The sequence below is a fragment of the Anaerococcus hydrogenalis genome, from assembly GCF_002871895.1.
GTDB classification, from domain to species: Bacteria; Bacillota; Clostridia; order Tissierellales; family Peptoniphilaceae; genus Anaerococcus; species Anaerococcus hydrogenalis.
On record NZ_PNHP01000001.1, the window covers coordinates 1 to 115343 of the forward strand.

Consider the following 115343-nt stretch of genomic DNA (forward strand, 5'->3'; position numbering starts at 1 on the left):
TACAAAAACCAATCGCTCTTGAAGAAGGATTAAGATTCGCAGTAAGAGAAGGTGGAAGAACAGTTGCTTCAGGAGTTGTTTCTAAAGTTATAGCTTAATTAGCTTAAATTTGAAATAAAATAAAATTTAAAAGGCGGGGATAACCCGTCTTTTTTTAAAATATTTTTTAATTAATTTAAATTTTTAAAGGATATGAAATGAAAGAAAAAATAAATAACTTTAAGGAAATTTTTAAGAAAATATTTTTGGTATCTGTTTTAATACTTGTAATTATTCAGTTTAGAAAAATTTCTAAAGAAATAAAAGTGGAAGATATAAAATATATTTTTAAAAATTTATCTATTTTTATCATAATTCTTATGGGAATTTATGGAATTTTTGCTAATATTCCTGCAAGCTTGTATGACTTTGTTTTAAATGATGAGCTTGATAATGATTATGACAAAAAATATATTGCAGAAACTGGATTTTGTATAAATAATTTTAATGATTTATTAGGACTAGGTGGATTTATTTCTATTGGTCTAAGGACTGCCTTTTATGGTAAGGGTCATGAACCAAGTAAGCTTGTTAAAAAAATTATTGAGTTGTTGGTATTTTTACCTTGTGGCTTGTCATTTTTTTCAATCTTGTCATTAATATCTCTTTGTTTTCATACAAATCCTGTTTTGGAAAGGTATATGATTTTGCTGATAGGGGCAAGCTTGTATATTCCCATAGTTTTTGGACTTTCTTTTTTTGGTAAAATAAAGTTTAAGAAGAAAAATCAAATTAAATTATTTATAATTTCAATTGCTGAATGGTTTGGAGTTATGAGTGCCTTTGTAGTAATTGGATATCTTATGGGTATAAAATTTGATTTGATTACACTTTCTACTCTTGTTGTTGCTGCAAATATTGTAGGCTATATTTCTATGATTCCAGGTGCCATTGGGTCTTTTGATTTGATTATTTTACTTGCTTTAAAAAGTCAAGGTATTGACCAAGAATTAGCCCTGTCATGGATTTTACTTTATAGGTTGGCTTATTATATTATTCCATTTTGCTTAGCCTTTGTATTTTTTAGTAAAAATTTTACTAAGGCCTTTCAATTTAAAGAGGCTGGCTTTTTAAAAAGATTATTTAAAAATATTACTCTGATTATTAATACTTTTATGATGTATATTTTTGGTCTTTTCATGATTTTAGCAGCAACCTTACCTGATAAGGCATATGGGGGAGGTCTTCTTACAAAATTAAATCCAATTAGGGCTTCGGCAATTTATCAATTTCCATCTATACTTTTTGGTTTTATTTTTATAATTATGGCAAGGGCCTATATTTCAAGACAAAAAAAATCTTATATTTTAAATATTGTTATTTTAAGTCTTGTATTTTTATATACTTATATCACTGGATATAGCCTAAGTACTTTAATATATATTGTCATAATGTTTGTAATGAATTTAATAACAAAAGATGAGCTCCATACTAAACAATTTATTTATGCTAGTGAGGATAGGTTTGTTGATTTACTTTTGGCAAATTTTATGCTTATTGTTTATGTAGGAAAAATTTTAAAACATGGATCAATTATTGATGTGAATATAAGTGAGGCTAATGATTTTATCTTAATTCCTTTTGAATATAATTTTGTTTCAATTATAGTAACTATCTCCATAATTTATTTTTTGTCTTATCTTTTGATAAGATTTTTGCAAGGATCTAGATTAAAGATTGGGGAGAAATTTGATCGAGATAGGTATTTGTCTTTACTTGAAAGTCAGGGTGGATCTAAGGAAGCTTTTTTGGCATTTTTGGATGATAAGGACTTGTTTTGGTTAAGAAAAGATGATCTTGATTTAGCTTGTCTTCAAATTAAAACTATAGCTGATAAGGTTGTAGTTATGGGAGATCCTATCGGAAATGAAGAGTATTTTGATGAACTTTTGGATGAATTTATCAACCAGGCAGATGATTTAGGCTACAATATTGTATTTTATGAGATTAATAAGGAAATAACTATGAAAGTCCACGAATATGGATTTAATTTCATGAAATTTGGTGAAAGTGCTAATGTGAACCTTGAAGAGTTTAACCTTGATGGTAAAAAAAAGAAAAATCTTAGAAAAACCATTAATAAGATAGATAGGGATGGGTATAAATTTGAAGTTATGGAAAAGCCTTTTGATGGAAAAACAATTAAAAGATTACAAGAAATTTCAAATTCATGGCTAGGTGAAGAAAAAGAGAAGGGATTTTCCTTAGGATTTTTTGATAGGAATTATTTAAATACTGGAGATATAGCTGTGGTTAAAAATCCTGATGGAAAAATTATTGCCTTTGCAAATCTTTGTCCAATATATTATAAAAATTGGGCAACTGTTGACCTTATGCGTTATGATGATAAGGTGGATGGCTTGATGGATTATCTTTTTATCAATATTTTCACCTATTTAAAGGAAAATAATATAAAATATTTTGATCTTGGCATGGCTCCACTTGCAAATGTTGGAGTTATGAGACATTCCTTTTTGCAAGAAAAAATGGTTTATATGATTTTTAAGTTGGGAGATCATTTTTATTCTTTTGAGGGCTTAAAAGCTTATAAGGATAAGTATGCAAGTTTTTGGGAAGAAAGATATCTTTCTTATTCAAGAGGTTCATCTTTGATTTTTTCAGGTTTAACTTTATTTTATGCTATCAATAAAAAAGTAAAATAAATTTTATAATTGCCTTCCTTTTAAAGGTCATATAAATAAAAAGCAAAGATTGGATAAAAAGATAGGTAGTCATGAACAAGGATAAAAAATTATTTTGATAAAATGAAAGATATTAAAGTTCATAATTACGATTTGGATTTAAGCAAAAAATTATAAAAGATTTTGAAAAAATCAAGGATTTAGTTAAGGATTTTGATATAGGAAAAATAGAATCTTTTTTGGAAGAAAAAAGAAAAAGGCAAGAGTATAATTATAAGATGATGAGTACATAAGATTCTTTTGAACAATCTTATGTTCATACATCAGTTGAAATCCTAGCATATGATAAAAAAGATATGGATACTGACAGGAAAGAAAAAAAATAAAGATAAGAAGGAGAAATATATGGATAATCCAATTGTTACATTTGAAATGGAAGATGGAAAAGTATTTAAGGCTGAATTATATCCTGAAATTGCCCCAAACACTGTAAATAATTTTATTTCACTGATAAAAAATAATTTTTATGATGGGCTTATTTTCCATAGGATAATAAAAAATTTCATGATCCAAGGAGGAGATCCTGAAGGAAATGGAATGGGTGGACCTGGCTATGCTATAAAGGGAGAATTTTCATCAAATGGTTTTGAAAATAATTTAGCCCATGATAAGGGGGTTTTATCAATGGCAAGATCATTTATGCCAGATTCTGCGGGCAGCCAATTTTTTATAATGCACAAAAAAAGTCCACACCTTGATGGGGAATATGCAGGTTTTGGAAAAATAATAGAAGGAATCGAAGAAATTGATAAGATTGCAAATGTAAAAACAGATTATAATGATAAACCACTTGAAGATGTGAGAATAAAAAAAGTTACAGTTGATACAAAGGGTGTTGATTATCCTGAAGTTGAAAAAATATAAATTAAAGGCAGATTTTATCTGTCTTTTTTTATTTATAAAATATGGTATAATTAGATTCGTATTTTGAAAATAAATTTATAGGAGGTCTTATGACTTTTAATGATGTTATGGCGGCCTTGGGGGTAGTAATTAATGGAATCCCTCAAGCTTTGTTGGCACTATCTGTTGGATTTGCTGCATTTCCAACAGCACTAGGATTTGCTGTGGGAGTAATTGCTTGTACGCTTTTACATTCACCAATTCCAATTTCTATGCAAGCAGAAACTATTGCCCTTGCAGGATCTTATGGAGAAAATATTTCTGAAAGATTATCAGTAGTATTTTGGGCAGGAATTATTATGTCAATTCTTGGTCTTACTGGAAGTCTTAATTTTATTGTTGATTTGGCAGGAGTTTATGTATTAAATGGAATGATGGCAGGGGTTGGTTTAATTCTTGCAAAAATTGCTATTGATGGACTAAAACTTGAAACAAAAATGGTTAGTTTAATCTCAATTATAAGTGCATTAATAACTTATTTTGTTTCTGGAAGAAATCTTGTTTATACAATTATAATTTCTGTAGTTATTTCTTCTATTTATGCAAATATAATGAAAATGGAAATAGGTAAGGATATAAAAAAAGAAGAGAGAAAACTTTCTGTAAAAAAACCTATTTTAAACAAAAAAGTTATAAGAGGGGCTCTATCATTAGCTTGTCTTACAATTGGAGCTAATATTGCTTTTGGAAATATTACAGCATCTCTTGGAGATGGAAATTTAACAGCAAATATTGACCACTTAACAATTTATTCTGGCCTTGCTGATTCTGTTTCTTCTCTTTTTGGTGGAGCACCAGTTGAAGCAATAATTTCTGCAACAGGGGCTAGTGATAATCCTGTAAATTCTGGAGTTTTGATGATGGCAATTCTTGGGGTAATTATGTTTATGGGTCTTTTACCAAAACTTGGAAAATTTGTTCCAGGAGAGTCAATCCATGGATTTTTATTTGTACTTGGTGCTCTTGTAACTGTGCCTACAAATGCAAATCTTGCTTTTGCAGCTGGTGGTGATACAATACTAGTTGCAGGGATTGCTATGGCTACAACAGCAGCAAGCGATCCATTTTTGGGACTTGTGGCAGGAGTAATACTCAAATTTATAATATTATAGGAGTTTTTGATGGATTATTACAAATTAGAAGTATGTGGACTTAAAAGAGATTTGCCAATTATACAAATATCAGATAATTTTAAAATTGCATCTTTTGTATTGTTGGGAGATGCAGAACTTGCAGAAAAAGCAGGAATAGAGCTTAGCAAAAAGGTGGATGCTGATATAATTCTTACAGCAGAAGCAAAGGGAATTTCCCTTGCCCATGAGATTGCAAAAAATATAGGAGAAAAATCATTTGTAGTTGCAAGAAAGTCTGAGAAATCCTATATGAATCATCCAATAAATGTAGAAGTAAATTCTATAACAACAAAAAACACCCAAAAATTATATTTGGACTCAAAGGATGTAGAAAAAGTTAAAGGAAAAAAAATAGCCCTAGTTGATGATGTAATTTCAACCGGAGAATCTATGAATGCCCTAGAAAGTTTAGTAAAAAAAGCAGGAGGAGAAGTTGTACAAAAACTTGCGATTCTTGCAGAAGGGGACGCAGCAAATAGGGACGATATAATATTTTTAGAAAAACTTCCTATTTTTGAAATTTAGTTGGCAAAAACTTCCTTTTTAAGGAAGTTTTTTTACTTATTTTATCTCTTATTGGAGCTAATATTATTTAGGATTTATAATGAATTATGAATTAAGATCTTATATTGTAACTTTTAGATTAAAAAATGAATTGCTGCTAAATCAAATATATTGGTCAAAAAATCTTATTTAATTTCTTATAAGGATAAAGATGAGATAGAAATGAACAAATAAAAAATTGCAAGGCTATAAATCCTTGCAATTTTTTATTGGAGAAATAAATGTTCAATTAAAATTTTAAATCCTAGAATTATTAAAATTATCCCTCCAATAAGCTCTGATATTTGTTTACTTCTCATTCCTAATTTGTTTCCGATTTTAAAGGCTATAGAAGAGAGGAGAAAAGTTGTAAAGCCTATTATTAAGCTTGATGAGAAAATATTTACATTTAAAAATGCGAATGATACTCCAACTGCCATGGCATCAATGCTGGTTGCAATACCAAGAGAGAGTAAAGATTTTAAGCTTAGGCCGTGGCTTATTTCACAGCTTGCATCCCTTGATTCTTTTATCATTTGAAAACCAATTATAAATAATAAAACAAAGGCAACCCAATGATCAATGGCCTTGATTGAATTTGCAAAGCTTGCTGCAAGAAAATATCCCAAAATAGGCATTAGTCCTTGAAAAATTCCAAAGCAAAGACCAATACTAAGAGTATCTTTGATTGTAGTTTTCTTTATTTGAAGACCTTGACAGATACTTGCTGCAAAAGCATCCATACTAAGACCTATAGCTAGTAATAAAATTGAAAAAAGACTCATTATTACTCCTTAAATTTCTTGAAAAAATGTCAACGAAAAAATTATACTTGTTATTTCTTTATAAGCAAATAGAAGGCCTTAGCCTTCTATTTCGATTATTTTTTGTATTATTGGTTGATCTTTAATGTCATCATACCTATTTGAATCAATGTTTATATCAGGATTTGTTTTTTCTATTTCATTTATATAACCTGACTCTGTTAGTCCAATTTCTTTTGGAAATCTTAATACATATCCTGAATTTGGTAAATCAATTTGCAAAGGATCAGTTCCTATTCCATCACCCTTGCTTTGACTTCCAACTAAAGTCGCAAGTTTTGTTTCCTTACAAAAAGATGCAAGCATTTCAGCAGAAGAATATACGGTTGAATCTATAAGCAAATAAATATGGCCCTTAAATTTTATAGAATCTTCACTAGGATTAACTAAAATTGGATAGTTGGTATAATAGTCAAACTTTGAAAGAATTTCCTTTGTTTCATTTGAAAAATTACTTTCATTTAAAAATTCGCTAACTCCTTCCTTGTATTTTTCTTGACTTATGACCTTCTTGTTCAAATCTCCATTTTTAATAAAGGAATAATAGTTTGTTGAATAGGGTTTGTCAATTATACTTGGAAGAAGAAAATCTTGCCAATACCTAGAATCTCCACCAGTATTTCCCCTAATATCAATAATCAAAGCCTTTTTATTTTTATTTTTTTTAAGGTAGGATTTGATTTTTTTGTGATCTTTTTTAGAATAGTCATAATTAAGCATAGAATTTATTTTTATATAGGCAAGGTCCTTATTAATTTCTTTGGTGCTTATATTTTCTTCATTTAAATTTTCTATATTAGAAAATCCTTCCTTAGATTTTCCAACTAGGATATCTTTTGGATTTATTTTTGACATTATCTCGTATTGGTTGTATTCCAAATAATTATTTATCTTTTTATTATCTAGCCTATATCTTCTTCTTACATTTTCTTTCTCATAAATATGACTTATATCATGGCGCCAATCATTTTCTGGCATCTTATAATAGTTTATATACATATAGACAGCTTGGTTTTGGTCAATTAATTGGGTGTGGTCATTGTTAAGCTCGTATAAGATTTTATTCATCCTCAAACTAAAATCCACATCATTTTTTGAATTTCCTATATATTTTCTATAGGAATCTTTCTTTTCTAGCCAGTCAATATTATTTACCTTCTTATTTATATCAAAATAAGGGTAGTAAGTTTCCAAAACATTATAGGCAAAATCAAAATCTTCCAAGTATTGGTCTTTTGATAAATCCTCTATTTTTTTATCTTCAAGACTGGGCAGGTCAATTTTATTTGCATTTTTGGGACTTGTAAAATTTAAAAAAGCAAGAATAAGTAAAATTGAAATTACAGCAAAAGTAAAAAATCTTCTTTTTTTCATCTAATATCCTTTCCTTTTCTAATTATAACAAATAAAAAAAATCTTTTATAGCTTTCTTATAGAAACAAGGTAGGGAGGATTATTGATTTGATTATAAAAATCGTATTTGATAACTTGAAATAATTTTTGATCTAAACTTTTCAAAAATTCTCCAACATATTTAGCTTCATTTTTTCCCTCATCATGACCTGGATAAAAGGTCATTAAAATAAGACCATTTTTATTTAAAAGTTTCAAAGAAGATTTTAAAGAGCCTATGACTGACTTATAATTTGTAGTTATAGACTTATCTCCCTTTGGCAAAAAACCAAGATTATAAATAAAAAGGTCTATTTTTTCACTTATATAATTTGCTACATTTTTATGGTCATCTAGGATAAATTTAAAATTACTATTATTCCCAATAAGATCTAGGGTATTTTTTCTTGCCAAATCTTGGATATCAAAGGCATACAAAATTTTTGGATTTTTCTTATCCAAGATAAATTTTGAATCGTATCCATTTCCAGCTGTCATATCGCAGGCATTAATATTATTTCCTATCCTATTTTCTATAATATAATGGGAAAGTTTTACTGGGTTATTTATAATCTCATCAATATATTTCATGATTTGTCATATCCTTACCGTTAATATCTCTAAAAAATCTTGAATCAGCCTCTTCTTTTCTTATTTTTATCCCCATCCTATGCATCTCATTTAATTTAAAAATCATAAGATTTACATTTACATTATAAATAGATGCAAGCTGGTTGTAAGTATAGCCTTCTTTTATATCCTTTAATAACTGATTTTCATCCAAAAGAAGGTGGGCTGCAAAAATATTTGCACACAATTCCATCTCGCTATTTATATCAAAAAGTTCATACTCAATTAGGTTTTCATTTTTTGCCATGTCCCTATGATAGATATCATGGCCCAATTCATGGGCAAAAACCATATTTTGAATTCTTTTATCAACAAAGGGATTGTAAAAAACAAATGAATTTCTTTTTATGATTTTATACATGCCTAAAAGTTTTGTATTTTCCTTAAAGGCAATTATATTTACCCCTCTTTGGATTAAAATTTCCCTGGGATTCCTGCTATCATATTTTTTAATTAAATTTTTTACATCCTCATAAATTTGATCATACAAAAAAGACATATTCTCACCTAATCTTTGTGGGGATTATATTTTTTATTTTTATTTTTTGCTATATAGTAGGCTTCTTGGATAGAATCTAGGATTGCTTTTTTATCTTTTTCATCAATTTCTCCACCAGCCATAAGACCGATTACCCCATCAACCATTTCCTTGGCGTCTTTTGCTCCCTTATAACCATATTTCTCCCTAGCATCAAGAATAAAATTATCCTCATCAGTTACAAGGTAATCATGGCTAGTATCCAAAACTTCTGCAAGCTTATCATAAACCTTCCTATATCTTGGCTTTGATTCTCCCATTTCATATCTTGAGATTGTTTTTAAAGAAACACCAACAAGCTTTGCAAGCTGATCTTGAGTCAAATTTTTACTTTCTCGAAGTTGTCTTAACTTAGTTCCAAAACTCATATTTTCTCCTTTTTTAAAAGACACTCAAAGACTTAGAGTCGTTAAAAGTCTTGACAAAAGACATTAAGCGTCTTAAAATTTAATCAAGTCATTCAATGTCATAATTATACAATAACAGACATTTAAGTTCAAGGAGGAAAAAATGCTTAGAACAATCCTACATTCAGATATGAATTCTTGTTATGCATCAATCGAGGCAAAATTAAATCCAAAATTAAAAAATAAGGCCATGGCAGTTTGTGGAGATCCAAGAAATAGGCATGGGATAATTCTCGCAAAAAGTCAGGAGGCAAAAATTATGGGGGTAAAAACAGGAGAGGCGATTTGGCAGGCAAAAATTAAATGTCCAAATCTAATTTTAGTTCCTCCTCATTATGAAAAATATTTAGAATTTTCAAGAAAGGCCAGAAAAATTTACTATTCTTATACAAATAGGGTGGAGCCTTTTGGACTTGATGAATGTTGGCTTGATGTAAGCGAAAGTTTAAAACTTTTTGGAAGTGGGGGAGAAATTGCAAATCAAATAAGAGAAAGGATGAAAAAAGAATTGGGAATTACTGTAAGTGTTGGAGTTTCTTTTAACAAAGTGTTTGCAAAACTTGGTTCAGATTTAAAAAAACCTGATGCAACAACTTTAATAAAAAAAGAAAATTTTAAAGAAATAGTCTGGCCTCTTGATATTTCTTCAATAATAGGCATTGGAAAAGCAACAAAAAGAAAATTAAATGGAATAGGAATTTATACATTGGGAGATCTTGCCAAAACAGATTCTGATGCAATAAGGGGAATTTTGGGCATAAATGGACTTTATTTGTGGCAATATGCAAATGGTCTTGATGATAGGCCAGTAAAAGATTATTCTTATAGGGAGCTTATAAAAACAATTGGAAATTCATCGACCCTTGTGGAAGATTTGTACACTAATGAGGAAGTTTATAATATTTTTCAAATTTTATCTTTAAATGTTTCTAAAAGATTAAGGGAGGCTAATCTTTCTTCTATGGGGGTAAAAATTTTTGTTAGGGATAATAATTTATTTTCCTATGAATTTCAAAGTCCAATAAATAATCCTACCCAATCTTCCATAATTCTTTCGGAAAAAGCCATAGACCTTTTTAAGAAAAAATATAAGTGGAATTTTCCCATAAGGGCACTAGGACTTAGGGCGATAAGTTTAGTAGATGATAAAATTCCTGCCCAAACTGATATTTTTTCAGATTATAAAAAAATTGTTAAAAAAGAAAATTTGGATAAGGCAATTTATGATATAAGAAAAAAATATAATAAGGATGTTTTAACATTTGCCTCTTTAAAAAATAATAAAAAATTTCCAAAAGATAAGACAGAAATAGTTACTCTTCCAAATGGGAGGATTAGATAAAATAGGATGTAAGTCCTATTTTTTTATTTGCAGAAATTTAATAAATTTCTTAAAAACAAAAAATACATCTTTAATTTTCAAAAAAACTATGGTATGATTATTTTACATTCAAGTTGGGAGAATAATGATGAGATTTATTTTTAAAGTTAAAAAATTTGTAAATACAATTTTATCTATGAAAAAAATAGAAAGGCTAAGACCTTTTTGCGTTTTTTTATGCCCAAATATGTCTATGGATGTAGTATTGTTTTGTCAGGGAAGCTAATTAATAATTAGCTTCCCTTTTCTTGTCTTTAAATTAGACTGAAAGCTTAAAATTATAATATGGAGGGAAGAATGAGAGCTTTAATATCTGTTACAGATAAAAAAGATGTTGAAAAACTTTCTAAGGGATTGGATCAACTAGGTGTTGAAATTGTATCTACTGGTGGTACATACAAAAAAATTGTGGAAAATGGAGTAGATGCAAAAGAAATTGAGGAAATAACAAATTTTCCAGAAATTTTAGATGGTAGGGTAAAGACCCTTTCTCCTTATGTACATGGTGGAATTCTTTACAAAAGAGATGACGAAAATCATAAAAAAACTGTTGCTGAAAATAATATTAAAGATATTGATATAGTTGTTGTAAATTTATATAAGTTTGAAGAATCTTTAAAGACTAATGACATTGACAATATTATAGAAAATATTGATATAGGAGGACCAACTTTAATAAGGTCTGCTGCAAAAAATCACAAAGACTGTATTATTTTAACTGATCCAAGTGATTATGATGAATTTTTGGAAAAATTAGAAAAAAATGATCTTGATTTAGCTTATAGGAGATATTTGGCTATGAAGGCATATTCTCTTACAGCTTATTATGATAGTGTAATTTCAAGATTTTTTAAAGATTTGACCAAAAAAGATTGCCAATATAAAACTTACGGTCTTAGAAAAATTGAAGATTTAAGGTATGGAGAAAATCCAAGTCAAAGTGCAAGTCTTTATGAAGATACCTATGCAAAGGGTCTTTTGAAAGATATAGAAATTTTACACGGAAAGGCAATGAGTTTTAACAATTACAATGACTTAAATGTTGCCCTAGAACTTGCCAAAGAACTTGGTGAAAATTCTTGTGTAGCTTTGAAACACCAATCACCTTGTGGTGCTGCTATTGGAGAAAATGCCTTTGATGCTTACAAAAAAGCATACGAAGCTGATTCTCTATCAATTTTTGGTGGAATTGTTGCTTTAAATGGAGTAGTAGATGAAAAAACTGCAAGTATGATGAGTGAAATTTTCCTTGAAATTGTTGCAGCAAATGACTTTACAAAAGAAGCTTTGGAAATTCTATCTAAAAAGAAAAATATCCGTCTAATAAAAGTTGACCTTTCAAAAGAATTTGTAAAAGAAGATGTAAAATATTTGGAAGGAAAAGTTTTAGTTCAAGATAGGGATACAAAAGAAGATGACTTTGAAGTAGTAACTGAAGTAAAACCAGATAAAAAAGATATAGATGATTTAAAATTTGCCATGACTGTTGTAAAATATACCAAATCAAATGCAATTGTAATTGTTAAAGATGGAAAAACTTTGGGAGTTGGTTGTGGACAAACTTCAAGAATTTGGGCATTAGAATCAATCAAAAACAACCACCCAGATGTTGACTTTACTGGTTCTATTATGTCATCTGATGCCTTTTTCCCATTTGATGATTGCGTAGAATTTGCCCACAAAATAGGAGTAAAATCAATTATCCAACCAGGTGGATCAATTAGGGATAAGGATTCAATTGATAAATGTAATGAGTACAAAATGTCAATGGTATTTACCAATAATAGACATTTCAGACATTAAGGATAAGTAAATGACAAATTCAGTTAAAAGAATTTATGTAAGAAAAAAAGACAGGTTTGATTATAAGTCTAAGGAAGTAAAAAAAGAAATTGAAAATCTTTTAAAAATAAAAGTAGAAAAATTAAATATCTACAACAGATATGACCTTCAAATAAGCGATGAAAATTTGGATAAGGCAATTAACAATGTCTTATCCGAAAGAAATCTTGACTATTTTTATGCCAAAGATGAGGCGAAAAAACTTGAAAATTCTTTTGAGTCTGCCCTTGCAGTTGAATATCTTCCGGGTCAATTTGATCAAAGAAGGCAAGGGGTTATCGATACCTTAAATTTAATTTTAGATGAAAAAACAGATTGTAAAACTGCAACAGTTTATGAATTTTCAAAATTAAATGAAAATGACCTTAAAAAAATAGAAAATTATTTGATAAATCCAGTAGATAGTCACAAAATAAACTTAAAAGAAATGCCAGAAAGCTTGGATATAAAAAGGGAAAAAAATCTTGAAAATGAAGTTTATAATGGTTTTATATCTTATTCTGATGAGGAAATTTCAGATTTTCTAAAAGACCATGACCTTGCCATGGATTATAATGATTTAAAAATGGTTAGGGATTATTTTAAAAAAGAAAATAGGGATCCAAATGAAACAGAAATAAAAATTTTAGATACCTATTGGTCAGACCATTGTAGGCATACAACTTTTAATACAAATCTTGATATAGATATAAAGGCAAAAACATCTCTTGATAAGGCTATAAGAAATTCTTTTGATAAGTATTTAAAAATGAGAGATGAGCTTGATATCAAAAAGCCTATAAATCTTATGAGTTTTGGTACAATTCTTACAAAATATATGAGAAGTAGAAATGAATTTGATGATTTGGAAGTATCAAGTGAGATAAATGCCTGTTCAGTTTATGTAAAAGTTAGGGTTGAAAAAGACGGCAAGGAAAGTCTTGAAGATTATCTCTTGATGTTTAAAAATGAAACCCACAACCACCCAACAGAAATAGAGCCTTTTGGTGGAGCGTCAACCTGTCTTGGAGGTGCAATTAGAGATCCACTTTCAGGAAGAAGTTATGTCTACCAAGCTATGAGAATAACAGGTGCTGGAAATATTTTAGAAGATGTGGACAAGACAATGGAAGGAAAACTTCCACAAAGAAAAATCTCAAAACTTGCTGCCAAGGGTTATTCTTCTTATGGAAATCAAATCGGTCTTGCTACAGGATTTGTAAAAGAAATTTTCCACGAAGGCTACAAGGCAAAAAGAATGGAATGTGGGGCAGTTATAGCTGCGGCTCCAAAAGAAAATGTAAAAAGACTTACACCAAAAAAAGATGATATAGTTTTATTAATTGGAGGAAGAACGGGAAGAGATGGAATTGGTGGAGCAACAGGCTCATCAAAATCTCATAAAGTAACTTCAATAAAAACAGAATCAGCCCAAGTTCAAAAAGGAAATGCTCCAGAAGAAAGAAAACTTCAAAGATTATTTAGAAGAGAAGAAGTTTCAAAATTAATAAAAAAATGTAATGATTTTGGGGCAGGTGGAGTTTCAGTTGCCATTGGAGAATTATATGATGGAATTGATATAGACCTTTCAAAAGTTAAGCTTAAATATGCTGGCCTTAAACCATCAGAAATTGCAATTTCAGAATCTCAAGAAAGAATGGCAGTTTTAATTGATAAAAATGATAGGGAAGAATTTGAAAAATATTGTAGGGAAGAAAATATAGAAACAGCTCTAGTAGGTGTGGTTACTGATACAAATAGGATGAGAATGTTCTATGATGACAAAAAAATTGCAGATATTTCCTATGATTTTATAAATACAAATGGAGCAGATAGAAGTGCGGAAGTCGAATTTGTAAGTGAAGATGTTCCAAAATATTTGAAAGAAAAATCTTCTGATCCAAATTATTTTTATGAGAAAATAAAAGATTTAAATGTTATTAGCCAAAGAAATTTAATAGAAATTTTTGATTCAACTATTGGACAAAATACAGTTCTTCAACCCCTTGGAGGGAAAAAACAAGTAAACCCATCCCAAGCTATGGTTGCAAGAATTCCTGTACTTGATGGAGTTTCAAAAACAGCATCTATAATGACTTATGGATTTGATCCATTTATTTCAGAAAAAAGTCAATATTTAGGTGGATATTATGCAGTTATTGAATCAATTGCCAAACTTGTTTCTGTTGGTAGTGATTTAGAAAAAATAAGATTATCCTTCCAAGAATTTTATGAAAAAATGGACAATAGCAAAGCTTGGTCTAAACCATTAAAATCTCTTTTGGGAGCCTTTGAAGTAACAAACTTTTTTAAAATGCCTCCAATTGGTGGAAAAGATTCAATGAGTGGTAATTTTGAAAATTTGAAAGTTCCACCAACTTTAATTTCATTTGCAACAACAACAGAAGATATTGAAAATATAAAATCTAATGATTTAAAAGGAAAAGGCAAAATTGGCCTTGTTAGGGCGAAATATAATTCTGATATGACTCTTGACCTTGACCATTATAAAAACTTATTAGAAAAATTAATAAAGGCTATGAGAGAGGGAAAAATAATTACAAGTATTGCCCTTGATAACAAGGGAATATTGGCAAATATTTATGAACAAGCCCTTGGAAATTCTAACTTCACCCTAGATTTTGATAATTTATATAATCCTTTATTTGGATCTTTTGTAGTTGAATATGTTGAAGATTTAGATTTTGTTGAAAAAATTGGAGAATTTTCTGATGATTTAATTGTAAACGGAGAAAAATTAGATACAGAAAAATTAGAAAAATCATATTTAAATGAATTAGACCAAATATTCACACCAAAAGAAGAAATTCCTTATGAAAAAATTGACCAAAAAGAAATGGAAGTTTCTTTAAAATCTAAAAAGCCAGTAGAGAAGGTGAAAGTTTCAATTCTTGCTGTAACAGGAACAAATTGCGAATGGGATACAAGAAAAGTATTTGAAAAATATGGGGCAGAAGTTAAGATTAATTTATTTAAAAATTTAGATAAAGAATCCATAGAAGAATCTATAGAAAATTTAGCCAAATCTATTAAATCTTCACAAATTTTTGCCATACCTGGAGGATTTTCTATGGCAGATGAGCCAGATGGGTCCGGTAAATTTTTGGCAAATATCATAAGAAATGAAAAAATAAAAGATGCCATTGAATATATGCTTGATGAAAATGATGGATTAATAATTGGAATTTGTAATGGCTTCCAAACTTTAATAAAAACAGGCCTTCTTCCTTATGGAAAAATAAAAGAAATTGAAGAAGACGACCCATCATTGACCTACAACACAAATGATAGGCATATATCAACTTTTGTAGATACAAAAATATTAAATAACAAGAGCCCATGGACAAGAGGATTAGATTTAGATAAAATATATAAAATACCTATATCACATGGAGAGGGTAGGTTTATTGTAAATGAAGAAAAATACAAAGACTTGCTAGAAAATGGACAAATATTTTCTGTATATGATACCAATCCAAACGGGTCTGATTATAATATAGAAGGAATTTTATCAAAGGATGGTAAAATTTTAGGAAGAATGGGCCATGTTGAAAGACTAGATTCTGATTTATACAAAAATATTTACCATATAGAAGAACAAAAAATATTTGAAAACGCAATTAATTATTTTAAAAAATAGGAGGATTTATGCAAATAATTGGAGAAGGTTTAACATTTGATGATTTATTATTAGTTCCAGGACCATCAGAAGTCCTACCAAACGAAGTTTCATTAAAAACAAATCTAACAAAAAAAATCAAATTAAATATACCATTAATGTCAGCATCAATGGATACTGTAACTGAATCAAAAATGGCAATAGCCATGGCAAGACAAGGTGGAATAGGAATAATCCACAAAAATATGTCAATCGAAGAACAAGCCAAAGAAGTTGATAGGGTAAAAAGAAGTGAACATGGAGTAATTACAGATCCATTTTATTTAAAGGCTGATAATATTTTAAAAGAAGCTTTACAAATCATGGCAAACTATAGGATAAGTGGTGTTCCAATAGTTGATGATCAAATGACTTTAAAAGGAATTTTGACAAACAGAGATGTAAGATTCCAAAATGATGAGAATGTAAAAATAGATGATATCATGACAAAAGATGGTCTTATTGTTGGTCATGTTGGAATTTCTATGGAAGATGCCGTTAAAAAAATGGAATCAGGAAAAGTAGAAAAACTTCCAATAGTCAATGATGATTATAAATTAAAGGGTCTAATTACAATTAAAGATATAGAAAAATCAAGACAATATCCAAACTCTGCAAGAGATGAGCATGATAGATTATTAGTTGGGGCTGCAGTAGGAATTACCCAAGATATGATGGATAGAATAGATGCTTTGGTAGAAGCAAAAGTTGATGTTGTAACTGTAGATACAGCTCATGGCCATTCAAAAGGAGTAATGACTGCAATTAAAAAAATCAAAGCAAAGTATCCTAACCTTCAAGTAATAGCAGGAAATGTTGCTACAGGAGAGGCTACAAAAGATTTGATAGAAGCAGGAGTAGATGCAGTAAAAGTTGGTATAGGACCAGGATCTATTTGTACAACAAGAGTTGTAACAGGAGTTGGTGTTCCACAAATTTCTGCAATAATTGATTGTGTAAAAGCAGCAAAAGAATACGAAATTCCTGTAATAGCTGATGGTGGTATAAAATATTCTGGAGATATAACAAAGGCTCTAGCTTGTGGAGCAAGTGTAATAATGGCAGGATCCTTATTTGCAGGAACAGAAGAATCCCCAGGAGAAACAATTGTATTTGAAGGAAAACAATACAAAGAATATAGGGGAATGGGATCACTTTCAGCAATGAAATCAGGGTCAAGCGATAGGTATTTCCAAAATGAAACCAAAAAATTTGTACCAGAAGGAGTAGAAGGAAGAGTTGCCCTAAAAGGATATGTTGGTGATGTAATCTATCAATTATTAGGAGGACTTCGTTCTGGTATGGGATATGTTGGAGCTGCAAATTTAAATGAATTAGAAGAAAAATCAAAATTCGTAAAAATTTCTCCAGCAACCCTTGTAGAAAATCACCCACACGATATCCAAATAACTAGAGAATCACCAAACTATACAAAAAAATAAAATAAAAAGATTGGATTTTATTCCAATCTTTTATTTTGCTTTATTTTAGGGTAATAATATATAAAGAAGAAATTTAGGGGGAAATTATGTTAGATCTAACAAAACTAATTGTTGAATACTACCAAGGTAAAAATTTATCAATAGAAGAAATAGCTGACCAAATGGATAGGGCCAAGGTTGAGGTAATTGAAAATTTTTTGGATAATAAATTATATGTTAAAAAAAGAAACGGAAAAATCGAATTATTTGATGTAGAAAAAATATCTAGGTCTATAAAAAATGCAGCAAGAGATGGAAATATTGAACTAAATACTTCAGATGTATCTATATTAAAAAATGATTTAGAAAAAATAATCAAGAAAAATCATCACAGAATTTTACCTACAGCAACTATAAAAGAATATGTAGAAAATATCTTAGAAGAAGATGGTTACAAAAAAGTATTAGAAAGCTATACATCATATATTAGAAGCAAATAAAATGAGCCTAAGAAGGCTCATTTTATTTTTCTATTAAAATATAAATTCAAAAAGTTTCATTGCTAGAGGCATTATTATTACTGCTGTAATCCCAGCAACAGCAATTGATAAACCACTCATAGCTCCTTGTACTTCTCCCATAAGTCTTGCTTGGCTTGTGCCAACTGCATGAGAAGAAGTTCCTATTGCAACTCCTTGGGCAACCGGATCTTTTATTTTAAATATTTTCATTACAAGTGGTGCAAAAACAGCTCCACTTACTCCTCTAATTACAACTGCTATTGCAGTAAGTCCTATAATTCCTTGGTATTCATCAGAAAGAGAAATAGCTATTGCTGTAGTAACAGATTGAGGCAATAAACTTGAAATCAAATTCCTATCTATTTGCAATATTTTTGATAAAAACATAGCAATAATAAATGAGAAAATTGTTCCAGAACCCACACCAACAAAAATTGGGATTATATTTTTTTTCAAAGTTTCAATATTAGCATAAAGATCTAAAACCATAGCAACTGTGGCAGGAGCAATAAAAAAGGCTATAAAGTCACCTTCTTTTTTGTAATACTCATAGTCAATTCCTGTTATAGATAAAAATCCTATAATTAAAAGTATAGCTATAAGCAGAGGATTTGCTAAGGGTGTTTTTAATTTTTGATTTATCCATTTACCAATTTCGTAGGCTGCAAAGGATAAGATTATACCAAAATATTGATTATCTAGCATTTTTCCTCCTTTGTAAAAATTGTACAAGAAGACCAGTAAGGGCCATAGTAATAATAGTTCCCAAAATAACTATAATTATTATTTGAAAAATATTTCCCTTTATTAAATCAAGATGAGCAAGAACTCCAACACCTGCAGGTACGAATAAAAAGGCTAAGTTTTTAAGTATTCCATCAGAAGTTTGTTTAATATCCTCACTTTTTATTATGTTAAAATGTAGGGCTATAAATAGATAAATCATTCCATAAACAGGTTCTGGTATGGGATAATTTATTAAACTTCTAGTAATAGCCCCTAAAAATAAACATATACAAAGGATGACAAATTCCTTTAAATAGTTCATTTTATTCCCCTAATAGGGCAATTACTTTGTCAGGATTCAAAATCATATTTGGATCAAATGCTTTTTTGATTCCTCTCATTATTTCTATATTTATATTACCTTCAAAACTCTTTAGGTATTTTTTCTTTCCGTTTCCTATTCCATGTTCACCAGAAATTTTTCCTCCTAAATCATAAGCTTTTTTGTAGATTACATCCATAAACTTATCAACTTCTTCTTTAAATTGATCAATCTTATCTTCTTCATTTGATAAGGTATATATATGTAAGTTTCCATCTCCAGCATGGCCAAATGATTTAACATCGAACATATAAGATTCACTCTCAGCATTAACAAAATTAATATATTCTGCAATCTTTGTAACAGGAACAACTACATCACATTCATCTAAAAGTTTATTTTGAGTTTCAATTGCTTCAAGGAATGAACTTCTTGCAGCCCAAGCATCTCTAATTGCATTTGGAGTATCAGCTACCAAAACATCAATAGCTCCATTATCAACTAAAACTTCGGCAGCTTGTTCAAGGGTATTATCAATTAGATCTTCATCATCTCCATCAAAAGTAATTAACAAATAAGCCCCAACATCAATTCCCTCCATTTGTTTAGGGAAAGTTTCCTTTCCTATGTATTTTTCACTAGCTATAACAATATCTCTTTCCATAAATTCTATAGCTTGTGGATTTAAATTGTTTTGAAATAATTTTGGAACTGTAGAAATGCAAGCATCCAAGTCTTCAAAAGGAACAATTAAAGAAACAGTATGTTTTGGATTTGGAACAATTTTTAAAGTAAGTTCTGTAATAATTCCAAGAGTTCCTTCACTTCCAACCATTAAATCTTTTAGAGAATAACCAGTAGAAGATTTAGAAACAATAGAACCAAAAGTAGTAATCTCACCAGTAGGAAGAACAACTTCCATTTTTCTAACATAATCACGAGTTGTACCATACTTAACTGCACGCATACCACCTGCATTTAATGAAACATTTCCACCAAGAGTAGCATTTTTTTCACCTGGATCTGGTGGATATAAATATCCTTTATCAAGACATTCTTGAGCTAAGGTACTTAATAAAACACCAGGTTCAACTCTTACGACCATGTTGTCTTCATCAAATTCCAAAATCTTATTCATAGCTTGCATATTAATCATTACACCATTTTTAATAGCAACACCAGCACCAGTTAAACCACTGCCAGCTCCTCTTGCAATTACAGGAATTTTATTTTCATTACAAATTTTCATAATTTCTGATACATCTTCATTACAAGTTGCATCAATCAAAACATCTGGAATTCCTTGTCCATAAATAGGCATTTCATCATGAAAGAAATCTTCATTAATTTCTTCACCTACATAAACTTTTCCCTTAACGGCTGATTTGATTTTTTCAATAATTTCATCATTAATTTTGTTATATTCCATATTTCCTCCTAAAATCATGTAAATTAACAAAGTAACTTAGCTTACTATGTTAAATTTCTATCTAAGTATAGCACAAAAATTCATTTAGGAAAAGCTTTCCTAAAAAACATTTATAATATAAAAAATAAATAATAGAAATTAATGAGAAAAAAATTAATATAGGATATTATTTAAAAATAAAAATAAGTCCTTAAATCGATAAAAATCAAGAACTAGTAGAAAAAAATTAATATGCAAATATTTGACACTACTTAAGTATGTGATATTATTAATATGGAAGCAAATATTTTTTTGAAAATATTTTCATAAGAATCTTTTTTAAAAATTAAAATGATCAAGATTTTTTAAGCATATTTTCAAGAAAATAGGACTAAAAGTTACAAGCTTGATAAAAAATTAGCTAAAAAACTTGACAAGTCTGGTCTCGATTGTTAATATAATAACATAAGCGGTTAAACGTGTTTCTAAATATTATTTTTAAAAATTTAAAGATAATAAATATGAAAAATTATTTAGGAGAAAATATGTATAAATTATCAGAAGATTATGAAGAAATGAGACAAATGTTCCATGACTTTGCAGAAGGTGAAGTAAAACCTCTAGCTCAAAAAGTTGACGAAGAACACATGTTCCCAGAAGAAACAGTTGCAAAAATGCAAGAATTAGGTTTCTTTGGTATTCCATTTGATGAAGAATTTGGCGGACAAGGTGCTGACACACTTACATATGTACTTGCAGTAGAAGAAATTTCAAAATATTGTGCATCAACAGGTGTAGTTTTATCAGCTCACACTTCTTTATGTGCTGATTGTATAAATAAATTTGCTAATGATGAACAAAAGAAAAAATATTTAACACCACTTGCAAGTGGAGAAAAATTAGGTGCTTTTGCCCTAACAGAACCAAACGCAGGAACTGATGCTTCAGGTCAACAAACAACTGCAAAACTTGATGGTGATGAATATGTACTTAATGGTACAAAAATATTTATTACAAATGGTGGATACGCTGAAACATATATAGTATTTGCTATGACAGATAAATCTAAAGGAAATCATGGAATTTCTGCATTTATAGTTGAAAAAGGAACAAAAGGATTTGATTTCGGTACTCTTGAAAATAAAATGGGAATCAATGGTTCATCAACTATGGAATTAATCTTCCAAGATTGTAGAATACCTAAAGAAAATTTACTTGGAGAGGAAGGTAAAGGATTCAAGATTGCTATGGCTACTCTTGATGGAGGAAGAATAGGAATCGCAGCTCAAGCTTTAGGAATTGCAGAAGGTGCTTTAGAAAAAGCAGTTCAATATTCTAAAGAAAGAGAACAATTTGGACGTCCTTTAGCTAAATTCCAAAATACACAATTTAAATTAGCTGAAATGGCTATAGAAATAGAAGCAGCAAGACACTTAGTTTACAAAGCAGCAAGCTTAAAAGATGCTGGTGAAAATTATTCAGTAGCTGCAGCTATGGCAAAATTAAAAGCATCAAGAACAGCATCATACGTTGCTAATAGAGCAGTTCAAATTCTTGGTGGATATGGATATATCAAAGAATATGATGTAGAAAGAATGATGAGAGATGCAAAAATTACAGAAATTTATGAAGGTACTTCAGAAGTAATGTTAATGGTTGTATCAGGAGCATTATTAAGATAGTAGAAAAAATTTAGGGGGAATATATGAATATATTTGTATGTGCAAAGCAAGTTCCAGATACTAATGAAATTAAAATAGATCCTGAAACTAATACACTAATTAGAAAAGGAGTTCCAAGTATCTTAAATACTTATGATGCTTTTGCTCTAGAACAAGCTTTAAGAATAAAAGACAAAGATCCAGAAAATGTAAAAATAACTGTTATTTCAATGGGACCACCACAAGCAGAATCTATGCTTAGAGATACTCTTGCAGTTGGAGCTGACAAAGCTTATTTAGTAACTGATAGAAAATTTGGTGGATCTGATACCCTTGCAACAAGTTATATTATCTCTGAGGCTATAAAAGAAGTAGCTAAAAGAGAAGGTGACTATGACATGATTTTCTGTGGTCTTCAAGCTATAGATGGAGATACAGCTCAAGTAGGTCCAGAAATTGCTGAGCACTTAGATGTACCACAAGTAACTTATGCTTACACAGCTGAATTAAATGATGAAGGAATCAAAGTTCTTAAAGAAGTTGAAGGTGGAGCATTAAATATCCAAGCTAAACTTCCAGCTCTTGTAACATTTACAAAATACGGCGATGAAGAATTAAGATATCCAAAAATCAAAAATAAAATGAAAGCTAAAAAAGCTACAATTGAACAAATTACTTTTGAAGAACTAAAAGAAAATATTGATGAGAAAGCAATAGGACTTAAAGGTTCACCAACAAGAGTTAAAAAATCTTATACACCTGAACATAAAAAATCTGGAGAAATCTACAACGATGAAGATGCTAGCGTTTCTGTAGATAAGTTAATGAATGCTCTTTCTGATGAGAAACTTATTTAGGAGGATATGATGAGTGAAAATAAAAATCTTTGGGTAATTGTAGAAACAAAAGAAGATGGATCAGCTGTAAATGTTGGGCTAGAACTAATGAATCCAGGAAGAAGAATGGCTGATGCTATTGATGAAAAATTATATGCTATAATTATCGGATCAAATGTTGATAAAGCAAAAGAAGAAGTTAAAGAATATGGCGTTGACGGAATAATCACAGTAGATAATGAAGTTTACAAAGATTATAATACAGAAGTTTACGCTGATGCTATAGATCAATTAGTTAAAAAACATAGTCCAAATATTATCTTAATCGGTGCTACAAACCAAGGAAGAGATTTAGGACCAAGAGTTTCAGCAAGACTTCACACAGGACTTACAGCTGACTGTACAGAACTTGATATTGATGCTGAAACAAAAGAAGTTAGATGGACAAGACCTGCATTTGGTGGAAACTTAATGGCTATGATTTTATGTCCAGACCACAGACCACAAATGGGAACTGTTAGACCAGGAGTATTCTCAAAAGAAGCTATTGGTGCAAAAGATGATATTGATGTAATTGATGAAGATATCAAATTTGAAGGCGAAGCTAGAACAAAAATCTTAGACTTTATCCCTAGAGATGAAGGAGATGATGTAGATTTAGTTGGTGCTGAATTTATAGTTTCTGGTGGACGTGGACTTGGTGATCCTAAAAACTTCTCACTTATAAAAGACTTGGCTGATGCTCTTGATGGAACTGTTGGATCAAGCCGTGCTGCTGTAGATGCCGGATGGATTTCACACTCTCACCAAGTAGGACAATCAGGAAAAACTGTAGGACCAAAAGTTTATATAGCAATAGGAATTTCAGGAGCTATCCAACACTTGGCAGGAATTAATGCTGCAGATAAGGTTATAGCTATAAATAAAGATCCAGATGCTCCAATTTTTGCAAGAGCTGATTATGGTATAGTTGGTGACTTATTTGAAGTAGTTCCAAAACTTACAGAAGCAATAAAAAATAAAAAAGCAAATTAATTGAAAAATTTTATAAAGTTTGGGTATATTTTATATAGATCTCAAATTGGTTTAAGGATGAGGTAAATCTCATCCTTAAATTTTATAGAGAAAAATTTTCTATTATTATAAATTATATTTGTAAAACAGGAGGAGATATGGATTACAATAAGATTTACAAGCAAAAACTAATTAGTGCAAAAGAAGCTGCAAAGTTAGTTAAAAGTGGTGATTATGTGGATTATTCTTGGGGAGTTTTAGCACCACATGACTTTGATGAGGCTTTTGCAAAAGAAATTACTTCCCTAAATGATATCGTTGTCAGAGGTGGGGTTGAGCTTGAAAAATATAAAATTTTTGATTCAGATGAAAAAAATGAACACTTTGTTTATAATTCATGGCATTCATTAGGTGTTATTAGAAAACTTGCTGGTGAAGGAAGGGCATTTTATTCCCCATTAAAATATTCAGAGCTTCCAAAATATTACAGAACATCTATAAGAAAACCCAATGTTTTTGTAACTCAAGCAAGTCCAATGGATGAACATGGTTATTTCAATTTCGGTGTATCAGCATCACATCTTTATGCTGCAATAGAAAATTCAGATATAGTAATAATTGAAGTAAATAAAAAAGTACCAAGAGGACTTGGTGGATATGAAAATTGTGTTCATATAAAGGAAGTTGATTATATTATTGAAGGATCAAATCCTGAAATGATAGCTTTGGGAAAACCACAACCAAGTGATTTAGATAAGGAAGTTGCAAAATTTGTAGTAGAAGAGTTAGTAGATGGAGCATGTTTACAAATTGGAATTGGTGGACTTCCTACAGCGATTGGAAATGAGATAGCTAAGTCTGATTTAAAAGATTTAGGAGTTCATACAGAAATGTATGTAGATTCATTTGTTGAATTATCAAAAGCAGGAATTATTACTGGTAAAAAGAAAAATATCGATAGAGGAAGACAAGTTTATGCCTTTGCAGCAGGAAGTAAGGAATTATATGATTTTATAGATAATAATGAAGAACTTTGTGCATCTCCAGTAGATTATTGTAATGGTATTGAACAAATCTCAGCCTTAGATAATTTTATGTCTATAAACTCAGCCCTTGAAATTGATTTAAATGGTACAGTTTCTGCAGAAAGTTCAGGAATAAAACATATATCAGGCTCAGGTGGAGCTTTAGACTTTATGCTTGGTGCCTATAATTCTAAAGGTGGAAAATCTTTTGTAACTTTACACTCATCAAGAGTTGATAAGAAAGGAAAGAGACATTCAAATATTGTTCCTACATTAATTCCAGGAACACAACCTACAGGATGTAGGGCAAATACACATTATATAGTAACAGAGTATGGTATGGTTAATTTAAAAGGACAATCTTTGTGGGAAAGAACTGAAAAATTGATATCTATAGCCCATCCGGAATTTAGGGATGAATTAATCAAAGAAGCTGAAAAAATGAGGATTTGGAGAAAATCAAATAAATAGTTAAAAAAAAGTCAATATTTCTTGAAAAGCTAGGAAAACAATGTTATAATATAAGTGTAAGTTATTAATTTAACAATCAAAAGAAACTTTTTTAAAAAACAAAGGAGTAAATATGAAAATTGGTGTAATTGGTTCAGGAATAATGGGCGGCGGAATCGTAGAAGTAGCAGCTAAATTCCATGAAGTAGTAGTAAGAGATATTAAAGATGAATTTTTAGATAAAGCTAAAGCTAGAATAGAAAAAGATTATTCTAAGCAAGTATCTAAGGGAAGAATGGAAGAAGATGCTAAGGAAAAAGCAATCAAAAATATTTCTTATACAACTGATTTAAAAGATTTGGCTGATTGTGATGTAGTTATAGAAGCTGCAACAGAAAATCCAAAACTTAAAAAAGAAATCTTTAAAGAATTAGATGAAGTTGTTAAAGAAGGAGCAATTCTTGCTTCAAACACATCTTCACTTTCAATCACAGATATAGCTGCAAGCACAAATAGACCAGAAAATGTTATTGGAATGCACTTTTTCAATCCAGTACCAGTTATGAAACTTGTAGAAGTTATCAGAGGACTTCACACAAGTGATGAAACAAACAAAAAAATATTTGAACTTGCAGAAGAATTTGGTAAACAACCTATAGAAGTTAAAGAAGGACCAGGATTTGTTGTAAATAGACTTTTAATTCCAATGATTAATGAAGGAATTGGAGTACTTTATGATGGACTTGCAAGTGTAGAAGATATTGATAAGGGAATGCAACTTGGAGCAAACCACCCAATGGGACCTCTTGCTTTGGCAGATCTTATTGGACTTGATACATGTCTTGCAATTATGGAAGTATTGTTTAACGAATTTGGTGATAGCAAATACCGTCCAAATCCATTATTAAGACAAATGGTAAGAGCTGGAGATTTGGGTAGAAAAACTGGTAAAGGATTCTACGATTATTCTAAATAAAATTTTAAAAAATAAGTTCTCACAAGTTGAGGGCTTATTTTTTTACTAAAATTTTTATTTTGGGTATAATAAAATTGATATTATATATTGAAAGGAATTTATATGAATAAAGAAAAAAGAACCAGCAAATTATCATATTTAATTGAAACGATTATGTTTTTTACTTATGCATTTTTTGCTGTAAACTGGATAGCAGGATCAACCCTTACTCCAGAGATAATGGCACATTTTGGAATAAGGGAATTTTCACAAGCTACACTAATTTCCAATGCTGTAACTTTGGCTAAAATTATTGGAAATTTTGCGGCAGCTTATGTATTAAATAAATTATATCCAAAAAAATCTATTGGATTAGGTTCAATTTTTATTGTTTTAGGATCAGTAATTGCAATTTTTGCTCCAAATTTTATGATTTTTGTAATAGGAAGATTTATCATGGGATTTGGTGGAGCCTTGTTTATTGTGTATTTTTCCCCTGTAGTTATTGAATATTTCTCACCAGAGGATAGACCTTTGATTAATTCTTTAAACACAGTTTGCTATAATGTTGGATCAATTCTTGCCCTATTATTAGTTTCTCCTGTATTAAGACATTTTAATAATTGGAAACATTCGCTTTTGTTTTTTGCAGGAATTAGCCTTATCTTGTTTTTTTTATGGTTAATTTTTGGAAAAGATTTTGAAATTACAGATAAAACAAAAGAAAAATACACCTTAAAGCATGGTTTGAAAGAAAAAATTGCCTGGGTTATGCCCCTATCTTATTTTGGCCACCTTACTTTGTATATGGTAATGCTAAATATTTTTCCTATTTCAAATCTTTCACCAATTGATCCCAAAACTATTTCTACTCTTTTTGCAGTAGGTGGAGTTGTTGGAACAGTTATAGCCGTAATTTTGAGTAAAAAATTAAAAAAGAGGGTTCCTATTATTAAAATTTGTACCCTTATTTTTTCAGTGACTGCAGTTTTTATGTTAAGAGCAAAAAGTGGTTTTCTTGCATCTGTACTTGCTTTTTCTATGGGAGTTTTGATGTATGTTCCTCTAACAAGTTTTGTAACTATACCACAAGAGCTTCCAGGTATGAATCCTGCAAGACTTACTCAAATAATGTCAATTTATTGGGCTGTTGTATATTTACTTGAAACAATTGCCTTTTATTTTGTAGGAGTTTTAATTGATAAATTTTCTTACCAAACAGGTTTGTACTTTGCAGTAATTTTATCCTTCTCATTTTTTATAGGATCATTTTTCTTACCAGAGACTTCTGAATATAAAAATAACTAGCTTTATCTAAGCTAGTTTTTTTTTGAAGAAAATAGCTTGTGGTATAATTATAATGAGGTAATTATGGAAAGAAAATGTTATGGAAAAATTAATCTTAGCCTAGATTCTCTTTATAAGAGAGAGGATGGTTATCATGAAATTGATACTATTATGACTAGGATTTCTTTATTTGATAAACTAAAAATTAAAGAAAATAATACTAATGAGATAAAAATTAAAACAAATAGTAAAGTTTTATCTGATGAAAATATTGAAAGTAATTTAATTTATAAGGCATGGTCCTTATTAAAAGACAGGGTTAAATCTCCGGGGGTAGATGTTTATCTTGAAAAAAATATCCCTATTGCAGCAGGTCTTGCAGGGGGTTCAACTAATTGCGCTGAAATGATTTTGGCCTTAAATGACTTGTGGGATTTAGCTTTGAAAGATGAGGAAATTTTTGAAATAGGAAAAAAATTAGGAGCTGATGTTCCCTTTTTCTTTTTAAAAAAATCTGCCAGAGCCCAAGGAATTGGTGAAATTTTAAGTGAATTTAAGATAAATTTGGATATGAAAATTCTACTTGTAAATGATGGGACAGCTATTTCTTCAAATTTTGTATATAAAAGATTAAAAGATTATGGTACGGTTGAAACTGAAAAAATTATTAAGGGACTTGAGGATTCTGATAAGAGTATAGTAAAAGATTTCAAAAATGTGATGGAAGATGTTGTATATGAAAATTTCCCTCACCTATTAGATATTAAAAATAGACTTGAAAATTTTGGGGCAAGCAAGGCTTTACTTAGTGGAAGTGGGGCAAGTATTTTTGCTGTATTTTTTGATGAGGATCAAATTAATAAGGCTTATCAATCTATTAAGGATGATTATAAGTTTGTTGAGAGGGTGAGTTTAATAGATGACTAATATTGGAGTTTTTGATTCTGGTTTGGGTGGCCTTACTGTTTTAAGAGAACTTTCTAAAAAACATAAGGCTAATTATTTTTACCTAGGTGATAATAAAAATGTTCCCTATGGGAACAAGTCAAACGAAGAAATTATCAAACTTTCTAAAGATATTGTAAAATTTTTAATAAAAAAAGATATAGATTTTTTTGTTATTGCTTGTAATACTATTTCTGTTGTGGCTATAAAAGAGCTTAGGGAAGAATTTGATAAAAAATTTATTTCTATAACAGATGAAGGGATTAAAGAAGCTTTAAACAAAAATGGAGATGTCTTTGTAATGGCTACAAAGGCTACCTGCAAAAATCATGCTTATAAAAAAATAATCGAAGGAAGGTCCTCTAAAAAAGTATATGAAGAATCTTGTCCTAAGCTTGTAGATTATATAGAAGAAGGGATTTTAAGTGGGGAAAAAATTGATAGCCAATTAAAAGATTATTTGACTATTGCTAATGAGAAAAAAATTGAAAATATAATTTTAGGCTGCACCCACTATCCTATTATTAAAAAAACCATAGAGAAAAACCTGACCTATAAGGCAAATATTATTGATCCTGCAAAGGTTTTGGCAAGAGATATTGTATTTGAACAAGATAAAAATCTTAATATAGAAATTTATATGACTGATGTAAATGAAATTTCACAAGATATGACAAATAAAATAATGGGTAAGAATATAGAGATAAAAAGTATTTATTAATAAATCTTACATAAATTTAACAAAAACTTAAAAAAGATAAAAGGAGAAAATTATATGATATATGCAGTTATAGATATTGGATCAAATACTATTAGGCTTTCAGTCTATAAGGAAAAAGAAGGAAAAATTTATAATCTTTTTAATGAGAAAGAAGGGGCAAGTTTAAGATCTTATATCAAAAATGGTGAGTTAAATGAAAAGGGTATTGAAAGACTTCTAGATACACTTAGGAATTTTAAACATTTAATTAATAATTTTGATGATATAGACTTTGTTTATCCTTTTGCTACTGCAACTATAAGGGATTCTTCAAATAGAAGTGAAATTTTAAAAAGAGTTAAAGATGAAATAGGCTTTGATATTGAAATTTTATCAGGTGAAGAAGAGTCAAAACTTTCTTTCTTAGGAGCTAATTCATCCTTGGAAGTTACAAAAGGAGTTTTAACAGATATTGGTGGTGGTTCTAGTGAAATTGTTATAATTGAGCAAGGAAAGGTTATAAAATCAACATCTCTTGATATAGGATCTCTTTCTGCCTTTAATGATAATGTGGAATTTTTATTTCCGAACAAGGATGATAAAAAAAATATAGAAAAGGCAATAGAAGAAGAACTTGAGGAAAGAAGTTTCTACCAAGAAGACCATGATACCTTGTGTGGAGTAGGTGGATCTGCAAGGGCAAGTTTAAAACTTTACAATGAGTATTATAAGTTAGATAAAGAAAATTTTTCTATGGATAGGAAAAAACTTAAAAATATGTTAAAAGACTTGATAGACCATGAAGATAAGAAACTTTTAGATTTGATTCTTTCTGTAAAAGCTGATAGGGTTCATACTCTTATTCCTGGAATGATTATTTTAAATAAAATTGCCAAATATTTTAAGGTAGATAAAATTAATATTAGTCAAACTGGAGTAAGGGAGGGATATGTTTACAATAAAGTATTAGGAAAGGAATAAAAAATGGATATATCTTTTACACAAAATAGAGAATTGTCTTGGTTGAAATTTAATGAAAGAGTTTTGGACGAGGCTGATGAAAAAGATGTAGAATTATTTGAAAGACTAAAATTTCTATCAATATTTGATACAAATTTAGAAGAATTTTTTATGGTTAGGGTTGGCTCCCTTGAAGATTTGTCAAGGCTAAAGAAAAAGGCTGTAGATAACAAATCAAATATGACTCCAGAAGACCAACTTTTAGCTATAATGAAAGAATGTAAAAGATTATACCAAAAAAAAGATTCCGTTTATACTAGTATTATAAATGATTTTAAAAGTGAGGGAATAAATATAGAAAAAGTTTCAAATCTTGATAAGAAAGATTATGAAACAGTTAAATTTTTTTTCGATAGTAAGATTGAACCTATTTTAAATTTCCAAGTTGTTGATAGGGTAAGGCCTTTTCCGAGACTTCCAAATCTTTCTATAAATGTGATTTTTAACCTTATAAGGCAAAGAGAAAACAAAAAGGATAAGAATTATTTTGGAATAATCTATGTTCCAGATAAAATCGATAGATATTTAAAAGTTTCTCAAACTACTATAGTTTTATTAGAAGATATTATAAGAGAATTTGGAGAAAATGTATTTGATAATTACAATTGCATATCAAAACATATAATGTCAGTTACCAGAAATGCAGATATTTCATATGATGACGATGATTATGATGTAGATCTTGACTATAGGTCTTATATGAAGGATGTTTTGAAAAGAAGAAAAAGACTCCAACCTGTAAGACTTGAACTTGATGAAGAAATTGAAGATGAAGTTTTTGATTTATTATTAGAAAAATTACCACTAAAAAGAGAAAATGTATTTATAACGAAATCACCGATGAGGGCTGGCTTTATTTATGATATGCTAGCTGATATGCCAGAAACTTTGATAGAAAAATATTCTTACAAAAATTTTTCCCCTCAAAAATCACCCTTGATTGATGATAATATTTCAATGTTAGAGCAAATAGAAAAGAGAGATTTATTATTATCTTATCCATATGAAAGTATGGATCCTGTAATTAGGTTATTAAATGAGGCAAGTGAAGATGAGTCAGTAATTAGTATAAAAATTACCCTTTATAGGATTGCAAAAGATTCAGAAATTGCAAAAGCCTTAATAAAAGCAGCAGAAAATGGAAAAGAAGTTTTTGTTTTGATGGAATTAAGGGCAAGATTTGATGAAAATAATAATATAGTTTGGTCATCAAGACTTGAAAATGCTGGATGTAAAATTGTATATGGATTTGACAATTATAAGTGCCATTCTAAAGTTTGCCTAATAACAAGAATAAAAGATGATAAAATTGCATACACAAGTCAAATTGCAACAGGAAATTATAACGAAAAAACTGCAAAACTTTATACAGACTTTTCCTTTATGACAAGTAATGTAGAAATTGGTACAGATGTAAAGGAAGTTTTTGATAATATAATGATAGGAAATTTGGATGGATCTTATAAACATCTTCTAGTTTCACCAAAACCTATGCAAAGAAAATTAGATGAATTAATTGATGAGCAAATTAAAAGGCAAAAAGAAAATAAAAATGGTTATATTAGGCTTAAAATGAATTCAATTTCTGACAGGGAGCTTATTGATAAATTATCACAAGCCTCAAATGAAGGGGTAAAAATTGATTTATTAGTAAGGGGAATAACCTGTATATTGCCAGGTATTAAAAATAGGACTGAAAATATAAAAGTCCACCAAATTGTTGGAAGATTTTTAGAACACCATAGGGTTTATCAATTTGGAAAAGAAGATGATTGCAAATTATATATCTCATCAGCAGATTTTATGACAAGAAATATTAGAAACAGGATGGAAGTAGCTTGTCCAATTTATCAAGAATCAATTAAAAAACAAATTTTAGAATTTTTAGATATTATGTTTGCTGACGATGTTAAAACAAGGATAATGAATTCTAAGGGTGAATACGAAAAGATAGAAAACAAAAAGAACCTAGTAGCCCAAGATAAATTTATTCAAATGGCAATTGATAAGGCTAAGGAAAAAAATAAAGATAATAAAAGTCAAATTATACCAAACCACATCAAAAATAATAAAGAAAATATTTGTGAAAAAGAAAATAAGACCTTATTTGAAAAAATAAAAAACTTTTTCAAGTAGATTTAAAATCGCTAAGATAATTTTAGCGATTTTTTTATTATTTATTTGAAAAAGTTCATATATACTATACATATTTCCTAAATCTTGTGTTATAATGGAGTAAAGAAATTATAAAGTTTTTAAAATATTTACTATAAATTGAAATATATTTATATTATTTTTTAAACTATCCCACAGACGTAAATTGATTTATATTGAAATAGATGTAAGGAAGAAAATTAAAAAAATGGCAAATAAGAGTATAAGAGATTTAAGACGCAAAAAATTAAGAGAGAAAAAAAGAAAAAGAAGAAAAAATTTAATTAAGATTGGATTTTGTGCCCTAATTATAGTCGGGGCTTTGAAAATAGATTTTAGAAAAAAAACAGATGATATAAAAATAAGAAAACCTGTAGAAAATAGGTACGCCCAAGCAAATAAAAAAGAGGAAAAAAAGGAAGAAAAAACAGGGGCAATCCAAGTTGCGACAGCAATAGGATTTGAGGATTTAAAAATAAAAGATGATCAAAAGTTGGACAATGATGGATACAGTGATGTAATGAAATCTTATGTAAAATCGCTTAAAAGCCAATATTGCTACCAAGAGCCATCAGATTATTCGAAAACTTCTGTAAGTATAGGAAATGACCAATACATAGAATACTATGGCACAGAAAATTCCTTTTCAAAAATAAAAATCAATGACGATTTTTATTATGTAAACAAGTTTGGTCTAAGAAAGCTTAATAGTGACAATGAAAATATTGATGTTATAAAGGGAATTGTTTTTGTTAATAAAGAAAATCCCTTACCAAAAGATTTCAACCCTGGCCTTGATCCAACAAGCAAAAAAGCCTTTGACACTATGCTAATTGAAATGAACAGGGAAGGCTTGAATGTTAAGATTGCATCAGATTTTAGAAAAGGTGATAGTGAAGAAAAATTACTAGATCAAAATAATCCAGATGCTGATGATCCATTTACAAGCGAACACCAAACAGGTACTAGCTTTGACTTTTTTACTGACGATACCAAATACTCAAACAAATTCAAAGATACTGAAGAGTACAAATGGTTAAAAGATAATGCCTATAAATATGGTTTTATAGAAAGATACAAAAAAGAAAAAGAATCTATCACAGGAAAAAAACAAAGACCATGGCATTTTAGGTATGTAGGTGTAGAAAATGCAAAACAAATGTATGAAAATGATCTTTCATTAGAGGAATATTTAAAAATCAAATAATAATTTTTGGCACAAGTAATAGCTTTATTTCTTGTGCTTATTTTTATTAAATTTCAAAATTGAAAGTAGACTTATTAAAGATATAATAAGATTTATAATTTTAAAAAGAGAGGTAATTATGGGACAAACAGCATTTATGTTGATGCTTGTGACGATTCTTTCCAAAGTTTTTGGATTTTTGAGAGAGTCTGTTATGGCGTATTATTATGGGGCTGGAGATATTGTAGCAATTTATGCAGTAGCAAATACTCTTCCTGTAGTAATTGCAAATTTTGTTGCATCGGGAATTATTTATGGATTTATTCCTATTTATACTAAGGCAAAAAATGAAGAAGGACTAGAGGCAGCCGAAGATTTTACATCAAATATTTTTAATATCTTGATGGTATTTTCAATGGGTGCTGTAATATTTGGTTTTATTTTTGCAGGAGCATTTTGTAAATTATTCTCACCAGATTTAAAGGGAGAGCTTTTACAAACAGCTATAGTATTTACAAGAATTATAATGTTTGCAATTTTTGCATATCTTTATTCAGCAGTTTTCAGGGGATATTTAAATTTAAAGGGAAACTTTTTTGTACCAGCTGTGACAGGGCTTATAATGAATGTAATTATAATATTTTTTACTGTTATAAGTGGAACTTTAAAAAATCCTTACCTACTTGCTATTGGTTGTTTGTTGGGAAATGTTTTGCAATATATAATGTTTCCAAAGGCAAATAGAGATCACGGCTATAGACATTCAAACAAAATAGATATTCATAATAAATATATAAAAGCACTTATTATGATTTCTATTCCTGTTATAGTTTCATCAGCTGCTGGGGAAATTTCTTTGACAGTTGATAACTCTATGGCATCATACTTTTTTGGAAATGCTTCAATTTCATATTTGAGATATTCAAAAACACTCTTGTCATTAATAACTGGAGTTATAACAGTTTCTGTTACCACATCAATATTTCCAACAATTTCACACCTGGGACAAAGTGGAGATTTTGAAAATATGAAAAAACATTTAAATTCTGCCATAGTTTCTACAATGCTTTTGGTAATTCCAGCAACAATAGGAATGATGGCACTTGCAGTTCCAATAATTAAACTTGTTTATCAAAGGGGAGCCTTTGATAATAAATCAGTAATAGTTACAGCATCAATGCTAATAGCCTATGCACCTTTTGTAATATTTCAATCATTTTCAGATGTAATTGATAAGGGCTTTTATGCAGTTGGAGATTCTAAATCTCCAGTAATAATTGTAGTAATTCAACAAATAATAAATGTAATATTTAACTTTATTTTGATAAACTTTTTTGGAATTGAAGGACTCGCCCTATCAACAACCATATCAGCAGGAGCGGGAGCGATATTAATGTTGATGAAATTTAGGAAAAATTTTGGAAGAATAAATTTCAAATCTTCCCTAAAATCTTTAATTAAGATAACACTTTTATCAATGATAATGGGGCTTATTGCTTTAAGCTTATATTCAAAATTGTGCGTAAACATGTCATATCTTCCGTCCTTATTTATTTCAATAATAGTTGCAGGATTGTTCTACATAGTAACAATAATACTTGCAAGAATTCCAGAAGTAATGAAAATGGTAAATCACCTTTACCATAAAATTATAAAGAAAAGAAAATAAAAAGAGGCTCTAGCAAAATATTTTGCTAGAGCCTTCTTCTAATTTGCTATTAAATTTTTCATATAAATCGAAACAATTTTTGAGAAATTATCTAAATTTTTTATCCTACAAAAATCAGATCCGTATATTAATTTTGCATTTTCTATATCTTCATCTTCTCCAGTAAAAACTCCTAAAACTTGAATACCATCATTTTTTAAGGCCCTAATTTCCTTTGCCGTATCATCAACAGCTTTTTTGTCTACATATTGGTCCTTTATTTTTGCATTTACCGTATTTATATTGTGTTTTTCATCATTTGGACGGCCGTCAGATAAAATTATCAAAATTTTTCTTACATTTTCATTTTTATCTTCACTAATTAACTTGTGAATTGTCTTAAAGGCAAGGCCATCCCTATTTGCACCTGACGCAAAAAAATCATAAATATTTTCATTTTTTCCCTTATCTTTAAAGTCCCTATACATATTAAAAACAGTATAATCTCTTAAAGTTGAAAAGGAAGAAACCCTAATTGGAATATTTACCTTATCCATAGCATTTGCAATTATAAAAGCTTGGTTTGCTACAAGATTTTGCCTTTTAATTTGACTTGCCGATCCATCAATCAACAAATCTAATTGAAATTTTGGTTTTGGATCTTTGTTATTTGAAAAAAATACTTTAGATTCATTTAAAACTGGAGCCTTCCACACATTTACAGAATCAAGAAGTCCATAATTTTTTCTATAAAGTTCATCTTCTTCATAATTTGCCAAAGAATTTGTAATTGTCCTTGTAAGTTCATTTACAGCCCTGTTATTTATTGAAAGGTTCTTTTCAATATATTCTTTTGTCTTTTCTCTTTGTTTTTTTCTAACCTTTTGGTTAAATCTAGCATTTGGAGAATCGGTGTACTCTCCCTTGGTAAAATATAATTTTTTTGACTTATGAATGCCCTTGGCAAGTTCTTTTTCTAAAAGTTCTTGTCTTTTTTTGCTTATAGAAAGTTTTCCATAAAAATCCTCAATAAAAGAATCTTCTCTCTTATCACTGTCATCATCAGATTTTTCAAAGATAAAAATATCCTTGTTCATATCTTCTTTTTTTTCTTCAAAATAAATATAACCGTTAAACTCTGCAGATTGGATTTGGAATTGATCTTCTATATTTTTTTCAATATCAGATTCGTCTAAATCTTCATGGTCAAAATTTTTTGGCTTTTCTTCCTTAATCATTTGATCGAAAAGTTCATTGTATTGGTCAAATCTTTCAAAAAGAAAATATTTTTTAAAAAGCTTATTTAGCCTATCTATAATCTGGCTTGATTTATAAGTATCTATAGAAAAAAGTTCACCATAAAAGTTTCTAACAAGTTCGGCTTCGGTGATAGGTTTATTAAAAACTTTTCCGTAATAGGCTTTTTCTATTTGTTCATAAACATTGTCAGTGTCTTTTTTGTATTGGTATTTGTCAAGGATGTTTTTGGCATAAGATTTTCTTAAATCTTTAATTACAAGATTTGTTTTTTCTAATTTCCTATAAGATAAATCTTCCAATAATAAAAGTGTAATATTCTTAAATTCTTCAAAAAAAGGATTATCCTTTTTTAAATAAGAAAAAAATGAGGAAAATAAATCAAGTTTAAAATTTTTAAACTTGTACCCTTCAATAATATTTTTGTAATTTTTATCCATAGGATAGAAGGACTTTGGAAAAATTTTATAATCATCAGCAAAATCCCAAATTACATTCATTGCCCTTAACTTTTCAAAAGTATCAGTCATCAAATACACTCTCTTTGATTTCTTTTGGAAGTTTTGAATCAACACTATCTCTTACAAGCTCTCTTTCAAATTCATCAAAAGATTTATTAATTAGTCCCATTTCAATTGCATCGTATGGGTTAAGGCCTATTTCCATAGTTTCAATTGCAGAAATTAGTCCCCTAAGGTCGACTGATTTTGTAGAAATTTCTGAATTTTCACTCTTTTCTTGGAGGGATTCAAAAATATCTATAAAAGTTTCCAAATATTTTTCTTTTAATTTTGGAAATTTATCTTTCAATAAATGTTTTAAATTTTCCCTTGTAATATTTGGCATATTTATAACCATAAATCTTGATGCAAGTGCCTCGTTTACCTCTCTTGTTCCAACATAACCATAATTCATTGTTGCGATAAATCTTGTCTTATCATCAAGTTTTATTTTGTCATAACCTGGAATATCAATTACACGTCTGTGATCAAGAGTTGCGTGGAGGACAGAAATTGCCTCGTTTTTTGCCATATTTATTTCATCCAAAACACCAAATCCGCCTTTTTTTGCACATTCATAAACAGGTCCTTTTCTAAAAACTACTTTTCCGTCTTTAAAAGTATCAGCTCCAACCAAGGAATTGTAATCAGTATTTACGTGAAAAGAAATATCCCATGATGGACGGTTAAAAATATAGGAAAGATTTTGAGCCAAAACATTTTTTCCTGTAGCTTTTGGACCAGAAAGTAAAATATTTTTGCCAGATAAAATTGCAGTTATTGCTTTTTTTAAAACATCTTCCCCATAATATTTAAATTCTGGTTTTACAATCCTATCCTTATCTTCATCATCTATATCTGAATTTCTAAATTCTATTATTTTATCTATTAACTTTTCATTTAAATTTAATTCTTTTAAATAATCTATCATAATTCACCTCTTTTGCTATTATACAACAAAAAATCCAATAGGCTATTGACAAAGTCCATTTTAGGACTATAATATTACAAATAGAAAGGATCAAAATGCAAGAAGATAAATCACTTTATATTTTTAAATTATTTTCCGTAATTAGAAAAGTGCAGGGACTTAATAACCAAAGCTTTAAAGATATGAAAGCTAATGGTATAAAGACTGCAATTTTTTTATTTCTAATTTATGAAAAAAATATCACCCAATCCATAATTGTAGAAAGAATGGCTGTTGCCAAACAAACTATAAATAATGTGATTATGGAATTGTGTGAAAATGGTTATATAAAAAGAATTTCAGATAAGGATGATAAGAGGATAAAAATTTTAGAGCTAACAGATAAGGGAAAATCTTATGCAGATGATTTCTTAAAACCCTTAAATGATTATAATGAAAATTTATATGATAGACTTGGGGAAAAAAAGATTAAGCAAATGATAGAAGATTTTTCTAATTTAGCAGAAATTTTGTGTCAAATAAATAAGGAGGGGGAGAATGAATAGTTTAAAAGAATTTTTTGAAAATTTTAAATATTTAATGCCTGCTGTTGGCCAATATAAGAAAAATGCAAAAATTTCTATGCTAGCCACAAGTATTGAAACTATTTTGGAACTTGTAGTTCCTACAATTATGGCTTTAATAATTGATAGGGCAGTAAGCAGGAAAGATATTAAAATGACCTTTATCTTGGGTGGACTAATGATTGTAGTTTCACTTATATGTATGTATTCAGGAATGGTTGCAACCAAACACGCATCAGCAACCTCATCTGGTTTTGGTGCTAATTTAAGAAAGCTTGCCTTTGGTAAAATTCAAAAATTTGGTTTTGAAGATTTGGAAGAATTTAGGACATCTTCTCTTATAACAAGGCTTACAAGTGATATCCAACAAATAATTTTTTCTGTATTTTTGGCAGTAAGATTTATTATAAAAACTGTGGTTATGGCCCTTGTAGCTGTAGTTTTATCAGTAAAAGTATCACCAAGGCTTTCACTTTTATTTTTAGTTACCCTACCACTTTTAGTCATTGCCATATTTTTTACTATGTCAAAGGTAATTCCAGGATTTAGACAATTTAGAAAAGAATTTGATAAATTGAATTTAATAGTTCAAGAATCTTTAGCAAATATTAGGGTTATAAAATCTTTTGTAAGAGATGATTTTGAAATTAAAAAAATGGCAGAACAAAATTTCACCATGTACAAATTAATTGATAAGGCAAGTGGAGCTATGTCTTATATAGGACCTATTGCCAATGTAATTATGTTTGGATCAATGGTTTCTATAGTTTGGTTTGGTGGAAATGAAATTATTAGTGGACAAATTAAAGTTGGAGAGCTAATGAGCTTTATTATGTATTCAATGATGCTTTTGGGTGCATTTTTGGGAATTTCTATGGTTTTGATGCAAATGATGGCATCAAGCCCTGGGGTTGTTAGAATTGCAGAAGTTATTGAACACAAACCATACATGAACAATGATGAAAAAATTGAAAATTTAGAAGTTAAAGATGGATCAATTGATTTTAATAATGTTTCTTTTAAATATGGAAAAGATTCTGACAATTATGCCTTAAAAGATATAAATCTTCATATAAAAGAAGGAGAATCTATAGGAATTTTAGGATCAACTGGTTCAAGTAAGTCGACCTTGGTTCAACTTTTACCTAGACTTTATGATATCGATAAGGGAGAGTTAAAAATCGGTGGCCTTGATATAAAAAAATACGACATAGAAAGATTAAGAGATGCTGTAAATATTGTTTTACAGAAAAACACCTTATTTTCTGGAACGATTGAAGAAAATATAAGGTGGGGAGATCTTGATGCATCATTTGAGGAAGTAGAAAAAGTAGCTAAAATTGCTTGTGCAGATGAATTTATAAAAGAAAGAGCTGATGGATACCAATCAGTCTTAGGTCAAGGGGGAACTGGAGTTTCTGGTGGTCAAAAACAAAGAATTTGTATAGCTAGATCTTTACTAAAAAAACCAAAAATTTTAATTTTAGACAATTCTACATCAGCTGTTGATACAAAAACGGAAAGCAAAATTGTTGAAGGAATAAATAAATATTCGAAAAATTTAACAAAAATTATTATATCTCAAAGAGTTTCATCTTTTAAAAACTGCGATAGAATCTTGGTTATGAAAGATGGATATATTGAAGATATAGGAAGTCATGACCAAGTTTATAGTAGAAATGATTTTTACAAGAAAACTTATGATATGCAAGAGAAAGGAAGTGATATAGATGAAAAATAAATTAAATTCATCAAAAAATAATCCAGCTTCCCACGGAGGTATAAAAAGACTTTTAAAATATTTATTTAATTATAAGTGGCAAATGTGTTTGGTTATAATTTCTGTAATAGTTTCAACTGTATGTCAAATTTTGGGAATGTCACTTTTACAGCCAACAATCGACACGGCAATTTTAAAAGCAGATATAAATGGGCTTAGGTTAAACATAATTAAGATGATAATCTTATTTTCTATTTCAGCCCTAACTTCTATAATTTTTTCAAGACTTATGGTAAGGGTAAGTGAAAAAAGTATTAGGGATATAAGGAATGAATTATTCGCAAAAATTCAAAGCATGGACATAGGATTTTTTGATCAAAATACTCACGGAGAAATAATGAGTAGGTTTACAAATGATACTGACATGCTTGGTCAATCCTTAGCCTCATCAATTCCAAATTTATTACAATCTTTCTTATTATTTGTAGGAACTTTTGTAATAATGTTTGTAATAAATTTTAGGCTTACAATTTTGACTATATTAACAATTTTTATAATGCTTGCTATTTTAAAAAGAATTGTAAAAAAATCAACAAAATTATTTTCAAGAAACCAAGTTGAACTTGGAAAAATGAATGGTTTTATTGAAGAAACTTTATCAGGTCAAAAAATAGTAAAAGTTTTTAACTTTGAAGAAAATTCAAAAAATAAATTTAATCAAATGGCCGATAGGGTCAGGGAACTAATTTGGCAGGCGAATACTGTAATGGGAAAAATTATGCCGTTTTTGAAAAATGGAATAAATATTTCTTACGCCATAGTTTGTATGGCTGGAGCCTTTCTTACTATTGTAGGTCAAATGACTGTAGGAACTCTTGCAACATATTTAACCTATGTAAGGCAATTACAAAATCCTATAGCAACAGTTTCTCAACAAGCAAATGTTATGGCCCAAGCTGTAGCAGGGGCAAATAGGATTTTTGAAATTTTGGATATGGAAGGTGAAAAGGACGATGGATATATTGACCTTGTCCATGCAACTATTGATAAGACCGGAAATTTCAAAGAAGCAGATACTTTAACAGGAATTTATGCTTGGAAAAAAGTTGAAAATGGTAAGGCTCTTTATAAGAGGCTTGAAGGAAAAATTGACTTTGAACACGTTAATTTTTCTTATGATGGAAAAAATCAAATTTTAAAAGATGTAAGTTTTTATGCAAGACCAGGAGAAAAAATTGCCTTTGTAGGATCTACTGGGGCTGGAAAAACTACTATTACAAATGTAATTACAAGATTTTATGATATAGATTCAGGCTCAATAAAGGTTGATGATATTGATATTAATAAAATTCAAAAACAAGCTTTAAGGAGGGCCTTTGGAATGGTTCTTCAAGATGTAAGTTTGTTTACAGATTCCATTTATGAAAATATAAGATATGGAAGGCTTGATGCAAATGACGATGAGATAAAAGCAGCTGCTAGGATGAGCAAGGCTGACTCATTTATTAAAAGACTCCCACATGGATATGATACAAAAATTTATGGAAATGGATCAAGCTTGTCTGATGGACAAAATCAATTAGTTTCAATTTCAAGAGCAGCTGTTGATGAACCATCCATGCTAATTTTGGATGAGGCAACAAGTTCAATAGATTCAGCAACAGAGCTTACAGTAACAGATGCTATGGACAATCTTATGACAGGATCAACATCAATTGTAATTGCCCATAGATTATCAACAATAAAAAATTCAGACGTAATAATGGTAATGGATGGTGGAAAAATAATCGAAAGAGGAGATCACCAATCCTTAATGGCAAAAAAAGGAACATATTATCAATTATACACAGGAAAATTAGAATTAGATTGAATAAAAAAGGTAGAAAGCTTATAACTTTCTACCTTTTTTTATTTAGTATATGAATTTAAAATCGATCTTTCAATTAAGTTTCTATAAATTTTTGATCCTTCAATTTCTGGATGAACCATATCTTTTGCGAATAAATTAGTTTTTCCTTTTGCAAATTTATACCAATCAACCATATAAGCATTTTTATTTTGATCACAGAACTTTTTGATTCTTCCATTAATACTTTCTTCCCAAGATTGGCTATTTACAGTATTTACAAAAAATACCTTTCTTCCATCTGCTATATTTAAAATATCTATCATATTTTGATCGGTCAAAGATCCATTTGAACCCAATGAAATTAAAATAATATCACCAAGTCCTTTGCTATTTTTTATAGCCTGTAAGACGCCAGGTCCATCTGTCATTTGCCTACCAACTTCTCCATCAAGATATAAGTTTGGAGAAAATTCTCTCAAAAATGGGTCTATATTAATTAAAACAGAATCCCCAACAGCAGTTATTGAAATATTTTTTAAAAATTCTTTTTCTTCATTTGTAAAATCAAAATCATCATAGGCTTTTTTCTTTGAAATCTTCTTATTTGGTAATTTTTGATTTGTCTTTTCTTTATTTTTATCTTTATTAATATATTTTTTATTATTTTTTTCAATATTTTCTTTGTTTTCACTAATCCTTTTTTCAAGATTTTTCATATCTTTTTCCTTAGGATTTGGCAAAAATATAGAGACTACATTTAATATTACAAGTAAGATTACAGTTACTAAGAAATATTTCTTTAAATCAAACTTTCTATTAAAAATAAGGTAGGTTATTTCCGATAAGATAATAACTATGACTATTTCCAACAGATATGCATAAAGCCTTGGCAAAGTAGTTGATGCAAAAAAATAAGAGATAAAGGTATTAACCACATATTGCCACATATAAATGTAGTAGGACCTAAGCCCTATATAATAAAGGAAGGTTTTAAAAATTCCCATTTCTTTTTTATTAATATGGATAAGATTATTTTTTTCATACAAAAATAAAAGACCAATTAGTAAGGCTTGAATAAGGGTATAAAGTGGCATTATTATCCTATAGGTATATAAACTTTCACCTTGAACAAAAAAGTAGACAATAATAGTCAAAAATCCCAATCCATATAAAATATATTTTTCTTTAATATTTTTTTCTTTGATAAAAGAAATAATCTTATAAATATTATCTATCAATAAATAGGCTAGGGCTCCTATAAAAAGAGTATTAATTCTTGTATCAATTCCATAATAAATCCTTGAAATATTATTCTCATCAAATGATAAACTTATCATTAAAATCAAACTTAAAGTTGAAAACAAGGTAAAAATAAAAATTCTTACATTCTTGTTATTGATCTTATTAATAAGGTAGTTTATCAAATAAAAAATTAAAATAAATTGCACTTGCATAGAAATATACCAAAAATGAGTAAAGAGTGAAAAATATCCGTTTTTAGTAAAATAAGATCCACCTTTTATAATTTGGTAAATATTTTGATATGACAAGGCAACAGGAATTGACGATTTTATAGAATCGTGAAATACAACCTTTGATAAAAAAAGACTGGTTAGTAAAGATATAACAAGCACAAAATACAGGCTTGGTAAAAGTTTGATTAGTCTTTTTTTTATAAGTTCAATAAAAACTTCTAAATCAAAATTTTCAATGTTATCTAATTTTTTCATCATTAAAAATCCACTTAAAACAAAAAAGCTGATAACTGCCATAAATCCACCTGGTAAAGTCCTAACAGATGAGTGAAATATACAAATAGCAATAATAAAAACAGCTCTTAGAAAAGTGAATGAATCTATTTGTTTGTTTTTTCTCATAAATCCCCCAACAAAGTAATTATAGATTAGTGAGATAAAAATATCAATATTTGAGGGAAATTGTAACCTTTGTTAACTAATAATAATTAAGGAAAAAAATTAGGGATAAAAGAATAAAAAAACAAAATAAATTTTCTATATTCAAAATAAAATAATAAATATCCATAAGCTATTTAACTTTAATTATAAATATATTTTAAAATTAAGAAAAAATATATTAATATACTTGTAAAAATAAATGTAATAATAAATTAAAGTAAAAAGATTTGACAAGAAATTAAAAAGGTGGCATAATCATTATTATAAATTTTAATTTGTATTTATTCTTTTAAAAGAAATAAATATTAAAGGAGGAGAAATGAAAAAAACAAAAAAATTAATGGCCTTGGCATTTGCATCGATATTTGCCTTTGCAGGATGCCAAGCTAAGGATGGAGAAAGTAAAAGCACAGAAAATTCTGACACAGTAAAAATAGGAGCTATTATTCCTCAAACTGGACCAGTTTCAAATTATGGAAATTCTTCTGAAAAAGGAGCCCTACTTGCAGTAGAAGAAATTAATAAAAATGGTGGAATAAATGGCAAAAAAATTGAATGGGTTTCATACGATGATAAGGGTGAGATAACAGACTCGACAACTGCCTACAATAAATTAAAGGGTGAAAATGTAGCAGCTATTGTAGGACCGATAACTTCAAAACCTGCTCTTGCTGTTTCTGAAATTGCAAAAAAAGATAAAATACCAATGATTACTCCAACAGGAACCCAGGTTAATATAACTGAGGGCAAAGATAATATTTTTAGGACATGCTTTACAGATCCTTACCAAGGAAAGTTATTGGCAATATTTGCATCTGAAAATCAGAAGGCAAAAAAAGTTGCAATTCTTAGAAATACTTCATCAGATTATTCTAATGGAATAGCAGATGAATTTAAAAAAGAGGCAGAAAAATTAAAACTTGATCTTGTTGCTGATGAATCCTATGGAGATAATGACAATGACTTTAAGGCACAACTTACAAAAATAGCAAAAGCAAGTCCAGATGTATTATTAATTCCTGATTATTATGAAAAAATTGCCCTTATAGTTCCCCAAGCTAGGGACGCCGGAATAAAAGCGAAATTTATAGGATCTGATGGATGGGATGGAGTAATTAATGTAATGGATAAATCCCAATTAAATTTAGTAGATGGATCATGTTTTTCAAATCACTTTGCCCTAGATAGCGCTGATCAAAGAGTAAAAGATTTTGTAAAGAAATTTAAGGATAAAAACAAAGAAGACCCATCAGCCTTTTCAGCACTTTCATATGACACAGTATATTTATTAAAACAAGCTATGGAAGAGGCTAAGAGTGAAGATAAGGATAAGGTTGTTGAGAAAATTAAAAATATAGAATTTGACGGAATAACAGGAAAATTCAAATTTAATGAAGACAATAATCCAATTAAATCTGCATCTATGATGGAAATAAAAGATGGGGCTTATAAATTTAATTCAATAGTGAAAGCTGATTAATCAAAAAGGGGATTGCAACTTTGCAAGGCCCCTTAAATTTTAAGGAGAAGTTATGAATTTTTTGATTCAATTTTTTAACGGCCTACAATTAGGGTCTATATATGCCTTGATAGCCTTGGGCTATACCATGGTTTACGGGGTAGCAAAATTAATAAATTTTGCCCACGGAGATATAATAATGGTTGGCGCCTATACAATATTTTTTGTAGTACAAACAAGTCTTTTCAAAAGTGGACTTCCTTTATATTTGTCAATTATTCCAGCAATTATTGCTTGTACACTTTTGGGAGTTGTAATAGAAAGAGTAGCCTATAAACCACTTAGAAATTCTTCATCAATTTCTATCCTTATAACTGCAATAGGAGTTTCCTTATTTTTAGAAAATTTATTTGTAAAATTTTTTACAGCTAATGCAAAACCTGTACCAAGTTTATTTAAACAAGCTAGCTTAAATATTTTTGGAATAAGCTTATCTTTTCAAACATTTTTTACCATAGTTTTGACAATTATACTTACAATAATTTTGCAAATTTTTATTTCAAAAACAAAGTACGGAAAAATGATGCTTGCAGTAAGCGAAGATTATAAGGCATCAAGCCTTGTTGGAATTAATGTAGATAATACTATGACAATGACTTTTGCGATAGGCTCAGCTCTTGCAGGTGTTGCTTCTCTTTTATATGTATCATCATATCCTCAAATAACTCCTTTTATGGGATCTATGCTCGGCATAAAAGCTTTTACAGCGGCTGTTGTTGGAGGGATTGGATCAATTCCAGGAGCTGTAATCGGTGGATTTATTTTGGGAATGATAGAAGTTATGACAAGGGCATATCTTTCAAGCTCTTATGCAGATGCAATTGTATTTATGGTTTTAATTGTAGTTTTAATATTTAAACCAACAGGAATTTTTGTAAGTTTGGAAAAGGAGAAAGTTTAAAATGGATAAGAATAAAAAAACATCATATATAGCAAGTTTTGGACTTATTTTAATTTCCTTTGCCATTATTCAAATTTTAATTTCTGTGGGAATAATTGATTCTTATTGGCAATCTATTATATTTTTATTATGTATCAATATAATTCTTTCCATTTCATTAAATATAACTGTAGGAAATTTGGGACAAATCACCTTGGGACATGCAGGCTTTATGTCAATTGGTGCCTATAGTGCGGCAATATTTTTAAAAACAGGACTTGTCCAAGGGATATTTGGATTTTTTATAGCTTTAATAATTGGTGGTTTATTTGCATTTTTATTTTCACTTGCAATTGGAGTTCCAGTTTTAAGATTAAATGGAGATTATTTAGCAATTGTTACTCTTGCCTTTGGAGAAATTATTAGAGTTGTTGTTGAAAATTTATCTATAACTGGCGGAGCTCAAGGTATGGCAGGAATTCCAACAATCGATTCATTTGGATTAATATTTTTTGTTACAGTTTTATCTGTCGTATTTATGTATTCAATCATGACATCAAGATTTGGTAGGGCAGTTCTTGCTATAAAAGATAATGAACTTGCAGCTGAGTCTTGTGGAATCAATACAACAAAATCAAAAATATTTGCCTTTACCTTATCAGCACTTTTTGCGGGCGTTGCTGGTGCAATTTATGCCCAAACAACAGGAGTAATCGCAGCCAATGTATTTAATTATAATAAAAGTTTTGATATTTTGGTAATGGTTGTTTTAGGAGGAATGGGATCTTTTACAGGATCGATAATTTCAACTATAGTTTTGACAGTAGTACCAGAAATTTTGAGAGCTTTTGCAGAATACAGGATGATAATTTATTCTGTAATTTTAGTAATAGTTATGATATTTAGACCACAAGGACTAATGGGACGAGAAGAATTTTCGATTTCTAGGCAAATTGCTAGATTTAAAAGAAAATTAAAAAAGTAAGGAGTAATAAATGGATAAAAGTAGGTCAATTTTAAAATGTGATAATATTTCCATCTCCTTTGGAGGATTAAAGGCGGTTAATGGATTTAATCTTGATGTAAAAGAAAAAGACTTGATAGGTCTAATTGGTCCAAATGGTGCTGGGAAAACTACAGTTTTTAATATGTTAAGTGGGGTTTATCAGCCAAACCAAGGATCCATTTATCTAGATGGAGAAAATATTACAGGACTTCCAGTCCATAAATTAAGCCAAAAGGGAATTGCTAGAACTTTTCAAAATATAAGACTTTTTGATTATCTATCAGTTGTTGATAATGTAAAACTTGCTATGAATAAAGACATGCGATATAAAATCTTTGATGGCATGCTAAGGCTTAAAAATTATTGGAAAGAAGAAAGAGAGGCTACAAAAAAAGCATTAGAAATTTTAAATATTTTAGGACTTGCAGCATATGCGAATGATAGTGCTGGAAATTTATCTTATGGGTCACAAAGAAAACTAGAAATAGCTAGGGCTCTTGCAACAAATCCTAAATTATTATTATTAGATGAGCCAGCAGCTGGAATGAATGCAATAGAAACAGAATCATTGATGGATACAATTAGGATGATTAGAGATAAATTTGATATATCTATAGTCTTAATTGAACATGATATGAAATTAGTTTTGGGAATTTGTGAAAAACTTTATGTATTAAATCACGGCATAGTAATAGCAAAGGGAGATCCAAAAGAAGTTGTTAAAAAAGATGATGTAGTTAGTGCTTATCTTGGAAGTGGATATGGAGAAGAAGATGCTTAATGTAGAAAATTTAAATGTTTATTATGGAAATATCCACGCAATAAAGGATGTTTCTTTAAAGGTAAATAAGGGAGAAGTAGTTTCTTTAATAGGGGCAAACGGAGCAGGAAAAACAACAACTCTCCAAGCAATCTCTTCTTTATTAGAAAAAAGAAGTGGAAAAGTTAGTTTTGAAAATGAAGACATAACAAATGAAAAAGCCTTTAAGATTACAAGGCTTGGAATAGCTCAAGTACCAGAAGGAAGAAGAGTTTTCTCAAACTTATCAGTTTTGGATAATATAAGTTTAGGGTCTGTAGCTACAAGTTTAAATGAAAAAGAAAAAGAAGAAAAAATTAAAAGAATCTATAAATTATTTCCTGTTTTAAAAGATAGAAAAGATCAAAAAGCAGGAACCCTTTCTGGTGGAGAACAACAAATGCTTGCCATGGCAAGGGCAATAATGACAAATCCCAAATTATTATTATTAGATGAACCATCAATGGGACTTTCTCCCTTGTATGTAGAAAAAATATTTGAAACTATAAAAATATTAAAAGAAGAAGGGTCAACAATTTTGCTTGTAGAACAAAATGCAAATCTTGCCCTAGATATATCAGATAGGGCCTACGTTCTAGAAACAGGAAAAATTGTAAAAGAAGATAGGGCAGAAAATCTTAAAAATGATCCTGCAGTAAAAAGTGCATATTTGGGAATTTAAAAATACTAGAAATTAGTTTTAAGCTAATTTCTAGTATTTTTTTGAAAATTTTTATAAGCTAAATTTATTATTTTAGAAAGCTCTTTTGGAGAATAAATATTAACTTCATGACGAGAATTTTGGATCAAAAATAAATTTGAATTTGGAATTAATTTATTTAATGATTTTGCTGCTTTTAAATTTGCCCTATCTTTTTTTCCACAAACTATAAAAACATCTGTAGAAATTTTATTTATTTTTTTCTATAATCCAGGTTTTTAATTGATGAGGCTATAGAGAACATGTTATTTTTTGATATTTTTGTTTTTTTGAAAAATTTTTCTGGCATAATTTTAAAAATAAGATTTTGGAAATTCATAAGCATTTTCGGTATCTTATATTGCGGGGCAATTAGAATTAAGCTAGCTATTTTTTGGGGATTTCTAAAATATAATTTCATAGCTAAGATAGCACCAAGGCTTATTCCACAAATAATAACTGGTTTTTTTATGCCTTTAATTTTATTTTCTAACATATCTACTAGGTCAAAAAAAGTTAAATCTTTACTATTATTTGGAATTAAATCAATATTTTCAATATCTTTAAAATTAATATTTTCTATAGTCTTATCAAAAGCTTCTTTATTTTGTCCAAGTCCATGCAAAAATAATATTTTTACCTTATCATTTTGCATATTTTAATTTCCATTTTTTATTTTGCAAAAATTTGATCGTTGTGATTGTAGATTTCCAAAATAAAATACCGATTATAAAAAATAATAAGGCCAAAATAAGACCTGCAATTAAGGCTAAAAATCCTTTTAATTCAAATCCAAAAAATATAAATTTCATTTCATCGATTGGTTTAATGTGAATTATCCCTTTAAAAAGTCCCATTACTCCTGCTAAGACGCTTATACCACTGGAGAAGAAAAAGGAAATAGAAAGTATTGCAAGAGTTGGTATTAAAGAGATCCAAGCTAATGAAGCATAAGAATAAAATCCTATAGCCATAAATAAATTTTTAAAGGAAAAATCTTTGCTTTTCACAATACTATCACCCATATAAGAAAAGGCTAAATCTTTTGGACTTTCCATTTGAGAGATTATGTACTCAGAACTTTGTCCATTATTAAGTCTTTCATAAAATGAATTTTTAAGTTCACTCAATATGTCAGTTTTTTCTGAAATTGACATATATTTTAAATTTTTATCTACTTGTGACAAATATTTTTCTAAATTATCGTTAATTTTAGTATTTTTCATTTTTTATTCCTCTCTAAGATTTGAAATATTTTCTACTAGGACTAACCAATCTTTTTCTAAAGTTTTTAAATAAGAACTTCCAAGCTCTGTAAGTCTATAATATTTTCTTGGTGGAGTACCCTCTTCTGTATCTTTCCAATAAGCTTCTAAATAATTATTTTTTAAAAGCCTCCTAAGAAGAGGGTAAACAGTACTTTCTTTTGTTTGTAACATTGGATATTTTTCAAGAGTCTGAATTAGATCATATCCGTATCTATTCTTTTTCTTAATTAAAATTAAAATTGCAAATTCCAAAGTCCCACGTTTTATTTGTGAAATCCATTCTTCATTCATAAAAAGTCCTTTCTAAGTACCCATGTCTAACTATATACATTGTACAACATAGTATAGTGGTGTCAATAGGAGGAATTTTTTTATTAAATATTTGGAGAATGTATTTTTCTAATTCAAATAAAAAAATTTCAATCAGGTAAGCAGGAATAAAAAGTTGAGGAAAAACTATTAGATTTGGATTTTCTTGTTTTTATCCTAAAAATTTTGTAAACTAATACTTAAAAGAAAGGATAAAAGATGAGATTAAGATTTAAAGAAAATGCAATTCCAGAAATGAAAGAAAATCCTCTTATATTTTTTGATGGAAAAGAAAATAAGGGTAGGTGGAAAAAGATTTTTGGAAATGATAATGATATATATTTAGAAATTGGATCTGGAAGGGGAGATTTTTTGGTAGAAATTGCCAAAGATAATCCTGATATAAACTTTGTAGGCCTTGAAGTAAATACCAATGCCTTTGTTGTTGCTAGTAGAAAGATAAAAGAAAATGAATTAAAAAATGTAAGGGGCCTTATTGCAGATGCAGAAAAATTAGAGGAAATTTTTGAAAATGACGAAATTTCAAGGATTTATTTAAATTTTTCAACCCCTTGGCCAAAAAGACGCCATCATAAAAGAAGATTAAGTCATGAAAGATTTTTAAATAGGTATAAAAATATAGTAAAAGATAAGTCTATCCTTGAACTAAAAACTGATAATCAAGAATTATTCGAGGCCTCTTTATCTTATTTTGAAGATTTTTCTATGGATATAATAGAAAAAGAAGAAAATATATCAGAAGAAAAAAGTTCATATATTAGTGAGTACGAAAGAAAATTTAGAAATAAAAATATGCCAATTTACTATATAAAAGCGAGATTTAACAAATGAATATTTCAATAGTAAGTGTTGGAAAAATCAAAGAAAAATATTTCAAAGATGCTATTTCTGAATATGAAAAAAGACTAAAACCTTATGTGAAATTAAAAATATTTGAAGTAAATGATGAAAAGGCACCAGAAAATTTATCAAAAAAAGAACTAGAAATAATAAAAGATAGGGAAGCTGATAGGATTTTAAAAAAGATTAAAGAAAATTCCTATATTATAAGTCTTGAAATTGAAGGAAAAAGCCTATCCTCAGAAAAATTTTCAAAATTAATAAAAGATCAAATGACCTATGGTATGGGCAAGGACTTGGTTTTTGTAATTGGAGGCTCAAATGGTTTATCAAAAAAAATAAGTGATAGGGCAGATTATAAATTATCATTTTCAAAAATGACCTTTCCCCACAAATTGATGAGATTAATTCTTATTGAACAAATTTATAGGGCCTACAAAATAATTAATAATGAACCTTACCACAAATAAAATGGACCCCAAAAGGTCCATTTTTTTATAAAAGTATAAATTATCTAGCAAATATTATTTTTCTTCAATTATTTCAATAGAAAAACCTTGAGGATCTTTTATAAAATAAAATTTATCAGATCCATCAGAAAGCCCACCAATTTCTTGGCTAACTATTCCCATTTTTTTGTGAAGATCATAGGCTTTTTCAAATTCTTTTGTTTTAAAGGCCATATGTCCATAATAAGATCCGTGCTCATATTTTCTTCCGTCGTGGTTAAATGTTAATTCTAACTCATAGGCACCATCTTCTGTAGCCATATAAATTAAAGAAAATTCATCTTCATCATAATCTTTTCTTCGGGTTATGTGCATATTTAATGCATCTTCATAAAATTTTATACTTTCTTTATCATTATCTGTATATATACATGTGTGAATAGAGTTAAACTTCATAATACCTCCTAATTTCTCTATTAAATTTATACCCAAATATTTAAAAATAAATTTTACCAATATTTTACAAGATAAATTTCAGCCAGGGTATATAAATAATGGATAAGAAATTTCGCAATCTTATGACCAGGGCTTTGTAAATCTACTTAATTTTTTACAAGGCTCTTTTTTTGAAAAACTTTTTTAATTTGCTAAAATAAATTTATCAGGTATAATTCTTTTTGCAATCTTTTGAAAAAATAATTTAAATTTTTGTTAAAATTTTTAAAAAAATTTGACAATAAGTAGAATTTATCTTATACTATAAAAGTAGTGTTTGCCCAGATAGCTCAGTCGGTAGAGCAGGGGACTGAAAATCCCCGTGTCGGTGGTTCGATTCCGCCTCTGGGCACCAGAAAAAATGCGGAAGTGGCTCAGTGGTAGAGTATCGCCTTGCCAAGGCGAGGGTCGCGGGTTCGAATCCCGTCTTCCGCTCCAATATGGCGCCATAGCCAAGTGGTAAGGCAGAGGTCTGCAACACCTTTATCCCCAGTTCAAATCTGGGTGGCGCCTCCAAATTTGTCCTCTTTGAGGACTTTTTTTGTACCTAAATTTAAGGAGAATTATGTTAATTATAAGCCACAAGTCTAAAAAAGAATTTACAGATTTTTTAGATTTTAAAAATATAAAATATTTAAAAACAATTGATAACCCCAATCTTGATAAAAGAATTTCAGATCACCCAGATCTTTCTCTTTTTAAGTTAGATGAAAAAAATATAGTAGTTGATGAGAGTGTCTATGATTATTACAAAAAATATCTTAAAAATATAAATCTAATAAATGGAGAGAAAGTAGGTTTTAAATATCCATTAGATGCCATTTATAATATAGTAAGATTTAAAAATTTTTATATCCATAATAATTTTACAGAAAAAAATATAAGCTTATATTTTGGTCGAAAAAACATTAAGCATTTATTTATAAAACAAGGATATGCCAGGTGTTCTATGCTAGTTTTTAATGAAAATCTTTTAACAAGTGATATGGGGATTTTTAAAAAACTAAAAAATATTCTTCCTATTACTTTATTAAAAGAAGAAAAAATTCCTCTCGACGGATTTGACCAAGGATTTTTGGGTGGATGTTTTGGGAAAATTGATGAGAAAACCTTATTATTTAATGGAAATATAGAAAGATTAAATTCATATGATATAATTAAAAATATAGTAGTTAAAGAAAATTTAAATTTATTATATCCAGATACTAATTTGATAGATACTGGATCTTTAATATGGATATGATAAGGAGATTATAATGAATATAGTAAAACCACAAACTATTGCGGGTGTGATGGAACTTTTACCAGATGACCAATTAGTTTTTGATCACATAAAACAAATAATTGAAGAAACTTTTTTATCTTATCAATTTTTACCAATTGATACCCCAGCTATAGAAAAAAATGATATTTTATTTGCCAAAGGGGGCGGGGAAACTGAAAAACAAATTTTTGGGATTGATTCTTCAAAAAAGGATATGTCCTTAAGGTTTGATTTGACTGTGCCACTTGCAAGATATGTATCAGAACATTTTTCTGATTTGAATTTTCCTTTCAAAAGATATCAAATAGGAAAAGTTTATAGGGGAGAGAGAAATCAAAAGGGAAGATATAAGGAATTTTACCAATGCGATATTGATATTATTGGAAATGATTCTTTATCAATCCACAATGATGCCCTTTTGCCAAAGGTAATTTACGATATTTTCCAAAAACTTGATTTTAAGGGAATAAAATTTCACATTAATAATAGAAAATTATTGAATGGATTTTTTGAATCAATAGAAATTTCTGATAAGGAAGAAGTTTTAAGGACAATAGATAAAAAAGCTAAAATAGGTGATGAAAAAACAAAAGAACTTTTGACAGAGCTTTGTGGAGAAGATAAGGCTTTAAAATTAATGGGGCTTATTAACAATAAAAGAGATAATAAAGAACTTTTAAAATATTTAGAAAGTTTAGATTTAAATGATAATTATAAATTGGGACTTAGAGAGTTAAAAGAAGTTTATGATTATATGATTAAATTTGGAATTGATGATGAGTCTATTATGATTGATTTATCAATAACTCGTGGGCTTGATTATTATACTTCTACAGTTTATGAAACATTTTTGGATGGATATGAATCTATTGGTAGTGTTTGTTCTGGTGGAAGGTATGAAAATTTGGCTGGAAATTTTTCAAAACAAAATTTACCAGGAGTTGGCCTATCAATTGGCCTTACTAGATTGTTTTATCAATTACAAGAGCTTGGACTTTTAGAAAAATACAGAGAAGATTTCACAGATTGCTTGATTATTCCAATGGATGAAAAATTAAATTTTTATGCCATAGATATAAAAAATGATTTGAAAAATAAGGGCTATAAGGTTGACATTTATCTTGAAGATGGAAAATTTAAGAAAAAAATTAATTATGCTGATAAAATTGGCGTAAAAAAAGTTATAATTATTGGTCAAGAAGAATATGAAAACAAAATGGTTTCTGTAAAAAATATGGAAGATGGTAATCAAGTTAGCGTAAAAATAGAAGATATAGGTGATTACCTTTAAGGAGATTTATGACATTTAAAATAATAACAGATGGCTCAAGCGATATGAATGTCGATTTTATAAAGTCATCAAATATTACCATAGTTCCCATGCAATTAAACATGGAAGATGAAGTCTATGAAATTATAGGTACAGATTTAGAAAATTTAAATAAATATTATGAATTTATGCTAGATGATAAAAATGTATCAACAAGCCAAGTTAATCTAGCTTCATTTGAAAAATATTTTGAAGAAGCTTTAGAAGATGGTCAAGATATTTTTTATATAGGTTTAAGTGATTCTTTATCAGGAACCTTTAAAAATGCTCAAAGAGCAAAGGAAATTTTAGAAAAAAAATACCCTGATAGAAAAATTTATATATATGATCCCAAACAAGCATCAACAGGTGCAGGACTTTTGTGTCAAATTATTGTAAAAATGCAAGAAGAAGGAAAAGATATAGACCAAATTGATTCTTTTATAAAAGAAAATTCAAAATATATGGTTTCCCAATTTGGTGTTGAAAGCCTTAAATATTTATATAAGGGCGGAAGAATTTCCAAAACTAGTGCTGATATAGGAAACTTTTTGAAGGTTAAACCAGTTATACACATTACAGATGAGGGTTCGCTTGAAGTTTTAAAACTTGAAAGAGGAACAAAGAGAGCTATAAAAGTTTTATTTAAAAATTTTCAAAAAAATTGGAACCCAGACTTATCTGACCATGTTCTTATAGGATATGCATATTTTGATGAAAATGCAAAAAAATTAAAGGAAATGGTTGAAGAAAAATTTCCGAATGCAAAAGTAAGCCTTGCTCCAATTGGATCTTTGATTGGTTCTCATGTTGGTCCAGGAATGTATTCTTTGTCATATTTTGGAGTTAAAAGATAGGAGAAATATGCTTAAAAATAAAAAAAATGCAGTAATTTTTTCTTTAATAGCAATGTTTTTATGGGGGAGTGCAATCCCCCTTATTAAATCCACTTATTTAGTCTTAGATATTAAATCTTACGATACTTTTGCCAAGGTTTATGTTGCAGGAGTAAGATTTTTTATGGCTGGAATTTTGGCCTTTATTTATGCTAAAATTTTTGGAAAAAATAAAATTTCTATTAAAAATGTAAATATAAAATTGGTAATAACTTTAGCGATTTTACAAACTTGTCTACAGTATTTTTTCTATTATATAGGTTTATCAAATACAAGTGGGGTAAAATCTTCAATTATACAAGCATCAAATTCATTTATGATTGTAATAATTTCCTTATTTTTAGTTCCAGAAGATAAAATTTCTTCAAATACAATTATTGCTTTAATTATTGGAACAGCAGGAATTATTTTAGTAAATTCAAATCAAAAATTAGGTCATGGATTTAAATTAACTGGGGAAGGATTTATTTTCACTTCAACCTTTATAAATGCTCTTGCTTCAGTATTATTAAGAAAATATTCAAAGGGGTCTGATCCTTATTTATTAAATGGGATGGCACTTTTACTTGGGTCCTTGCCACTTATAATTTTTGGTAGGTTTTTATGGGTAAATCCTGTGATTTTAAATTTTAAAGCCTTAATCATGTTATTTTATGGTGCTTTTATTACAGCTACGTCATTTACAATTTGGACTATAGTTTTACAAAATCACAGTGCCAACCAATTTGGAGTATTTAAATTATTTATTCCTATTTTTGGTTCAATCTTATCGGTAATAATTTTAGGAGAAATTTTTACCCTAAGATTATTTATGGGGCTTGTTTTAGTTTTACTTGGTTCCTTTGTATTGATGAAGGGAAAAAACAAAAAAAGACTATGATTAATTAATCATAGTCTTTTAAATTGGTCTTTTTAAATTGTTTGTTAATTTGTAAATTTCATTTATATAAATAAACCTATCATTATCCTTATATCTTGCAATTTTCATTAAATCTAGGGCCCAATTTACTAAATATTTTGATAAATAAAAGGCGTAAATATCATTGGCAAGGATAGACCTTCTTCCATTTATGACAATATCATTTCTAATTTCTTTAAAATAGCTTATTAAATTTTTCCTTGTATATTTTGAAAAAATCACTTCAATAAGAGCTATTAAAGATAATATATATTTATCTTCTATAAGATTTATGGTAAAATCAATCCTATTATTTTCATTTAAAATTATATCTTCTTTTTTACTGTGATTTTTGTAAAATTCAAAATAAGATTTTTCTGAAAAATCTTGAAAAAAATTAGGATATAGGCCGTACTCAAAATTTGATTGATCTAAATTTTTCCTAAAAAATTCAAGAGATGTGGAATTATCGAAAATTGTAATAAAAATAGGTGATAAAATAACTATAAGTCTTAGACTTTCAAAATTTTTATCATTTTCAATGCTAATTATAACCTTATCATCTTTACTTGTATTTTCTAATTTATAAAAATCTCTGTTTTTTAATTTAAAATCTAGGTCAAATACATCCTTATATTGGTAAGAATAAATTTTTTTGTTTTTAATAATTTTTAAAATCATTGTCTTATATTTTCAAACTTAGCATTAACAACTCTTGCCAAGTCCTTTGGATTTAACTTTAAACTTACTCCACATTTTCCACCAGATACAATCATTTTATCCAATTCTTTTGCGCTATCATCTATAAATACTGGATAATCTTTTTTCATTGCAAGAGGACTTGTTTCACCTCTTTGATATCCAACTTTTGATTTTAAGTTTTTTGTTGGAAGAATAGAAATACTTTTGACACTAGCTACTTTTGCAGCCTTTTTCATATCTATTGAATCATAGCTTCTAAGTAAATAAATAATAATATCATTATCCTTTGAAACAGTAGCTATGGTTTTATACATTATATTTAAGTCTACATGGGATTTTTTTCCAGCATCAACTGCTGATTTAAATTCTCCACCCAAGTCATATTCAATTTCTTCATAATCTACATTATTATTTTCCAAAATTCTCATAGCATTAGTCTTAATCTTTCCCATACTAACTCCCTTCTTTTTTTATATTACCAGAAAAAAATAAAAATTCATTAAGATAAAGATATTTTGGGTATACTTAATTTAGAAGAAATTAGGAGAAAGTTGATGATTGAAAAAATTATAATAACTTATATCTATCATTCTTGCTATAGTGTTGAAATAGGGGATTATTTTATTATATTTGATTATTATAAGGGAGTTTTAAATATTCCTGAAAATAAAAAAGTTATCTTTGTCTCAAGTCATGGACATTCTGACCATTATACATCAGAAATTTTAAAAATTCCTAATATGAAAAATTACACATATATCTTATCAACAGATATAGCTCAATTAGAAAATGATGATAATATTATTTATATAAAAAATAATAAGCTTGGAATCGACCAGTTAAAATCCTTATACAATTCAAAAAATGTATATTTAATAGATCCAGACCAAGAAAAAGAAATAAAATTTAAAAATGATAAGATAAGAATCAAGAGTTTTGGATCAACTGATGAAGGAATTTCAATTCTTTTAGATATTTGTGGAATAACAATTTTTCATGCAGGAGATTTAAATTATTGGGCTTGGGATGATTATGATGACAAAACACTTAAAAAAGAGTATTATGCATTTATTGAACAAGTAGATAAAATTAAAAAATATAGTATAGATATAGCCTTTTTCCCTGTAGACTATAGGCTTAGGGATAATTATTATAAGGGTCCAAAAATTTTTGCTGATAATGTAAGACCTCAATTAATGTTTCCACTCCACAGTGGAGACCATGAAAAAATCAGCCAAAAATTTAAGAAGGAAATTGTATTAAAAGAAACTATATTTAGGCCAATAATAGCTTCTGGCCAAAAAATAATTGTAGATATAAAGGATTAGGTAAATGGAAAAAATAGCTGTATTAGTAGATACTGGATCTGATATAGATTTAGAAAAATCCAAAGAATTTGGCATATATTTGATGCCCTTTTATGTAAATTTGGACGGAGAATTTTATAAAGAACAAGAAGAACTAAAAGCAGAAGACTTTTATGAGTGGATAGAAAAAAATGAAAAATTACCCAAAACATCTATCCCATCCCCAGGCGAATTGAAAGAAAAGTTTGATCAAATAAAAAACGATGGATTTGAAAAATTAATAATAATAACCATATCAAAAAACTTTACAGGTTTTTATAATTTGTGCTCACAAATGGAATATGATGGATTGGAAATTGCAGTAATAGATTCCCAATCAGTAGCTTTAACATCAGGGCTTCTTGCAATATATACCAAAGATTTAATAAAAAAAGGTTACGAATTTAAAAAAATAGTTGAAATGGTAGAGGATAAGAAAAAAGAATCAAAAATATTTTTCACCATAGATACCTTTAAATATATAATAGCAGGTGGTAGGGTACCAAAAGCCTTTGGTAAAGTTGGAGAATTATTAAATATAAAACCAATAGTAGTATGCGATCCTCTTGATGGAAAATATCATATAGTAAAAACTTGCAGGGGAGAGAAAAAAGTTTTAAAAGAAATGGAAAAACTTGCAAATGAATATCTAGGAAAATTGGATAAATATTATATGATAATATCAAATGGTGGATATAAAAAAGGATCAGAAATATTAGAAGAAAAACTAAAAGAATTTAAAGATAAGTCAACCTTATTTTTAACATCCCAAATAGCCCCAAGCCTCGGAGCAAATACAGGTCCGGGTTTATTTGGCTTTGGATTTTTACCAATTGATTAAATATATTGTTCCATATTAATTTTTTAATTATATATTTATAAGCAAATAAAAAAGGATTTAAGCAATATTTTTGCTTGAATCCTTTTTTTGTTTATAAAACAACCATTATAAAATATTTTATTTTTTTATCTTGGGTCATTTAATTTTAAATTTTCTTCAAAACCAGATGGGTCATTTGCTTTTGCCTTATCTAGTCTATCTGTGAAAAATTTTCTTGTGGCATCATCACAACATTCTTTACTTAAATATCTCATATTTAAGGCTTTTTCTAACTCTTCAATTGCTTTTTGTGCTCTTTTTGGATTATTTTTGTAATTTTTTAACCATTCTTCTTGCCATGCGCATTCCCAATAATTTGATGCCAAGGTATCTCCATAGCCTTCTTGATAAACAGCATTTACATCATCGTATAATTTTTCAGGAGCCTTGTATCCTTCTGGCCAATTTAATTTATTAACTGTTTCTTTGAATTCTTTTTGAATATCATCATATTTTACAAAATCTTTTGCACTATTTTCTGAATTTGACGTTGCACTAGACTTTTTACAAGATGAAAATCCAACCATTAATACCATTACAAACAAAAAACTAAGAACTTTTTTTAAACTTAATTTCATAAAAATCTCCTTTTAAAATAATTTAGCTAAGTTTTCTTAACTGTAAGATTATTATAACTTGGTTTATAAGATAGTTTATTTGTTTTTTATGATAATTTCTTAAAGATTCCTATGCAAATTCCTATTTTTTTCCTACTTTTTATTTTTTAGGAAGAATCACACAAAACTTGACACAATTGTCCTTACTTTTAGCACTAATTTCCCCCTTATGTAAGAGTACTATCTCTTTTGCAATAGCAAGACCAAGACCTGAGCCAGCTTTTGAATTTCTTGAAAAATCTAGGCGATAGAATTGTTCAAAAATTTTTGATAATTCATCTTCCTCAATATTTTCAGTTTTATTTTCGAAAATTATCTCTACCTTTTCTTCTTTTACATTCAAATCTATATGAATTTCACTATTTTCAAAAGAATATAGGCAAGCATTACGGAGCAAATTATCGAAAACACGAGAAATTTTATTTACATCACAGCTTATCATTACATTTTTTTCTGCCTTAACTTTACAAGTTAGATTTTTTTCTTCAAACATTGGTTTAAATTCAAAAACAAGCTGCTCTAACATCATAGTGAGATTTGTTCTAGAATAATTTATTTTTATTTTTGATAAATTATATTTTGTTATCTCAAAAAATTCATTAATCAAATCCGATAGCTGTTTGGATTTTCTAAGAGCAATACCTAAAAATTTTTTTCTTTGCTCATCATATAAAGAAATATTTCCATTTAACAACTCCAAATATCCAATAATTGATGCTAGTGGTGTTTTCAAATCATGAGCTAAATTCATTATCAAATCATTTTTTTGCCTTCTATTTTCATTAGCTAGTCGTTCATTTTCTATTGACTGCATTTTTAATTTATTAATTTTAGTGGAAATTTCTGACAATTCATCAGATAGGTGAATGTAAGTATTATCTTTGTCAAAAAGTTTGTTTGTTGCTTCTTGTAATTCATCAACGTAACTGACCAATTTCTTAAATAGTTTATATGTTTCTAACATTATCAATAGTGCCCATATAATTATTGTTGGAAATAACAAATATAAGGATCTGTAGAACATGTAGGCTTTTTCAAAATTATTATAAATGTAATTATTAATTATAGGAATAAGGATACAAGCAAGAATCGCAACAAAAATTGTTATGATAAAACATTTTTTTAGATAATTTTTAAAAACTGAATTTAGAAGGCGATTATTCGATTTCATACCCGACGCCCCAAACAGTTTTTATAAATTTTGGATTTCTACCAGAATCATTCATTTTATCCCTAATCCTTCCAATATGAGCCATTACAGTATTGTTATTATCAAGATATTTTTCCTTCCAAATATTTTCAAAAAGCTCTTCAGATGAAACAACCTTGCCTTGATTTTTACACAAATACCAAATTATCTCAAACTCTATGGGTGTAAGTTGGATTTGCTTATCATACAAAAAACATTTATGACTTTTTTTATCTATCAATAACCCTCTTATATCATAAGTTTCATCATCTTTTATCTTTTCAGTATTATTGTATTTTTGTGAGCGTCTAAGCTGAGTTTTTACTCTTGCAATAACTTCCAAAGGGTTAAAAGGTTTAGTTATATAATCATCTGCTCCCATTGTAAGTCCAAGTATTTTATCATTTGAATCTATCCTTGAAGTCAACATAATGATTGGGAAATAATGCTTCTCTCGGATTTTTTTACAAACAGAAAATCCATCCATATCTTCAAGCATTATATCCAAAATCATCAAATCAAAATTGTAATCTTCCACCAAGTCTAGTGCATCCTTTGCATTAAAAGCTTTAGAAACAGAAAATCCATCATTAGTTAAGCATAATTCTAATAAATCTGCTATCTCTTTTTCATCATCAACAATAATTATTTTGTCATTCATTTTTTTCACCTTAAAATTTTGATTTAATATCTTAAAAATATTATATCATTAATTGGCAAAAAAAAAGGGCTGTTGCAGAATGAATAAATTATCCCTTCATTATAGAAAATGAGATGATATTTATTCATATCCTTGCAACGACCCTTTTTAATAAAAATCTTTAATAAAAATTCTATTTAATTTCTAAAGAATTTTCCCAAAGTCCGTGAATATTACAATAGCTTAGTGCAAATAAAGTACCTTTTTTATCAGCTTTAAATTCACCAACAGCCTTTGGTGTAGAATAAATTTCGCTTTCACCATGAGCTGAGAAATTATAATTAGCAACTTCTACTGGTAATTTTCCACCTTCTGGAATAAAGAAAACTTTAATCCATGCAATATGGTGTTCTAAAGTATTTGGATGGGCAATTTCTTTTCCAACAAAAGCAGAAACTTCATATTTGCCTTCACCAAGTTCTTTATATTCTAATTCTGGTACGTGTTTTTCATTTTTCCAATCGCCTGATTGAACTGTTTGTGTTAATAACATAAAATCCTCCTAATTTTTTACTTACATATAAATGATACCCATAGAAAGTAAAAAATAACAAAAGCAATTTAAGTTTTTTTATATTTCTTAATTTGATATAATAACAGTGCTATGGAAAAAATAATTATTACCACAAGCTTTGGTTTAGAAAGCTTAATAAAAAGACAATTAATAGAAGAAGGATATGAAGATTTTGAAGTTTTAAATGGAAAAATTATTTTAAATGGAAATCTTGATGATATAGGATATTTAAATTTAAATCTAAGAGAAGCTGATAGGGTATTTTTAGAAATTGCATCATTTGAAGCAAAAACATTTGAACAATTATTTGAAAATATAAATAAAATTGACTGGTTTGACTATTTAAATATTGATGACAATTTTATTGTAAATGCAAGAGCTTACAAATCTAAATTATTTTCTATTCCCTCCATCCAATCAATTAGCGAAAAAGCAATTATTAATTCATTAAAAAGAAAATATAAAATTTCTACATTCAAAAAAAGTGGATCAAGAGTACAAATTGAAGTAATGCTTGAAAAAAATATAGTTTCACTTTGTCTTGATACATCTGGCGATGGCCTTCATAAAAGAGGATATAGAGAAGGTAGTGTAAAGGCTCCTTTAAGAGAAAATTTAGCAGCAGCCTTAGTTGATTTATCCTTTTATAAAGATGATAGGTTTTTATTTGATGGATTTTGTGGATCAGGAACAATACTAATAGAGGCTGCAAGAAAACAAAGAAATATAGCCCCAGGCCTTGATAGGGATTTTGACTTTACTTCATTTAAATTTTACGATAAAAAAAGGTTTGAAAAAATAAAAAAAGAAGCCTATCAAAAAATTGACTACGACAAAAAAATAAATATTTTAGGATCTGATATATCAAAAAATGCAATTAAGCTTGCAAAAAATAATGCCTTAAATGCCGGTGTCTATGAAGATATTACTTTTTTAAATAAGGATTTTAGTCAAATAAATTTAAAAGATAATTTTGGCATTTTTATATCGAATCCACCTTACGGAGAAAGATTATCAAGATTTGATAAGGAAAAAATTTCAAAGATGATTGATGATAAATTTAAAAATTTAAATACATGGTCAATGTTTATAATTTCTTCAGATGAAAAAATTGATAAAAATATAAGAAGAAAAGTTTCTAAAAAAAGAAAATTATACAATGGAGGAGAAAAGGTAGACTTGTACCAATATTTTGGAAAAAAACCAAAAAAAGATAGATAAATGTATCATTTAGTGGTACTATAATTACAGCAATTAGGAGGTGCGTATTATTAGCAATAAAGATACAAATAGCAAGGCTACTAAGAGAATTTTAACCTTTGGTGGTATTGTTTTAGGCATATATATAATAGGAACAGTATTATTTACTTTTATCACCCTACCAAATACTCATGTAAATGGAAAAAATGTTTCATTTGCACCAAAAGAATCGGTAATTGGTGATAGTGTTGGGGACTTTGATATAAAAATTAAGGGCTTAGATGATAAAAACTTATCATTTAATTCTAAAGATGTGGACTACAAGGCAAATATTCCAAAAGGTGCAAGTCTTGATCAAAATCCTTTAAAATGGCCACTAAGTTTTATAACAAAGGAAGATTTTGAATTTGATTATAAGGTTAATTACGACGAAGATAAGTTAGATGAAATATTAAAAAATTCTCAATTTATGAAAAAAGTTGTTGAACCTAAGGATGCAAAATTAGAATTTGATGGAAAAGAATTTAAAATAAAAGAAGAAGTTGAAGGAAACAAGGTTAAATATAATAAATTAAAAAAAGAAGCAATTAGTGCTATAAAAACTAGAAATGCTGATATAGATATGGACGAATCCTTCTATGAGCATCCTAAGGTTTTTGCAAAAGATAAAAATCTTCAAAAAGCATTAAAAGATGCAAATGATGCTTTAAAATTATCTTATAAGTTTAATATAAATGGCTTTGATAAAAAAATTGAAGGCGAAACATTAGCAGATATGATTGAATTTCAAAATGGACAATTGACATTAGATTATGAAAAATTGTCAGGTTACGTTGCAAAAATAGCAAAAGAAACCAATACTTATGGTAAAGAAAGAAAATTTAATGCTACAGATATCGGAGAGATTGTAGTTAATCCTGGAGTATATGGATTCAAATTAAATGAAAAAGAAACTGCTAAGGCTATATTAGAAGCATTCAGCAAACGAAAATCAAAGGAAATTGAACCGATTTATGATAAAGTAGGCCTTAATAGATATGAAAATGGAACAGATTTAAAGGATACTTATATTGAAGTAGACTTATCTAGACAGCATATGTGGTACTATAAAGATGGAGAGCTTTTAATATCATCAGATATTGTTACAGGAAGGTTATCAGAAAATGCTTTAACTAATAAAGGAGTAGGATCAATATTGTCAAAAGATAGAAATTCAAAATTAAAGGGAATAGACTTTGACGGTAGTGATTATGAAACTCCAGTACATTATTGGATGCCAATAGGATGGGATGGAGAAGGGTTCCACGATGCGTATTGGAGATCTTCATTTGGTGGAAATATTTATATTAATAATGGATCACACGGTTGCTTAAATATGCCTCCTAGTCAAGCAGCAAAATTATTTGAATTAGTTGAAATCAATACACCAGTCGTTGTATATGAATCTTCAACAAACAATTCACCAAATATGTTATATTAAATTTAAAAAGTGCTATCTATTTTTAGATAGTCACTTTTTATGTCTATAAAAATTGAAAGGAAGAAAAATTGATTAAAATTGAGAATTTAAATTTTTCTTATAAAAATGATTCAGATGAAAATGAAAATATAGAATATACAAATGCCTTAAATGATTTATCTATATCAATAAATAAGGGTGAATTTGTTGCTATTTTAGGCCATAATGGTTCTGGAAAATCAACTCTTGCAAAACTCTTAAATGGACAAATTTTTCCAACTAGTGGGGATATTTGGATAGCTGGAATGAATACAAAGGATGAAGAAAAAATATGGGATATAAGGGAAAAATGTTCCATGGTATTTCAAAATCCGGATAATCAGATGGTTGCAACAACTGTAGAAGATGAAGTAGCATTTGGACCAGAAAATTTACAAGTAAAAAATCCTGAGCTAAGACAAAGAGTTGATGAGGCAATAAAACTTGTAGGAATGGAAAAATTTGTAAAAAGATCACCTTCTGAACTTTCTGGTGGACAAAAGCAAAGAGTTTCCATAGCTGGAGTAATTGCTATGTTATCAGACTGTATAATTTTTGATGAGCCAACAGCAATGCTCGATCCTCAAGGAAGAAGTGATGTTATGAATATAATTCAAACCTTGAATAAAAAATATAAAAAAACGGTTGTTCATATAACTCATTATATGGAAGAAGCAGCCCTTGCTGATAGGATAATTGTTTTAAATAAGGGGAAAGTAGCAATGCAGGGAAGCGCTAGAGAAGTTTTTTCGAAGGTAAAAGAGATGAAGGATTTAGGACTTACTGTTCCACAAGTTACAGAAATTGCCTATGAGTTAAAAAAAGATGGATATGATTTTGAAAAATTACCATTAAATATAGAAGAATTTTTGGAGCTTATATGAAAATAGAATTAAAAAATGTTGATTATATTTATAATGAGGAAAATGAAGATAAAAATTACGCTCTAAAAAATGTAAATTTAGAAATAAATAAACATGAAATTATAGGACTTATAGGACAAACGGGATCTGGAAAATCAACCCTTGTTCAACTTTTGAATGGACTTTTGATTCCAACAAATGGAGATGTTTTGGTTGATGGAGTAAATACAAAAGAAAAAAGTACAAGAAGAGATATTAGATTTAAGGTAGGCCTAGTTTTTCAATATCCTGAAAATCAGTTGTTTGAAGAGACAGTTAGAAAAGATATTGCTTTTGGTCCAAAAAATATGGGTCTTGATGATGATGAAATAGAAAAGAGAGTAAAAAACTCTATGGCTGCTGTTGGTCTTGATTATGAAACAATCTCTGAAAAATCTCCTTTTGAATTATCAGGAGGCCAACAAAGAAGAGTTGCAGTTTGTGGAATTATTTCTATGAATCCAAAAGTTTTGGTTTTGGATGAATTAACAGCTGGACTTGACCCTAAGGGAAGGGATAAAATTTTTGGAGAAATTTTAAAATTATATGATGAAGATCCAGAATTAACAATTGTTTTAGTTTCCCATTCTATGGAGGATGTAGCCAAATATGTAGATAGGGTGATTGTAATGAATAAGGGCCAAGTTTTTTCTGATAAGTCAACCTATGATACCTTTACAAAAACGGATCTTTTATCAATAGGTCTTGATATTCCACAAGTTACTAAATTTATGAAGGCCTTAAAAGAAAAGGGTGAAAATGTTAGAGATGATATATATACAGTAGAAGAGGCTGTTTTAGAATTAAAAAAATATTTGGGGGCTAAAAATGAGTAATATAGCAATAGGTCAGTATCTAGCTTACGATACTTTTATTCATAGATTAGATCCAAGGGTTAAATTAATAGCATCTTTACTTTTTATAATTACCATATTTTTTGTACAAACTTTTGTAGGATACATTCCATTTTTTATTTTATTGATTGCAATGATAAGTGTAGGAAAAATTCCTGTAAAATCACTTATAAAAAGTATAAAACCTTTGGTTTGGATTTTATTAATCACAGGACTCATAAATTTATTTACAACAAGTGGTAGGACACTTTTTACAATTTTTTCTTTAACTGCAACTTATGAAGGACTTTATAAAACCATATTTATGTTTGTAAGAATTATTATGATAGTTGTTTCAACTTCAGTTTTAACTTTTACAACATCTCCAATGGAGCTTACTGATGGATTAGAAAAATTATTTTCTCCATTAAAAAGATTTGGTTTTCCAGCGGGAGAGCTTGCCATGATGGTTTCAATTTCTTTGAGATTTATTCCAACTTTATTTGAAGAAGCTCAAAGAATAAAAATGGCACAAATGGCAAGGGGGGCAGATTTTGAGTCTGGAAATATTATAAATAGGGCAAAAAATATGATTCCTCTTTTGGTTCCACTTTTTATAAATTCTTTTAAAAGAAGTGATGACTTGGCAACTGCTATGGAAGCAAGACTTTATAGGATTGGAAGAGAAAGAACTAGACTGAATGAAATAATAATGACCAAAATAGATTACATTGTTTTGATTTTATTTTCTTTATTTTGTCTTATAGTTATTGTTAAATTTTTTATATGAGTATTCAAAATATTTTATTAAAGATCCAGTATGATGGGTCTTTATTTGAAGGATTTCAAATTCAAAAAGATAAAAGAACCGTTCAAAAAGAATTGGAAGAAGCTATTAGAAAAGTTACAGGTGAAAAAAATAGGATTATTGCTAGCGGAAGAACTGATAGTGGGGTTCACGCCAATGAAATGTATGTAAATTTTTTGACGGCTAAGGATATTAGGGCTGATAAATTTCATTATCATTTAAAAAAATATTTACCTGAAGATATTTTAGCCTTATCATCAAAAAAAGTTGATAAAAATTTTCACGCAAGATTTTCTGTAAAAACAAAAACTTATAAGTATGTCATATCGCTTGAGAAAATTCTTCATCCCATCTATAGAAATTATATGGAGCAAATTACTTATAAATTAGATTTTGATAAGCTTAAACAAGGGATGGAGATTTTAAAGGGAGAGCATGATTTTAGAGCCTTTATGCTAAGTGAAAAAAATGATATAATAAATACTATAAGAAAAATTGATGATTGCTATTATATTTTAGATAATAATATCTTATTTTTATATTTTAAGGCAGAAAGTTTTCTTCACAATCAGGTTAGGATTATGGCTGGATCTTTGATAGAGCTTAGTCGTGGAAAAATTAGTCTGGATGATTTTAAATTTTACTTTGATAAAAATAATAAAAAAAGAGCAAATCCTACCTTAAAAGCTGGTGGCCTTTATCTTGATAGCATTGATTATAGAAAATTTGAAAGTTAGTTATTATGGGAGAGTTAAATGAGTAAAAATAAAAAAAATAATAGCTTTAAACTTGATAAAAAGCAAATAGGTATTGGGGTTTTTGCCCTTATTATTTTAGCCTTAATTTTCTTTTTGTCTAAAAATATTGACTTTTCCAATAATTATGGAAAGTCATCTAAGGAAATAAATGAAAACTCTTATAATTCTTCAAAAATTATGAGAGTTGACCTTGATGATTTAAAGTCAATAGATTTTGATTTGAATACTTGTGATGTTAGGATTCAAAAATCTTCAACTAATCCTTATGTGGAATATACAAATTTGTACAGGGATGATTATTCATATGAAGTTAAGACAAAATTTAAGGATGGAAATTTAAAGTTATCATCTGATATTAAGGGAAAAGAACTTTATATGAAAAATAAAATCCAAATAGTAAGAATATTTTTGCCAAAAAATAAGTCGATTGAAAGTATTAGTGGAAGAGTTGGGGCTGGAGATATAAAAATTTCCGATTTAAATTGTAAGGATATGGATCTTAAGTTAGAAAGTGGAAATATCAGTTTTAATAAATCAAAAATTACTGGCTCTGTTAGTAATGATGTTGGATCTATTTTAGTTAAAAATTCTGAAATTAAAGATACAAACTTAAAGACTAGGGTTGGAAACATTATTTTAAAAGATAGTAAATTAAAAGCAAATCAAAATTTAGAAAATGAAAATGGGGATATAGAAATTTCTACAAAAGATTCAATAAAGTCTTTTAATATAAATGCTAAGTTGAATGTTGGTAATTTTGTTTTGGGAAATGTTTCTTATAGAAATATTTTAGATGGATATTCTACAGGAAAAGATAAAAACAAAAGTTTAAATATGAAAACAAAAATTGGAGATATTTTGATAAATAAGGGTGAAGGTTCAGTTATGAAAGATGAAGATTTTGTAACATCACCTAATGAAAATAGTAATGATTTGTCTACACCCTTAGATACAGATTCTAATATAAATAAAGAAAATGATAATACAAAAAATAATTAAGTTTTTAAGCTTAATTATTTTTTTTAAGTTAAATTAGGAGATATATGGATATTTTAGAAAATTTAAAAAAATATTTTGGATATGATTCATTTAGAAAGGGGCAAGAGGAATTAATTGAAAATATTTTGGATGGAAAAGATGTACTTGGAGTTCTTCCAACAGGTGGAGGAAAATCAATTTGCTACCAACTTCCTGCTTTAATAAAAGATGGGATTTGTTTGGTAATTTCTCCTTTAATTTCTCTTATGAAAGACCAAGTTGATTCTTTAATTGAAAATGGAATTGATGCAGCTTTTATTAATTCTAGTCAAGATATAGAAACTTACACAAATACTTTAAGAGAAATTAAGAATAATAAAATTAAAATTTTATATATTTCGCCTGAAAGGTTAGAAAATGAATTTTTTATTAACTTTATCAAAGACCTTAATATTTCCTTCATAGCAGTTGATGAGGCTCATTGTATTTCTCAATGGGGACATGATTTTAGGCCATCATATAAGATTATTCCTCAAATTTATGATTTATTTGATAGAAAAATTCAAATAGCAGCTTTTACAGCAACTGCTACATCATCTGTTAGAGAAGATATTATTAAAAATCTTAAATTAGATAATCCTTTTGTAAAAGTTACGGGTTTTGATAGGGAAAATCTTTTTTTTGAAGTCAAAAAACCTAAAGATAAACTAGGATTTATTTCTAATTATCTAAAAAATAAAAAAGATATGTCTGGAATAATTTATGCATCCACCCGTAAAAGAGTTGAAAGTTGCTATAAATATTTAAAAAAATTATCTTATCAGGTAACTTATTACCACGCAGGCTTATCGGATAAGGAAAAAAAGAAAAATCAAGAAGATTTTATTTATGATAGGAAAAATATAATTGTGGCTACAAATGCATTTGGGATGGGAATAGATAAGTCTGATGTAAGATATGTAATTCATATGAATATGCCAAAGGATATGGAATCATATTATCAAGAAGCAGGCAGGGCAGGAAGAGATGGGGAAAAATCTGATGCGATTTTATTATATTCAGGACAAGATATAGTTGTAAATAAATATTTGATTTCCCAGTCTCAAAATAGAAATTATCAATTGGTAAAACTTGAAAAATTACAAACTATTATAAATTATGTAAATACAAACCAGTGTCTAAGAGCTTTTATTTTAGAATATTTTGGTCAAGAAGCTGAAGAAACTTGCAATAATTGTTCTAATTGTTTGGATGATTACGAAAAAATTGATGCTAGTATTGATAGTCAAAAAATCCTATCTTGTATCTATAGGCTTGATCAAAGGTATGGAACTTCTACCATTGTAGATTGCTTGAAAGGATCAAACAATAAAAATTCAAAAGAAAAAAAATTAAAAAGTATTTCTACATTTGGAATAATGAAGGATAAATCTCCTAAATATATTAAAGATTTGATAGGGGTATTAGTAGCTGATGGCTATATAAAGGTTTCAGGTCTAAATTATCCTATTTTAAAATTAAATGAAAAATCAAAAGATGTCTTGTTTTCTAAAAAGAAAGTTTATATTAGAGATTTAAAAGAAGAAAATACAAAAGAAAAAATTGATAAATTCAATTTAAATATCCCCTATGATAGTGATTTATTTAATAATTTGAAAAAATTAAGGTTAGATATTTCAAGAAAAAGAAATATTCCACCATTTATAGTTTTTTCTGATGCGTCTTTGATAGATATGGCAAGATTAAAGCCTAAAAATAAAAAGGACTTTTTAAAAATAAAAGGTGTTGGTGATAAAAAATTAAAACAATATGGGGAAATTTTTATAGAAGAAATTAAAGAATTTTGCCAATAAAAAAGGACTTATTAAAGTCCTTTTTTTATATAAATTTATAATAAATTTACTGATTTTTTCTTTAATTCTTCTCTCATTTCATCTGGCCAATATGATACTTGAACTTCTCCTATATGGGCTTTTTGTAAGAAGAACATACATAGTCTTGATTGGCCAATTCCACCACCAACTGTTTGTGGAAGATTGTTGTTTACAAGCATATTATGATATTTAAACTTTAATCTTTCTTCACAATCAGCAATTTTTAGTTGTTCTTTCAAAGTTTTTGAATCTACTCTTATTCCCATTGATGATAATTCTAATTGGTCATCTAAAACTGGGTTGTAAACTAAAATATCTCCATTTAAGTTCCAATCGTCATAGTCAGGAGCTCTCATATCATGAACCTTGCCATTTGATAAAACTCTTCCAATTTGCATTAAAAATACTGCCTTATATTTTTTGCAAGCTGCTTTTTCTCTTTCCTTGCTATCTTTACATTCTAGAAATTCGTCGATTAATTCTTGACTTGTCATAAATTTAATATCATTTGGTAATAGCTTAACTCTTTTTGGAATTAATTTACAAAGATATTCATCTAAGGCTCTTAAAGTATTAAAAATTGTAAGAACTGTTGATTTAAGATAGTCAACATTTCTATCGGTATCTTTAATTATTTTTTCCCAATCCCATTGGTCAACATAGAATGAATGAGTATTATCTGGTTCTTCACATCTTCTAATAGCATTCATGTCAGTATACAAGCCTTCATACATGGCAAAATTATATTCTTTTAGGGCATATCTTTTCCATTTTGCAAGTGAATGGACAATTTCCATATTGGCGTTGTTTGCCTCTGGAAGAGTAAATTTAACAGGCTCTTCAACACCAGATAGGTTATCATTAAGACCAGTAGAATTTTCTACAAATAAAGGTGCTGTAACTCTTTTCAAATTTAAATTATTAGATAAATTTATTTGGAAAAAATCCTTTATTTCTTTTATTAATAATTGTGTCTTATACAAATTCTTATCACTTTGATAATTTTCTGGTATTTTTATATCGTACATATTCTCTCCTATTTTATAAATTTTTCACTATTAAATTATATTGTTTTTACTGATAAATTACAAGATATTAAGATAATTAACATAAATTTTACAATTAGCTAATCATTTTAAAATAAATAAGCTCTATTATTTATAATGAAGTTAAAAATATTAAAGGAGTAAATGATGAAAATTAAAAATTCAAAAATTATAGTTGCTGCACTTTCTTTGTCTATGATTTTGTCAGCTTGTGGAAATAAGGATAATAAGGCAAATGATGGATCAAACGGATCAAATCCAACTGAAAGTGCAAGTACTGCTAATGAGAAAAAAGATGGGGATACAGCAAAGTCTGACCAAGAAGATTTTGATATAACTGTTGTTTCAAGAGAAGATGGTTCTGGAACAAGGGGAGCTTTTATTGAACTTGTAGGCCTTGAAGAAGAAAAAGATGGAGAAAAGAAAGATTTGACAACTGATGAAGCAGTTGTACAAAATTCAACAAATGGAGTAATGCAAACTGTATCACAAGATCCTTCAGCAATTGGATATGTATCATTGGGATCTGTAAATGATAATGTACAAAAAGTAAAAGTTGATGGGGCAGAAGCTACTGAAGAAAATATAGAATCTGGTGATTATACACTTCAAAGACCTTTTAATCTTGCTTTTAAAGAAGATAAGCTTGATGATTTGGCAAAAGACTTTTTGGCATTTGTTTTAAGTAAGGATGCCCAAGAAATTGTAAGCAAAGAAGGATACATCAAAGTTGAAGCAAAAGACTACAAGGCTAAAAAAGTTAAAGGAAATTTAACAATAGCTGGATCTACATCAGTTACACCACTTATGGAAAAACTTGTAGAAAAATATAAGGATGTAAATCCAGATGCGAATATAGAAATCCAATCAACAGGATCATCAGCAGGAATTGAATCTACAATTTCAGATGTAAGTCAAATTGCTATGGCATCAAGAGAATTGAAAGATGAAGAAAAAGATAAATTACAAGTTGAAGTATTAGCAAAAGATGGAATAGCTGTTGTAGTTAATAAGGATGATACAAAAATAAATGATTTAACAAAAGACCAATTAAAAGAAATCTTCTCAGGAAAAGTTAAAAATACATCTGAATTAAGCAAATAATTGTTAAAATAAGCTTAGAGGAAAACTTCCTTTGAGCTTATTTTTATTATTTACAAACTTTACATATATTTTACATAAGATTTATTTATTTGATACATGTATTTAATATTATTATGTAGAGAAAGAAACAAAGGAGTTTTTATGGTAAAAAAATTATTTTTAATTCTATCGACATTAATTTTACTAAGCTCATGTTCAGGTAAAAATCAAAATAATGTTATAGATGGTAAAAATTTTGACCTTACAGTTACAAGTAGGGAAGATGGTTCAGGAACTAGAAAAAGTTTTGTTGAACAAGTTGGATTGGTAAAAGAAGATGAAAAAGGAAATCACGAAGATATGACTACAGATAATTCTATGGTAATTAATTCTACAAATGGAGTTTTGAAAGCAGTTGGAGTAGATAAGACTGCAATTGCTTATGTATCTCTTACAGCTTTGGATGATAGTGTAAAAGCTGTAAAAATTGATGGAATTAGTCCAAATAAAGATAGTATTGAAAGTGGAGCCTATAAATTGCAAAGGCCTTTTGGACTTGCTTACAAAAAAGATGCATTAACAGATTTGTCAAAAGATTTTTTGACTTATGTAAAAAGTAAAAGTGCAAAAAAACTAATTGAAGAAGATGGACTTCTTGCTATTACAAATGAAAAAGAATATAAATCAAAAAATCTAAAAGGAAAATTAACTATAACTGGATCATCTTCTCTTAGTTCAGTTGTTGAAAAACTTGCAGAAAATTATGAAAAATTAAATAAAGATGTTGAAGTTGAAGTTTTATCGAATGAATCTCTTACAGGACTTAAAAATGTAAAAGATGGAGTGGTTGATATAGCTATGATTTCAAATAAGCTAGAAGATAAAAATCTTTCATCTGAAGTTTTTGCAATTGATGGAATTGCAATTATTGTAAATAAGGATAATAAAGAGATAAATAACTTAAGTTTAAAACAACTTAGAGATATTTATAAAGGAGAGATTACAAACACAGGAGAGTTAAGATAAATGAAATCAATAAAAGAAAAAATTGGTGAAATTGTATTTTTGATTTCTGCCATAATGTCTATTATTTTAATAATTTTAATTACTTTTTTTATTTTTAAATCAGGAATTAATTTTGTTAATCAATATGGACTTTTAAAATTTATTACTGGAACAAAATGGGCACCTACAGCAAAACCAGCATTTTTTGGAATAGGGCCAATGATTCTAGGTTCAATTTTAGTAACTTTAGTCTCTGCCCTAATTGCAGTTCCTTTTGGTCTTGCTGTTTCAATTTATTTGGCCTATTATTCTAAAAAATCATATAATTTTTTGAATGGCCTTATAAATTTGATGGCAGCAATTCCTTCAATAATTTATGGATTTTTTGCTATGATGGTTTTGGTTCCATTTATTTCAAAAACATTTAAAACTGGAGGAATGAATATGTTAACTGCATCAATTTTATTAGCAATAATGATTCTTCCAACTATGGTAAATATTTCAAAAAATTCTCTAGAGCAAGTACCTTCTGTTTTCTATACAGGTTCCCTTGCACTGGGTGCAACAAAAGAAGAAACTATTAGAAAAGTTATGGTTCCTTACGCAAAAAGTGGTATTTATTCATCAATAATTCTTGCAATTGGTAGGTCAATTGGTGAGACCATGGCTGTGTATTTGGTTATTGGAAATCAACCAAGAATGCCAGAAAGTTTGCTTGATGGAGTAAGAACTCTTACAACAAATATAGTTTTGGAGATGGGCTATGCGTCAGGTCTTCACAGAGAATCACTCATAGCAACAGGTATGGTATTATTTGTATTTATTCTTTTGATAAATATAATTTTTAATTTTATCAGAGATAAAGATCAATCAAGAATGTAGAGGTGAAAGATGAAAAATTCTTTTAAAATATTAATTTATATCCTATCAATTTTAGGATTTGCTGCAGGAGGAGTTGTAATAGCCTATATTTTATTTAATGGTATTCCAAATATTTCTCCATCACTTTTTGAACTTAAATATTCGTCACAAAATGTTTCTATAATTCCAGCTCTTATTACAACATTTTTATCGATTATAATAACCCTTCTTGTGACACTGCCAATTGGAATATTTACAGCAATTTACTTATCTCAATATGCAAAAAATAAATTTTTGATAAAGGCTGTTAGATTTGCAACGGAAATTTTATCTTCAATCCCATCAATTGTTTATGGTTTGTTTGGATATTTATTTTTTGTTGATGCCCTACATTTAGGATATTCATTAATAGCAGGATGTTTGACAGTGGCAATTATGATTCTACCCACAATAATTAGAACTACAGAAGAGGCGATTTTGAATGTAAATCCTCTTCAAGCTCATGCATCACTAGCTCTAGGAGCTACAAAAATTCAAACAATTTTTAAAATAATAATTCCAGAAGCAATTAATGGAATTTTGGGAGGAATATTTTTGTCAACTGGTAGAATAGTGGGAGAATCGGCTGCATTAATTTATACTATGGGAACAGTTGCGAAAACACCTTCATCTTTATTTGATTCTGCAAGAACAATGGCAGTTCATATGTATGTATTATCAACAGAAGGATTTCATGTGAATGAGGCTTATGCAACTGCAGTACTATTACTTATTTTTGTAATAGTTTTAAACTTTGTATCAGCAAGAATATCAAAAGCATTAATAAAATAAGGAGATAATAATGGAAAAAACAAAGGATATAAATAGTAATTTAACAAATAATGAAACAAGGTTAAAAACTTTTTTTGGAAATAATGAATCCAATTTAAATAAAAATAGAAAAACTATAATAAATGTAAAAGATTTAGATTTATTTTATGGAGATTTTCAAGCCTTAAAAAAAATAAATATGGAAATTAAAGAAAATGAAATTACTGCCTTTATAGGACCAAGTGGTTGTGGTAAATCTACAACTTTAAAATGTTTTAATAGGATGAATGATTTAGTTGATGATTGTCATATAAAAGGTCTTATAGAAATTGATGGAAAAGATATAAATAAAAAAAATGTAGATGTAGTTAGTCTTAGAAGAAATGTAGGTATGGTATTTCAAACACCAAATCCCTTTTCTAAATCTGTGTATGATAATATCACCTACGGACCAAAAATTGGTGGAATTAAAGATAAAGATGAACTTGATGCAATTGTAGAAAAATCTTTGAAAGCTGCAAGTGTCTGGAATGAAGTAAAAGATAAACTAGACAGAAATGCTCTTTCATTTTCCGGTGGTCAACAACAAAGAATTTGTATAGCAAGAGCTCTTTCTGTAAATCCAGAAATAATTTTGATGGACGAGCCAACCAGTGCCCTAGATCCAATTTCAACAGCCTCAATTGAGGAATTATTAGAAGATTTAAGGGGTAAATATACTATAGTGATAGTTACTCACAATATGCAACAAGCAGCAAGAATTTCTGATAAAACAGCATTTTTCTTGACTGGAGAAGTTATTGAAATGGATGAGACAAAAAAAATATTTAATGATCCTAAAGATAAAAGAACAGAAGATTATATAACAGGAAGGTTTGGTTGATATGAGAACAAGATATATAGAAGATTTAGAAAATATTAGACAAATGGAAAAAAATATATCAGATTTGATTCAATTATCTTATGATAGGTTTAAACTTTATCTTGAAAATGACCAAAAAATTAACCTAGAAGAAATAATTGATCTTGATCATGATATTAGAAAATATGCAGCAGATATTGAAAGATTTTGCTATGATCTTTTGGCCTTGCAACAACCAGTTGCAAGAGACTTGAGATTTTTACAAATGTCAATAAAGCTTGCTTCAACTTACAAAAGAATTTCAAATCATTTAGCCCAAGCTGCTGAAATTATTTTAGAATTTCCTTTAAGAGCTGAAGAGAAGGATTTTGTAAAAACTTTTATAAAAAATCAAAAGAATATGAATTTAAATGGAATTCAAAGTTTTGAAGATAATAATAATGAACTTGCCTTAAAAACTATAGAAGATGATGAAATTAATAATAAATTATTTGAAGATTGTATCCACTATCTTGTAAAACTAACTAAATCAGACCTAATTACACCTATGGAATTATCAGAAAAAGTACTTTTCTATAAATATTTTGAAAGACTTGGGGACAGGTTAGCTAAGATAGCAGATTATTCAACAAGATTATGATTTATGTTGTAGAAGATGATAAGGCAATTAGAAATTTAGTATTATATGCCTTATCAGAAAAAGATTATCAAGTTAAAGGGTTTGAAGATGGTCTGGATATTGTAGAGTTGGTAAGAAAAGAAAGCGTGGATTTATTAATTCTTGATGTAATGTTACCTGAAAAAGATGGCTTGGAAATATTAAAAGAAATTAGGGAATTTTCATCCATTCCCATAATAATGCTTACTGCAAGAGATGGGGAATATGATAAGGTAATGGGACTTGAAAGTGGAGCTGATGATTATATTACAAAACCATTTTCAATTTTAGAATTAATTTCTAGGGTTAAGGCTGTTTTAAGAAGAAGTGAGAAAAAAGATAGGGAGCATTTAAACTATGGAAGTATAGAAATAAACATTAAAAAAAGAACTGTAAAAGTTGATGGTGAAAAAATTGACTTAACTTTTAAGGAATTTGAGATGCTCTTGTTATTTATGGCAAATATTGGTAATGTAATTACTAGAGAAGATTTTTTATTAAAAATTTGGGGCTATGATTATGAGGGAGAGACAAGAACTGTAGATGTCCACATAGCAAGTCTTAGAAATAAATTAAAATCAGCTGGAGAAAACATTAAAACTGTTAGAAATTTAGGTTACAAACTTGGAGAGATATGAAAAAAATAATTAATAAAAATATAAATTTTATCACAGGTTCATTTATTTTTATTATTTTTATAATATCTTCATTATTCTCATATAATAAGGCAAAAAAAGCTCAAGATGAATTTGTAGAAAATTCCTTGAGCTTTCTTGCTTGTGAAGATATTGACAAAAATAAATTAGAGGAATTTAAAAATTCTTATAAGCTTGATATTTTACTAAAAGGTGTAGATGGAAAAGTCTTATATAATTCTGGAATTAATAAGAATTCTGTTAAAAATTATGAATTTGATAATAAATATTTAGTAAAAAAATTTAAAAAAAATCTAAAAGGATCAGAAAAGAAAGTATTTGCGAAAAAATATAAAGACAAAATACTAGCAATAGAATTTTATAATGATAGTTTTTTTCTATATATTTTGAAAAATTCTTATTTTTTAATAATAGCTATTTTAATTATGATTTTAATAAACTTATTCTTTACAAAAATATTTTACGAAAGTCTTACAAATCCTTTTAAAGATAGGATGGATAATATAAAAGAATTTAATACTTTTAAAGAAAATCCCAAATTATATATAGAAAATCTTAAAAATGCAAATAGTCTTTTAATGGAAGAAAATTCTAAACTAGAAGATAGAATACTAAATATTGAAAAAATCACTTCTAAGATGGAAGAAGGTTTTATATATTTTGATAAAAATGGTAATATAAAAATTTTAAATGAGGCTTCAAAAAATTTATTGGGAATAGATAAAAATAAAAATTTATATAATTTAGTAGATGATAACAGTTACAAATTAGCTATTAGACAAATGAAAATTTTAAAAAAAGGAAAAAGTTTAAATTTAGACCTTGATGAAATAAGTATAAAACTTTTTATAGACCCAATAATTGATGAGGAGATAATATCTTATATTGTCGTAGTTATAGATGATTCAAAAAATAAGAAAGCTGAAATTATGAGAAGGGAATTTACAGCTAATGTGACTCATGAATTAAAATCACCCCTTACTAGCATCAATGGATATGCAGAACTAATTGCAAGTGGACTTGTAAAAAATGAAGATATACAAAAATTTGGTCAAATTATAAATCAAGAAGGCAATAGACTTTTAAATATTATTGATGATATATTAAAACTTTCTAAATTAGATGAGGAAAATCTTGAAGAGGGAAGAAATAATATAAATATAAAATATGTTGTTGACTCTAGTATTCAAAGATTTAAAAGGATAAGTGATAAGAAAAATATTAGAGTAAGAAATGAAATTGATGATATTTTTATAAGAACTCATGAATCATTATTTTCAGATCTTATCACAAATATTTATGAAAATGCAATAAAATATAATAAAGTAAATGGTCAAATTACAATAAAATATAAAAAAGATGAAAGATTTATAAGGCTAATAATTGAAGATAGGGGCATAGGTATAAAAAAAGAAGACTTGCCAAGAATTTTTGAAAGATTTTATGTAGCTGATAAGCAAAGAACAAGAAATTTGAAATCAACGGGACTTGGCCTATCAATTGTAAAACATATTTGTGATTACTTAAACTATAATATAAAAGCAGAAAGCAAATATGGATATGGGACAAGCTTTATAATTTCTATACCTTGCAAGTAATTCCAATTTTTGTTTTTATTTGTTATAATTATAATTAGTAATTATTAAAAAAAATTAAGGAGTAAATATGAAGATAGAAGTTTGTGCAGGAGCAAGATGTACTATGCTAGGATCTGATATAATATTTAATAGATTATCAGATTTCGTAGAAGAATTTAATGATAGACTCTACAAGGGAGAATTGGACGTTCAAGATATTGAACTAGAAATTGAAATGATAACTTGTAATGATGAGTGCAAAAAAAACAAAAAAAATGCACCAATAGTAATAGTAAATGGAAAAGTATTTACAAATGCAAAAACAGAAGTTATCATGGAGTACATATTAGATAAGGCATTTGAAGATAATTTCAAATAAAATTTATTAAGGGAAGAATAGATAATGAAAGAAACATACATAAATATTTTAAATATTAGAAGAATGGCCTTTGAACATATAGCGAAAATAGCATTTGAAAATAGGCCAATATATGACATAGCAACAGAAGTTTTTGAAATACTGCCAGGAGAAGAAGCATCCTACAGAGAAAATATTTTTAGAGAAAGAGCTGTAATGGGTGAAAGACTTAGAATGGGAGTAGGGCTTCATGCAAGAACAGCTGATAATACAGGTGCTATAACTGATGGGCTTGATGATGAAGATTATGATATAAAAAAATATGAACCACCTCTCGTTTCAGTAATAAAAATTGCCTGCGAGGCTTGTCCTGAAAATAGGGTAGAAGTTACAAATACTTGTAGAGCATGTATTGCCCACCCATGTGTGAATGTTTGTCCAAAAAATGCAATTACTTATACTTCAAAAGGATCAATAATTGACCAAGATAAGTGTATAAAATGCGGAAAATGCGTTCAAGCTTGTCCATACAATGCAATTTCTCACACAAAAAGGCCATGCGCAGAAGCTTGTGGTGTAAAAGCAATCAAAAGTGATAAATTAAACAGGGCAGAAATAGATGATGATAAATGTGTAGCATGTGGAAGATGTATAACAGCTTGTCCATTTGGAGCTATTTCAGATAAAACAGAAATTTACCAATTAGCCAAAGCGTTAAACACAAACGAACACGTTTATGCAATAGTTGCCCCATCATTCGTAAGACAATTTGGACAAATGGCAAGTCCTGTTCAAATAAAAGAGGCAATAAAAAAATTAGGATTTAAAGATGTAATAGAAGTAGGACTCGGTGCAGATCTTACAACCTTAAACGAAGCTCACGAATACGTAGAAAGTGTACCAGAAAAAATTCCATTTATGGGAACATCATGTTGTTATTCATGGAAATTAATGGTAAAGAAAAAATTCCCAGAAATAAATGATAAAATTTCAGAATCATCAACACCAATGATTTATTCAGGAAAACATATCAAAAAAATGGATGAAAATGCCCAAGTAGCCTTTATAGGACCATGTATATCTAAAAAACTTGAGGCAAGAAGACCAGAAGTTGCAGAAACAATCGATTATGTAATAACATATGAAGAGCTAATGGGAATGTTCTTGGCAAAAGATATAGATCCTGCAGAAATAAAAATTGAAGAAGATTGGCAAGATGCATCAGAAACTGGAAGAAATTATGCAGTAAGTGGTGGAGTAGCAGAAGCTGTAAAAAGAAGAATTGCAGAAATAAATCCAGACTTAGATGTAAAAATTGAAAAAGCAGAAGGTCTTGCTGATTGTGTAAAACTTGCCCAAATGGCAAAACTTGGAAGAAAAGACGGACTATTATTAGAAGGAATGGCTTGCGTTGGAGGATGCGTAGGAGGCCCTGGAACTTTAATCTCAGAATTAAAAACAGGAAAAGCAGTAAAACAATTCGCCAAAGAATCAATCTACAAATCTCCATACGATAATAAAAATATTCCAGATGAAGATAAACCAAAAGACTGAAAAAATTAAGAGCATATAAATATGCTCTTTTTTTGTACAAAAAAAGATGCGAAATCTCGCATCTTTTAAATATTTTTTTACTTATCTAAATCTTCTTTAATAGCCTTAGCTAAATCTTCTAAAGTTTTTTCTTGATCATCTTTCATAGAAGAATTTATTATAAAATCTTCTCCTATATATTCGTGTTTTCCACTTTCAAGGATTTCTTTTGCTTGTTCAAGAGATTTTCCACCCCATGAGAAGTTGTGAATGAAAGATATATGTCTATTTTGATATCCTGTTCCAACTAATTCTCTCAAAAGAGCATCCATCTTGTGATATAGGCCTGCATTATAGTTCATTGCAACAAATACTTGGTTAGAATATTTGTGAGCATCAGCAATTATATATGAGTAATCAGTGTCTGAAACATCATATAATTTTATATTTTCAACTCCGAGCTCATCAAGTTTTGATGCCAAAACATCAGCGGCAAGTTCTGTATTTCCATACATTGAAGAAAATACAATTTCTACACCCTTACTTTCTGGTTTGAAATTTGCCCATTTATCATATTTATCAAGAATAAATCTAATTGATTCTTTATCATCATAAACTGGTCCGTGTAATGGGAAAATTGCATTAATTTCAAAGCCAGAAACTTTTTTAAGAAGGTTTGTAACCATTCTTCCTTGTTTTCCAACTATATTTATATAATATCTTCTATTTTCATCTACCCAAGACTGTTTTTTGATATAGTGTTTTGCAGAAATATGACCTTCAAGTACATCAAAAGATCCAAAAGCATCTGCTGAGAAGAATAAACCTTCTGTTGTTTCATATGTCATAAATACTTCTGGCCAGTGTACCATAGGTGCAAAGACAAATTTTAAATTTCTTTTACCAATATTTAATTCGTCACCGTCTTTAATTTCAACAAACCTATCTTCTTCAAATTTATCATTTGGATAAAATTGGTGGAAAAATTTAATGGTTTTTTGATTTCCAACAAATTTACAATTAGGATATTTGTCAAGAATAAAATCAATAGATCCACAATGATCAGGTTCCATATGTTGAACTATAATATAATCTAAATCTTCCCCATCAAGAGCAGCTTCTACATTATCAAGGTAAGTTCTAATTACAGAAGAATCAGACCCATCCATCAAAACATTTTTTTCATCCTTAATAATATATGAGTTGTAAGTTACACCATTAGGTAGGATAAACATATTTTCAAATCTTTTTAGACCCCTATCATTGACTCCAACCCAAAAAATATTATCATAAACTTTCTTTATAAATTGCATATAACCTCCAAATTTATTATTTTCATTAAAATTACTATACCTTATAAAATAGAAAATTAAATATTAAACAAGTCTTATAATGCCTTAAATTTAAATATTTAATTTAGAAAACTTTTTCATTTTTATTTTTTTTTATGAAAAATAGAAATTAAAAAAATTTTAAAAAAATGATTAGATAAAACGATTCAGGATATATATTTAGTATGAATGTTTTACAATTGTAAGGATTTCAATTTATTTTTATCATTATTTAGAATCTTTATAAAAATAAATTGTGTTGACAAAAAAACATTTTCAATATAAAATTATATTGTAAAACAAAAATGGATATTATATTTTTTTAGGAGGAATATATGCTTTTTAAAACAACAGATGAGCATGAAGCTTTACGTAAAAAAGTCAGAGAATTTGCTGAAGAAAAAGTTAAACCAATAGCTTTTGAACTTGATCAAAACAATGAATTTCCTGACGAAATAGTAAAGGAAATGGGAGAATTAGGATTTTTAGGAATTCCTTATCCTAAGAAATACGGTGGTCAAGGCTTAGACGTAATGAGCTATGCGATCACAGTTGAAGAATTATCAAGAGTTGATGGTGGTGTTGGAGTAATTTGTTCTGCACATACATCTTTAGGTTCTTGGCCAATTTTTGCTTTTGGTACTGAAGAACAAAAGAAAAAATATTTAACTCCTTTAGCAAAGGGTGAAAAAATAGGTGCATTTGGTCTTACAGAAGAAAACGCTGGATCTGATGCAGGTGGAACTGAAACAACAGCTGAACTAGATTTGGATGGCGAGAGATATATTTTAAATGGTAAAAAAATATTTATCACAAACGCACCAAAGGCAGATACATATGTTGTATTTGCAGTAACAACTCCAGGAATTGGAACTCATGGTATTTCAGCATTTATTGTTGAAAAAGGCATGGAAGGATTTACATGTTCTGATCACTACGATAAATTAGGTATTAGATCATCATGTACAGCTGAATTACATTTTGATAATGTAAAAGTTCCTAAAGAAAATTTACTTGGAAAAGAAGGACAAGGATTTAAAATAGCTATGGCTACTCTTGACGGTGGTAGAATTGGTATAGCTTCACAAGCTCTAGGAATTGCTCAAGGTGCTTATGAATCAGCTTTATCATATGCTAAGGAAAGAGAACAATTTGGTATGCCAATAGCTCACCTTCAAGCGAATACATTTAAACTTGCTGATATGGCAACATATTTAAAGGCTGCAAGACTTATGATTTATTCTGCTGCTGAAATGAAAGAAAATCACGAAAGATATTCTGCAGACGCAGCTATGGCTAAACAATTTGCATCTGATCTTGCATCAAAAATTACAAATGAAGCATTACAAATGTACGGTGGATCTGGATTTATCAAAGGTATCGATGTTGAAAGATTCTACAGAGATTCTAAGATTACACAAATCTATGAAGGTACAAATGAAATAATGAGAGTTGTTGTTGGAGCTCATACTGTTGGTAGAGCACCAAAAGTTAAAACTGTTGGATCTAAGAAAAAATCTGGACCCATTGCCGGAGTCAGAAAAGGAGAAATCTATGAGGGAGATCCTAAAGAAGCAGTTAAAAAGCTTGTGGCAGCACTTAAAAAGGACGGATATGACTTTACTGTAGGAATTGATCCTTACACACCAATACCAGATGCTGAAAGAATAGTTGTAGCAGGACGTGGTATAGGTGATAAAGAAAATATGAAATTGATAGAAGATTTAGCTTACCAAGCAGGAGCAGCTATTTCATCATCAAGACCAGTTGCAGAAACACTAAAATATGTAGATATCAATAGATATGTAGGTATGAGTGGACAAACATTTAAAGGAAATCTTTACATTGGTGTAGGTGTATCTGGTGCAGGACAACACTTAAAGGGAATTAAAAATGCATCTACAATAGTTGCAATCAACAATTCTAAAAATGCACCAATCTTTAATAACTGTGACTACGGTATAGTTGGAGATGCAATGGAAGTTCTTCCATTATTAATTAAAGAATTAGATAATGGCGAAGAAAAGAAACCAGCACCACCTATGAAAAAAATCAAAAGATCTAAACCAAGAAAAATGGCTCCTACAAATCCAATCTATGTAGATTTAGGTTCTGGATATGAATATAATCCAGAAGAAGGAGATCCAGAAAACGGAATTGAACCAGGAACACCATTCGATAAATTACCAGATTCTTGGGTTTCACCAGTTTCAGGAGAAGGTAAAGATCAATTCATTAAAATGGATGTACCAGAAGATAGAAAGTAGTAGGAGGAATATATGTATACAGTTAGAAAAGTTACAGACGACTTATATTATGTAGGTGGAGATGACAGAAGACTTGCTCTATTCGAAAATATTTTTCCTATAGATGGAGTTTCTTACAACTCATACCTTTTGATGGATGAAAAAACAGTTTTGATAGATTCAGTTGACTGGTCTATTACAAGAGAATATATATTAAATGTATCTAGAGTACTTGGTGATCGTGATCTTGATTATATGATTATCCAACATATGGAACCAGATCACTGTTCAGCAATCGAATTAATGCTACATTATTATCCAAATGTAAAAATAATCGCAAGTGAAAAAGCTATCTTATTTATGAGACAATTTGGATACCATGTAGATGATAGATATATAGAAGTTAAAGAAGGAGATTCAATCTCATTTGGTAAACACGAATACACATTCGTAGAAGCACCAATGGTTCACTGGCCAGAAGTTTTAATGACTTATGACTTAACTGACAAAGTTTTATTCTCAGCAGATGCATTTGGATCATTTAAATCTAATGACGGAAGACTTTTTGCTGATGAAGTAAATTGGGATAGAGATTGGTTAGATGAAGGAAGAAGATACTATACAAATATAGTTGGTAAATATGGTACCTTTGTTCAAGCAGTTCTAAAAAAAGCAGCAGGACTTGATATTAAATATATCTGCCCACTCCATGGACTTGTTTGGAGAAAAGACTTTGGATATATTTTAGATAAATATGATAAATGGTCAAGCTACCAACCAGAAGAAGAAGGTGTATTAATAGCTTATGCATCAATGTATGGAAATACAGAATATGCAGCTCAAGCACTAGCTTCAAAACTTGCTGAAAGAGGAATGACAAATATTTCTTTAAGAGATGTTTCAAGCACAGACGTTTCATATTTAATAGCGGATGCATTTAAGTATTCAAATATAGTTCTTGCTTCAGTAACATACAACCTTGGAATTTATCCAAAAATGAAAGACTTTATCCATGATATGGCAGCTCTTAACGTACAAAATAGAGCAGTATCTATAATGGACAACGGATCTTGGGCTCCTACAGCTGGAGAAAAAATGGAAAAATTCTTAGACGAAGAAATGAAATTAATAGATGTTCTTCCAGAACAAGTAAATATAGTTTCATCACTAAAATCTGCAAAAGAACCAGATATGGATGCTCTAGTAGATGGAATCTTCGAATCAATGAAAAAAAGAAGAGAAGAAGTTCAAAAAGCAAAAGATCAAAAATAATCTTAAAAAATATAAAAACTGCCACATTTTTTGTGGCAGTTTTTTTGTAAAACTATTATAATAATATTTATAAGTTTAGAAATTCGAGGGATATTATGAAAAAAAATTTAAAATTAAGAGCTGATAATTTTAAAATCAAAGTGGGAAATGTATCTTATAATAGAGAACAAATTAAAAAAGTAGTAAAAAAAGCAAATGATGAACTTGTAAATATCTTGCTTTTACCTGAGCTTTGCCTTACTGGAGCGAGCTTATATGATGGTTACAAGAATGATGATATTTTAAGTTCTTGTCTGGATAGCTTATTTGACTTAAAAAAATTCTCTGAAAATATAGATACCTTATTTTCTGTTGGTCTTCCGATTAAGGAAGGAAATAAAATTATTGATATGGTCTTTTTGTTAAAAGAAGGTGAAATCTGTGGTGGATTTTTTAAGGATAATTTTAAAGACCACGAAAAATATATCTTTGATCTTCCTGAAAATGACTTCGTAAGTATAAAAGGTGAATATATAAGGATTTACAACAAGTCTTTTCTTGAAATTGATGGGGTGAAAATAAGCCTAAGTGTTGGAGGAAATGAAGATAAAATTATTCCTGATTCTTTAAATGCAAGGTCTAATAATGATATTGATATTATTTTAAATCCAAGTGCAAAAATAAGATATATAGGATCTAGGGAAAAAACTGAAGATAAAATTAAATTTTTATCACAAAATACGACCTATTTATTTTCAAGTACGGGCCTTGGTGAAAGCTCAACAGACTTTGTTTATGAAGGACTAAATATTATTGGCAAAAATGGTAGAATTATAAAAAATAATAGAGATGAATTTTCAGATTATAATGGTTTTTTTGATGTAAATAGGAATATATCAACTGAGGACTTTCATTTAAACAATGCATCTGACCTAGGTCAAATTAACAAATATCCGTATATTTCAACTGATAAAGAAAAATATGTAGAAGATGCTTTTGAAATTGCATCAAATGCTTTGATTCAAAGAATGGAGGCTATTTCATGTAAAAAAGTTATCTTGGGTCTAAGCGGGGGTCTTGATTCCACAATGGCTCTTTTATTTATAGTCAAGGCCTTTGAAAAAATGAATCTTCCAAAAGAAAATATACTATTATATACTATGCCAGCTTTTGGAACTAGCAAAAGAACAAAATCAAATGCTTATAAATTGGCAGAAGCTTTTGGAATAAAATTAAATGAAATTGTAATAAAAGATGCTGTAAATATCCACCTAAAAGATATAGGACATGATGGAAAATCCCAAGATATAGCCTATGAAAATGCCCAAGCAAGAGAGAGAACCCAAATTTTATTTGATAAGGGAAATATGGAAAATGCTCTAGTCATTGGAACAGGTGATAAGTCAGAAATTTCTCAAGGTTTTGCTACCTATAACGGTGATCACATGTCATCTTATGTAGTAAATGCATCATTAACAAAAACTGAATTGAGATATACTGTGGGATATTTGGTTGAAAAAACTGAAAATGAAAAATTGAAAGAAGTTTTGGATGATATACTAAAAACTCCAATTTCACCAGAGCTTAAAAACGAAAGTGAAGATAAAATTAGCCAAAAAACTGAAGACATAATAGGACCTTATGAACTAATTGACTTTTTCACCTACGAATTTTTAGAAAATTCTTCAATAGAAGAAATTTACCAAAAAGCAAAGGCAGCCTTTAAAGATGATTATGATAGTAAAACTATCAAAAAATGGCTCAAATCATTTTATAAAAGACTAACATCAAGTCAGTTTAAAAGATCAGTATCAGTTGATGGACCAGCTATGAGTGAAAAATCATTTTCTCCAAGAAGAGGCTACCTCCTACCATCAGATATGTCCTCTGAAATTTTCATGGAAAGAATAGAAAAATTAGATGATTAAGACGATTTTTTTAATAATATTAATAGTAATCTTACTTCTTTTGTCCTATATTTTTTACCAATGTAAGTGGGCAAAAGAAGTAAGGGTAGATATTGTTAATAAGAAAATAAAAGATGAGATTAGAATTACTCAAATAAGTGATTTTCACTCAAATATCTTAAAAAATATGGGATATTTTAAGAAAAAAATTCTAGACTTTGAACCTGATTTTATTATATTAACTGGGGATATAAACGATTATGGGGTTGTTAAAAAATTTAATAAGGCAATAAATTTTTTAAGTGAGCTTTCAAAATTGGGGATAAAAATATATTATATAAGTGGAAATCATGAAGAAGCAGGACCAATGCTCGATGAATTTATAGAAGAAATTGAGAAATTGGGAATAAAATATTTAAAAAATGATGGAGAATATATAGAAATAAGGAAAGAAAAAATTTATATTTATGGACTTTCTTATTATAATTATTCATTTAAAAATTACAAGACTAATGATGAAAATTTAAATATTATTTTAAGTCATTATTCAAAAAATGTAAGAGATAATTTAGATGATAGTATGGATATAATATTTTCAGGCCATACTCACGGGGGACAAGTTAGGTTTCCTATAATTGGGGCCTTGCTAGCACCAGGTGAGGGATATTTCCCAAAATATGATAAGGGATTATTTAAATATAAAAATGCACAATTATATATAGATTCGGGACTTGGAAACACCCTTATGGATTTAAGATTTTTAAATAGGATACAATTTTCCAACATAACCATCAAGCGCCAATAGTTTAATGGTAAAACAAAAGTGTCCGAAGCTTAAGATGGGGGTTCAATTCCTCTTTGGCGTGCCAAAAAGGCTTGTTGTTTTGTGAAATCATTTCACTTTACAACAAGCCTTATTTTTTATTTATTTTCTTTTATATACAAAATTAAATCTTCTATCAAATCTTCTTTTCTTTTATAAATTCTTGGTTTTTTAAATTTATTTCCGTCTTTGTCAACGTAGGAAAGTCCTGTTACTAGTTTGTTTATATATAAGAAATCATTTTGGAAAATGTCTTTTTTCATTGGATCAAATTTGTCTTCTTTGTCATTTCCACCTAGTCTAATATCTGTATAGAGTTGAAAGATTTGTACTCCTCTTTCAAAGGCTATTCCCATTTCTGCAGCAAGTCCCAAATCTTTTGTATCCATTAATCCTATTAGCATATCTGAATTTTTTAGTCTTTCGTAATCAGCCAAAAGAATATCATAATTTGTTGTAAATCCTGCTGATTTGTCATTTATTTCTAGATTTTGTGCAGGATTATAAATTTCTATATCAGAAAATTTTTTTTCCAATGCTTTTTGAATTTCTAATGCTTGCCATCTTTGTCCTTCTGTGAATAAATCACAACCTAAATATATTTTCATTTTAATACCTCTCATAAAATAATAATAGATAAAAAAATAAGGGAATTTCCCTTATTTAAATTGAATATTTATTGTATAATCTTCTAGGCTATTGTCGATATTTATAATATCTTTTATAGCTTTTTCACATTTTTTATCAGCTTTTTCTAATATTCCCTTTTCAATAGCTTTTTTTTCTATAGATTTCTTTTGTGTTTTTGCAAAATCATTATAGTCTTCAATTTTGATTGGGTTAAAAATAGATGTTTTTTGGTCGAAAATTTTAAGGGAATTTTCATAAATTTCGTGGGATAGAACCTTTGATTTAGGTAGTTTTATATCTATTTTTTTACCAGAAACTTTTACATCCATTTTATCAAGATCGACTCCGTATGAAATCACACCATCGTAAGAAACTATAAATTTCTTTTGGGTAAAGGGAAGGTCATAACCGTAAAACTTATTTGAATTTTCAAATTGTCCCATATTTGTGTAATAATATTTTAATGTTGTAAGCTCTTTTGCACTTTCAATTCTGTTTTGGATTAATTTATTGTCGATTTTATTTTCATTTTTTGCTGAAAAATACTTTGCTCCAAATAAAATAGTGGTTATTAAAAGAATTCCTATAAGAATACTTTTTATAAAGCTTTTCTTTTTAATCATTTTAAATCCTTTCTTTTTTCTTCTTAATTATCTTATCTCAAATACCATATTTTACAAGTTATTAATAATAAAAAAATTTTTTATCAAAAAACTTTCTTGACAATTAAATTTAGCCTTGGTATTATGAACTTGAACGAAGAATATGGCTCATTGAAAATGGGCGAAAGTGTACCTAGGGATCTGATTTTTTCAAGACCGAGCGGTACGGATATTTTTTTAAGTATTACACCAGAGGGATAAAAGCCCAGGAGGATAGGTTTCGTAGCCTGTCCTTCTGGGCTTATTTTTTGTTAAATTTTTTAAGGAGAAAAAAAATGAATACAATCTACGAAGGTAAGACAAAAAATTTGGTTGAAGAAAATGGTAAATATTATTGTCTATTTAAGGACACAATGACAGGAACAGATGGAGTTTTTGATACTGGCGGAAACCAAGTTGCTGGTGAAAAAGAAGGTGCCGGCGCTGAATGTTTGAAAGTTTCTAAATTTTTCTTTGAAAAAATAAATGAAGCTGGTGTAAAAACTCATTATCTTGGAGCAGACCTTGACAAAAACCTTATGGAAATTGAAAAATGTAGTGTTTTTGGAAAGGGTCTAGAAGTTATTACAAGATTTAAAGCTGTTGGATCTTTCATGAGAAGATATGGACTTTATGCAACAGAAGGCCAAGATCTTGATGCTTATTCTGAAATTACTTTAAAAGATGATGATCGTGAAGATCCACTAATCACAGAAGATGGATTAGTTGAATTAAATATTTTATCTCATGATGAATACAAAGAAATAATTAAAGAAAATAAGAAAGTTGCAAAACTTGTAAAAGATATTTTGGCTGAGTATGGTCTTGATCTTTATGATATTAAATTTGAATGGGGAAGACTTGCTTCAACTGGTGAAGTTGTTTTGATTGATGAAGTTTCTGGTGGAAATATGAGAGCTTATAAAGATGGAAAATATATTGAGCCATTGGAATTATCAAAATATTTAGGACTTTAATAAGGAGTTTACATGAAAGTTTCTATAATTATGGGATCACTGTCTGATAGCCCAATTGCTGATAAGGTTGTTTCTAAATTAATGGAATTTGGTATTGATTATGAAGTTAAGGTAATTTCTGCCCACAGAGCTTTGAAAAGTTTAGAAAAATATGTAAAAGAAAGCGAAGATGAAAGTGAAGTTTATATAGGAATTGCTGGAAAGGCAGCTCATCTATCAGGAGTAATAGCTGCTTTAACAACAAGACCTGTAATTGGAATTCCTGCAAAATCATCTCATCTTGGAGGAATTGAGGCCCTACTTTCTACAGTTGAAATGCCAAGTGGAGTTCCTGTTGCTACAGTTGCAATTGGTGGTGGTGAAAATGCTGCAATCTTAGCTGCTGAAATTCTTTCAGTAAAATATGATTTACTAAGAGAAAAATTAAAGGATATGAGAGTTAAGATGAAAGAAACTATAGATAATTCTGAATATGAATATAAGGCAAATAAATAATGAGTGGAATTGTAGGAATATTTTCAAAAAAGAAATATAAAAATATTTTCCCAGACCTTTATTCTGCCCTCTATGCTATCCAACATAGGGGACAGGAGGCTATGGGAATTTCTCTTCTTTCTCATGAAAGATTATCAGAAATAAGAGGCAAGGGTGAAATTGCTAATAATATTGGACTTGATAATATATCAACTCTTGCAGGAAATGTTGGACTAGCTCATGCAAAATATATGTTTGCTGAGGATGATAGGTCACTTTTACCAATGCCTTGGATGTTTTATCCGAAAAATTCTGACCACAAAAATTTAATAGCAATTGATGGTAAATTTTTTGATAAAAATTCCCCAGAAGGAATTGTCAATAATTTAAATTCTAAAAATGAAGACGAAATTATTGAATATGTTAACAAGTTAAATGGTGTATATGCTCTTTTAATTGTTAGTGGTAAAAGGATGATTGCTGTTAGAGACCATTATGGAATCAAAAATCTTTGTGTAGGAAAAAATGATGATAATTATATAGTTGCAAGCGAATCATGTGCAATTGAATCAATAGGTGGACAAATTTGCCATGAACTTAAGCCTGGAGAAATTTATATTGTAGATGATGATGGAGAAAAATCATATTTTTCAAAAGAAATTTCAAATTCTCCATGTATTTTTGATTTTGTTTACACAGCAAGACCAGATTCATACATAAACGGAGTTAGTGTTTATGATGCAAGGATAAGGATGGGAGAAATTTTATATAAGGAACATCCGGTAGATGCTGATATTGTTGTAGGCAGTCCAGATAGTGGACTCATTTCTGCAGTAGGATTTTCTCGTGCATCAAATATAAAATACGAAAGGGCAATAGTTAGAAATAGGTATATAAATAGGACTTTTATTCTTCCAACAGATTCTACTAGACAAAAAGGAATTAGGATAAAGCTAAATCCTATCAAACATCTTTTAGAAGGAAAGAGAGTTGTTTTAGTAGATGATTCTATTGTAAGGGGAAATACTGTAAAAAGAGTAATAGAAATTTTAAGAGAATCGGGAGCTAAAGAAGTTCATATTAGAATTGCCTCCCCTCAAGTTATAAAAGAGGAGAATTATACCTTTGATGTTGCCGATAAGGAACATTTGATAAGTTATAACAGAAGTGTAGAAGAAGTAAGAAAGATTATTGGAGCAGATTCTTTGGGATTTATTTCCCTAGAAGGATTAAGAGAAGCTTGTGGAAACAAAACATATTATGAAAATTGTTTTGATGGGTTTAACCCTTTAGAAAGGAAATAAAATGTCAATAAATTATAAAGATGCTGGCGTTGATGTAGAAAATGGCCAAAAAGAAGTTGAATTAATTAAAAGTATTGTAGAAAAAACTCAATCAAAAAATGTTTTAAGTAAAATTGGAGGATTTTCAGGATTATTTAGCCTTGAAAATTTAGATGTTAAAAATCCAGTTTTAGTTTCAGGAACAGATGGGGTTGGAACAAAAGTAATGCTTGCACAAATGATGGATAAGCACGATACAATTGGAATTGATTGTGTTGCAATGTGTGTAAATGATATTTTGTGCCAAGGAGCAAGACCCTTATTTTTCCTCGACTACATTGCCTGTGGTAAACTTATTCCTGAAAAAATGGAAAAAATTGTCAAAGGCGTTGCTGACGGATGTCTTCAAGCAAAATCTTCTTTAATTGGTGGAGAAACTGCAGAAATGCCAGGACTTTATAAGGAAAATGACTACGATCTTGCAGGATTTTGTGTAGGAATAGTTGATAGGGATAAAATAATTACTGGTGAAAAAATAAAAAAAGGAGACTATATTTTTGGCCTAAAATCTTCAGGAATCCATTCAAATGGATATTCTCTTGTAAGAAAAATTGTCTTTGAAAAGGAAAAATTATCCTTAGATCAAAAAATTGAAGGACTGGAAACAAGTCTTGGTGAAGAACTTTTAAAGCCTACAAAAATTTATGTGAAAGAAATTTTAGCCTTACTTGATAAAATTGAAATAAATGGCCTAAGCCATATAACTGGTGGAGGATTTTATGAAAACATACCAAGAATGATTCCTGATGGACTTTGTGCAAAAATTGACCTTACAAATGTAGAAGCTCCAAAAATATTTTCACTTTTACAAAAGTGGGGAAATCTTAACAAAAAAGATATGTATGAAACTTTCAACATGGGCGTTGGCCTAGTATTTGCTGTTGATAAAAAATACGAAGAAGATGTAAGAACAATTATTGATGAAAATGAACTTTTAGACCTTGGAGAAGTTGTAGAAAATGATGAAAAACTCGACCTCAAATTTTAAAAATATTGCCATATTAATATCAGGATCTGGAACTAACCTCCAAGCCATAATTAACTCTTGTGAGAAAAAAGAAATAAATGGTCAAATTTCCATAGTGATTTCTAATAAACATGATGCATACGGACTTGAAAGAGCCAAAAAATCCTCTATAAAAACTATGGTTTGTACAGACAATAATTTACTAATTAATACATTAAAAAAAGAAAATATTGACCTTGTAGTTCTTGCAGGATATCTAAAAATTTTACCTCAATCAATAATTGACCAATATGAATCAAAGATTATTAATATCCACCCATCCCTCATACCTTCATTTTGTGGGATGGGATTTTATGGAAGAAGGGTTCATGAAAAAGTTTTTGAAAAAGGTGTAAAATTTACAGGAGCAACTACTCACTTTGTAACAAAAGATGCTGATGCTGGTCCTATAATTTATCAAGAGATTGTAAAAATTGACCAAGATGACACAATCGATGAAATTGCAAAAAATGTATTGGAAAAAGAACATGAAATTTTAAAAAAATCTGTAAGAGATTTTTGTGATGATTTGTTTTACATAAAAGATAATAAGGTTTTCGTAAAAAATAGGAGTCTTTGATGAAAGTTTTAATAATTGGAAATGGTGGAAGAGAACACGCTTTGGCATGGAAGATATCAAAATCAAAAAAAGTTGATCAAATATTTATGTCAAGGGGAAATGCAGGAACTAATAGTTTTTGTAAAAACATAGACATTGATCCTACAGATATAAAGTCTTTAGTAGATTTTTCTAAAAAAGAAAAAATTGACCTTACCATAGTGGGACCAGAAGATCCTTTGTGTATGGGAATTGTAGATGAATTTGAAAAAAATAATCTTAGAATTTTTGGACCAAATAAAGAATGTGCGAAATTTGAAAAATCAAAAAAATTCACCAAAAATTTCCTAGAAAAATATGAAATCCCAACAGCAAAATACAAGTCTTTTGAAGATTTTGACAAGGCTAAAAATTCTCTAAAAGAATTTTCCTATCCTTTAGTAATAAAGGCAGATGGACTTTGCCTTGGAAAAGGGGTTATAATTTGTGAAGATGAAAAAAAGGCCCTTGAAACTCTAGATGACATTTTTGTAAAAAAAATATTTGGTGATGAGGGAAAAACAGTAGTAATAGAAGAATTTTTAAAGGGAGAAGAAGCCTCACTTTTATGTTTAGTATCAAATAACAAACTATTCCCACTAGAGACTTGTAAAGATCACAAGCAAATTTATGATGGAAATAAGGGACCAAATACAGGTGGCGTTGGAACATACTCCCCAAGTAAATTTTCTAAAAAAACAGAGGAAAATATAGAAAAGATTTTAAAACAAATAGAAGATGGATTTAATGATTCGAAATTTTCCTATAATGGAATTTTATTTATTGGATTTATGATAGATAAGGACTTGCCTAAGGTCTTAGAATTCAATGTAAGATTTGGAGATCCAGAAACAGAAACTCTCATGCCAAGACTTGAAAGTGATCTTGTAGAAATAATCGAAAAAACTCTTGATAATACATTAAAAAAAGATGATATAAAATGGTCAGATGACTTTTCTCTTTGTGTAATTTTAGTTTCAGAAGGCTATCCTCTAAAATATGAAAAAGAAAAAGAAATAAAGGGATTTGATCAGGTAAAAGATTCTCTAATTTTTCACAATGGTACAAAGATAAAGGATGGAAAAATTTTGACAGATGGAGGAAGAGTTTTAACCATTAATGCTTGCGCAAAAGATTTAGAAACTGCAAGAAAAATTGCCTACAAAGATTGTGAAAAAATAAAATATGAAAATAAGTATTATAGAAAAGATATAGGATTAAATTAGCTAGTTTTACTAGCTTTTTTTATTTATTTCGTATGAAAGCTAGATATTGTGTAAATAAAAATGAAAAATAATTTGCAATATGTTATAATAATACATATTATTATTTTTTTTAACATTATAGAAAGGAAAATTTATGAGAATTAACACAATTTGGATTACAGGAGCCCATGGTAGACTTGGATCGACTCTTGTAAGATATTTAGATCCTTTGGAAGCTGAAATAATAGCTACAGATAAGGAAGAAGTTGATATTACAAATCAAGAAGAAGTAAATTTATTTGTAGATAGGAATAGGCCAAAAATAATTATAAATTGCTCAGGAATTACTGATAGGCTAAAATGTGAAAATGATCCTGATAAGGCATATTTATTAAATGCTTTAGGATCAAAAAATATTGCCATAGCCTCTAATAGAGTGAGGGCAAAACTTGTTCAATTATCTACAGCAGATGTTTTTGATGGTCAAACTATCCATCCATACAAGGAAATTGATAAGGCAAATCCAAACTCTGTTTATGGCAAAAGTAAATTTTTGGCAGAAGAATTTGTAAAAGATTTTGCTGATAGATATTTTATTGTAAGGGTATCAAGGCTTTATTCTAAGGAAAATAATTTGGTTGAATCAATTATAGACCAAGGTAAAAATGGACTTATAAAAGTACCAAAATCAAGATATGGGTCACCAACTTCAGCTTATGAACTTTCAAAATTTTTGATTTCTATTATGGATACAAATGCCTATGGTGTTTATCATGCATCCTGTGAAGGAACCTGTTCTTTTAGAGCCTTTGCACAAAAAATTGTAGACTTAACAAAACTAGATGCAAAAATAGAAGAAGTAAGAGATTCTGATAGGATAGATTTTGAACCAGCATTTAGGGGAATAGATAATTATTATTTAGATCTTTTGGGAAAAAACACTTTTTCAACTTGGGAAGATGCGCTAAAAGATTATCTGAGAAGGGAGTATGGTTATGACTGCTAAATCTCAAAGAAAAAGAGGATTAACATCCAAAATATTTATAGCCTTAATTTTGGGAATGGCTCTTGGGATTGTAATGCATTATTTTATACCACAAAGTCATATAAAAGATGATATTGTTATTGATGGAATTTTTTATATACTAGGACAAATGTTTATAAGGGCTATGCAAATGCTTGTAGTTCCACTTGTATTTTTTTCAATCGCAGATGGTTGTAGAAATATGGGAGATACAAAAACTTTAGGAAAAGTTGGAGTTCGAATAGTAGCTTTTTATTTGTTAACAACTTCTCTTGCAATAATAGTTGCATTATCTATAGCTTCTATTATCAATCCAGGTAAGGGAATGAATATGAAATTGGGATCAAATGAATTTAATATGGATACAGGAGAAAAAACTTCGATGAAAGATACCTTATTAAACATGATTCCAACAAACCCAATCGAGGCCTTGGCAAAGGGAGATATGTTACAAATAATAATTTTTGCAGTTATAGTTGGACTTTTAATTGCATCAATGGAAGATAGGCTAGAAACTTTAGGAAATATAATTACAGAAATGAATGATTTAATGATGAGTATGACCATGGCTGTTATGAAACTTGCCCCAATTGGTGTATTTTTCTTAATAGCAAGGACATTTTCTAGTTTAGGTTATGATGTAATTTTATCAATGCTTTCTTATATGCTTTCGGTTGTATTGGGACTTGCCTTCCAACTTTTAATAGTTTATATGCTATTGTTAACACTTTTTGTAAGGGTAAATCCATTTTCATTTTTGAAAAAATATTTCCCGGTTATGACTTTTGCATTTTCAACAGCATCATCAAATGCAACAGTTCCATTAAATATTCAAACCTTAGAAGAAATTGGAGTTGATAAGAAAATTTCTTCATTTACAATTCCTTTAGGAGCTACAATAAATATGGACGGAACAGCAATAATGCAAGGAGTCGCTGTAGTATTTATATCAAATGCTTATGGAATAAATTTAACTTTAAACGATTATATAACTGTAATCTTAACAGCAACAATAGCTTCGGTCGGAACAGCAGGAATTCCTTCAGTTGGTCTTGTAACCTTATCAATGGTTTTATCATCAGTAGGCCTTCCAGTAGAAGGAATTGCTATGATAATGGGAATAGATAGAATTTTAGATATGGCAAGAACTGCAATAAATACAACAGGAGATGCATCTGGAACAATGATAGTTGCAAATTCTGTAGGTTCATTTGATAAAGAAAAATTTAATAGAAGAGTTTAAAATAAAAAGTTGATAAAGGAATCCTTTATCAACTTTTTTTATATTTTTTTTGGCAGTCAGGACAAATTCCTGTAAATTCAAAACTGTGTCTCTTAATAACAAATCCTGTTTCTTTTTCAATTTTTTCTTCAACTTCATGAATCGGGCAATTTTCTAAAATAAATTTTTTATTACAAGACATGCAAGTTATAAAATGTTTGTGGTCATTTGTATTTAATTGAAAATAAGAAATACCATCAAGGTTTGTATTTTTTAAAAGAAGATCAACTTCTTCTAAGGTATTTAAATTTCTATAAATTGTAGAAAGATCTAGGTTTATCTTATCATCTTTTAATTTTTCTAAAATTTCCTCTGCAGAAATGGGATCTTTATTTTCTATTATTTTTTCTAAAATAATTCTTCTTTTTTCTGTTACTCTAATATTTTTACTTCTTAATAAATCAGCTGCTTTCAAAAAAATCACCTCTTTATTTATAATATCATATTGACAAAAAATAAAACAGTTATATAATACTTCTTGCAAATGATTCGCAATAAGGAGGAAAAAATGAAAAAGAAATTTTTAGCGATAGCTTTAGTTTTGGGTCTTTTTGTAACAGGATGTGCAAAAAATAACCAAACAAGTAACTCAAATGATTCAAACAGTTCAAATGAAACAAATCAAAGTGAAAAATCTACAAAAGAAACTATATATGCTTCTTTTTATCCAATTTATAATCTAACTAAACAAATAGCTGGAGATAAATTTAATGTAGAATCTTTTACAAATTTAAATACAGAAGTTCATGATTTTGAACCATCAGCAAAAGATATGGCAAAATTATCTGATGCTAAAGTTTTATTTTTAAATGGTGCAGGTCTTGAATCTTGGAAAGATAAGGTTGAAGATGCCTCAAAAGTAGAAATGGTTGATACATCTAAAGGAATTGATTTAATAAAAACTGAAGATGAAGAAGATCATGACCACGAAGATAGTGACCACCATGATCATGAAGGCTCACAAGAAGATAAAGATAGTAATCATCACGACCACGACGAAGACAAAGACGACCATGACCATGAAAGCATGGAAGATAGTGAAGATTCTGACCACCACGATCACGAAGATGCTGATCACCACGATCATGATCACGAAGATGAAGAAGAAGGACATCACCACCATCACCACCATGGTATGTATGATCCACACATTTGGTTAAGTCCAAAAAATGGAATTATTCAAGCAAAAAATATTGCTGACAAACTTTCAGAAATAGACCCAGAAAATAAAGATTATTATATGGGAAATTTTGAAAAAATTAAAAAAGAACTTGAAGAAATTGATAAAACTTATGGAGAAAAATTAAAAAATAAAGAAAATAAAAAATTCTTAGTAGATCATGAAGCATTTTCATATCTTGCTCGTGATTATGGTTTAAGTCAAATTCCACTTACTTCAATAACTTCAACAAGTGAAACTGATGCAAAAACAATGAAAGATTCTATTGACTATGTTAAAAAAGAAAAGATCTCAGCACTTTTCTATGAAAAAGGTGGTTCTGATAAAAATGTTAAGACCTTAGCAAATGAATTATCACTTGACGCAAAGGCTATAAATACTATAGAATATGCAAGTGATGATGATTTGAAAGCTAATAAAACTTATCAAGAAATGATAAAAGAAAACTTAGGATTAATGGAAAGTAGTTTAAAATAGATGAAGGATATAGAAGTTAAAGATTTAGTCTTTTCTTACGGCAAGGATGATATATTAAAAAATATAAGTTTTGATTTAGATAGGGGAGATTTTTTGACAATCCAGGGTGAAAATGGCTCTGGAAAGTCTACCCTTATTAAATTAATTTTAAAAGATTTGAAGAAAAAATCAGGTCAAATAAAATTATTTGGAAAAGACATTGAAGATTTTGATGATTATTCTAAAATTGGATATGTACCCCAAGTTAATGATGCAAACAAGGTTGCCTTTCCGGTTACAGGAAGGGAATTTGTCGTTTTAAATTTGTATAAAAAATTTAATATTTTTAATAGGCCAACAAAAAAATGTTATAAAAAAGTTTATGAGATTTTTGAAATATTAAATATAGAAAATCTTTTAAATATTCCCTTTAATCAACTTTCAGGAGGTCAAGCTCAAAAGGTTATGATTGCAAGGGCAATGGTTAATGATCCTGATCTTCTTATTTTAGATGAGCCTACCGTTGGTGTTGATGAAAATTCGAAAAGAGACTTTCTTAAACTTCTAGCCCACTTAAATGATGAACATAAAATTTCAATTTTAATGATTTCTCATGAGATGGATATTGTAAGAGAATTTTCAAAAAGTCAGATTAGAATTAAAAATGGAAGGATAGTAGATGCTTAGTTATGAATTTATGCAAAGGGCTCTTTTGGTAGGGCTTATGCTTTCTATAATAATTCCTATGATTGGAATTGTTATGGTAAATAGGAGAACATCTATGATAGGAGATGCCCTATCACACACAGCCCTTTCTGGGGTGGCTCTTGGACTTATTATAGGAATAAATCCTGTTTTTTCATCAATAATAATTTGTATTATTGCAGGTTTTGCTATAGAAATAATTAGGAAGAAATTCAAAAATTTTGGAGATATGGCTACGGCTATAATAATGAGTCTAGGAATTGGACTAGCTGCTATTATGTCAGATTTTACCCCTGGTGGAACAAGTTTTGAATCATTTTTATTTGGTTCGATTACTAGTGTTACAAAAACTGACCTTATTGTAGTAAGTGTGATTTTTATTTTTGTCTTATTTTTTAGCCTTTATCTTTACTATCCTCTCCTATATAATTCAATTTCTCCATTAATGGCAAATTTGGCAGGGATTAATTCAAAATTAGTTTCAAATATTTTTACATTTTTGACAGCTGTTACAATTGGAATTTCTACAAAAACTGTTGGGGCTTTGATGATTTCATCTCTTATGGTCCTACCTGTGGCAAGTTCCCTTTTAATTTCAAAATCTTATAGAGAAACTTTTATAAAATCCATTATTATAGCAATAATTTATATGATGGCAGGAATTAGCGCAAGTTTTTATTTGGGAATAAAACCAGGTGGCGCTATAGTAGTTATTGCTGTTATTGGGATGATAATTTCATTAATAATTCAAAAAATTTTAAAAAGATAGGTTCGCCTGTCTTTTTTTTGTGAAAATTTTCTATGATATAATTAATTAAGAATTAAAAATAGAAAGGTTTGATATGAAAATAATAATTTCACCTGCAAAAAGGTTTAAACATTTTGAAAATGAAAAAACAGAAGGACTTTTATTTGAAGAAGAAACAAAAGAATTGGTAGAAAAATTTAGAAGTTTTTCTATAAATGATTTGGCAAATATGTTTTTTTGTAATGATGATTTAGCAATTAAGGCCTATTATGATTACAAAGATTTTGATTTTAATAATTTAAAAAATCCTGCATTATTTTCCTATGATGGGCTTGTTTTTAAACAATTTAAAAAGGAAGATTTTAATGATTTGGCTTATTTAAATGACCATGTTTATATAATTTCTGCCCTTTATGGTCTTTGTAAGCCTTTTACAGGTATATCTGATTATAGGTTATATATGGATTCAAAAGGAATTGATATGCCTGGATTTTGGGCTAATAAAATTTATGAAAAAGCCTTTGAGGATGAAGATTTTATTATAAATTTGGCAAGTGAAGAATATGCAAAACTATTAAAAAAATATTTAAAAAAAGATCAAAAATTATTAACCTTAACATTCAAGGAAGATAGGAATGGAAAAATAAGGTCAATTGTTTCCTATACCAAACAAATGCGAGGAAGGATGCTTAAATATTTGATAAACAATAAAATAAAAGACCCGGAAGAAATTAAAAAAATAAGCCTCTGTGATTATATTTATGACCCATATAATTCAACTAAAGATGAATTTGTTTTTGTGAGGAAGTCTTGATGAAATTATTGCACTTATCAGACCTCCACATAGGAAAAAATATAGGATCATATTCACTTCTTGAAGATCAAAAATATTGTCTAAGCCAAATTTTAGAAATTATAAAAAATGAAAATATTGATATAGTAATTATTGCTGGAGATATTTTTGATACCTCTATTCCAAATAGCGAGTCTATGAAAGTATATTTTGACTTTGTTGATAAGATTATTTTTGATTTGAAGAAAAAAATTATAGCAATTTCTGGAAACCATGATTCAGGAAAAAGACTTGAAATTTCAAAAAGCTTTTTTGAAAAAAATTCTTATTATATTTTTGGGAATTCTTATGATAAATCTTTAAGATTTGAAGATGAATTTGGAATGGTTAATTTTTATCCAATACCTTACATTTCCCTAGCCAGGGCAAAAAATGAAATTGATCCAAATATAGAAAATTTTACAGATTTATATAGGATTCTACTTAAAGATATTAATTATAATGATAGAAATGTTTTAATAAGTCATTGTTATGCAAATGAAAAAGCATTCGAAGATGAGGAAATTGAGGGAGAAAAGCCTCTAACAATTGGGGGAAATGATGCTATGGATGCAAATTTATTTAAAAATTTTGACTATGTAGCTCTTGGCCATCTTCACAGAAAACATTTTGTAATTGATGAAAAAATTAGGTATTGTGGGACTTTCATGAAGTATTCATTTTCAGAAGTAAGGCAAAAAAAATCAGTTACTGTGGTGGATTTAAAAGACCAAATATCTATAAAAGAAATAGAGATAAGACCCTTAAATGATTTTTGTCAAATTGAAGATTATTTTGAAAATATTTTAAAAATGAAAAATTCAAATGACTTTATAGAATTTATTTTGAAAGATGATCATCCTATAGATTCACCTATGGTAAAATTAAAAATCAAATTTCCCCATGCTGTCTCTATAAGATATAAAAACACCATTGATTTGGAAGGTTATGATGATATAGAAATTGATCTTGAAAGTTTATCTACTATGGAAATTTTCCAAAAATTTTATAAGTTTAAAATGGATGAGAATATGAGTGAAAAAGACAAGGAAATTTTTAAAAAGGTGATTCAATGAAACCAATAAGTCTTGAAATGTATGGCTTTATGACCTATAAAAATAAAACTTTTATAGATTTTACAAAACTTTATGATTCTAAAATTTTTATAATTTCTGGAGATACAGGCAGTGGGAAAACTTCAATTTTTGATGCTATAAGTTTTGCTCTTTTTGGTGAGATTCAAAGAGAAGGTTTTATTATAGATGATTTAAGAAGTGATTTTTTAAATGGAAATAATCCACCTACATATGTGGATTTTATTTTTGATCTTGATGGTAAAAAATATAGGATAAAAAGAATTCCGAAACAAAGGGCGAAAAAAACAAGAGCCAATGTGCAAGTAGGCCATAGTGTTGAATTTTATAAGTATGAAAAAGATAAAGAAATTTTAATATCTGATGGGCCACAAAAAACTGATAAGAAGATAATTGATTTGATTGGTCTAAATTTCGACCAGTTAAATAGGGTCATGATTTTAGCTCAAGGTGAGTTTTCAAAATTTTTAAAATCAAGCTCTGATGAAAAAGCTAGTCTTTTATCTAAAATTTTTTCATCTTATATTTATAAAGACATTGAAGAAAAATTAAAGGAAGCTAGCAAAGATTCTAAGAAAAAATTAGAATTTATTGCAAATAAATTAAAAACAGAAGTTAAGAAAAATGACTTATTGGATGAAAATATTGATGATGAAATAATTGAATTAAAGGATTTTTCTAAAATTGAAAAAGTTATAGAAGATTTATCTAATGATTTAGAAAAAGAATTTGATGAAAAGAACAAAGAAAAAAATTCCTTATCAAAAATCTTAGATGATAAAAATTCAAAGCTAAGTTTTTATGAAAAAGAAAATGAACAAATTAGATTATTTGAGACTTTAAACTTAGAAAGAAAAGAGATTTTAAGTAAAAAAGATTACTATGAAAATTTAAAAAATGAATTAGATTTTTCACAAAAGGCTATCCTAATTAAGCCCTATTATGAAAATCTAAGTGATAATAAGAAAAATTATAATGATTTAGAGAAAAAATATTATGATGAAAAAGATAAACTTAAAATTATTGAGAAAAACCTTAAAGATTTAAGGGGAAAATTAGGAAATATTGAAGAAATAGAAAAAATAATTGATCAAAAAAAAGAGAATATAGTAAAAAATGATCAAATAATGAAAAAATTCAATGAACTTCTTTCTATAGAAAAAGAATTGGAAAAAAATATACAAAATATAGAACTTTCTAAAAAATACAAGGAAAAAATAGAAGGACTTTTAGAAGAAAAAGACAAAACAAGTGATAATATAAGAGCCTTATCAGATAAACTTCTTGATATTTCAAAAGACCTTGAAAAAATAAATGACCAAGGTCATAAAATAAAAGATGAGCTTAGGGAATACCAAAGTCTTTTTGAAAAATCTTTGGAAAATGATAAGAAAATAAAAGATCTAGAAAAATTAGAAAAAGAACTTTTAAAAGCAGAGTCTGATTTTAAAAATATAGGAGAAAAATTAAAATTAGCAGAAGAGTCCAAAAAATCTATCCTAATTAATGAATTTAGAAAAGATTTAGAAAAAAATGGAATTTGTCCAATTTGTGGGTCTATTTATGATAAAAAAATAGAATTTTTAGAAGTAGGCGATTTTGATTTAGAAAAAATAAGGCAAGATTTCGTGGATTTAAAGATTAAGCTTAAATATTTAGATGAAAAAAAATCTGATTTAAAAAATTCAATTGATAATAAGTTAAAAAATCCTAAAGTTTATGAAGAAAGTTTAAATGAATATAAAAAATCTTATCAAGATCTTAGAAATTTATACAAAAAAAACCTCAGCTTGTCTGATGAGAAAAATAAAAATAAGAAGAAGCTTGATCAAAAGACAAATTTAATAGAGTCTGAGATAAAAGAATTAAAAAATAAGCTAAGTAAGTTTAAAAATCTAGATGATATAAGTGATCTTCAAAATAAATATAAGGTAAAAAAAGAAGAACTTGATATTTTTGATAAAAATGAAATTGAAAAAAGCTTAGAAAAAGATAGGCTCTATGTAATTGAAGAAGAAAAAAGAATAAAAATTTTAAATGAAAAAATTAAAGATTTGGAAAATAAAAGGTCATCATCCTCTTCTTTAATTTTAAACTATGAGTCTGATTTAAAAATTTCTAAGGAAAAAATCATAAAAGAAAGTCAAATTTTTGATGAAAAAGTAAAGGAAAATTTCAAAGATGTAGGTGAATTTTTAAAATATTTAGATCTTTCAGATAGTCTGATAGGTCAAAAAGAAAAAATACACATATATTTTGAAAAATTAAATAATATTTCTATAAGAATACAAGGTCTAAGGGAATATGAAAATATTGAGTACTACCAAACTGATAGAATAAAAGAGGATATAGAAAATTTAAAGGAAAAAATTGAAAAAACAAATGATTTTTTATTTTCAATAAGGTTAAAAGTAGAAAAATTATCTGAAAGTAAAAAAGAAATCAATAAGATAAAAATTTCTTTGGATAAGTCAAAAAATGATGATGAAATCTTATATAAACTTGCCAAAGTTTGTGATGGATCCCTGTCTAAAGTTTCTGGAAGGGAAAAAATCAATTTTGAAACTTTTGTCCTTTCTTATTATTTTAATAAAATTTTAACCTATGCAAATCTTAGGTTAAGGGATATGAGTGATGGACAATTTAAAATGTTAAGAAAAAAAGAAACAAGTGATAAGAGAAAAAATAATGGTCTGGATATAGAGATTTTGGATTATAATACTGGAAAAATTAGAAGTGAAGCTTCACTTTCCGGTGGTGAAACTTTTATTGCTTCTTTGGCTCTTGCCCTAGGCCTTTCAGACGAAATAAGTGGGGAAAATGGTGGAATAAAAATCGATACACTTTTTATAGATGAAGGTTTTGGGTCCTTGTCAGATGATTGTTTAGAAAAAGCAATTAGGACCATAGAAAAATTATCCTATGATAATAAATTTATCGGCTTAATTTCTCACGTAAAAGAATTGAAAAATGCAATTGATGCAAAAATTGAAGTTAAATATTCAAAAACGGAAGGCTCAAGTTTGAAGGTGGTTGTATGATAAAAGTTATAATGAGTAAATTTCCTGAGGAAAATTCCCTCTATATTTATAAGGATATAGAAAAAAAATTAGAAAAAAAGGAAAAATCTTTCCTAATAGTTCCTGAGCAATATACCCTGGAAAGTGATATGGATTTTATTGATTCTATAAAATATAAGTCTGTTATGGATGCAAAAGTTTTATCTTTTTCATCATTAATTTCCTATATATCTCAAAGATTATCTTTAAAAAAACATGAAAATTTAAATCAAGTATCTAAGGCAATTTTATTAACAAGTGTTTTAGATGAGATTGATGATAAACTAAAATTGTTTTCCAATAAGGCATCAGATATAGATTTTGTTACTAGTCTTTCAGATTTTATTTCAAATATAAAGGAATATTATTTTGACATTGATTTTTTTGATCAAATAGAAAATAATGAAAATCTTGATACCATGACCAAGCTTAAATTTAAAGAAATAAAAATAATTTATGATTCTTATGTAAAAAAATTAGAAAATTCTTATATTGATAGCGAGGATGAACTTAGTATTATCAAGGATAATATTAAATATTGTGATTTTTTGAAAAATGTAAATTTTTACTTTGATAAATTTGATCTCTTGTCAGATTTAAAATTAGATTTTATAAGAGAGCTTATAAAAATAGGCGCAAAAATTACTGTATCAATTTCTCTTGATTCAAAATATTACCAAAATCACTTTTCAAATGACATGGAAATTTTTGACCAATCTATGAGATTTGTTGAAAGTATAAAAAGTTTGGATAAAATTCAAATAATAAATGTAGAAAAAGAATCTGATATTTTAGATATTAACCATCTTTATGAAAATTTTGAAAAATATAATCCAGAAAAGTTTTGGGATAAGACTTCTAATATAAAAATTGTTGAATCAATTTCATCTACTAATGAAATTGAAAATATGGCCTTGATGATAGAAAGATTAATTAGAAAAGGATATTTATATTCAGATATTTCTATAGTTATAGCAAATGAGGATGAGTATGAAAATTTGATTAGAAGAATTTTTTCTAGGATGAATATCCCTATTTTTATAGATAAGTCACAAAAAATGACTGATAACCATGTTATAAAAACTTGGCTTTCTTTAATTAGGCTAGTAGTTTTTAATTTTAGAAAAACTGACCTTGAGGCCTTTATTAGGTCAGATTTAATAGATTTTGGAGAAAATTCTCTAGAAAGAGTTTTGGTCTTTCAAAATTATATGAATACCAGAAAAATTAAGGGGTCAATGATTTTTGATGATAAATATTTTACTCTAGATGAAAATTTTTATAAGGGTCAAATCAAAGAAGAAAAAAAAGAAGAATTAGCTAAGGTTAATTCAATTCGAAAAATTATTTTAGATTTGACAAATGACCTTTATGAAATATCAAATAAAAATATAAGTGCAAGTGATATTGTAAAGAAGATTTTTAATCTTATCGATAATGAAAGGATAAAATCTGGTTTTAATCATTATCAAGAATATATAAAAGAAAATAAAATTGAAATTTATGAAGAAAATAAGCAAATTTGGGATAAATTTATAACAATTCTTGAACAAATTGTATCGATAATGAAAGATAGCAAGGCCAATCTTAGAAAAATTTATAAATTAATTCAAAAGGCATGTGAGGCGACTACTATTGGTTTGATTCCACCAGCAATTGACCAAGTTTTAATTGGAGATTTTTCAAGAGATAGGATAAATGATAGGAAGATAAAAATTTTTGTAGGGATGACTGATATTTATTTTCCAGAAAATAATAATTCTGATATGCTGATTTCAGAAAACGAAAAAACTTCCCTAGAAAAAGAAGGCTTTGACCTTAAAATTTATAAGGCTAAAAAGAATGATAAGATTCTTTTAAATATTTTAAGAATGTTTACCTCATCTCAAAAAATTATTTTCTCATATTCCCTAATAAATAAAAATAATGATCCTATGAATAAATCTACAAGCATTTCTGATATTATAAATATTTTTCCAAATATAAGTTATCAAAAAATTTCAACAGGAAAATTTGATCTTGTAAAATATTCAAAAGATCTTTTGGATATGAAGGCTTACCAAATTTTGTGGGATATAAAAGAAAAGAAGAAGGTAAGCGAGATAGAAAAAGAATTTGTAAAAGCTTATCTTCAATTTAAAAAAGATTTTTCAAAAAATTTCGAATTTAATATTTCCAAAAATTCTTCCTATGATTTGTTTATAAAAGGATTTACCTACTCTAACCAAAAAGATTCACTAGATAGTGAAATTTCTAAAAAGCTTTACAATAAAAATAGGTTTTCTGTTTCAGAAATAGAGTCATATGCAAGATGTCCTTACAAATACTTTATCAATTATGGATTAAGGGCCCAAAAAAATAAAAATTTAGATGTAGATATGATGGAAATTGGAAATATTGTCCACTATAATATGGAAAATATTTCAAAAGATTTAAGGGGCATAGATATAAAAAATCTTGATGATAAGAAATTAGAAAGTCTAGTAAAAGAAAATTTTGAAAAAGCTATTGAAAATTCTTTAGAAAAAATGAGGGCAAATGATAACAAAAATAAATTTATCTTATCAAATGTTTATGGATCTACACAAAAATCTACAAAGAAAGTTTTAGACCAAATAAAAAAGGGAAAATTTCAAATTGATGGAGTTGAGGAAAAATATGGTAAGGGTCAAAAATATCCTGAAGTGTATGTTGACGATCATAATTATCTAGAAGGAAGAATTGATAGGATAGATAGGTTTGAGGATTTTGTAAGAATAATTGATTATAAGACAGGAAGTACTGAAATAAATATTAAATATGTTTTTAATGGAATTCAACTCCAACTTTTTGTCTATATGCTTTCGGTTAAAGAAAAAAAATCAGAAAATCTCTCACCAGTAGCAAGTTTTTATTTGCCCCTTAAAGATGAGGTTCAAAAAATTGATGATCCTGTTACGAAAAAAACAATTCTTGATATTTATAATAAAAAGACAAAAATGAATGGCCTTATTATAAAAATTAATGAGGAAGTTTTAAAGCTTTTAGATGAGGATTTTGATGGGAAAAAATCTGATATTTTTAAAATATCTAGAGGAAAGGTAAATATATTTACACCGGAAGAGGAAGAAATTTTGGAAAAATTTATAAAAAAATTAATTTCAAATTATATATGCCAAATTAAAGATGGAAATATAAAATTAAATCCTCTAAGAGAAAATCAAAATACTTATGAATGTAAAAATTGTGAATTTAAATCAATTTGTAAATTTGATTATACAATCGATCAAGATAAATTTAGGGATATAAATAAAGATATTTCCTTAGCTAAGATAAAAAAGGAGCTATCAGATGAGTAAATTTAAGCCAACTGATGATCAGAAAAAAGCAATTGAAATTAGAGATAAAAATATAATAGTTTCTGCAGCAGCAGGTAGTGGAAAAACCAGGGTTTTGGTAGATAGGGTAGTATCCTTGATGATTGAGGAAAAAATTCCTATAAAAAATATGATAATTGTAACTTTTACTAACAAGGCTTCTGTTGAGATGAAAGATAGGATTAGGGAAAAATTATCTGAGCTTTTGGATGATGAAAAAATTGATAGTTCTTTTGTTAAAAAACAAATAAAAGCTATAAATGATGCCTTTATAAAAACTCTCCACTCTTTTTGTGCTGATATGCTTAGAGAAAATTTTTACTTGTCTGATAATCTTTCACCATCTTTTAAAATTGCTGCTGATTCTAAACAAGCTCTACTTAGAAAAGATGCCATAGATGAACTTTTTGAAAATGAATATGAAAAAAATGACCAAGAATTTATTGATTTTTTGCATAATTTTGCCAAGGAGAAAGATGATAAGGATGCAAAAGAAATTGTATTGGACTTATATGATTTTTCAAAAAGCCAAGTAGATCCTGAAAATTGGATAAAATATCACACAAGTAATAAATTCGATTTTTCTGAATTTAAAAAAATTATTGAGAAAAAAGTAGATGATATAATAAAAAATGCTGAAGAATTGAAAGTATTTATAGAAGAAAAGTCAATGCGTAAAGAATTTATCAAAATGATGGATGAGGACCTTTCTTATTTTTATAATCTAAAAAAATCTGTAATAGAAGATGATTGGGACGAAAGCCTTGAAAAATTTGACTATAATCTTAAAGCAAAAACAAGATTTAATAAGAAAAAAGATGATCCTAATGAAGATTTATTTGTAAAAACAAAAAGAAACTATTACAAGGACCAATTTACAGAATTAAAAAATATAGTTGTAAATACAGATTCCATAACCAAGGCATTTTTTGATCCAAAAGAAGAAGAGGTTTTAGCTGAGCTTAGAAATTTAGTTTTTGAATTTGAAAAAATTTATAAGAACAAAAAAAGAGAAGAAAATTATTTGGATTTTTCTGATATGGAACATGAATTTATAAAATTATTAGATTATGAATCCTTGATTGAAAAATTACAAAAACAATTTAAATATATTTTCTTCGATGAATACCAAGATTCCAATGATATACAAAATTATATAGTTGATAAGCTAAAAAATAAAAATAATTTATTTTTTGTAGGGGATGTAAAACAATCAATTTATGGCTTTAGAAATGCTAGACCTGAACTATTTTTGGAAAAATTAGAATCTTATGAAAAAGATTCGGACTCTGTAAGGATAAATTTATCTAAAAATTTTAGGACTGACAAGGATTTGATTGATTTTAATAACTATATTTTTGATAGGCTAATGACTAAAAAAAATTCTGACATTTCCTACAAGGACGATAATCATAGGCTAAATTATCACTTTGAATTTGATGAAAAATATCCCAAAGTTTCAATTAAGGCTTTAAATTCAAGTATTAATGAAGAAGAATATTTAATAAAAGAAATTGATGATTTAATAAATTCAGGTATGTCCTATAAAGACATAGCAATTTTATTAAGGTCATCTTCAAAGGCATATTTAATAGAAAATGAATTAAAAAAGGCAGGCATACCTTTTTCATCTGATATTTCAAAAATTTCTTTTGAAACTGTAGAAGTTGATTTTTTCATAAATATTTTAAAATATATAGCAAATCCAAAAGATGATTTTACCTTATTATCTGTTTTAAGAAGTGAAATTTTTAATTTTTCTGAAGATGAACTTTCATTAATTAGCCTTTCTTCTGATAAAAAATATTTTTATGAAAAGTTTTCCCTTTATGAAGAAAATTTTGATGATGAATTAAGTCAAAAAATATCAGACTTTAATACAAGTTTTGCAGATTTTTCTTATATTTTAAATTTTTCTAATATGTATGATTTTGCAAATATTATTTTTGAAAAATCTGGATACTATGATTTTCTAAAGGCTAGGGATAGGGGATATGAAAGAGTTCAAAATATAGAAGCTTTTATAGAACTTATGGATGACTATGATAAAAATAATGAAAATTCCTTGTTTGGATTTTTAACTTATATAGATAATTTGAAAAATCAAAATAAAGATAATCTAAAAGCATCAAGAAATTTATCTGATGAAGAAGATTTGGTAAGAATTATGACCATCCACAAGTCAAAGGGCTTGGAATTTAAGGCAGTAATTTTGCCAGAGGCTTCAAAAGGATTTAATACCAGAGGTAAGAGTAAGGATATGCTTTTGGATAAGGATTTGGGTATAGGAATAAATATTTCTGATTGGGATAATAAAATAAAAATTTCATCAATAAAAAGAGATTTAATCTTAGAAAAATTAAATTTAAATGATAAAAAAGAAGAGATGAGAGTCCTATATGTTGCCCTAACCCGTGCAGAGAGAAAATTATCAATTATAGGTCAAAAAGATTTAAATGAAAAAGGCATTGATAAAATTATTAGCTCAGATTCAATACTCGATTTATCTTCCTACATGGATTGGATTTTAAAAATCCTCTTAGAGGATAAAATTATGGCTGACTTTGTAGATTTGGATTATAAGACTGATAATTTTAAAAATGGTGCAGTAAAAATTGATTATATTGAGGAATTCAAGGCAAATACAGAACTTGATTTTACTGATGTAAAAGATATGCTCCATGGAAAAAATTATGATGAGAAAATTTATAAAAATATTAAAGATATTTTTTCTTATTCATATGAAAATTTGGAAAATACAAATAAATCTTTAAAAAAATCTGTAACAGAAATTGCTAAAAATTATGATTTATCAAATAATGGCTACGAAAAATCTAGCTTTGATGATGTGGAAATTTCCCATGATTTTAGAAGGCCAAATTTTGATCAAATAAGTCTTTCACCAACACAAAAAGGTACTCTTATCCATAAAATTTTTCAAGAGCTTGAATTTAAAGAATATGATTTAGATTCCTTGAAAAAAGAAATTGATAAGCTTATTGATTTAGGAAAAATAAAAAAAGAATATATATCCTACTTAAATTTTGAAAATATTTTGGGATTTTTTAATTCAAAAATAATTAAGGACATAAAAGAAAAATCGCCTCTTATAAGAAAAGAGGAGTCATTTTTAAGAAAAATAGATAATTTTTATGTAAATGGTCAAATTGATATAATGTTTGAATTTGAAGATCATATAATTTTAATGGATTTTAAAACAGATTCATATAAGAGAGAAGGATTTTACGATAAACAATTAGAAATTTACAAGGACTCCATAGAAGAAGCCCTTGGTAAAAAAGTTTCAAAATCATATATTTATTGGTACAATTTTAAAGAATTTGAACAAGTTAATAAAAACCACCATTAATATCAAAAATTGATCCTGTAATATAAGATCCCTTCTCAGATATTAAAAACTCAACAAGATTTGCAATTTCTTCGGATTTTGCAAATCTTTTTTCAATTAAATCTTCTTTTAAATCCCTTTTGTCATCATCAGATAAATCAAATTCAGTCATATCTGTATCTACAATTCCAGGAGAAATTGCATTTACCCTAATATTAGATGGTAAGAGCTCTTTTGAAAGGGCTTTTGTAAAAGAATTAATTCCACCCTTACTCGCAGAATAGGCAACTTCAAAACTTGCTCCAAAGTTTCCCCAAATAGATGACATATTTATTATTACTCCAGATTTTTGACTTACCATATTTGGAATTGCTCTTTTTGAAGTTAGAAATATTGATGATAAATTTGTATTTATGATCTCATTCCAAGAAGAAAAATCCATATCTTGTAAAAGCCCAAAATATGAAATTCCTGCATTATTAATTAAAATATCTACATGAGAAAAATTTTTTTCAGCAAGGTCAAATAAATTATTCACATCTTCTTCATTTTTCACATCACATTTTACAGCAATTACATTTGGATTTTCTTTTCTTAAGTCACCTAATAAATTTAAAGCCTTATCCTTATTTTTATTATAGGTTAAAACCAAATTATAGGATTTATTTAATTTTTTTGCTATGGCCTCACCAATGCCTCTTGATGAGCCTGTTATTAATACAGTTTTCATAGGATGATTATAACATAAATTTAGGGGTAGAAAAATAAAACAGGAGGTAGGTATGAAATATTTTAAATTAAATGATGGCAATAAAATTCCAGCCCTAGGACTTGGAACTTATAAAATTACAGACAGAGAAGATATTGCAAAAACCATAGAAGCAGCCTTAGAAAATGGCTATGAATATATAGATACAGCAAAACTTTATGAAAATGAAGATATGATTGGAGCTGAGCTTAAAAATTCAGGTAAAAAAAGAGACCAGTATCAACTTGCTACAAAAGTATGGCCAAGTGATTTTGGCTATGATAAAACAAAAAAATCGTTGGATGAGTCTTTAGAAAAATTACAAACAGATTATTTAGATGTAGTTTTACTTCACTGGTTTGGAAAGGATTTTGATAAATCTTGGAAAGTTTTTGAAGATTATAAAAGACAAGGGATAGTAAAAACAATTGGAGTTTCAAATTTTGAACTTTCTCAACTAAAAAAACTTTTAGAAATTGGAGAAAAACCTGCAATCGACCAATTAGAATCAAGCCCACATTTTCAAAATGACGATACTGTAAAATTTTTAAAAGAAAATAATATTATCCACCAAGCTTGGTCACCAATTGCTAGGGGTAGAAGTGAGTTACTGGAAGAGTTTGTAATAAAAAAACTTGCCAATAAATATAATAAAACTCCTGCTCAAATAGTTTTACGTTGGCATGTTGAAAGAGGTACAATGCCAATTCCAAAATCAACCAATCCACAAAGAATAAAGGAAAATATAAATATTTTTGACTTTTCAATTGATGATGAGGATATGAAAGCAATAAAATCAATTGACCTTAAAAAAAGATATTCATCAGATCCTGAAGATGAAAAATGGTTAAAAGATTTATTAAAAAGAGTATAAAGAAAAAATTCTGCAAATAAATGCAGAATTTTTTATATGGGGCAATTGTTTGATTTTAATTCTTACCTATTTTCAAAAATTTCTTTAATTTCGTCTTCATTGATTCCAACCATAGCTTCTCCAAGATCTTTTGAAACTTCAAGAATCACATCAGGATTGTCATAATTTGCTACAGCTTTTACAATTGCATTTGCTCTTTTTTCAGGATTTCCTGATTTAAATATTCCACTTCCAACAAATACACCGTAAGCTCCAAGTTGCATCATCAAAGCAGCATCAGCAGGAGTTGCAACTCC

At 28.3% G+C, this 115343-nt stretch carries 105 protein-coding genes and 4 tRNA genes (1 of these 109 running past the window's edge); 81 read left to right on the forward strand and 28 right to left on the reverse strand.

Annotated features, from left to right (window positions below; all coding sequences use genetic code 11):
• The first annotated feature begins 11 nt into the window (after nt 1–11).
• From CJ192_RS00005 to CJ192_RS00025, 5 genes are all read left to right on the forward strand, one after another.
• Nucleotides 12–98 carry an EF-Tu C-terminal domain-related protein gene (locus CJ192_RS00005; protein ID WP_425319617.1) on the forward strand — a complete coding sequence of 29 codons (87 nt, stop codon included), beginning with the start codon at nt 12–14 and terminating at the stop codon, nt 96–98.
• Nucleotides 99–197: 99 nt separating this feature from the next.
• Nucleotides 198–2702, forward strand: a complete 2505-nt coding sequence (gene mprF / locus CJ192_RS00010; RefSeq protein WP_102197285.1) for a bifunctional lysylphosphatidylglycerol flippase/synthetase MprF — start codon at nt 198–200, stop codon at nt 2700–2702.
• 384 nt (nt 2703–3086) lie between these two features.
• Entirely contained in the window at nt 3087–3605 is a 519-nt protein-coding gene (locus CJ192_RS00015; RefSeq protein ID WP_102197286.1) for a peptidylprolyl isomerase, read from the forward strand.
• An 89-nt stretch (nt 3606–3694) separates the two neighbouring features.
• Nucleotides 3695–4756, forward strand: coding sequence for a guanine permease (locus CJ192_RS00020; protein ID WP_102197287.1), 1062 nt, complete (start codon nt 3695–3697; stop codon nt 4754–4756).
• Nucleotides 4757–4765: 9 nt separating this feature from the next.
• Nucleotides 4766–5302 (forward strand): phosphoribosyltransferase family protein, encoded by a 537-nt coding sequence (locus CJ192_RS00025; protein WP_102197288.1) that lies wholly within the window; start codon nt 4766–4768, stop codon nt 5300–5302.
• Nucleotides 5303–5547: 245 nt separating this feature from the next.
• On the opposite strand, the gene CJ192_RS00030 is transcribed toward CJ192_RS00025, so the two are convergent.
• The 5 genes from CJ192_RS00030 to CJ192_RS00050 all read right to left on the reverse strand — a co-directional run bounded on the left by CJ192_RS00030 (nt 5548) and on the right by CJ192_RS00050 (nt 9072).
• Nucleotides 5548–6105 (reverse strand): manganese efflux pump MntP, encoded by a 558-nt coding sequence (locus CJ192_RS00030; protein ID WP_102197289.1) that lies wholly within the window; start codon nt 6103–6105, stop codon nt 5548–5550.
• 78 nt (nt 6106–6183) lie between these two features.
• Entirely contained in the window at nt 6184–7518 is a 1335-nt protein-coding gene (locus tag CJ192_RS00035) for a S41 family peptidase (RefSeq protein WP_102197290.1), read from the reverse strand.
• A gap of 45 nt (nt 7519–7563) precedes the next feature.
• Nucleotides 7564–8127: a tRNA 5-(aminomethyl)-2-thiouridylate-methyltransferase MnmM gene (mnmM, locus tag CJ192_RS00040; RefSeq protein WP_004817123.1), complete on the reverse strand. Its 564-nt coding sequence runs from the start codon at nt 8125–8127 to the stop codon at nt 7564–7566.
• Nucleotides 8114–8665, reverse strand: a complete 552-nt coding sequence (locus tag CJ192_RS00045; RefSeq protein ID WP_004817072.1) for an ImmA/IrrE family metallo-endopeptidase — start codon at nt 8663–8665, stop codon at nt 8114–8116. Before CJ192_RS00045 ends, mnmM begins: the two co-directional genes overlap by 14 nt.
• Nucleotides 8666–8673: 8 nt before the next feature.
• Nucleotides 8674–9072, reverse strand: coding sequence for a helix-turn-helix domain-containing protein (locus CJ192_RS00050; protein ID WP_004817132.1), 399 nt, complete (start codon nt 9070–9072; stop codon nt 8674–8676).
• 142 nt (nt 9073–9214) lie between these two features.
• Between CJ192_RS00050 and dinB the strand changes: the two genes are divergently transcribed.
• The 5 genes from dinB (at nt 9215) to CJ192_RS00075 (ending at nt 17913) form a co-directional block, all read left to right on the forward strand.
• Nucleotides 9215–10453, forward strand: a complete 1239-nt coding sequence (dinB, locus tag CJ192_RS00055) for a DNA polymerase IV (protein ID WP_102197291.1) — start codon at nt 9215–9217, stop codon at nt 10451–10453.
• Nucleotides 10454–10789: 336 nt separating this feature from the next.
• Nucleotides 10790–12295, forward strand: coding sequence for a bifunctional phosphoribosylaminoimidazolecarboxamide formyltransferase/IMP cyclohydrolase (purH, locus tag CJ192_RS00060; protein WP_102197292.1), 1506 nt, complete (start codon nt 10790–10792; stop codon nt 12293–12295).
• Nucleotides 12296–12305: 10 nt separating this feature from the next.
• Nucleotides 12306–15974: a phosphoribosylformylglycinamidine synthase gene (locus tag CJ192_RS00065; protein ID WP_102197293.1), complete on the forward strand. Its 3669-nt coding sequence runs from the start codon at nt 12306–12308 to the stop codon at nt 15972–15974.
• An 8-nt stretch (nt 15975–15982) separates the two neighbouring features.
• Nucleotides 15983–17434, forward strand: a complete 1452-nt coding sequence (gene guaB / locus CJ192_RS00070; RefSeq protein ID WP_102197294.1) for an IMP dehydrogenase — start codon at nt 15983–15985, stop codon at nt 17432–17434.
• 86 nt (nt 17435–17520) lie between these two features.
• Nucleotides 17521–17913 (forward strand): ATP cone domain-containing protein, encoded by a 393-nt coding sequence (locus CJ192_RS00075; protein ID WP_102197295.1) that lies wholly within the window; start codon nt 17521–17523, stop codon nt 17911–17913.
• Between the two features lie 33 nt (nt 17914–17946).
• Here CJ192_RS00075 and CJ192_RS00080 read toward each other — a convergent pair whose 3' ends face one another.
• Genes CJ192_RS00080 through CJ192_RS00090 form a run of 3 tightly spaced genes read right to left on the reverse strand, consistent with a single transcriptional unit; the run spans nt 17947 to nt 20411 of the window.
• A complete protein-coding gene (locus CJ192_RS00080) occupies nt 17947–18639 on the reverse strand; it encodes an LrgB family protein (protein WP_102197296.1) in 693 nt (230 codons plus the stop codon).
• Nucleotides 18629–18982 carry a CidA/LrgA family protein gene (locus CJ192_RS00085; protein ID WP_004817092.1) on the reverse strand — a complete coding sequence of 118 codons (354 nt, stop codon included), beginning with the start codon at nt 18980–18982 and terminating at the stop codon, nt 18629–18631. Before CJ192_RS00085 ends, CJ192_RS00080 begins: the two co-directional genes overlap by 11 nt.
• Nucleotide 18983: 1 nt before the next feature.
• Nucleotides 18984–20411 carry a D-lactate dehydrogenase gene (locus CJ192_RS00090; RefSeq protein WP_102197297.1) on the reverse strand — a complete coding sequence of 476 codons (1428 nt, stop codon included), beginning with the start codon at nt 20409–20411 and terminating at the stop codon, nt 18984–18986.
• 524 nt (nt 20412–20935) lie between these two features.
• On the opposite strand from CJ192_RS00090, the gene CJ192_RS00095 reads away from it, so the two are divergent.
• The 12 genes from CJ192_RS00095 to murJ all read left to right on the forward strand — a co-directional run bounded on the left by CJ192_RS00095 (nt 20936) and on the right by murJ (nt 35292).
• Nucleotides 20936–22072 (forward strand): acyl-CoA dehydrogenase, encoded by a 1137-nt coding sequence (locus tag CJ192_RS00095; protein WP_102197298.1) that lies wholly within the window; start codon nt 20936–20938, stop codon nt 22070–22072.
• A gap of 23 nt (nt 22073–22095) precedes the next feature.
• Nucleotides 22096–22908, forward strand: coding sequence for an electron transfer flavoprotein subunit beta/FixA family protein (locus CJ192_RS00100; protein ID WP_004817052.1), 813 nt, complete (start codon nt 22096–22098; stop codon nt 22906–22908).
• A 9-nt stretch (nt 22909–22917) separates the two neighbouring features.
• Nucleotides 22918–23922, forward strand: a complete 1005-nt coding sequence (locus tag CJ192_RS00105) for an electron transfer flavoprotein subunit alpha/FixB family protein (RefSeq protein ID WP_004815908.1) — start codon at nt 22918–22920, stop codon at nt 23920–23922.
• 137 nt (nt 23923–24059) lie between these two features.
• Nucleotides 24060–25397, forward strand: a complete 1338-nt coding sequence (locus tag CJ192_RS00110) for an acetyl-CoA hydrolase/transferase C-terminal domain-containing protein (protein WP_102197299.1) — start codon at nt 24060–24062, stop codon at nt 25395–25397.
• 112 nt (nt 25398–25509) lie between these two features.
• Nucleotides 25510–26352, forward strand: coding sequence for a 3-hydroxybutyryl-CoA dehydrogenase (locus CJ192_RS00115; protein WP_004815910.1), 843 nt, complete (start codon nt 25510–25512; stop codon nt 26350–26352).
• Between the two features lie 102 nt (nt 26353–26454).
• Nucleotides 26455–27639, forward strand: a complete 1185-nt coding sequence (locus CJ192_RS00120; protein WP_102197300.1) for an MFS transporter — start codon at nt 26455–26457, stop codon at nt 27637–27639.
• A 63-nt stretch (nt 27640–27702) separates the two neighbouring features.
• Entirely contained in the window at nt 27703–28545 is an 843-nt protein-coding gene (ispE, locus tag CJ192_RS00125) for a 4-(cytidine 5'-diphospho)-2-C-methyl-D-erythritol kinase (protein ID WP_102197301.1), read from the forward strand.
• Nucleotides 28538–29284 (forward strand): glutamate racemase, encoded by a 747-nt coding sequence (murI, locus tag CJ192_RS00130; protein WP_004817104.1) that lies wholly within the window; start codon nt 28538–28540, stop codon nt 29282–29284. The genes ispE and murI overlap by 8 nt, the downstream gene beginning before the upstream one ends.
• A gap of 54 nt (nt 29285–29338) precedes the next feature.
• Entirely contained in the window at nt 29339–30244 is a 906-nt protein-coding gene (locus CJ192_RS00135; RefSeq protein ID WP_004817167.1) for a Ppx/GppA phosphatase family protein, read from the forward strand.
• Between the two features lie 3 nt (nt 30245–30247).
• Entirely contained in the window at nt 30248–32419 is a 2172-nt protein-coding gene (locus CJ192_RS00140; protein ID WP_102197302.1) for an RNA degradosome polyphosphate kinase, read from the forward strand.
• 226 nt (nt 32420–32645) lie between these two features.
• Nucleotides 32646–33644, forward strand: coding sequence for a M15 family metallopeptidase (locus CJ192_RS00145; protein WP_004817065.1), 999 nt, complete (start codon nt 32646–32648; stop codon nt 33642–33644).
• 118 nt (nt 33645–33762) lie between these two features.
• A complete protein-coding gene (gene murJ / locus CJ192_RS00150; RefSeq protein WP_102197303.1) occupies nt 33763–35292 on the forward strand; it encodes a murein biosynthesis integral membrane protein MurJ in 1530 nt (509 codons plus the stop codon).
• Nucleotides 35293–35330: 38 nt separating this feature from the next.
• On the opposite strand, the gene CJ192_RS00155 is transcribed toward murJ, so the two are convergent.
• On the reverse strand, nt 35331–37058 hold the full coding sequence (locus tag CJ192_RS00155; protein ID WP_102197304.1) for a vWA domain-containing protein: 1728 nt from the start codon (nt 37056–37058) through the stop codon (nt 35331–35333).
• The gene (locus CJ192_RS00160) at nt 37051–37959 is read right to left on the reverse strand and encodes an AAA family ATPase (protein WP_102197305.1); all 909 of its coding nucleotides are present in this window, start codon (nt 37957–37959) and stop codon (nt 37051–37053) included. The genes CJ192_RS00155 and CJ192_RS00160 overlap by 8 nt, the downstream gene beginning before the upstream one ends.
• A 95-nt stretch (nt 37960–38054) precedes the next feature.
• On the opposite strand from CJ192_RS00160, the gene CJ192_RS00165 reads away from it, so the two are divergent.
• From CJ192_RS00165 to CJ192_RS00175, 3 genes are read left to right on the forward strand one after another with little or no spacing between them, the layout of a single operon-like run.
• Nucleotides 38055–38504, forward strand: a complete 450-nt coding sequence (locus tag CJ192_RS00165; protein WP_102197306.1) for a MarR family winged helix-turn-helix transcriptional regulator — start codon at nt 38055–38057, stop codon at nt 38502–38504.
• Nucleotides 38497–40263 carry an ABC transporter ATP-binding protein gene (locus CJ192_RS00170; protein ID WP_102197307.1) on the forward strand — a complete coding sequence of 589 codons (1767 nt, stop codon included), beginning with the start codon at nt 38497–38499 and terminating at the stop codon, nt 40261–40263. Before CJ192_RS00165 ends, CJ192_RS00170 begins: the two co-directional genes overlap by 8 nt.
• Nucleotides 40253–42112 carry an ABC transporter ATP-binding protein gene (locus CJ192_RS00175; RefSeq protein WP_004817106.1) on the forward strand — a complete coding sequence of 620 codons (1860 nt, stop codon included), beginning with the start codon at nt 40253–40255 and terminating at the stop codon, nt 42110–42112. Before CJ192_RS00170 ends, CJ192_RS00175 begins: the two co-directional genes overlap by 11 nt.
• Before the next feature lie 38 nt (nt 42113–42150).
• Here CJ192_RS00175 and CJ192_RS00180 read toward each other — a convergent pair whose 3' ends face one another.
• On the reverse strand, nt 42151–43968 hold the full coding sequence (locus CJ192_RS00180) for an acyltransferase family protein (protein WP_004817157.1): 1818 nt from the start codon (nt 43966–43968) through the stop codon (nt 42151–42153).
• 358 nt (nt 43969–44326) lie between these two features.
• Here CJ192_RS00180 and CJ192_RS00185 point away from each other — a divergent pair, with 358 nt between their 5' ends.
• From CJ192_RS00185 to CJ192_RS00205, 5 genes are read left to right on the forward strand one after another with little or no spacing between them, the layout of a single operon-like run.
• Nucleotides 44327–45487 carry an ABC transporter substrate-binding protein gene (locus CJ192_RS00185; RefSeq protein WP_102197308.1) on the forward strand — a complete coding sequence of 387 codons (1161 nt, stop codon included), beginning with the start codon at nt 44327–44329 and terminating at the stop codon, nt 45485–45487.
• A 52-nt stretch (nt 45488–45539) separates the two neighbouring features.
• Complete coding sequence (locus CJ192_RS00190; RefSeq protein ID WP_102197309.1) at nt 45540–46427, forward strand: branched-chain amino acid ABC transporter permease; 888 nt, start codon at nt 45540–45542, stop codon at nt 46425–46427.
• A 1-nt stretch (nt 46428) separates the two neighbouring features.
• Entirely contained in the window at nt 46429–47391 is a 963-nt protein-coding gene (locus tag CJ192_RS00195) for a branched-chain amino acid ABC transporter permease (RefSeq protein ID WP_102197310.1), read from the forward strand.
• A gap of 10 nt (nt 47392–47401) precedes the next feature.
• Nucleotides 47402–48193 carry an ABC transporter ATP-binding protein gene (locus CJ192_RS00200; RefSeq protein WP_004817138.1) on the forward strand — a complete coding sequence of 264 codons (792 nt, stop codon included), beginning with the start codon at nt 47402–47404 and terminating at the stop codon, nt 48191–48193.
• A complete protein-coding gene (locus tag CJ192_RS00205; protein ID WP_102197311.1) occupies nt 48186–48893 on the forward strand; it encodes an ABC transporter ATP-binding protein in 708 nt (235 codons plus the stop codon). The genes CJ192_RS00200 and CJ192_RS00205 overlap by 8 nt, the downstream gene beginning before the upstream one ends.
• Before the next feature lie 232 nt (nt 48894–49125).
• Here the strand turns inward: CJ192_RS00205 and CJ192_RS00210 are convergent, their stop codons facing one another.
• Genes CJ192_RS00210 through CJ192_RS00220 form a run of 3 tightly spaced genes read right to left on the reverse strand, consistent with a single transcriptional unit; the run spans nt 49126 to nt 50470 of the window.
• Complete coding sequence (locus CJ192_RS00210) at nt 49126–49566, reverse strand: serine aminopeptidase domain-containing protein (protein WP_102197312.1); 441 nt, start codon at nt 49564–49566, stop codon at nt 49126–49128.
• Nucleotides 49556–50137 (reverse strand): HAAS signaling domain-containing protein, encoded by a 582-nt coding sequence (locus CJ192_RS00215; protein ID WP_102197313.1) that lies wholly within the window; start codon nt 50135–50137, stop codon nt 49556–49558. Before CJ192_RS00215 ends, CJ192_RS00210 begins: the two co-directional genes overlap by 11 nt.
• 3 nt (nt 50138–50140) lie before the next feature.
• Nucleotides 50141–50470, reverse strand: coding sequence for a PadR family transcriptional regulator (locus CJ192_RS00220; protein ID WP_102197314.1), 330 nt, complete (start codon nt 50468–50470; stop codon nt 50141–50143).
• A gap of 237 nt (nt 50471–50707) precedes the next feature.
• Here CJ192_RS00220 and trmB point away from each other — a divergent pair, with 237 nt between their 5' ends.
• A complete protein-coding gene (trmB, locus tag CJ192_RS00225) occupies nt 50708–51340 on the forward strand; it encodes a tRNA (guanosine(46)-N7)-methyltransferase TrmB (RefSeq protein ID WP_102197315.1) in 633 nt (210 codons plus the stop codon).
• On the forward strand, nt 51337–51819 hold the full coding sequence (gene rlmH, locus CJ192_RS00230) for a 23S rRNA (pseudouridine(1915)-N(3))-methyltransferase RlmH (protein ID WP_102197316.1): 483 nt from the start codon (nt 51337–51339) through the stop codon (nt 51817–51819). Before trmB ends, rlmH begins: the two co-directional genes overlap by 4 nt.
• Before the next feature lie 54 nt (nt 51820–51873).
• Here the strand turns inward: rlmH and CJ192_RS00235 are convergent, their stop codons facing one another.
• A complete protein-coding gene (locus CJ192_RS00235) occupies nt 51874–52254 on the reverse strand; it encodes a VOC family protein (RefSeq protein ID WP_102197317.1) in 381 nt (126 codons plus the stop codon).
• A gap of 318 nt (nt 52255–52572) precedes the next feature.
• On the opposite strand from CJ192_RS00235, the gene CJ192_RS00240 reads away from it, so the two are divergent.
• From CJ192_RS00240 to CJ192_RS00270, 7 genes are all read left to right on the forward strand, one after another.
• Nucleotides 52573–52648, forward strand: a tRNA-Phe gene (locus CJ192_RS00240).
• Nucleotides 52649–52656: 8 nt separating this feature from the next.
• A tRNA-Gly gene (locus tag CJ192_RS00245) sits at nt 52657–52731 on the forward strand.
• A gap of 4 nt (nt 52732–52735) precedes the next feature.
• Nucleotides 52736–52809 (forward strand) — tRNA-Cys (locus CJ192_RS00250).
• A 49-nt stretch (nt 52810–52858) separates the two neighbouring features.
• Nucleotides 52859–53536 (forward strand): DUF6873 family GME fold protein, encoded by a 678-nt coding sequence (locus CJ192_RS00255; protein ID WP_102197318.1) that lies wholly within the window; start codon nt 52859–52861, stop codon nt 53534–53536.
• 13 nt (nt 53537–53549) lie between these two features.
• The gene (gene hisS, locus CJ192_RS00260) at nt 53550–54848 is read left to right on the forward strand and encodes a histidine--tRNA ligase (RefSeq protein ID WP_102197319.1); all 1299 of its coding nucleotides are present in this window, start codon (nt 53550–53552) and stop codon (nt 54846–54848) included.
• Between the two features lie 8 nt (nt 54849–54856).
• Nucleotides 54857–55723: a DegV family protein gene (locus CJ192_RS00265; protein WP_102197320.1), complete on the forward strand. Its 867-nt coding sequence runs from the start codon at nt 54857–54859 to the stop codon at nt 55721–55723.
• Between the two features lie 7 nt (nt 55724–55730).
• On the forward strand, nt 55731–56642 hold the full coding sequence (locus CJ192_RS00270; RefSeq protein WP_102197321.1) for a DMT family transporter: 912 nt from the start codon (nt 55731–55733) through the stop codon (nt 56640–56642).
• 18 nt (nt 56643–56660) lie between these two features.
• On the opposite strand, the gene CJ192_RS00275 is transcribed toward CJ192_RS00270, so the two are convergent.
• Nucleotides 56661–57341: a hypothetical protein gene (locus CJ192_RS00275; RefSeq protein WP_102197322.1), complete on the reverse strand. Its 681-nt coding sequence runs from the start codon at nt 57339–57341 to the stop codon at nt 56661–56663.
• Nucleotides 57338–57814: a YbaK/EbsC family protein gene (locus CJ192_RS00280; protein WP_102197323.1), complete on the reverse strand. Its 477-nt coding sequence runs from the start codon at nt 57812–57814 to the stop codon at nt 57338–57340. The genes CJ192_RS00275 and CJ192_RS00280 overlap by 4 nt, the downstream gene beginning before the upstream one ends.
• 102 nt (nt 57815–57916) lie before the next feature.
• On the opposite strand from CJ192_RS00280, the gene CJ192_RS00285 reads away from it, so the two are divergent.
• Nucleotides 57917–58690 (forward strand): MBL fold metallo-hydrolase, encoded by a 774-nt coding sequence (locus CJ192_RS00285; protein ID WP_102197324.1) that lies wholly within the window; start codon nt 57917–57919, stop codon nt 58688–58690.
• A gap of 4 nt (nt 58691–58694) precedes the next feature.
• Nucleotides 58695–59549, forward strand: a complete 855-nt coding sequence (locus CJ192_RS00290) for a DegV family protein (RefSeq protein WP_102197325.1) — start codon at nt 58695–58697, stop codon at nt 59547–59549.
• Between the two features lie 125 nt (nt 59550–59674).
• On the opposite strand, the gene CJ192_RS00295 is transcribed toward CJ192_RS00290, so the two are convergent.
• The 4 genes from CJ192_RS00295 to CJ192_RS00310 form a co-directional block, all read right to left on the reverse strand.
• Nucleotides 59675–60166: a hypothetical protein gene (locus tag CJ192_RS00295; protein ID WP_102197326.1), complete on the reverse strand. Its 492-nt coding sequence runs from the start codon at nt 60164–60166 to the stop codon at nt 59675–59677.
• A gap of 139 nt (nt 60167–60305) precedes the next feature.
• Entirely contained in the window at nt 60306–61376 is a 1071-nt protein-coding gene (locus CJ192_RS00300; protein WP_102197327.1) for a sensor histidine kinase, read from the reverse strand.
• On the reverse strand, nt 61363–62055 hold the full coding sequence (gene vanR, locus CJ192_RS00305; protein ID WP_102197328.1) for a VanR-ABDEGLN family response regulator transcription factor: 693 nt from the start codon (nt 62053–62055) through the stop codon (nt 61363–61365). The genes CJ192_RS00300 and vanR overlap by 14 nt, the downstream gene beginning before the upstream one ends.
• A 172-nt stretch (nt 62056–62227) precedes the next feature.
• The gene (locus CJ192_RS00310; RefSeq protein ID WP_004817176.1) at nt 62228–62587 is read right to left on the reverse strand and encodes a desulfoferrodoxin family protein; all 360 of its coding nucleotides are present in this window, start codon (nt 62585–62587) and stop codon (nt 62228–62230) included.
• Between the two features lie 111 nt (nt 62588–62698).
• Here CJ192_RS00310 and CJ192_RS00315 point away from each other — a divergent pair, with 111 nt between their 5' ends.
• The 8 genes from CJ192_RS00315 to recQ all read left to right on the forward strand — a co-directional run bounded on the left by CJ192_RS00315 (nt 62699) and on the right by recQ (nt 71438).
• Entirely contained in the window at nt 62699–63829 is a 1131-nt protein-coding gene (locus CJ192_RS00315; protein WP_102197329.1) for a THUMP domain-containing class I SAM-dependent RNA methyltransferase, read from the forward strand.
• 40 nt (nt 63830–63869) lie between these two features.
• A complete protein-coding gene (locus CJ192_RS00320; protein WP_102197330.1) occupies nt 63870–65288 on the forward strand; it encodes a L,D-transpeptidase family protein in 1419 nt (472 codons plus the stop codon).
• A 68-nt stretch (nt 65289–65356) separates the two neighbouring features.
• Nucleotides 65357–66190, forward strand: coding sequence for an energy-coupling factor transporter ATPase (locus tag CJ192_RS00325; protein WP_102197331.1), 834 nt, complete (start codon nt 65357–65359; stop codon nt 66188–66190).
• Complete coding sequence (locus CJ192_RS00330; RefSeq protein WP_102197332.1) at nt 66187–67044, forward strand: energy-coupling factor transporter ATPase; 858 nt, start codon at nt 66187–66189, stop codon at nt 67042–67044. Before CJ192_RS00325 ends, CJ192_RS00330 begins: the two co-directional genes overlap by 4 nt.
• Nucleotides 67037–67831 (forward strand): energy-coupling factor transporter transmembrane component T family protein, encoded by a 795-nt coding sequence (locus CJ192_RS00335; protein WP_102197333.1) that lies wholly within the window; start codon nt 67037–67039, stop codon nt 67829–67831. Before CJ192_RS00330 ends, CJ192_RS00335 begins: the two co-directional genes overlap by 8 nt.
• A complete protein-coding gene (gene truA / locus CJ192_RS00340) occupies nt 67828–68586 on the forward strand; it encodes a tRNA pseudouridine(38-40) synthase TruA (protein ID WP_102197334.1) in 759 nt (252 codons plus the stop codon). The genes CJ192_RS00335 and truA overlap by 4 nt, the downstream gene beginning before the upstream one ends.
• Before the next feature lie 18 nt (nt 68587–68604).
• Complete coding sequence (locus CJ192_RS00345) at nt 68605–69606, forward strand: DUF4097 family beta strand repeat-containing protein (RefSeq protein ID WP_102197335.1); 1002 nt, start codon at nt 68605–68607, stop codon at nt 69604–69606.
• 44 nt (nt 69607–69650) lie between these two features.
• Entirely contained in the window at nt 69651–71438 is a 1788-nt protein-coding gene (recQ, locus tag CJ192_RS00350) for a DNA helicase RecQ (RefSeq protein WP_102197336.1), read from the forward strand.
• A gap of 35 nt (nt 71439–71473) precedes the next feature.
• Here recQ and asnA read toward each other — a convergent pair whose 3' ends face one another.
• Nucleotides 71474–72487, reverse strand: coding sequence for an aspartate--ammonia ligase (asnA, locus tag CJ192_RS00355; RefSeq protein ID WP_102197337.1), 1014 nt, complete (start codon nt 72485–72487; stop codon nt 71474–71476).
• A gap of 165 nt (nt 72488–72652) precedes the next feature.
• On the opposite strand from asnA, the gene CJ192_RS00360 reads away from it, so the two are divergent.
• The 10 genes from CJ192_RS00360 to CJ192_RS00405 all read left to right on the forward strand — a co-directional run bounded on the left by CJ192_RS00360 (nt 72653) and on the right by CJ192_RS00405 (nt 81929).
• Nucleotides 72653–73609: a substrate-binding domain-containing protein gene (locus tag CJ192_RS00360; protein ID WP_102197338.1), complete on the forward strand. Its 957-nt coding sequence runs from the start codon at nt 72653–72655 to the stop codon at nt 73607–73609.
• Nucleotides 73610–73750: 141 nt separating this feature from the next.
• A complete protein-coding gene (locus CJ192_RS00365) occupies nt 73751–74614 on the forward strand; it encodes a substrate-binding domain-containing protein (protein WP_102197339.1) in 864 nt (287 codons plus the stop codon).
• Nucleotides 74615–75475, forward strand: a complete 861-nt coding sequence (pstC, locus tag CJ192_RS00370) for a phosphate ABC transporter permease subunit PstC (RefSeq protein ID WP_004817100.1) — start codon at nt 74615–74617, stop codon at nt 75473–75475.
• 9 nt (nt 75476–75484) lie between these two features.
• A complete protein-coding gene (gene pstA / locus CJ192_RS00375; protein ID WP_004817082.1) occupies nt 75485–76285 on the forward strand; it encodes a phosphate ABC transporter permease PstA in 801 nt (266 codons plus the stop codon).
• Between the two features lie 10 nt (nt 76286–76295).
• The gene (gene pstB, locus CJ192_RS00380) at nt 76296–77147 is read left to right on the forward strand and encodes a phosphate ABC transporter ATP-binding protein PstB (protein ID WP_004817141.1); all 852 of its coding nucleotides are present in this window, start codon (nt 76296–76298) and stop codon (nt 77145–77147) included.
• Nucleotide 77148: 1 nt separating this feature from the next.
• On the forward strand, nt 77149–77766 hold the full coding sequence (locus tag CJ192_RS00385; RefSeq protein WP_004817168.1) for a phosphate signaling complex PhoU family protein: 618 nt from the start codon (nt 77149–77151) through the stop codon (nt 77764–77766).
• Nucleotides 77763–78422, forward strand: a complete 660-nt coding sequence (locus CJ192_RS00390) for a response regulator transcription factor (RefSeq protein WP_004817115.1) — start codon at nt 77763–77765, stop codon at nt 78420–78422. The genes CJ192_RS00385 and CJ192_RS00390 overlap by 4 nt, the downstream gene beginning before the upstream one ends.
• A complete protein-coding gene (locus tag CJ192_RS00395) occupies nt 78419–80038 on the forward strand; it encodes a sensor histidine kinase (RefSeq protein WP_244897257.1) in 1620 nt (539 codons plus the stop codon). The genes CJ192_RS00390 and CJ192_RS00395 overlap by 4 nt, the downstream gene beginning before the upstream one ends.
• Nucleotides 80039–80105: 67 nt before the next feature.
• Complete coding sequence (locus CJ192_RS00400; RefSeq protein ID WP_102197340.1) at nt 80106–80396, forward strand: (2Fe-2S) ferredoxin domain-containing protein; 291 nt, start codon at nt 80106–80108, stop codon at nt 80394–80396.
• A gap of 24 nt (nt 80397–80420) precedes the next feature.
• Complete coding sequence (locus CJ192_RS00405; RefSeq protein WP_004817153.1) at nt 80421–81929, forward strand: 4Fe-4S dicluster domain-containing protein; 1509 nt, start codon at nt 80421–80423, stop codon at nt 81927–81929.
• 77 nt (nt 81930–82006) lie between these two features.
• Here CJ192_RS00405 and CJ192_RS00410 read toward each other — a convergent pair whose 3' ends face one another.
• Complete coding sequence (locus CJ192_RS00410; protein ID WP_102197341.1) at nt 82007–83221, reverse strand: FprA family A-type flavoprotein; 1215 nt, start codon at nt 83219–83221, stop codon at nt 82007–82009.
• A 353-nt stretch (nt 83222–83574) separates the two neighbouring features.
• Here CJ192_RS00410 and CJ192_RS00415 point away from each other — a divergent pair, with 353 nt between their 5' ends.
• The 5 genes from CJ192_RS00415 to CJ192_RS00435 all read left to right on the forward strand — a co-directional run bounded on the left by CJ192_RS00415 (nt 83575) and on the right by CJ192_RS00435 (nt 89512).
• Nucleotides 83575–85506 carry an acyl-CoA dehydrogenase family protein gene (locus CJ192_RS00415; protein ID WP_004814535.1) on the forward strand — a complete coding sequence of 644 codons (1932 nt, stop codon included), beginning with the start codon at nt 83575–83577 and terminating at the stop codon, nt 85504–85506.
• A gap of 12 nt (nt 85507–85518) precedes the next feature.
• Nucleotides 85519–86757, forward strand: a complete 1239-nt coding sequence (locus CJ192_RS00420) for an FprA family A-type flavoprotein (protein ID WP_102197342.1) — start codon at nt 85519–85521, stop codon at nt 86755–86757.
• A gap of 95 nt (nt 86758–86852) precedes the next feature.
• Nucleotides 86853–88664: an NAD(+) synthase gene (gene nadE, locus CJ192_RS00425; protein WP_102197343.1), complete on the forward strand. Its 1812-nt coding sequence runs from the start codon at nt 86853–86855 to the stop codon at nt 88662–88664.
• A complete protein-coding gene (locus tag CJ192_RS00430; RefSeq protein ID WP_102197344.1) occupies nt 88657–89448 on the forward strand; it encodes a metallophosphoesterase in 792 nt (263 codons plus the stop codon). The genes nadE and CJ192_RS00430 overlap by 8 nt, the downstream gene beginning before the upstream one ends.
• A tRNA-Arg gene (locus CJ192_RS00435) sits at nt 89439–89512 on the forward strand. Before CJ192_RS00430 ends, CJ192_RS00435 begins: the two co-directional genes overlap by 10 nt.
• Nucleotides 89513–89564: 52 nt before the next feature.
• Here CJ192_RS00435 and CJ192_RS00440 read toward each other — a convergent pair.
• Nucleotides 89565–90074: a nucleoside 2-deoxyribosyltransferase gene (locus CJ192_RS00440; protein WP_102197345.1), complete on the reverse strand. Its 510-nt coding sequence runs from the start codon at nt 90072–90074 to the stop codon at nt 89565–89567.
• Between the two features lie 51 nt (nt 90075–90125).
• Complete coding sequence (locus tag CJ192_RS00445; RefSeq protein ID WP_102197346.1) at nt 90126–90719, reverse strand: DUF4230 domain-containing protein; 594 nt, start codon at nt 90717–90719, stop codon at nt 90126–90128.
• 314 nt (nt 90720–91033) lie between these two features.
• On the opposite strand from CJ192_RS00445, the gene CJ192_RS00450 reads away from it, so the two are divergent.
• From CJ192_RS00450 to CJ192_RS00485, 8 genes are all read left to right on the forward strand, one after another.
• A complete protein-coding gene (locus CJ192_RS00450; RefSeq protein WP_004814644.1) occupies nt 91034–91714 on the forward strand; it encodes a phosphoribosylaminoimidazolesuccinocarboxamide synthase in 681 nt (226 codons plus the stop codon).
• Between the two features lie 12 nt (nt 91715–91726).
• The gene (purE, locus tag CJ192_RS00455; protein WP_004814645.1) at nt 91727–92209 is read left to right on the forward strand and encodes a 5-(carboxyamino)imidazole ribonucleotide mutase; all 483 of its coding nucleotides are present in this window, start codon (nt 91727–91729) and stop codon (nt 92207–92209) included.
• Nucleotides 92209–93492, forward strand: a complete 1284-nt coding sequence (locus tag CJ192_RS00460; protein ID WP_102197347.1) for an amidophosphoribosyltransferase — start codon at nt 92209–92211, stop codon at nt 93490–93492. Before purE ends, CJ192_RS00460 begins: the two co-directional genes overlap by 1 nt.
• Nucleotide 93493: 1 nt before the next feature.
• Nucleotides 93494–94519: a phosphoribosylformylglycinamidine cyclo-ligase gene (gene purM, locus CJ192_RS00465; protein ID WP_102197348.1), complete on the forward strand. Its 1026-nt coding sequence runs from the start codon at nt 93494–93496 to the stop codon at nt 94517–94519.
• Nucleotides 94491–95117, forward strand: coding sequence for a phosphoribosylglycinamide formyltransferase (gene purN, locus CJ192_RS00470; RefSeq protein WP_102197349.1), 627 nt, complete (start codon nt 94491–94493; stop codon nt 95115–95117). The genes purM and purN overlap by 29 nt, the downstream gene beginning before the upstream one ends.
• The gene (gene purD, locus CJ192_RS00475) at nt 95117–96361 is read left to right on the forward strand and encodes a phosphoribosylamine--glycine ligase (RefSeq protein ID WP_102197350.1); all 1245 of its coding nucleotides are present in this window, start codon (nt 95117–95119) and stop codon (nt 96359–96361) included. The genes purN and purD overlap by 1 nt, the downstream gene beginning before the upstream one ends.
• Nucleotides 96362–96494: 133 nt before the next feature.
• Entirely contained in the window at nt 96495–97346 is an 852-nt protein-coding gene (locus tag CJ192_RS00480; protein ID WP_102197351.1) for an SDR family oxidoreductase, read from the forward strand.
• Nucleotides 97336–98607, forward strand: a complete 1272-nt coding sequence (locus tag CJ192_RS00485; protein WP_102197705.1) for a dicarboxylate/amino acid:cation symporter — start codon at nt 97336–97338, stop codon at nt 98605–98607. Before CJ192_RS00480 ends, CJ192_RS00485 begins: the two co-directional genes overlap by 11 nt.
• A 28-nt stretch (nt 98608–98635) precedes the next feature.
• Here CJ192_RS00485 and CJ192_RS00490 read toward each other — a convergent pair whose 3' ends face one another.
• A complete protein-coding gene (locus tag CJ192_RS00490; protein WP_102197352.1) occupies nt 98636–99061 on the reverse strand; it encodes a Fur family transcriptional regulator in 426 nt (141 codons plus the stop codon).
• Nucleotides 99062–99154: 93 nt separating this feature from the next.
• On the opposite strand from CJ192_RS00490, the gene CJ192_RS00495 reads away from it, so the two are divergent.
• The 8 genes from CJ192_RS00495 to CJ192_RS00530 all read left to right on the forward strand — a co-directional run bounded on the left by CJ192_RS00495 (nt 99155) and on the right by CJ192_RS00530 (nt 113446).
• Nucleotides 99155–100303, forward strand: coding sequence for a metal ABC transporter substrate-binding protein (locus tag CJ192_RS00495; RefSeq protein WP_102197353.1), 1149 nt, complete (start codon nt 99155–99157; stop codon nt 100301–100303).
• The gene (locus CJ192_RS00500; protein WP_102197354.1) at nt 100304–100969 is read left to right on the forward strand and encodes a metal ABC transporter ATP-binding protein; all 666 of its coding nucleotides are present in this window, start codon (nt 100304–100306) and stop codon (nt 100967–100969) included. It abuts the gene before it with no gap.
• Nucleotides 100962–101756 (forward strand): metal ABC transporter permease, encoded by a 795-nt coding sequence (locus tag CJ192_RS00505; protein ID WP_102197355.1) that lies wholly within the window; start codon nt 100962–100964, stop codon nt 101754–101756. The genes CJ192_RS00500 and CJ192_RS00505 overlap by 8 nt, the downstream gene beginning before the upstream one ends.
• A 73-nt stretch (nt 101757–101829) precedes the next feature.
• On the forward strand, nt 101830–102549 hold the full coding sequence (locus CJ192_RS00510; protein ID WP_102197356.1) for a YaaA family protein: 720 nt from the start codon (nt 101830–101832) through the stop codon (nt 102547–102549).
• A complete protein-coding gene (locus tag CJ192_RS00515) occupies nt 102549–103643 on the forward strand; it encodes an exonuclease SbcCD subunit D (RefSeq protein ID WP_102197357.1) in 1095 nt (364 codons plus the stop codon). The genes CJ192_RS00510 and CJ192_RS00515 overlap by 1 nt, the downstream gene beginning before the upstream one ends.
• On the forward strand, nt 103640–106702 hold the full coding sequence (locus CJ192_RS00520) for an AAA family ATPase (RefSeq protein ID WP_102197358.1): 3063 nt from the start codon (nt 103640–103642) through the stop codon (nt 106700–106702). The genes CJ192_RS00515 and CJ192_RS00520 overlap by 4 nt, the downstream gene beginning before the upstream one ends.
• Complete coding sequence (locus tag CJ192_RS00525; RefSeq protein ID WP_102197359.1) at nt 106699–110058, forward strand: PD-(D/E)XK nuclease family protein; 3360 nt, start codon at nt 106699–106701, stop codon at nt 110056–110058. Before CJ192_RS00520 ends, CJ192_RS00525 begins: the two co-directional genes overlap by 4 nt.
• The gene (locus tag CJ192_RS00530; RefSeq protein ID WP_146001763.1) at nt 110051–113446 is read left to right on the forward strand and encodes a UvrD-helicase domain-containing protein; all 3396 of its coding nucleotides are present in this window, start codon (nt 110051–110053) and stop codon (nt 113444–113446) included. The genes CJ192_RS00525 and CJ192_RS00530 overlap by 8 nt, the downstream gene beginning before the upstream one ends.
• On the opposite strand, the gene ymfI is transcribed toward CJ192_RS00530, so the two are convergent.
• Nucleotides 113427–114155 carry an elongation factor P 5-aminopentanone reductase gene (gene ymfI, locus CJ192_RS00540; RefSeq protein ID WP_102197706.1) on the reverse strand — a complete coding sequence of 243 codons (729 nt, stop codon included), beginning with the start codon at nt 114153–114155 and terminating at the stop codon, nt 113427–113429. The genes CJ192_RS00530 and ymfI overlap by 20 nt on opposite strands.
• Nucleotides 114156–114207: 52 nt before the next feature.
• Between ymfI and CJ192_RS00545 the strand changes: the two genes are divergently transcribed.
• Complete coding sequence (locus CJ192_RS00545) at nt 114208–115047, forward strand: aldo/keto reductase (protein ID WP_102197360.1); 840 nt, start codon at nt 114208–114210, stop codon at nt 115045–115047.
• 62 nt (nt 115048–115109) lie between these two features.
• On the opposite strand, the gene pdxS is transcribed toward CJ192_RS00545, so the two are convergent.
• Nucleotides 115110–115343, reverse strand: the final stretch of a protein-coding gene (gene pdxS, locus CJ192_RS00550) for a pyridoxal 5'-phosphate synthase lyase subunit PdxS (protein WP_004817156.1). It continues 618 nt past the right edge of the window; the window shows 234 of its 852 coding nt (coding positions 619–852); its start codon lies off the right edge, out of view; it ends in the stop codon at nt 115110–115112.

What these genes read in the sequence shown, in the direction of transcription:
- mprF (WP_102197285.1), top strand. Translation starts at nt 198, where the DNA reads ATGAAAGAAAAAATAAATAACTTTAAGGAAATTTTTAAGAAAATATTT.
- CJ192_RS00015 (WP_102197286.1), top strand. Translation starts at nt 3,087, where the DNA reads ATGGATAATCCAATTGTTACATTTGAAATGGAAGATGGAAAAGTATTT.
- CJ192_RS00020 (WP_102197287.1), top strand. Translation starts at nt 3,695, where the DNA reads ATGACTTTTAATGATGTTATGGCGGCCTTGGGGGTAGTAATTAATGGA.
- CJ192_RS00025 (WP_102197288.1), top strand. Translation starts at nt 4,766, where the DNA reads ATGGATTATTACAAATTAGAAGTATGTGGACTTAAAAGAGATTTGCCA.
- CJ192_RS00030 (WP_102197289.1), bottom strand. Translation starts at nt 6,105, where the DNA reads ATGAGTCTTTTTTCAATTTTATTACTAGCTATAGGTCTTAGTATGGAT.
- CJ192_RS00035 (WP_102197290.1), bottom strand. Translation starts at nt 7,518, where the DNA reads ATGAAAAAAAGAAGATTTTTTACTTTTGCTGTAATTTCAATTTTACTT.
- mnmM (WP_004817123.1), bottom strand. Translation starts at nt 8,127, where the DNA reads ATGAAATATATTGATGAGATTATAAATAACCCAGTAAAACTTTCCCAT.
- CJ192_RS00045 (WP_004817072.1), bottom strand. Translation starts at nt 8,665, where the DNA reads ATGTCTTTTTTGTATGATCAAATTTATGAGGATGTAAAAAATTTAATT.
- CJ192_RS00050 (WP_004817132.1), bottom strand. Translation starts at nt 9,072, where the DNA reads ATGAGTTTTGGAACTAAGTTAAGACAACTTCGAGAAAGTAAAAATTTG.
- dinB (WP_102197291.1), top strand. Translation starts at nt 9,215, where the DNA reads ATGCTTAGAACAATCCTACATTCAGATATGAATTCTTGTTATGCATCA.
- purH (WP_102197292.1), top strand. Translation starts at nt 10,790, where the DNA reads ATGAGAGCTTTAATATCTGTTACAGATAAAAAAGATGTTGAAAAACTT.
- CJ192_RS00065 (WP_102197293.1), top strand. Translation starts at nt 12,306, where the DNA reads ATGACAAATTCAGTTAAAAGAATTTATGTAAGAAAAAAAGACAGGTTT.
- guaB (WP_102197294.1), top strand. Translation starts at nt 15,983, where the DNA reads ATGCAAATAATTGGAGAAGGTTTAACATTTGATGATTTATTATTAGTT.
- CJ192_RS00075 (WP_102197295.1), top strand. Translation starts at nt 17,521, where the DNA reads ATGTTAGATCTAACAAAACTAATTGTTGAATACTACCAAGGTAAAAAT.
- CJ192_RS00080 (WP_102197296.1), bottom strand. Translation starts at nt 18,639, where the DNA reads ATGCTAGATAATCAATATTTTGGTATAATCTTATCCTTTGCAGCCTAC.
- CJ192_RS00085 (WP_004817092.1), bottom strand. Translation starts at nt 18,982, where the DNA reads ATGAACTATTTAAAGGAATTTGTCATCCTTTGTATATGTTTATTTTTA.
- CJ192_RS00090 (WP_102197297.1), bottom strand. Translation starts at nt 20,411, where the DNA reads ATGGAATATAACAAAATTAATGATGAAATTATTGAAAAAATCAAATCA.
- CJ192_RS00095 (WP_102197298.1), top strand. Translation starts at nt 20,936, where the DNA reads ATGTATAAATTATCAGAAGATTATGAAGAAATGAGACAAATGTTCCAT.
- CJ192_RS00100 (WP_004817052.1), top strand. Translation starts at nt 22,096, where the DNA reads ATGAATATATTTGTATGTGCAAAGCAAGTTCCAGATACTAATGAAATT.
- CJ192_RS00105 (WP_004815908.1), top strand. Translation starts at nt 22,918, where the DNA reads ATGAGTGAAAATAAAAATCTTTGGGTAATTGTAGAAACAAAAGAAGAT.
- CJ192_RS00110 (WP_102197299.1), top strand. Translation starts at nt 24,060, where the DNA reads ATGGATTACAATAAGATTTACAAGCAAAAACTAATTAGTGCAAAAGAA.
- CJ192_RS00115 (WP_004815910.1), top strand. Translation starts at nt 25,510, where the DNA reads ATGAAAATTGGTGTAATTGGTTCAGGAATAATGGGCGGCGGAATCGTA.
- CJ192_RS00120 (WP_102197300.1), top strand. Translation starts at nt 26,455, where the DNA reads ATGAATAAAGAAAAAAGAACCAGCAAATTATCATATTTAATTGAAACG.
- ispE (WP_102197301.1), top strand. Translation starts at nt 27,703, where the DNA reads ATGGAAAGAAAATGTTATGGAAAAATTAATCTTAGCCTAGATTCTCTT.
- murI (WP_004817104.1), top strand. Translation starts at nt 28,538, where the DNA reads ATGACTAATATTGGAGTTTTTGATTCTGGTTTGGGTGGCCTTACTGTT.
- CJ192_RS00135 (WP_004817167.1), top strand. Translation starts at nt 29,339, where the DNA reads ATGATATATGCAGTTATAGATATTGGATCAAATACTATTAGGCTTTCA.
- CJ192_RS00140 (WP_102197302.1), top strand. Translation starts at nt 30,248, where the DNA reads ATGGATATATCTTTTACACAAAATAGAGAATTGTCTTGGTTGAAATTT.
- CJ192_RS00145 (WP_004817065.1), top strand. Translation starts at nt 32,646, where the DNA reads ATGGCAAATAAGAGTATAAGAGATTTAAGACGCAAAAAATTAAGAGAG.
- murJ (WP_102197303.1), top strand. Translation starts at nt 33,763, where the DNA reads ATGGGACAAACAGCATTTATGTTGATGCTTGTGACGATTCTTTCCAAA.
- CJ192_RS00155 (WP_102197304.1), bottom strand. Translation starts at nt 37,058, where the DNA reads ATGACTGATACTTTTGAAAAGTTAAGGGCAATGAATGTAATTTGGGAT.
- CJ192_RS00160 (WP_102197305.1), bottom strand. Translation starts at nt 37,959, where the DNA reads ATGATAGATTATTTAAAAGAATTAAATTTAAATGAAAAGTTAATAGAT.
- CJ192_RS00165 (WP_102197306.1), top strand. Translation starts at nt 38,055, where the DNA reads ATGCAAGAAGATAAATCACTTTATATTTTTAAATTATTTTCCGTAATT.
- CJ192_RS00170 (WP_102197307.1), top strand. Translation starts at nt 38,497, where the DNA reads ATGAATAGTTTAAAAGAATTTTTTGAAAATTTTAAATATTTAATGCCT.
- CJ192_RS00175 (WP_004817106.1), top strand. Translation starts at nt 40,253, where the DNA reads ATGAAAAATAAATTAAATTCATCAAAAAATAATCCAGCTTCCCACGGA.
- CJ192_RS00180 (WP_004817157.1), bottom strand. Translation starts at nt 43,968, where the DNA reads ATGAGAAAAAACAAACAAATAGATTCATTCACTTTTCTAAGAGCTGTT.
- CJ192_RS00185 (WP_102197308.1), top strand. Translation starts at nt 44,327, where the DNA reads ATGAAAAAAACAAAAAAATTAATGGCCTTGGCATTTGCATCGATATTT.
- CJ192_RS00190 (WP_102197309.1), top strand. Translation starts at nt 45,540, where the DNA reads ATGAATTTTTTGATTCAATTTTTTAACGGCCTACAATTAGGGTCTATA.
- CJ192_RS00195 (WP_102197310.1), top strand. Translation starts at nt 46,429, where the DNA reads ATGGATAAGAATAAAAAAACATCATATATAGCAAGTTTTGGACTTATT.
- CJ192_RS00200 (WP_004817138.1), top strand. Translation starts at nt 47,402, where the DNA reads ATGGATAAAAGTAGGTCAATTTTAAAATGTGATAATATTTCCATCTCC.
- CJ192_RS00205 (WP_102197311.1), top strand. Translation starts at nt 48,186, where the DNA reads ATGCTTAATGTAGAAAATTTAAATGTTTATTATGGAAATATCCACGCA.
- CJ192_RS00210 (WP_102197312.1), bottom strand. Translation starts at nt 49,566, where the DNA reads ATGCAAAATGATAAGGTAAAAATATTATTTTTGCATGGACTTGGACAA.
- CJ192_RS00215 (WP_102197313.1), bottom strand. Translation starts at nt 50,137, where the DNA reads ATGAAAAATACTAAAATTAACGATAATTTAGAAAAATATTTGTCACAA.
- CJ192_RS00220 (WP_102197314.1), bottom strand. Translation starts at nt 50,470, where the DNA reads ATGAATGAAGAATGGATTTCACAAATAAAACGTGGGACTTTGGAATTT.
- trmB (WP_102197315.1), top strand. Translation starts at nt 50,708, where the DNA reads ATGAGATTAAGATTTAAAGAAAATGCAATTCCAGAAATGAAAGAAAAT.
- rlmH (WP_102197316.1), top strand. Translation starts at nt 51,337, where the DNA reads ATGAATATTTCAATAGTAAGTGTTGGAAAAATCAAAGAAAAATATTTC.
- CJ192_RS00235 (WP_102197317.1), bottom strand. Translation starts at nt 52,254, where the DNA reads ATGAAGTTTAACTCTATTCACACATGTATATATACAGATAATGATAAA.
- CJ192_RS00255 (WP_102197318.1), top strand. Translation starts at nt 52,859, where the DNA reads ATGTTAATTATAAGCCACAAGTCTAAAAAAGAATTTACAGATTTTTTA.
- hisS (WP_102197319.1), top strand. Translation starts at nt 53,550, where the DNA reads ATGAATATAGTAAAACCACAAACTATTGCGGGTGTGATGGAACTTTTA.
- CJ192_RS00265 (WP_102197320.1), top strand. Translation starts at nt 54,857, where the DNA reads ATGACATTTAAAATAATAACAGATGGCTCAAGCGATATGAATGTCGAT.
- CJ192_RS00270 (WP_102197321.1), top strand. Translation starts at nt 55,731, where the DNA reads ATGCTTAAAAATAAAAAAAATGCAGTAATTTTTTCTTTAATAGCAATG.
- CJ192_RS00275 (WP_102197322.1), bottom strand. Translation starts at nt 57,341, where the DNA reads ATGATTTTAAAAATTATTAAAAACAAAAAAATTTATTCTTACCAATAT.
- CJ192_RS00280 (WP_102197323.1), bottom strand. Translation starts at nt 57,814, where the DNA reads ATGGGAAAGATTAAGACTAATGCTATGAGAATTTTGGAAAATAATAAT.
- CJ192_RS00285 (WP_102197324.1), top strand. Translation starts at nt 57,917, where the DNA reads ATGATTGAAAAAATTATAATAACTTATATCTATCATTCTTGCTATAGT.
- CJ192_RS00290 (WP_102197325.1), top strand. Translation starts at nt 58,695, where the DNA reads ATGGAAAAAATAGCTGTATTAGTAGATACTGGATCTGATATAGATTTA.
- CJ192_RS00295 (WP_102197326.1), bottom strand. Translation starts at nt 60,166, where the DNA reads ATGAAATTAAGTTTAAAAAAAGTTCTTAGTTTTTTGTTTGTAATGGTA.
- CJ192_RS00300 (WP_102197327.1), bottom strand. Translation starts at nt 61,376, where the DNA reads ATGAAATCGAATAATCGCCTTCTAAATTCAGTTTTTAAAAATTATCTA.
- vanR (WP_102197328.1), bottom strand. Translation starts at nt 62,055, where the DNA reads ATGAATGACAAAATAATTATTGTTGATGATGAAAAAGAGATAGCAGAT.
- CJ192_RS00310 (WP_004817176.1), bottom strand. Translation starts at nt 62,587, where the DNA reads ATGTTATTAACACAAACAGTTCAATCAGGCGATTGGAAAAATGAAAAA.
- CJ192_RS00315 (WP_102197329.1), top strand. Translation starts at nt 62,699, where the DNA reads ATGGAAAAAATAATTATTACCACAAGCTTTGGTTTAGAAAGCTTAATA.
- CJ192_RS00330 (WP_102197332.1), top strand. Translation starts at nt 66,187, where the DNA reads ATGAAAATAGAATTAAAAAATGTTGATTATATTTATAATGAGGAAAAT.
- CJ192_RS00335 (WP_102197333.1), top strand. Translation starts at nt 67,037, where the DNA reads ATGAGTAATATAGCAATAGGTCAGTATCTAGCTTACGATACTTTTATT.
- truA (WP_102197334.1), top strand. Translation starts at nt 67,828, where the DNA reads ATGAGTATTCAAAATATTTTATTAAAGATCCAGTATGATGGGTCTTTA.
- CJ192_RS00345 (WP_102197335.1), top strand. Translation starts at nt 68,605, where the DNA reads ATGAGTAAAAATAAAAAAAATAATAGCTTTAAACTTGATAAAAAGCAA.
- recQ (WP_102197336.1), top strand. Translation starts at nt 69,651, where the DNA reads ATGGATATTTTAGAAAATTTAAAAAAATATTTTGGATATGATTCATTT.
- asnA (WP_102197337.1), bottom strand. Translation starts at nt 72,487, where the DNA reads ATGTACGATATAAAAATACCAGAAAATTATCAAAGTGATAAGAATTTG.
- CJ192_RS00360 (WP_102197338.1), top strand. Translation starts at nt 72,653, where the DNA reads ATGAAAATTAAAAATTCAAAAATTATAGTTGCTGCACTTTCTTTGTCT.
- CJ192_RS00365 (WP_102197339.1), top strand. Translation starts at nt 73,751, where the DNA reads ATGGTAAAAAAATTATTTTTAATTCTATCGACATTAATTTTACTAAGC.
- pstC (WP_004817100.1), top strand. Translation starts at nt 74,615, where the DNA reads ATGAAATCAATAAAAGAAAAAATTGGTGAAATTGTATTTTTGATTTCT.
- pstA (WP_004817082.1), top strand. Translation starts at nt 75,485, where the DNA reads ATGAAAAATTCTTTTAAAATATTAATTTATATCCTATCAATTTTAGGA.
- pstB (WP_004817141.1), top strand. Translation starts at nt 76,296, where the DNA reads ATGGAAAAAACAAAGGATATAAATAGTAATTTAACAAATAATGAAACA.
- CJ192_RS00385 (WP_004817168.1), top strand. Translation starts at nt 77,149, where the DNA reads ATGAGAACAAGATATATAGAAGATTTAGAAAATATTAGACAAATGGAA.
- CJ192_RS00390 (WP_004817115.1), top strand. Translation starts at nt 77,763, where the DNA reads ATGATTTATGTTGTAGAAGATGATAAGGCAATTAGAAATTTAGTATTA.
- CJ192_RS00395 (WP_244897257.1), top strand. Translation starts at nt 78,419, where the DNA reads ATGAAAAAAATAATTAATAAAAATATAAATTTTATCACAGGTTCATTT.
- CJ192_RS00400 (WP_102197340.1), top strand. Translation starts at nt 80,106, where the DNA reads ATGAAGATAGAAGTTTGTGCAGGAGCAAGATGTACTATGCTAGGATCT.
- CJ192_RS00405 (WP_004817153.1), top strand. Translation starts at nt 80,421, where the DNA reads ATGAAAGAAACATACATAAATATTTTAAATATTAGAAGAATGGCCTTT.
- CJ192_RS00410 (WP_102197341.1), bottom strand. Translation starts at nt 83,221, where the DNA reads ATGCAATTTATAAAGAAAGTTTATGATAATATTTTTTGGGTTGGAGTC.
- CJ192_RS00415 (WP_004814535.1), top strand. Translation starts at nt 83,575, where the DNA reads ATGCTTTTTAAAACAACAGATGAGCATGAAGCTTTACGTAAAAAAGTC.
- CJ192_RS00420 (WP_102197342.1), top strand. Translation starts at nt 85,519, where the DNA reads ATGTATACAGTTAGAAAAGTTACAGACGACTTATATTATGTAGGTGGA.
- nadE (WP_102197343.1), top strand. Translation starts at nt 86,853, where the DNA reads ATGAAAAAAAATTTAAAATTAAGAGCTGATAATTTTAAAATCAAAGTG.
- CJ192_RS00430 (WP_102197344.1), top strand. Translation starts at nt 88,657, where the DNA reads ATGATTAAGACGATTTTTTTAATAATATTAATAGTAATCTTACTTCTT.
- CJ192_RS00440 (WP_102197345.1), bottom strand. Translation starts at nt 90,074, where the DNA reads ATGAAAATATATTTAGGTTGTGATTTATTCACAGAAGGACAAAGATGG.
- CJ192_RS00445 (WP_102197346.1), bottom strand. Translation starts at nt 90,719, where the DNA reads ATGATTAAAAAGAAAAGCTTTATAAAAAGTATTCTTATAGGAATTCTT.
- CJ192_RS00450 (WP_004814644.1), top strand. Translation starts at nt 91,034, where the DNA reads ATGAATACAATCTACGAAGGTAAGACAAAAAATTTGGTTGAAGAAAAT.
- purE (WP_004814645.1), top strand. Translation starts at nt 91,727, where the DNA reads ATGAAAGTTTCTATAATTATGGGATCACTGTCTGATAGCCCAATTGCT.
- CJ192_RS00460 (WP_102197347.1), top strand. Translation starts at nt 92,209, where the DNA reads ATGAGTGGAATTGTAGGAATATTTTCAAAAAAGAAATATAAAAATATT.
- purM (WP_102197348.1), top strand. Translation starts at nt 93,494, where the DNA reads ATGTCAATAAATTATAAAGATGCTGGCGTTGATGTAGAAAATGGCCAA.
- purN (WP_102197349.1), top strand. Translation starts at nt 94,491, where the DNA reads ATGATGAAAAACTCGACCTCAAATTTTAAAAATATTGCCATATTAATA.
- purD (WP_102197350.1), top strand. Translation starts at nt 95,117, where the DNA reads ATGAAAGTTTTAATAATTGGAAATGGTGGAAGAGAACACGCTTTGGCA.
- CJ192_RS00480 (WP_102197351.1), top strand. Translation starts at nt 96,495, where the DNA reads ATGAGAATTAACACAATTTGGATTACAGGAGCCCATGGTAGACTTGGA.
- CJ192_RS00485 (WP_102197705.1), top strand. Translation starts at nt 97,336, where the DNA reads ATGACTGCTAAATCTCAAAGAAAAAGAGGATTAACATCCAAAATATTT.
- CJ192_RS00495 (WP_102197353.1), top strand. Translation starts at nt 99,155, where the DNA reads ATGAAAAAGAAATTTTTAGCGATAGCTTTAGTTTTGGGTCTTTTTGTA.
- CJ192_RS00500 (WP_102197354.1), top strand. Translation starts at nt 100,304, where the DNA reads ATGAAGGATATAGAAGTTAAAGATTTAGTCTTTTCTTACGGCAAGGAT.
- CJ192_RS00505 (WP_102197355.1), top strand. Translation starts at nt 100,962, where the DNA reads ATGCTTAGTTATGAATTTATGCAAAGGGCTCTTTTGGTAGGGCTTATG.
- CJ192_RS00510 (WP_102197356.1), top strand. Translation starts at nt 101,830, where the DNA reads ATGAAAATAATAATTTCACCTGCAAAAAGGTTTAAACATTTTGAAAAT.
- CJ192_RS00515 (WP_102197357.1), top strand. Translation starts at nt 102,549, where the DNA reads ATGAAATTATTGCACTTATCAGACCTCCACATAGGAAAAAATATAGGA.
- CJ192_RS00520 (WP_102197358.1), top strand. Translation starts at nt 103,640, where the DNA reads ATGAAACCAATAAGTCTTGAAATGTATGGCTTTATGACCTATAAAAAT.
- CJ192_RS00525 (WP_102197359.1), top strand. Translation starts at nt 106,699, where the DNA reads ATGATAAAAGTTATAATGAGTAAATTTCCTGAGGAAAATTCCCTCTAT.
- CJ192_RS00530 (WP_146001763.1), top strand. Translation starts at nt 110,051, where the DNA reads ATGAGTAAATTTAAGCCAACTGATGATCAGAAAAAAGCAATTGAAATT.
- ymfI (WP_102197706.1), bottom strand. Translation starts at nt 114,155, where the DNA reads ATGAAAACTGTATTAATAACAGGCTCATCAAGAGGCATTGGTGAGGCC.
- CJ192_RS00545 (WP_102197360.1), top strand. Translation starts at nt 114,208, where the DNA reads ATGAAATATTTTAAATTAAATGATGGCAATAAAATTCCAGCCCTAGGA.